Source organism: Thalassococcus lentus, from assembly GCF_028023555.1.
Taxonomy (GTDB): Bacteria; Pseudomonadota; Alphaproteobacteria; order Rhodobacterales; family Rhodobacteraceae; genus Thalassococcus_A; species Thalassococcus_A lentus.
In genome coordinates this window covers 55,962-169,205 of record NZ_JAQIOY010000007.1, presented here as the reverse complement: position 1 = coordinate 169,205, position 113,244 = coordinate 55,962, and the positions used below count along the sequence as shown (strand labels likewise).

At 58.5% G+C, this 113,244-nt stretch carries 110 protein-coding genes and 1 pseudogene (1 of these 111 cut by a window edge); 51 read left to right on the top strand and 60 right to left on the bottom strand.

Annotated features, from left to right (window positions below; all coding sequences use genetic code 11):
- Positions 1-282 precede the first annotated feature (282 nt).
- Positions 283-1,485, top strand: coding sequence for a hydantoinase/carbamoylase family amidase (locus tag PFY00_RS15845; RefSeq protein WP_271433561.1), 1,203 nt, complete (start codon positions 283-285; stop codon positions 1,483-1,485).
- Here the strand turns inward: PFY00_RS15845 and PFY00_RS15840 are convergent.
- Entirely contained in the window at positions 1,482-1,706 is a 225-nt protein-coding gene (locus PFY00_RS15840) for a sulfurtransferase TusA family protein (RefSeq protein WP_271433560.1), read from the bottom strand. The genes PFY00_RS15845 and PFY00_RS15840 overlap by 4 nt on opposite strands.
- A 92-nt stretch (positions 1,707-1,798) precedes the next feature.
- Between PFY00_RS15840 and PFY00_RS15835 the strand changes: the two genes are divergently transcribed.
- The gene (locus tag PFY00_RS15835) at positions 1,799-2,551 is read left to right on the top strand and encodes a cytochrome c biogenesis CcdA family protein (protein WP_271433559.1); all 753 of its coding nucleotides are present in this window, start codon (positions 1,799-1,801) and stop codon (positions 2,549-2,551) included.
- A 50-nt stretch (positions 2,552-2,601) separates the two neighbouring features.
- Here PFY00_RS15835 and PFY00_RS15830 read toward each other — a convergent pair whose 3' ends face one another.
- Complete coding sequence (locus PFY00_RS15830) at positions 2,602-3,621, bottom strand: NADP-dependent oxidoreductase (protein ID WP_271433558.1); 1,020 nt, start codon at positions 3,619-3,621, stop codon at positions 2,602-2,604.
- Between the two features lie 98 nt (positions 3,622-3,719).
- On the opposite strand from PFY00_RS15830, the gene PFY00_RS15825 reads away from it, so the two are divergent.
- From PFY00_RS15825 to PFY00_RS15805, 5 genes are read left to right on the top strand one after another with little or no spacing between them, the layout of a single operon-like run.
- Complete coding sequence (locus tag PFY00_RS15825) at positions 3,720-5,354, top strand: long-chain-fatty-acid--CoA ligase (RefSeq protein WP_271433557.1); 1,635 nt, start codon at positions 3,720-3,722, stop codon at positions 5,352-5,354.
- On the top strand, positions 5,344-5,781 hold the full coding sequence (locus PFY00_RS15820; RefSeq protein ID WP_271433556.1) for a MaoC family dehydratase: 438 nt from the start codon (positions 5,344-5,346) through the stop codon (positions 5,779-5,781). Before PFY00_RS15825 ends, PFY00_RS15820 begins: the two co-directional genes overlap by 11 nt.
- A gap of 49 nt (positions 5,782-5,830) precedes the next feature.
- Positions 5,831-7,063, top strand: a complete 1,233-nt coding sequence (locus tag PFY00_RS15815; RefSeq protein WP_271433555.1) for an acyl-CoA dehydrogenase family protein — start codon at positions 5,831-5,833, stop codon at positions 7,061-7,063.
- Between the two features lie 50 nt (positions 7,064-7,113).
- Positions 7,114-8,127 (top strand): phosphotransferase family protein, encoded by a 1,014-nt coding sequence (locus PFY00_RS15810; protein ID WP_271433554.1) that lies wholly within the window; start codon positions 7,114-7,116, stop codon positions 8,125-8,127.
- The gene (locus PFY00_RS15805; RefSeq protein ID WP_271433553.1) at positions 8,120-8,515 is read left to right on the top strand and encodes a PaaI family thioesterase; all 396 of its coding nucleotides are present in this window, start codon (positions 8,120-8,122) and stop codon (positions 8,513-8,515) included. The genes PFY00_RS15810 and PFY00_RS15805 overlap by 8 nt, the downstream gene beginning before the upstream one ends.
- 74 nt (positions 8,516-8,589) lie before the next feature.
- Here the strand turns inward: PFY00_RS15805 and rpe are convergent, their stop codons facing one another.
- The 7 genes from rpe to PFY00_RS15770 all read right to left on the bottom strand — a co-directional run bounded on the left by rpe (position 8,590) and on the right by PFY00_RS15770 (position 15,987).
- Positions 8,590-9,276 (bottom strand): ribulose-phosphate 3-epimerase, encoded by a 687-nt coding sequence (rpe, locus tag PFY00_RS15800; RefSeq protein ID WP_271433552.1) that lies wholly within the window; start codon positions 9,274-9,276, stop codon positions 8,590-8,592.
- A 30-nt stretch (positions 9,277-9,306) separates the two neighbouring features.
- Positions 9,307-10,242 (bottom strand): 2-hydroxyacid dehydrogenase, encoded by a 936-nt coding sequence (locus PFY00_RS15795; protein WP_271433551.1) that lies wholly within the window; start codon positions 10,240-10,242, stop codon positions 9,307-9,309.
- 82 nt (positions 10,243-10,324) lie between these two features.
- Positions 10,325-11,464, bottom strand: coding sequence for a rod shape-determining protein RodA (gene rodA, locus PFY00_RS15790; protein WP_271433550.1), 1,140 nt, complete (start codon positions 11,462-11,464; stop codon positions 10,325-10,327).
- On the bottom strand, positions 11,461-13,404 hold the full coding sequence (gene mrdA / locus PFY00_RS15785; protein ID WP_271433549.1) for a penicillin-binding protein 2: 1,944 nt from the start codon (positions 13,402-13,404) through the stop codon (positions 11,461-11,463). The genes rodA and mrdA overlap by 4 nt, the downstream gene beginning before the upstream one ends.
- The gene (locus tag PFY00_RS15780) at positions 13,401-13,940 is read right to left on the bottom strand and encodes a rod shape-determining protein MreD (protein ID WP_271433548.1); all 540 of its coding nucleotides are present in this window, start codon (positions 13,938-13,940) and stop codon (positions 13,401-13,403) included. The genes mrdA and PFY00_RS15780 overlap by 4 nt, the downstream gene beginning before the upstream one ends.
- A complete protein-coding gene (gene mreC, locus PFY00_RS15775; protein ID WP_271433547.1) occupies positions 13,933-14,859 on the bottom strand; it encodes a rod shape-determining protein MreC in 927 nt (308 codons plus the stop codon). The genes PFY00_RS15780 and mreC overlap by 8 nt, the downstream gene beginning before the upstream one ends.
- An 81-nt stretch (positions 14,860-14,940) precedes the next feature.
- On the bottom strand, positions 14,941-15,987 hold the full coding sequence (locus PFY00_RS15770) for a rod shape-determining protein (RefSeq protein ID WP_271433546.1): 1,047 nt from the start codon (positions 15,985-15,987) through the stop codon (positions 14,941-14,943).
- 254 nt (positions 15,988-16,241) lie between these two features.
- On the opposite strand from PFY00_RS15770, the gene PFY00_RS15765 reads away from it, so the two are divergent.
- Positions 16,242-17,174, top strand: a complete 933-nt coding sequence (locus tag PFY00_RS15765) for a hypothetical protein (protein ID WP_271433545.1) — start codon at positions 16,242-16,244, stop codon at positions 17,172-17,174.
- A gap of 40 nt (positions 17,175-17,214) precedes the next feature.
- Here PFY00_RS15765 and PFY00_RS15760 read toward each other — a convergent pair whose 3' ends face one another.
- The 3 genes from PFY00_RS15760 to PFY00_RS15750 form a co-directional block, all read right to left on the bottom strand.
- The gene (locus tag PFY00_RS15760; protein WP_271433544.1) at positions 17,215-17,709 is read right to left on the bottom strand and encodes a histidine phosphatase family protein; all 495 of its coding nucleotides are present in this window, start codon (positions 17,707-17,709) and stop codon (positions 17,215-17,217) included.
- Between the two features lie 113 nt (positions 17,710-17,822).
- A complete protein-coding gene (gene ileS / locus PFY00_RS15755; RefSeq protein ID WP_271433543.1) occupies positions 17,823-20,762 on the bottom strand; it encodes an isoleucine--tRNA ligase in 2,940 nt (979 codons plus the stop codon).
- 89 nt (positions 20,763-20,851) lie between these two features.
- Complete coding sequence (locus PFY00_RS15750) at positions 20,852-20,998, bottom strand: hypothetical protein (protein ID WP_271433542.1); 147 nt, start codon at positions 20,996-20,998, stop codon at positions 20,852-20,854.
- Positions 20,999-21,023: 25 nt separating this feature from the next.
- On the opposite strand from PFY00_RS15750, the gene PFY00_RS15745 reads away from it, so the two are divergent.
- Positions 21,024-22,205, top strand: a complete 1,182-nt coding sequence (locus PFY00_RS15745; RefSeq protein WP_271433541.1) for an FAD-dependent oxidoreductase — start codon at positions 21,024-21,026, stop codon at positions 22,203-22,205.
- 109 nt (positions 22,206-22,314) lie between these two features.
- Here PFY00_RS15745 and PFY00_RS18995 read toward each other — a convergent pair.
- The 4 genes and pseudogenes from PFY00_RS18995 to PFY00_RS15730 all read right to left on the bottom strand — a co-directional run.
- Positions 22,315-22,548: pseudogene (locus tag PFY00_RS18995) on the bottom strand (CBU_0592 family membrane protein); the annotation flags it as partial.
- Positions 22,549-22,735: 187 nt separating this feature from the next.
- Entirely contained in the window at positions 22,736-23,743 is a 1,008-nt protein-coding gene (locus PFY00_RS15740) for a YcjF family protein (protein WP_271433540.1), read from the bottom strand.
- The gene (locus PFY00_RS15735) at positions 23,740-24,219 is read right to left on the bottom strand and encodes a GNAT family N-acetyltransferase (protein ID WP_271433539.1); all 480 of its coding nucleotides are present in this window, start codon (positions 24,217-24,219) and stop codon (positions 23,740-23,742) included. The genes PFY00_RS15740 and PFY00_RS15735 overlap by 4 nt, the downstream gene beginning before the upstream one ends.
- Entirely contained in the window at positions 24,216-25,643 is a 1,428-nt protein-coding gene (locus tag PFY00_RS15730) for a YcjX family GTP-binding protein (protein ID WP_271433538.1), read from the bottom strand. The genes PFY00_RS15735 and PFY00_RS15730 overlap by 4 nt, the downstream gene beginning before the upstream one ends.
- A gap of 209 nt (positions 25,644-25,852) precedes the next feature.
- On the opposite strand from PFY00_RS15730, the gene truA reads away from it, so the two are divergent.
- Positions 25,853-26,626, top strand: a complete 774-nt coding sequence (truA, locus tag PFY00_RS15725) for a tRNA pseudouridine(38-40) synthase TruA (protein ID WP_271433568.1) — start codon at positions 25,853-25,855, stop codon at positions 26,624-26,626.
- A gap of 24 nt (positions 26,627-26,650) precedes the next feature.
- On the opposite strand, the gene PFY00_RS15720 is transcribed toward truA, so the two are convergent.
- From PFY00_RS15720 to PFY00_RS15705, 4 genes are all read right to left on the bottom strand, one after another.
- Positions 26,651-27,175 (bottom strand): hypothetical protein, encoded by a 525-nt coding sequence (locus PFY00_RS15720; protein WP_271433537.1) that lies wholly within the window; start codon positions 27,173-27,175, stop codon positions 26,651-26,653.
- On the bottom strand, positions 27,172-28,839 hold the full coding sequence (locus tag PFY00_RS15715; RefSeq protein ID WP_271433536.1) for a hypothetical protein: 1,668 nt from the start codon (positions 28,837-28,839) through the stop codon (positions 27,172-27,174). Before PFY00_RS15715 ends, PFY00_RS15720 begins: the two co-directional genes overlap by 4 nt.
- Positions 28,840-28,952: 113 nt before the next feature.
- Positions 28,953-30,956, bottom strand: a complete 2,004-nt coding sequence (tkt, locus tag PFY00_RS15710) for a transketolase (RefSeq protein WP_271433535.1) — start codon at positions 30,954-30,956, stop codon at positions 28,953-28,955.
- Entirely contained in the window at positions 30,956-32,125 is a 1,170-nt protein-coding gene (locus tag PFY00_RS15705) for a pyridoxal phosphate-dependent aminotransferase (RefSeq protein WP_271433534.1), read from the bottom strand. Before PFY00_RS15705 ends, tkt begins: the two co-directional genes overlap by 1 nt.
- 100 nt (positions 32,126-32,225) lie before the next feature.
- On the opposite strand from PFY00_RS15705, the gene PFY00_RS15700 reads away from it, so the two are divergent.
- The gene (locus PFY00_RS15700) at positions 32,226-33,164 is read left to right on the top strand and encodes a 2-hydroxyacid dehydrogenase (RefSeq protein ID WP_271433533.1); all 939 of its coding nucleotides are present in this window, start codon (positions 32,226-32,228) and stop codon (positions 33,162-33,164) included.
- A 14-nt stretch (positions 33,165-33,178) separates the two neighbouring features.
- Here the strand turns inward: PFY00_RS15700 and denD are convergent, their stop codons facing one another.
- Genes denD through PFY00_RS15680 form a run of 4 tightly spaced genes read right to left on the bottom strand, consistent with a single transcriptional unit; the run spans position 33,179 to position 36,836 of the window.
- Positions 33,179-34,144, bottom strand: coding sequence for a D-erythronate dehydrogenase (gene denD, locus PFY00_RS15695; protein ID WP_271433532.1), 966 nt, complete (start codon positions 34,142-34,144; stop codon positions 33,179-33,181).
- 25 nt (positions 34,145-34,169) lie between these two features.
- Positions 34,170-35,078, bottom strand: a complete 909-nt coding sequence (locus tag PFY00_RS15690) for a sugar kinase (RefSeq protein WP_271433531.1) — start codon at positions 35,076-35,078, stop codon at positions 34,170-34,172.
- Positions 35,078-36,229: a fumarylacetoacetate hydrolase family protein gene (locus PFY00_RS15685; RefSeq protein WP_271433530.1), complete on the bottom strand. Its 1,152-nt coding sequence runs from the start codon at positions 36,227-36,229 to the stop codon at positions 35,078-35,080. Before PFY00_RS15685 ends, PFY00_RS15690 begins: the two co-directional genes overlap by 1 nt.
- Positions 36,230-36,239: 10 nt before the next feature.
- The gene (locus PFY00_RS15680) at positions 36,240-36,836 is read right to left on the bottom strand and encodes a LysE family translocator (protein WP_271433529.1); all 597 of its coding nucleotides are present in this window, start codon (positions 36,834-36,836) and stop codon (positions 36,240-36,242) included.
- Positions 36,837-37,016: 180 nt separating this feature from the next.
- On the opposite strand from PFY00_RS15680, the gene PFY00_RS15675 reads away from it, so the two are divergent.
- The 3 genes from PFY00_RS15675 to PFY00_RS15665 are packed head-to-tail and all read left to right on the top strand — an operon-like array spanning position 37,017 to position 39,612.
- The gene (locus PFY00_RS15675) at positions 37,017-37,775 is read left to right on the top strand and encodes an SDR family oxidoreductase (RefSeq protein WP_271433528.1); all 759 of its coding nucleotides are present in this window, start codon (positions 37,017-37,019) and stop codon (positions 37,773-37,775) included.
- A 12-nt stretch (positions 37,776-37,787) separates the two neighbouring features.
- The gene (locus tag PFY00_RS15670) at positions 37,788-38,711 is read left to right on the top strand and encodes an NAD(P)-dependent oxidoreductase (RefSeq protein ID WP_271433527.1); all 924 of its coding nucleotides are present in this window, start codon (positions 37,788-37,790) and stop codon (positions 38,709-38,711) included.
- A gap of 4 nt (positions 38,712-38,715) precedes the next feature.
- Positions 38,716-39,612: a phytanoyl-CoA dioxygenase family protein gene (locus tag PFY00_RS15665; protein ID WP_271433526.1), complete on the top strand. Its 897-nt coding sequence runs from the start codon at positions 38,716-38,718 to the stop codon at positions 39,610-39,612.
- Between the two features lie 2 nt (positions 39,613-39,614).
- Here PFY00_RS15665 and PFY00_RS15660 read toward each other — a convergent pair whose 3' ends face one another.
- Complete coding sequence (locus PFY00_RS15660) at positions 39,615-40,115, bottom strand: hypothetical protein (RefSeq protein ID WP_271433525.1); 501 nt, start codon at positions 40,113-40,115, stop codon at positions 39,615-39,617.
- Between the two features lie 132 nt (positions 40,116-40,247).
- Between PFY00_RS15660 and PFY00_RS15655 the strand changes: the two genes are divergently transcribed.
- From PFY00_RS15655 to PFY00_RS15645, 3 genes are read left to right on the top strand one after another with little or no spacing between them, the layout of a single operon-like run.
- Complete coding sequence (locus tag PFY00_RS15655) at positions 40,248-42,029, top strand: IlvD/Edd family dehydratase (protein WP_271433524.1); 1,782 nt, start codon at positions 40,248-40,250, stop codon at positions 42,027-42,029.
- A gap of 49 nt (positions 42,030-42,078) precedes the next feature.
- Positions 42,079-42,327, top strand: coding sequence for a DUF6552 family protein (locus PFY00_RS15650; protein WP_271433523.1), 249 nt, complete (start codon positions 42,079-42,081; stop codon positions 42,325-42,327).
- A gap of 24 nt (positions 42,328-42,351) precedes the next feature.
- Complete coding sequence (locus PFY00_RS15645; RefSeq protein WP_271433522.1) at positions 42,352-43,089, top strand: SDR family oxidoreductase; 738 nt, start codon at positions 42,352-42,354, stop codon at positions 43,087-43,089.
- An 18-nt stretch (positions 43,090-43,107) separates the two neighbouring features.
- Here PFY00_RS15645 and PFY00_RS15640 read toward each other — a convergent pair whose 3' ends face one another.
- The 9 genes from PFY00_RS15640 to PFY00_RS15600 form a co-directional block, all read right to left on the bottom strand.
- Positions 43,108-44,013 carry a DMT family transporter gene (locus tag PFY00_RS15640; RefSeq protein WP_271433521.1) on the bottom strand — a complete coding sequence of 302 codons (906 nt, stop codon included), beginning with the start codon at positions 44,011-44,013 and terminating at the stop codon, positions 43,108-43,110.
- Between the two features lie 21 nt (positions 44,014-44,034).
- Positions 44,035-44,763, bottom strand: coding sequence for an SDR family oxidoreductase (locus PFY00_RS15635; RefSeq protein WP_271433520.1), 729 nt, complete (start codon positions 44,761-44,763; stop codon positions 44,035-44,037).
- A complete protein-coding gene (locus tag PFY00_RS15630) occupies positions 44,760-45,686 on the bottom strand; it encodes an NAD(P)-dependent oxidoreductase (RefSeq protein ID WP_271433567.1) in 927 nt (308 codons plus the stop codon). Before PFY00_RS15630 ends, PFY00_RS15635 begins: the two co-directional genes overlap by 4 nt.
- A complete protein-coding gene (locus PFY00_RS15625) occupies positions 45,670-46,734 on the bottom strand; it encodes a Gfo/Idh/MocA family protein (RefSeq protein WP_271433519.1) in 1,065 nt (354 codons plus the stop codon). Before PFY00_RS15625 ends, PFY00_RS15630 begins: the two co-directional genes overlap by 17 nt.
- A 46-nt stretch (positions 46,735-46,780) precedes the next feature.
- Positions 46,781-48,274 carry a UxaA family hydrolase gene (locus PFY00_RS15620; protein ID WP_271433518.1) on the bottom strand — a complete coding sequence of 498 codons (1,494 nt, stop codon included), beginning with the start codon at positions 48,272-48,274 and terminating at the stop codon, positions 46,781-46,783.
- A gap of 247 nt (positions 48,275-48,521) precedes the next feature.
- Positions 48,522-52,715, bottom strand: coding sequence for a beta strand repeat-containing protein (locus PFY00_RS15615; RefSeq protein ID WP_271433517.1), 4,194 nt, complete (start codon positions 52,713-52,715; stop codon positions 48,522-48,524).
- Between the two features lie 373 nt (positions 52,716-53,088).
- Complete coding sequence (locus PFY00_RS15610; protein WP_271433516.1) at positions 53,089-54,714, bottom strand: TRAP transporter large permease; 1,626 nt, start codon at positions 54,712-54,714, stop codon at positions 53,089-53,091.
- Position 54,715: 1 nt separating this feature from the next.
- Positions 54,716-55,522: a TRAP transporter small permease subunit gene (locus tag PFY00_RS15605; RefSeq protein WP_271433515.1), complete on the bottom strand. Its 807-nt coding sequence runs from the start codon at positions 55,520-55,522 to the stop codon at positions 54,716-54,718.
- Between the two features lie 134 nt (positions 55,523-55,656).
- Positions 55,657-56,670 carry a TRAP transporter substrate-binding protein gene (locus PFY00_RS15600; RefSeq protein WP_271433514.1) on the bottom strand — a complete coding sequence of 338 codons (1,014 nt, stop codon included), beginning with the start codon at positions 56,668-56,670 and terminating at the stop codon, positions 55,657-55,659.
- A 234-nt stretch (positions 56,671-56,904) separates the two neighbouring features.
- On the opposite strand from PFY00_RS15600, the gene PFY00_RS15595 reads away from it, so the two are divergent.
- Positions 56,905-57,591 (top strand): GntR family transcriptional regulator, encoded by a 687-nt coding sequence (locus PFY00_RS15595; RefSeq protein ID WP_271433513.1) that lies wholly within the window; start codon positions 56,905-56,907, stop codon positions 57,589-57,591.
- A 44-nt stretch (positions 57,592-57,635) separates the two neighbouring features.
- On the top strand, positions 57,636-58,481 hold the full coding sequence (locus PFY00_RS15590) for a fumarylacetoacetate hydrolase family protein (RefSeq protein ID WP_271433512.1): 846 nt from the start codon (positions 57,636-57,638) through the stop codon (positions 58,479-58,481).
- Positions 58,482-58,551: 70 nt separating this feature from the next.
- On the opposite strand, the gene PFY00_RS15585 is transcribed toward PFY00_RS15590, so the two are convergent.
- The 4 genes from PFY00_RS15585 to PFY00_RS15570 are packed head-to-tail and all read right to left on the bottom strand — an operon-like array spanning position 58,552 to position 62,111.
- Positions 58,552-59,307: an SDR family NAD(P)-dependent oxidoreductase gene (locus PFY00_RS15585; RefSeq protein WP_271433511.1), complete on the bottom strand. Its 756-nt coding sequence runs from the start codon at positions 59,305-59,307 to the stop codon at positions 58,552-58,554.
- A gap of 1 nt (position 59,308) precedes the next feature.
- A complete protein-coding gene (locus tag PFY00_RS15580) occupies positions 59,309-60,202 on the bottom strand; it encodes an NAD(P)-dependent oxidoreductase (RefSeq protein ID WP_271433510.1) in 894 nt (297 codons plus the stop codon).
- Positions 60,203-60,204: 2 nt separating this feature from the next.
- Entirely contained in the window at positions 60,205-61,254 is a 1,050-nt protein-coding gene (locus PFY00_RS15575) for a transketolase family protein (protein WP_271433509.1), read from the bottom strand.
- Between the two features lie 5 nt (positions 61,255-61,259).
- A complete protein-coding gene (locus tag PFY00_RS15570; RefSeq protein WP_271433508.1) occupies positions 61,260-62,111 on the bottom strand; it encodes a transketolase in 852 nt (283 codons plus the stop codon).
- A 157-nt stretch (positions 62,112-62,268) separates the two neighbouring features.
- Here PFY00_RS15570 and PFY00_RS15565 point away from each other — a divergent pair, with 157 nt between their 5' ends.
- Complete coding sequence (locus PFY00_RS15565) at positions 62,269-62,946, top strand: thermonuclease family protein (RefSeq protein WP_271433507.1); 678 nt, start codon at positions 62,269-62,271, stop codon at positions 62,944-62,946.
- A 105-nt stretch (positions 62,947-63,051) separates the two neighbouring features.
- Positions 63,052-63,288: a YdcH family protein gene (locus PFY00_RS15560; protein WP_271433506.1), complete on the top strand. Its 237-nt coding sequence runs from the start codon at positions 63,052-63,054 to the stop codon at positions 63,286-63,288.
- 48 nt (positions 63,289-63,336) lie between these two features.
- Here the strand turns inward: PFY00_RS15560 and PFY00_RS15555 are convergent, their stop codons facing one another.
- Entirely contained in the window at positions 63,337-63,864 is a 528-nt protein-coding gene (locus PFY00_RS15555; RefSeq protein ID WP_271433505.1) for a glutathione peroxidase, read from the bottom strand.
- Between the two features lie 125 nt (positions 63,865-63,989).
- On the opposite strand from PFY00_RS15555, the gene PFY00_RS15550 reads away from it, so the two are divergent.
- Both PFY00_RS15550 and PFY00_RS15545 read left to right on the top strand, forming a co-directional pair.
- Positions 63,990-64,292 carry a DUF4389 domain-containing protein gene (locus tag PFY00_RS15550; RefSeq protein ID WP_271433504.1) on the top strand — a complete coding sequence of 101 codons (303 nt, stop codon included), beginning with the start codon at positions 63,990-63,992 and terminating at the stop codon, positions 64,290-64,292.
- Positions 64,293-64,349: 57 nt separating this feature from the next.
- The gene (locus PFY00_RS15545; RefSeq protein WP_271433503.1) at positions 64,350-64,619 is read left to right on the top strand and encodes a DksA/TraR family C4-type zinc finger protein; all 270 of its coding nucleotides are present in this window, start codon (positions 64,350-64,352) and stop codon (positions 64,617-64,619) included.
- A 6-nt stretch (positions 64,620-64,625) separates the two neighbouring features.
- On the opposite strand, the gene PFY00_RS15540 is transcribed toward PFY00_RS15545, so the two are convergent.
- From PFY00_RS15540 to PFY00_RS15525, 4 genes are all read right to left on the bottom strand, one after another.
- On the bottom strand, positions 64,626-65,483 hold the full coding sequence (locus PFY00_RS15540; RefSeq protein WP_271433502.1) for a DMT family transporter: 858 nt from the start codon (positions 65,481-65,483) through the stop codon (positions 64,626-64,628).
- A 72-nt stretch (positions 65,484-65,555) separates the two neighbouring features.
- Positions 65,556-67,379, bottom strand: a complete 1,824-nt coding sequence (locus PFY00_RS15535) for a M3 family oligoendopeptidase (RefSeq protein WP_271433501.1) — start codon at positions 67,377-67,379, stop codon at positions 65,556-65,558.
- Between the two features lie 130 nt (positions 67,380-67,509).
- Positions 67,510-69,102, bottom strand: a complete 1,593-nt coding sequence (locus PFY00_RS15530; protein WP_271433500.1) for an ATP-dependent DNA ligase — start codon at positions 69,100-69,102, stop codon at positions 67,510-67,512.
- Positions 69,099-70,124, bottom strand: coding sequence for a ligase-associated DNA damage response exonuclease (locus tag PFY00_RS15525; protein WP_271433499.1), 1,026 nt, complete (start codon positions 70,122-70,124; stop codon positions 69,099-69,101). The genes PFY00_RS15530 and PFY00_RS15525 overlap by 4 nt, the downstream gene beginning before the upstream one ends.
- 73 nt (positions 70,125-70,197) lie before the next feature.
- Here PFY00_RS15525 and PFY00_RS15520 point away from each other — a divergent pair, with 73 nt between their 5' ends.
- Positions 70,198-70,965 (top strand): HpcH/HpaI aldolase family protein, encoded by a 768-nt coding sequence (locus PFY00_RS15520; protein WP_271433498.1) that lies wholly within the window; start codon positions 70,198-70,200, stop codon positions 70,963-70,965.
- A gap of 32 nt (positions 70,966-70,997) precedes the next feature.
- Here the strand turns inward: PFY00_RS15520 and PFY00_RS15515 are convergent, their stop codons facing one another.
- Entirely contained in the window at positions 70,998-71,786 is a 789-nt protein-coding gene (locus tag PFY00_RS15515; protein WP_271433497.1) for a hypothetical protein, read from the bottom strand.
- Between the two features lie 209 nt (positions 71,787-71,995).
- Between PFY00_RS15515 and PFY00_RS15510 the strand changes: the two genes are divergently transcribed.
- The 5 genes from PFY00_RS15510 to PFY00_RS15490 all read left to right on the top strand — a co-directional run bounded on the left by PFY00_RS15510 (position 71,996) and on the right by PFY00_RS15490 (position 76,699).
- The gene (locus PFY00_RS15510; RefSeq protein ID WP_271433496.1) at positions 71,996-74,503 is read left to right on the top strand and encodes a GcvT family protein; all 2,508 of its coding nucleotides are present in this window, start codon (positions 71,996-71,998) and stop codon (positions 74,501-74,503) included.
- 167 nt (positions 74,504-74,670) lie between these two features.
- On the top strand, positions 74,671-74,955 hold the full coding sequence (locus PFY00_RS15505) for a DUF6525 family protein (protein WP_271433495.1): 285 nt from the start codon (positions 74,671-74,673) through the stop codon (positions 74,953-74,955).
- A 180-nt stretch (positions 74,956-75,135) separates the two neighbouring features.
- Positions 75,136-75,576 (top strand): c-type cytochrome, encoded by a 441-nt coding sequence (locus PFY00_RS15500; protein ID WP_271433494.1) that lies wholly within the window; start codon positions 75,136-75,138, stop codon positions 75,574-75,576.
- A complete protein-coding gene (locus PFY00_RS15495) occupies positions 75,573-76,079 on the top strand; it encodes a c-type cytochrome (protein ID WP_408648470.1) in 507 nt (168 codons plus the stop codon). Before PFY00_RS15500 ends, PFY00_RS15495 begins: the two co-directional genes overlap by 4 nt.
- Positions 76,080-76,249: 170 nt before the next feature.
- A complete protein-coding gene (locus PFY00_RS15490; RefSeq protein WP_271433493.1) occupies positions 76,250-76,699 on the top strand; it encodes a YtoQ family protein in 450 nt (149 codons plus the stop codon).
- A 42-nt stretch (positions 76,700-76,741) separates the two neighbouring features.
- Here the strand turns inward: PFY00_RS15490 and PFY00_RS15485 are convergent, their stop codons facing one another.
- A complete protein-coding gene (locus tag PFY00_RS15485) occupies positions 76,742-77,440 on the bottom strand; it encodes a glutathione S-transferase family protein (protein WP_271433492.1) in 699 nt (232 codons plus the stop codon).
- A gap of 148 nt (positions 77,441-77,588) precedes the next feature.
- Between PFY00_RS15485 and mscL the strand changes: the two genes are divergently transcribed.
- The 3 genes from mscL (at position 77,589) to PFY00_RS15470 (ending at position 80,538) form a co-directional block, all read left to right on the top strand.
- Positions 77,589-78,017: a large conductance mechanosensitive channel protein MscL gene (gene mscL / locus PFY00_RS15480; protein WP_271433491.1), complete on the top strand. Its 429-nt coding sequence runs from the start codon at positions 77,589-77,591 to the stop codon at positions 78,015-78,017.
- 133 nt (positions 78,018-78,150) lie between these two features.
- Entirely contained in the window at positions 78,151-79,038 is an 888-nt protein-coding gene (locus PFY00_RS15475; protein WP_271433490.1) for a cation diffusion facilitator family transporter, read from the top strand.
- Between the two features lie 78 nt (positions 79,039-79,116).
- Positions 79,117-80,538 (top strand): MFS transporter, encoded by a 1,422-nt coding sequence (locus PFY00_RS15470; protein WP_271433489.1) that lies wholly within the window; start codon positions 79,117-79,119, stop codon positions 80,536-80,538.
- Positions 80,539-80,553: 15 nt separating this feature from the next.
- Here the strand turns inward: PFY00_RS15470 and PFY00_RS15465 are convergent, their stop codons facing one another.
- Positions 80,554-80,745 carry a hypothetical protein gene (locus tag PFY00_RS15465; RefSeq protein ID WP_271433488.1) on the bottom strand — a complete coding sequence of 64 codons (192 nt, stop codon included), beginning with the start codon at positions 80,743-80,745 and terminating at the stop codon, positions 80,554-80,556.
- Between the two features lie 154 nt (positions 80,746-80,899).
- Between PFY00_RS15465 and PFY00_RS15460 the strand changes: the two genes are divergently transcribed.
- The 5 genes from PFY00_RS15460 to ccoS all read left to right on the top strand — a co-directional run bounded on the left by PFY00_RS15460 (position 80,900) and on the right by ccoS (position 86,105).
- Positions 80,900-81,772 carry a LysR family transcriptional regulator gene (locus PFY00_RS15460; RefSeq protein ID WP_271433487.1) on the top strand — a complete coding sequence of 291 codons (873 nt, stop codon included), beginning with the start codon at positions 80,900-80,902 and terminating at the stop codon, positions 81,770-81,772.
- Positions 81,773-81,866: 94 nt separating this feature from the next.
- On the top strand, positions 81,867-83,291 hold the full coding sequence (ccoG, locus tag PFY00_RS15455; RefSeq protein ID WP_271433486.1) for a cytochrome c oxidase accessory protein CcoG: 1,425 nt from the start codon (positions 81,867-81,869) through the stop codon (positions 83,289-83,291).
- Positions 83,291-83,752 (top strand): FixH family protein, encoded by a 462-nt coding sequence (locus tag PFY00_RS15450; RefSeq protein ID WP_271433485.1) that lies wholly within the window; start codon positions 83,291-83,293, stop codon positions 83,750-83,752. The genes ccoG and PFY00_RS15450 overlap by 1 nt, the downstream gene beginning before the upstream one ends.
- Positions 83,753-83,758: 6 nt before the next feature.
- Complete coding sequence (locus tag PFY00_RS15445; protein ID WP_271433484.1) at positions 83,759-85,939, top strand: heavy metal translocating P-type ATPase; 2,181 nt, start codon at positions 83,759-83,761, stop codon at positions 85,937-85,939.
- Between the two features lie 4 nt (positions 85,940-85,943).
- A complete protein-coding gene (gene ccoS, locus PFY00_RS15440; protein ID WP_271433483.1) occupies positions 85,944-86,105 on the top strand; it encodes a cbb3-type cytochrome oxidase assembly protein CcoS in 162 nt (53 codons plus the stop codon).
- A gap of 24 nt (positions 86,106-86,129) precedes the next feature.
- Here the strand turns inward: ccoS and PFY00_RS15435 are convergent, their stop codons facing one another.
- From PFY00_RS15435 to PFY00_RS15425, 3 genes are all read right to left on the bottom strand, one after another.
- On the bottom strand, positions 86,130-86,483 hold the full coding sequence (locus tag PFY00_RS15435; RefSeq protein ID WP_271433482.1) for a hypothetical protein: 354 nt from the start codon (positions 86,481-86,483) through the stop codon (positions 86,130-86,132).
- Between the two features lie 9 nt (positions 86,484-86,492).
- Entirely contained in the window at positions 86,493-88,082 is a 1,590-nt protein-coding gene (locus PFY00_RS15430; RefSeq protein WP_271433481.1) for a GMC family oxidoreductase, read from the bottom strand.
- A gap of 207 nt (positions 88,083-88,289) precedes the next feature.
- Complete coding sequence (locus tag PFY00_RS15425) at positions 88,290-88,748, bottom strand: Lrp/AsnC family transcriptional regulator (RefSeq protein WP_271433480.1); 459 nt, start codon at positions 88,746-88,748, stop codon at positions 88,290-88,292.
- A 149-nt stretch (positions 88,749-88,897) separates the two neighbouring features.
- On the opposite strand from PFY00_RS15425, the gene ald reads away from it, so the two are divergent.
- From ald to PFY00_RS15365, 12 genes are all read left to right on the top strand, one after another.
- A complete protein-coding gene (gene ald / locus PFY00_RS15420) occupies positions 88,898-90,022 on the top strand; it encodes an alanine dehydrogenase (protein ID WP_271433479.1) in 1,125 nt (374 codons plus the stop codon).
- A gap of 140 nt (positions 90,023-90,162) precedes the next feature.
- Complete coding sequence (locus tag PFY00_RS15415; protein ID WP_271433478.1) at positions 90,163-91,197, top strand: zinc-binding dehydrogenase; 1,035 nt, start codon at positions 90,163-90,165, stop codon at positions 91,195-91,197.
- A 103-nt stretch (positions 91,198-91,300) separates the two neighbouring features.
- Positions 91,301-92,017 carry a succinate dehydrogenase/fumarate reductase iron-sulfur subunit gene (locus PFY00_RS15410; RefSeq protein WP_271433477.1) on the top strand — a complete coding sequence of 239 codons (717 nt, stop codon included), beginning with the start codon at positions 91,301-91,303 and terminating at the stop codon, positions 92,015-92,017.
- Complete coding sequence (locus PFY00_RS15405; RefSeq protein WP_271433476.1) at positions 92,017-92,349, top strand: succinate dehydrogenase; 333 nt, start codon at positions 92,017-92,019, stop codon at positions 92,347-92,349. Before PFY00_RS15410 ends, PFY00_RS15405 begins: the two co-directional genes overlap by 1 nt.
- Entirely contained in the window at positions 92,346-92,699 is a 354-nt protein-coding gene (sdhC, locus tag PFY00_RS15400; RefSeq protein WP_271433475.1) for a succinate dehydrogenase, cytochrome b556 subunit, read from the top strand. Before PFY00_RS15405 ends, sdhC begins: the two co-directional genes overlap by 4 nt.
- Before the next feature lies 1 nt (position 92,700).
- Entirely contained in the window at positions 92,701-94,458 is a 1,758-nt protein-coding gene (locus PFY00_RS15395) for an L-aspartate oxidase (RefSeq protein WP_271433474.1), read from the top strand.
- Entirely contained in the window at positions 94,455-95,090 is a 636-nt protein-coding gene (locus PFY00_RS15390; RefSeq protein WP_271433473.1) for a cysteine hydrolase family protein, read from the top strand. Before PFY00_RS15395 ends, PFY00_RS15390 begins: the two co-directional genes overlap by 4 nt.
- On the top strand, positions 95,087-96,043 hold the full coding sequence (locus tag PFY00_RS15385; RefSeq protein WP_271433472.1) for a fumarate hydratase: 957 nt from the start codon (positions 95,087-95,089) through the stop codon (positions 96,041-96,043). The genes PFY00_RS15390 and PFY00_RS15385 overlap by 4 nt, the downstream gene beginning before the upstream one ends.
- A gap of 34 nt (positions 96,044-96,077) precedes the next feature.
- Complete coding sequence (locus tag PFY00_RS15380; RefSeq protein ID WP_271433471.1) at positions 96,078-96,455, top strand: hypothetical protein; 378 nt, start codon at positions 96,078-96,080, stop codon at positions 96,453-96,455.
- Positions 96,452-97,117 carry a fumarate hydratase C-terminal domain-containing protein gene (locus PFY00_RS15375; protein ID WP_271433470.1) on the top strand — a complete coding sequence of 222 codons (666 nt, stop codon included), beginning with the start codon at positions 96,452-96,454 and terminating at the stop codon, positions 97,115-97,117. Before PFY00_RS15380 ends, PFY00_RS15375 begins: the two co-directional genes overlap by 4 nt.
- Complete coding sequence (locus PFY00_RS15370) at positions 97,118-98,224, top strand: molybdopterin-dependent oxidoreductase (RefSeq protein ID WP_271433469.1); 1,107 nt, start codon at positions 97,118-97,120, stop codon at positions 98,222-98,224.
- Entirely contained in the window at positions 98,221-99,795 is a 1,575-nt protein-coding gene (locus tag PFY00_RS15365; protein WP_271433468.1) for a thiamine pyrophosphate-binding protein, read from the top strand. Before PFY00_RS15370 ends, PFY00_RS15365 begins: the two co-directional genes overlap by 4 nt.
- A gap of 20 nt (positions 99,796-99,815) precedes the next feature.
- Here PFY00_RS15365 and PFY00_RS15360 read toward each other — a convergent pair whose 3' ends face one another.
- The 5 genes from PFY00_RS15360 to ccoN form a co-directional block, all read right to left on the bottom strand.
- Entirely contained in the window at positions 99,816-100,691 is an 876-nt protein-coding gene (locus PFY00_RS15360; RefSeq protein ID WP_271433467.1) for a LysR family transcriptional regulator, read from the bottom strand.
- Between the two features lie 155 nt (positions 100,692-100,846).
- Positions 100,847-101,722, bottom strand: a complete 876-nt coding sequence (gene ccoP / locus PFY00_RS15355) for a cytochrome-c oxidase, cbb3-type subunit III (RefSeq protein ID WP_271433466.1) — start codon at positions 101,720-101,722, stop codon at positions 100,847-100,849.
- The gene (locus PFY00_RS15350) at positions 101,719-101,904 is read right to left on the bottom strand and encodes a cbb3-type cytochrome oxidase subunit 3 (RefSeq protein ID WP_271433465.1); all 186 of its coding nucleotides are present in this window, start codon (positions 101,902-101,904) and stop codon (positions 101,719-101,721) included. The genes ccoP and PFY00_RS15350 overlap by 4 nt, the downstream gene beginning before the upstream one ends.
- Positions 101,905-101,917: 13 nt before the next feature.
- Positions 101,918-102,646 (bottom strand): cytochrome-c oxidase, cbb3-type subunit II, encoded by a 729-nt coding sequence (gene ccoO, locus PFY00_RS15345; RefSeq protein WP_271433464.1) that lies wholly within the window; start codon positions 102,644-102,646, stop codon positions 101,918-101,920.
- Between the two features lie 13 nt (positions 102,647-102,659).
- The gene (ccoN, locus tag PFY00_RS15340) at positions 102,660-104,270 is read right to left on the bottom strand and encodes a cytochrome-c oxidase, cbb3-type subunit I (RefSeq protein WP_271433463.1); all 1,611 of its coding nucleotides are present in this window, start codon (positions 104,268-104,270) and stop codon (positions 102,660-102,662) included.
- Between the two features lie 195 nt (positions 104,271-104,465).
- Here ccoN and PFY00_RS15335 point away from each other — a divergent pair, with 195 nt between their 5' ends.
- The gene (locus PFY00_RS15335) at positions 104,466-105,305 is read left to right on the top strand and encodes a universal stress protein (RefSeq protein ID WP_271433462.1); all 840 of its coding nucleotides are present in this window, start codon (positions 104,466-104,468) and stop codon (positions 105,303-105,305) included.
- A gap of 78 nt (positions 105,306-105,383) precedes the next feature.
- Here PFY00_RS15335 and PFY00_RS15330 read toward each other — a convergent pair whose 3' ends face one another.
- Both PFY00_RS15330 and fnrL read right to left on the bottom strand, forming a co-directional pair.
- Complete coding sequence (locus PFY00_RS15330) at positions 105,384-106,316, bottom strand: PhzF family phenazine biosynthesis protein (RefSeq protein ID WP_271433461.1); 933 nt, start codon at positions 106,314-106,316, stop codon at positions 105,384-105,386.
- A 25-nt stretch (positions 106,317-106,341) separates the two neighbouring features.
- Positions 106,342-107,088 carry a transcriptional regulator FnrL gene (gene fnrL, locus PFY00_RS15325; RefSeq protein ID WP_271433460.1) on the bottom strand — a complete coding sequence of 249 codons (747 nt, stop codon included), beginning with the start codon at positions 107,086-107,088 and terminating at the stop codon, positions 106,342-106,344.
- Between the two features lie 63 nt (positions 107,089-107,151).
- Here fnrL and hemN point away from each other — a divergent pair, with 63 nt between their 5' ends.
- Entirely contained in the window at positions 107,152-108,507 is a 1,356-nt protein-coding gene (gene hemN / locus PFY00_RS15320; protein WP_271433459.1) for an oxygen-independent coproporphyrinogen III oxidase, read from the top strand.
- A gap of 77 nt (positions 108,508-108,584) precedes the next feature.
- Here the strand turns inward: hemN and PFY00_RS15315 are convergent, their stop codons facing one another.
- The 4 genes in view from PFY00_RS15315 to PFY00_RS15300 are tightly spaced (at most 24 nt apart) and all read right to left on the bottom strand, a layout consistent with a single transcriptional unit that may run on beyond the window.
- Positions 108,585-110,180, bottom strand: coding sequence for an ABC transporter ATP-binding protein (locus PFY00_RS15315; RefSeq protein ID WP_271433458.1), 1,596 nt, complete (start codon positions 110,178-110,180; stop codon positions 108,585-108,587).
- On the bottom strand, positions 110,177-111,337 hold the full coding sequence (locus PFY00_RS15310; protein ID WP_271433565.1) for an ABC transporter permease: 1,161 nt from the start codon (positions 111,335-111,337) through the stop codon (positions 110,177-110,179). The genes PFY00_RS15315 and PFY00_RS15310 overlap by 4 nt, the downstream gene beginning before the upstream one ends.
- 24 nt (positions 111,338-111,361) lie before the next feature.
- Complete coding sequence (locus PFY00_RS15305; protein WP_271433457.1) at positions 111,362-112,435, bottom strand: microcin C ABC transporter permease YejB; 1,074 nt, start codon at positions 112,433-112,435, stop codon at positions 111,362-111,364.
- Positions 112,436-112,441: 6 nt separating this feature from the next.
- Positions 112,442-113,244: the 3' end of an extracellular solute-binding protein gene (locus PFY00_RS15300; RefSeq protein WP_408648471.1), read on the bottom strand. It continues 1,072 nt past the right edge of the window; the window shows 803 of its 1,875 coding nt (coding positions 1,073-1,875); its start codon lies off the right edge, out of view; it ends in the stop codon at positions 112,442-112,444.

Genomic DNA, 113,244 nt, shown 5'->3' with positions numbered 1-113,244 from the left:
AGGACATGGTCTTCCTGCCCTTCGCATACGTCGAAGCCGCCGCAAACATCCTCACAAACCCAGCACTCGACCCTTACGGAAAAATACCAGAGTTCAAATACTCAGCCGTCAGAGTCGAAAAAGCCGGGCTGTCCAAGGGGCAGGTCGCGGCGGAGTAATTCCACCGGGTGTTTTCGTGGTGACATCTGATATGCGTGAAAAGACGGGGGTTTGTCCCCCGTCTTGCCTTTTGGTCGCGACTCCTCGCAGGATATTTGCAGCACACAAAATCCGGGAGCCAGCATGCAGTTGAACGAAGAGCGGTTTTTGCAGGACCTGCACGCGTTGCGGGCGATTGGGGCCGCGGGCGTTGGAAAAGGCGTGGTACGCCCGGCCTATTCGCCGGATGATATTGCAGCGCGTGATTGGTTGGCCGAGCGCATGCGAGAGGCCGGGCTTGAGGTTCAGTTTGATCCGGTTGGATCGCTTTTCGGGCTTGCCGATCAGCCCTCGATCCTGGTTGGATCGCATTCCGACAGCCAGCCGGAAGGGGGCTGGCTGGACGGCGCACTGGGTGTCATTGCCGGGCTGGAGATTGCTCGGGCCGCGCGTGAAAGTGGCGGGCCCGCTGTTTCGGTTGTGTCCTTTCAGGATGAGGAAGGCCGCTTTGGCGTGACAACCGGCAGCGCGGTTTGGGCCGGTGTTCTGGAAGAGAGTCAGGCGCTGGCGCTGACGGATAGCGCAGGGGTCTCGCTTGAGGATGCTCGCGCAGCTATGGGAAGTCGGTTGGGACCATGGGTTCGGCATGACCAGTTCTCCGGCTTTCTGGAAATGCACATCGAGCAAGGGCCGGTCATGGACGGGACCGGCGAAAAGATTGGTGTGGTTGAGTCGATTGTTGGCATTCGTGACCGGGTTATCACCTTCACCGGTGAACAGAACCATGCCGGAACAACACCGATGGCGCTGCGTAAGGACGCGTTTCAGGCGCTGGCCGGGTTCAACACCGAGCTGAATGCCCGGTTTGCCAATGTTGTCACGCCGCAGACCGTCTGGACCATCGGTCATGTTGATCTGCATCCGGGTGCGCATTCAATTGTTCCGGGCTGCGTCCGCTTTTCGATGCAGTGGCGGGATGCAGATGTGGACCGGTTGGCGCGGATGGAGCGGATCATCGACGAGACCGCGCAAGAGATCGCCTCGGCTATGGGGATGTTGGTTGATCTCGGGCCGGTGCTGGGGGTCGAGCCGGTGGCAATGGCACCGGCCATGCGTTCAGCGCTGGAACAATCCGCACAGCAGTATGCGCGTGGGCTGTGGCGGAGCATGCCGTCTGGCGCGCTGCACGACGCATCGAATGTAGCGGCGCTCATGCCGACGGGCATGTTGTTCGTGCCCTCGATAGGCGGGATAAGCCATGCCTTTGCCGAAGATACGGAGGAAGCCGATCTGGTGCTGGGCCTGAGGGTTCTTGCGCAAGCAGTTGAGGCGTTCAGCGCCGGTTAAGACCCCTTGCGGATGGTCCAGGTGGTTACGGCGCCATTTTCAGCTGAGGATATCAGCGTGTGACCGGCTTCGTTGCAGAAGTGAGGCACATCAATCACGGCCGCCGGATCGTCTGTGCGCATTTCCAGAATATCACCGGGGTTCAACGCAGAAAGCCGCTTGCGGGCTTTGAGAACGGGCAGGGGGCACAGAAGGCCGATGGCATCAAGATCATTGCTCATAACCGGGATTTAGGGCGCTTGTTACAAAAGGTCCACAGGGATGTGACAGCGCGCGCAGTGACGGCGGGCAAGATAGCGACTATCTGTGGAGCATGTTTGGAATCGAGATCATCGACGCGTCCTTTCTGCCAGCGATGCTGGTTGCCCTTGTGGCCGGGACCCTGTCTTTCCTGAGCCCCTGTGTGCTGCCCATTGTCCCGCCATATCTGGCGTTCATGTCGGGCATGAGCATGGGGGAAATGCAAGGCACCGCGCAGGCCCGGGCCCGGGTCATTCTGGCGGCTCTCTTCTTTGTGCTCGGGTTGTCCACGGTGTTTGTGTTTCTCGGGTTCACGGCCAGTTGGCTTGGTATGTTCTTTTTGCAAAACCAGATTCTGCTGGCGCGCATTTCCGGCGTTGTGGTGATTGTGTTCGGGTTGCATTTCCTTGGCGTGTTTCGCATCCCGTTTCTGGACCGTGAGGCGCGGATTGAAACGGGCGAAGCGGGCGGGTCAGCATTTGGGGCCTATATACTGGGGCTTGCCTTTGCCTTTGGATGGACGCCCTGCATCGGCCCGCAACTGGGGGCGATCCTGTCGCTGGCGGCGCAAGAATCCTCGGTCGCACGCGGAACAGCGCTGCTTGCGGTCTACGCCGCGGGGCTGGGCATTCCGTTCTTGCTGGCCGCGGTTTTCATCACCCGTGCCATGGGGCTGATGAACCGGATCAAAAAGCACATGAACCTGATCGAGAAGATCATGGGCTTGCTGTTGATCGCTGTCGGACTGGCCTTGGTCACAGGTGCGTTTTCAGCGCTGGCATTCTGGTTGCTTGAAACCTTTCCGGTACTGGGCGCTCTGGGCTAGCCGCGACCTGCGGCGACCCGATTTCAGTCCGGTTGGGCACAGCCGGAAGCTCAGATGGCGACGACCTGTTTGCCCCGGTTTTTGCCCTGCAACATGCCGATAAAGGCTTCGGGTGCGGCCTCAAGGCCCTGTGCGACATCTTCGAGATAGGCGATTTTCCCGGCCATGACCTTGGGCCCTATGTCAGCAAGGAATTCGTCGAACAGGTCCCAGTGATCAAAAACGATCAAGCCGGAAATCCGCAGGCGTTTGACCAGAACAGAGCGCCAAAGCATTGGCAGGCGATCGGTGCCATCACCGTCGAGCCCGCTATACCACGATATCGTACCACACAGGGGAATACGTCCGTGAACGTTCATCAGCGGCAGAACAGCTTCGAGTACCTTGCCACCAACGTTTTCCCAATAGACATCGACCCCATCGGGGGCCTGTTCGACCAAGGCCGCACGTAGCGCACGGGCGTCTGCATGGGCACGGTGGTCGATTGCTGCGTCAAATCCAAAGTGATTGGTGGCCAGCTTGGTTTTTTCGTCTCCGCCTGCAATCGCAATGGTCCGCAGTCCTGCGGCTTTGGCGATTTGCCCGACCATTGAGCCGACAGGGCCGGTCGCGGCCGCTACGGCCAGCGTTTCACCGGCTTTGAGGTCGGCATATTTGCGCAGCCCGACCCATGCGGTGAAGCCGGGCATGCCCAGAACGCCCAAAGCCAAGGATGGCTGCAACCCGTCGGGCAGTTTGCGCAGTTCGGACCCCGGCAAAACGGCGTGGCTGGCCCAGCCGGTGATGCCGGTGACCAGATCACCCTCGGCAAAGCCGTCTGCCTTGCTGGCGATAACCCGACCAACGCCCTGACCGGTCATGGTTTCGCCGATGCCCACAGAGGGGGCATAGCTTTTTACGTCGTCCATGCGCCCGCGCATGTAAGGATCCAGTGACAGATGACTGACCGCAATCAGAACCTCACCTTCGCCGGGCGAAGGGATTGGCGCGCTTTGGAGCGCAAAGTCCTCGGGAACGGGCTGTCCAGACGGGCGGCGGGCCAGGGTAATTCGTTGCATCGTGCTGGACATAGGCTCTCCTGACGTCAGATTGTGTGAAAGCGGTTGCGCTTTGGGTGCGGCCCCGGCCACTCTAGTGGCACAGACGCGAACAGCAAGGGGAGGCTGGGATGCAGGGAATGATGATGAATATGCCGCTCTCGATCATCGAGATATTGCGGTACGGCGCCGAAGCGCATCCGGCAGGTGAAATAGTTTCCGTTCGGACTGAGGGAGATTTGCACCGTCAGAGCTATCGGCAAACCTTTGCACGGGTCGGCCAGCTGGCGCATGGTCTTGCCAGCATCGGGATCGAACAAGGCGATCGGGTCGCCACGCTGGCGTGGAACGGATACCGGCACTTTGAGCTTTACTACGGCATCAGTGGCATGGGTGCGGTTTGCCACACCATCAATCCACGGCTGTCGGCTGAACAGATGCTGTACATCATCGGGCATGCCGGGGACAAAGCGCTCTTTATTGACATGACATTTGTTCCGTTGATCGAAGCCCTGGCCAACCATCTGCCGGAAGGTCTGAAACTGGTGGTGATGACAGACCGGGCCCATATGCCCGAAAGTGCGGTGGATTTGCTCTGCTACGAAGAATTGCTGGCAGGTCAGTCCGAAACTTTCGATTGGCCTGAACTGCCCGAAGATACGGCAGCTGCGTTGTGCTACACCTCGGGAACCACGGGCAATCCCAAGGGTGCGCTCTATTCGCATCGTTCGACTGTTTTGCACGCCATGTATCTGGCGATCACCATTTCGCGTTCGCTCTATGAAGGTGCGCGCGTTTTGCCGGTGGTGCCCATGTTCCACGTCAATTCCTGGGGTTTGCCCTATGCGACGCCCTTGGTGGGGGCATCGCTGATCATGCCGGGCGCGAAACTGGACGGGTCGTCCTTGTTCGACCTTATGGAAGCTGAACATGTCACGGCCAGTTGGGGGGTTCCGACCGTTTGGCTGGGCCTGCGTGCCGAGATGGAGGCGCGTTCCGCGAAACCCTCGGCGCTTGATCAAGTGGTGATCGGCGGATCGGCTGCGCCGCGTGCGATGATCGAATTCTTTGAAAACCAAGGCGTTGATGTCTGTCACGCATGGGGCATGACGGAAATGTCGCCGGTTGGCACTCATGGCCAGCTTTCGGCTCCGATGAAGGAGCTGCCGTTCGAAGAGCAAATGGCGCTGAAATCCAAGCAAGGTCGTCGCGTCTTCGGGGTCGAGCTGAAGATCGTGGGCGAAGATGGCAGCAGGCAGCCGCATGATGGCACCTCGATTGGCGAGCTGTACGTGCGCGGCAACACAATCATTTCGGGTTATTTCAACAACGAAGACGCCAGCAAGGCTGCCATGGATGCCGAAGGCTGGTTTGGAACCGGCGATGTGGCCAGCATCGATCCGGATGGCTTCCTCTATATTCAGGACCGGTCCAAGGATCTGATCAAATCGGGCGGTGAATGGATCAGTTCCATTGATCTGGAAAACATCGCGATGGCCCACCCCAAGGTGGCCAACTGTGCTGTTATCGCGATTCCGCATCCCAAATGGGACGAGCGCCCGTTGATCGTTGTCGTGCCAAAGGACGAAGATGACAAACCGGGACTCGAGGACATCCATGCGCTGATGGAACCGCATTTGGCCAAATGGCAATTCCCTGACGACATTGCCTACTCAAGCGAGTTGCCCCTGACCGCGACCGGAAAAGTTTCCAAACTGACATTGCGCGATCAATTCAGTGATTTCCGGTGGCCGGATGCTGGCTGACGAATTGCGGGGCATGGCCCCTTGTCAGACCGAGTGGATCACGCTCGATGCGGCTCAGGTCAAGGCATTTGCGGACACGACCGAAGACTGGCAGGGGGTTCATCTGGACGCCGATGCCGGGCGCCAAGCAGGGTTCGACGGAGCAATTGCGCATGGGTTTCTGACGCTTTCGATGCTGTCCTCCATGGCCTATCAGGTTTTTGACGGGCTTTCCGGCTACAAGACCTCGGTCAACTATGGATTTGACCGGGTTCGCTTTGTTGCACCTGTGACGGTGGGCAGTCGTATCCGGGGACATTTTTCCGTCGCGGGTGTCGATGAAGGCGATGGTTGGTTGAATGTTCAGTGGGATGTCTCGGTGGAAATCGAAGGCAAAGACCGTCCGGCACTTGCTGCTGCGTGGATCACACGCTTGTATTTGAACTGACAGAAAACAGGCCAGTCCCGGATTGGCAAAACATAGAACGGAGACAGGGATGGACCTTGGAGTGACCGAGCGGGTGGCACCGCTGATCGAAAAAGTGCGGCGCATGATCGAAGATGATATTGCCCCGCTCGATTCCGAGTTTCACGCCGAAGTTGGCAAACATCCAAAGGGACGTTTTCACCATACGGAGCGGCAGCTCGAAATCCTCAATGGTCTTAAGGCCAAGGCACGCGAACGGGGCTTGTGGAATTTCTGGCTGACCGGTTCGGATCGTGGATACGGGCTGAGCACCGTCGAGTATGCCTATTTGGCCGAAGAGATGGGCAAGGTGCCGATCGCTGCCGAAGTCTTCAACTGCAATGCGCCCGACACCGGCAATATGGAAGTGCTGGAACGCTATGGCGAGGACTGGATGAAAGAGCGGTGGCTGGAGCCACTTCTGAATGGGGATATTCGGTCGGCCTATGTGATGACCGAGCCGAACATTGCCTCCTCTGATGCTGCGCAGTTGGCCTTTGAGGCGCGGCGCGATGGGGATGATTTCGTTCTGAATGGTGAAAAGTGGTGGATTTCGGGCGCAGGTGATCCGCGCTGCGGTCTTTATATCCTGATGGCTTGTACCGACCCTGACGCATCCAAGCATGCCCGACACACGATGTTCGTGATGGATCCGGATACGCCGGGTATCGACGTGCTCAGACCGATGCAGGTCTTTGGACAGGATGATGCGCCGCACGGGCACATGCACATTCGGTTCACGGACGTGCGGGTTCCGGCCAAAAATGTCGTGCTGGGCGAAGGGCGCGGCTTTGAGGTGGCACAGGGGCGCCTTGGGCCCGGGCGCATTCATCACTGCATGCGCGCAATCGGGCAGGCGGAAAAAGCGCTCGAAATGATGTGCCGGCGCGGATTGGATCGCGAAGCCTTTGGGAAGAAAATCGCAGATCTTGGCGCGAATTACGACATTATTGCCAATGCCCGGATGGAGATTGAGATGGCCCGTCTGCTATGCCTCAAGGCGGCCTGGATGATGGATACCGCCGGGGTGCGCGCGGCCCAGCCATGGATTTCGAAGATCAAGGTTGTTGCGCCGCTGATGGCGGGCAAAGTGGTGGACGAAGCCATGCAGTTGCATGGGGCTGGCGGCATCAGTCAGGATTTCGATCTGGCGCATATGTGGACACATATTCGCACGTTGCGCTTTGCAGACGGACCGGACGCAGTTCATCGCCGGCAAGTGGCGCGCGCAGAGTTGCGCAAATATACCGGCAACGGCGCTTAGCGGCGGATGCCGGATTTGAGTATTTGAACAGAGAAGAAACAGGGTGCAGTATGGACCTCGATCGGGTTTCGCAGTGGATGGCGGCACATGTGCCGGATTTCGAAGGCCCGCTGCGTGCAACGAAATTTGATGTGGGCCAGTCCAATCCGACGTTTCGTCTGGACAGTCCGTCAGGGGCCTATGTGCTGCGCCGCAAACCGCCCGGTGTTTTGCTGAAATCAGCCCATGCGGTGGATCGCGAATTTCGCGTGCAACAGGCTTTGGCCGGGACCGCTGTGCCGGTGCCACAGATGCTGGCGCTGTGCGATGATGACACTGTCATTGGTTCCATGTTCTATATCATGAGCCTGGTCGAGGGCGCGAGTATCGTGGATCCGTCAATGCCGGGTGCGGCGCCGGAACGTCGCGGTGCCATTGTGTCCGATATGATCCGTGTTCTGGCAGCGATTCACGACGTTGATCTTGAGGCCTTGGGCCTTTCTGACTATGGCCCGCCCGGCAATTACTACGAACGGCAGCTGGCCCGCTGGTCCAAGCAGTACCGTGCTTCGCAGACCGAAGATTTGCCGGTCATGGAGGCTCTGATGGACTGGTTGGAGTCCAACATGCCGCCCGATGACGGCCAACGCACGCTGGTTCATGGGGACTACCGGATCGACAATCTGTTACTGGAGCCGGATGGCCATCGGGTGCTGGCTGTGCTGGATTGGGAATTGTCGACATTGGGCCATCCCTTTGCGGATCTGGCGGGTGTCATCATGCAGTGGCAATTGCCGCCCGGAGACGAAGGCCGCGGCTTGGCGGGGGTCAACCGGTCGGCGCTTGGTCTGCCTTCCGACGATGCGTTTATTGATCTTTACTGCCAAGCCCGAGGCATTGGGCGTCCATCCGGCTTTGGGTTTTTCGTGGCCTTCGCCTTCTTCCGTATGGCGGCCATTTTGCAGGGCGTGAAGAAACGCGCGCTTGATGGCAATGCGTCCAATCCGCAAAAGGCCTTGCGGCTGGGGACTTTTGTCCCCCGGTTCGCTGAACTGGGTCTGGAAGCGAGAACAGCACATGGATGAACAATTCTTCGAGGCACCCTACGCCTATGCCGAACACCTTGGCATGCAGATGCAGGACTGGCGTCAGGACTATGCCTGTTTTCATCTGCCGCTTGCGGATCACATCATGAACCGTCACGGAAATCCACATGGCGGGGCCCATGCTTCGTTGCTCGATACCGTGATGGGCTATGCGGGCTGCTGGACCGGTGATCCGGACGTCCGGCAAATGTGCCTGACCCTGACGTTGAACGTGCAATACCTGTCACGGCCGCGCGGCAAGATTTTCATTGCTGAAGGGGTTAGGACCGGTGGCGGCCGGAGCACCTTTTTTGCCGAAGGCAGCATCAAGGACGAAACCGGCGAATTGATCGCCAAAGGAACCGGAACATTTCGCTATCGGCGTTGATCCGGTTCTGCTTGCGTTTCTTTGTGCTTTAAATATCCCGGGGTCCGGGGCAGAGCCCCGGTTCGCGGGCAAATTCAGGATGCACCGCTTATGCTTTGGCGGATCGCCTGCATGTTTGCGCCATAGACCTCCGGGTTGTCGACTGATCCGCCCTTGAAGACTGCCGAGCCGGCGACCAGAACATCAGCGCCTGCCTGCACCACCAATGGCGCAGTATTTGGATCCACACCTCCATCGATTTCAATGTGCACCGGGCGATCGCCGATCATGCCCCGCAGTGCGCGCACCTTGGCTGTCATGTCGATGAATTTCTGCCCGCCGAAGCCGGGGTTGACGGTCATCACACAGATCAGATCGGTCAGATCCAGCAAGTGCGCCACAGCTTCGGCCGGGGTGCCCGGATTGAGCGCAACACCGGCTTTCATGCCTGCGCCACGAATGGCCTGCAAGGTGCGGTGGATGTGGGGGCCTGCTTCGACGTGGGCGGTCAGAACATCGGCACCGGCATCTGCATAGGCATCGATATAAGGATCCACGGGTGCGATCATCAGATGCACGTCCATCACCGTTTTGACATGGGGCCGAAAGGCCTTCACCGCCATTGGGCCAAAAGTCAGGTTCGGCACAAAGTGTCCGTCCATCACATCAACGTGGACCCAGTCAGCACCCTGATCTTCGATCGCGCGGATCTCGGCACCAAAATTGGCAAAATCGGCAGAAAGGATAGACGGGGCGATCTTGATGGAACGGTCAAAGGACATGGCAGCTCTCCTGTGGTTTCGCGCCTTGGGTTAATAGCCTGCGGCCCGGTCCACAAGATGCAAGAATGGCGCGCCGTTTTCTCCGCGGGCAATATTGTCAGCAACAACCTGTGCTGCGGTTGCGGGGCGGGTTTCTGACGCGATGTGCGGTGTTACCGTAATGCCGGGATGCGCCCAGAACGGATGGTCTTCGGGCAGTGGTTCAATCCGAAAGACATCCAGTGTCGCATGGCTGATCTGACCACTGTCCAGGGCCGCCAGAAGCGCTTCATCGTCGATCAGGGGGCCGCGGCCCGGGTTGATAACCGCGGCGCCGGTTTCAAGTTTTGCCATGGCAGCGGCATCCAGAATGTTCTGCGTATGTGGCGTGTCAGGCAGCAGCAGAACGACAATCTGTGCGCCGGTCAAAGCATCTGAAAGCCCTTCAGGTCCATTCAGGCAGCGCAGCCCCTCGACCGATTTTGCTGTACGGCTCCAGCCTGTCACGTCGAAACCGAGCTGGGCAAGCGCCTGGCCGCAGGCGATGCCCAAGGCGCCGAGGCCAAGAATCGTGACTGGCCTTTCCGGAGCAAGCGGTGGCGCATTGGGGCTCCATGCGTGGTCGGGATTCAATATGTGGCTGTCCATGCCCAGATGGTGCCGCAGCACATGACCTGTCACCCATTCGACCATGCCTTGTGTCAGGCCTTGGTCATCGACCATGCGCGCCAGCGGCGCACGCAGCGTCTGGTTGCCGGTTATGCCTTCGACGCCGGCCCAAAGGTTCAACACGGCCTTCAGCTTTGTATAGGGCGTAAAATCCTGCAGATGAGAATCGGGAGCGTAGACGATGTAGTCTACCTCTTGCGGCTCAAAGTCTGTCCCAAGGCGATAATCGAGACCACGCTCATCCAGCGCAGCACGCAAGAGCGGCTCGTAAATGTCCCAGCGGGTGTCTCGCGCGGCGAAAAGCACGGTGGTCGACATGATCGGCCTCTTGTTTTGTTCGCCTTAGCGTTAGCGCAGGCACGGTGCCGGGAAAAGCGATTTTGCCGCGACAGAGCCGCAATCAGCGGTGCCGGTGAATGTGCGCACTCTGAACCAATCCAAAGGCAACCATCAAGACCAACATGGCCGATCCGCCATAGCTGACCAGAGGCAAGGGAACCCCGACCACCGGCGCCAGCCCCATGACCATCGACATGTTCACGGCAAAAAACAAAAAGAAGGTCAGGCCGATGCCGAGGATCAGCAGAGAGGAGAACCGGTCTTTGTTCTGAATGGCCGCAAAGATGCAGAACACCAGAACCAATACGTAGAGCACGAGCAGAGAGATGCCGCCGACAAAGCCGAATTCTTCGGCCAAGGTGTTGAAGATGAAATCGGTATGCTTTTCCGGCAAAAAGTTGAGACGTGACTGCGTGCCCTGCATGAAGCCCCGTCCGGTCCAGCCGCCTGATCCCATGGCGATCTTGGCCTGAGTGATGTGATATCCGGCCCCTAGCGGATCAGAGCTGGGATCCAGAAAGGTGTCGATCCGGCGGAACTGGTAGTCTTTCAGCAATTGCCAATCCGTGCCGCGGGATTGAAACACGGCCCAGATGCCCGCCGCACCGCCTGCAATGACGGTTGCGAAATAGGCCCAGTGCACGCCAGCCAAGAACATCATCAGGCCCCCTGCGGTCAGCAACAGAATGGCCGTTCCCAGGTCAGGCTGCGATATGACAAGACCCGTTGGCAGCAGGATCAACACGATCGGCAAAAGCACCCAAAGTGGTCTGGAGGTTTTTTTCAGTGGCAACCAATCGTAGTAGGCTGCGAGCATCATCACCATGCTGATTTTCATAAGCTCTGAGGGCTGTAGCCGCATAAAGCCTAAATCGATCCAGCGCTGTGCGCCCATTCCAACCGAGCCAAAGAATTCAACGGCCAACAGCAATGCAAGTCCGACGAGATAGGCCACAAAGGCCATGTTTCGCCAAAACCAGATGGGGACCATGGCCACCAGAAACATGATGGCGAGCCCAAGCGCATAGCGTTTCATCTGCGGCTCGGCCCAAGGTGAAAAGGAGCCCCCGGCCACCGAATAGAGCATCAGAAAACCGACGCTCGCGACCGCTGTCAGCAAGACGACCAGCGGCCAGTTCAGGTGCAGGACCTTGCGCCAGCCAGTTGGGGCCGTCTTGGTATTATACTCAAGATAGCTCATGCGCGGTCATTGCCTTCGGCCTCGCGGGCGCGCTTTTCTCGGGCGAGCCGGTCGTGCAGGGCCCGGATCCGAGAGCGGTCTTTGTTGGGATAGGCATCCAGAGGTGGCAGGCCGCCATAGAGCGCCTGCAACGTCACATCGCGCGCAATCGGCGCGGCCGCTGTTGACCCACCGCCGCCGTGCTCAACCACGACTGCGACGGCAATTGTGGGGTTGTCGAAAGGCGCAAAGTTCACGAACAAAGCATGGTCCCGGCGTTCCCATGGCAGATCGTCATTCCGGGTCACGCCTCGCGCACGTTCCGCGGCTGTAATGTTTCTGACCTGACTTGTTCCGGTTTTCCCAGCCATGCGCATGGTATCTGCGATGATGCGTGACCCATAGGCAGTACCGCGACGACTGTTGCTGACGGCATACATGGCGCGCGCGATCTGCTTGAGATGGCTGTCGTTCAGACCCATGTCGCTGCCGCCACGCCACGGTGTTTCGATGCCATCGACGCTTTTGATCAGTCTGGGGGTGATGGACCGACCGGTTGCCAATCGCGCTGTCATAACCGCCAGATGCAATGGCGAGGTCAGAACAAAGCCCTGACCAATCGATGCGTTGACGGTATCACCGATCACCCAATCGCTGCCGCGTTCACGCTTCTTCCATGCCTTGTCCGGGATCAGGCCGGATGACACGGCGGACATGGGAATGTCGTAGTCCGTCCCAAGCCCAAGACGCCGGGACATCTTGGCAATGTTTTCAATCCCGACCTTCAATGCGAGGTCGTAGTAATAGACGTCGCAGCTCTCGCGCAGGCTCTGTTCCAGATTCATATGGCCGTGGCCGGCGCGTTTCCAGCAGTGGAATTTACGCCCACCGACCTCCATGTGACCGGGGCAGTAGACCGTTTCATCCGGCGCAACGAGCCCGGCATCCATCGCTGCCAGGGCCGTGACCATCTTGAAGGTTGATCCGGGTGGATAGGCGTCCTGAACCGTTTTCGATGCCAGAGGCCTGCGGTCGTTGTCCCTGAGACTTGCGTAGTCCGGCACGGAAATCCCGCGCACAAATTCATTGGGATCGTAAGAAGGTGCAGAGGCAATCGCCAGCAGGTCGCCTTTTTCTAGATCCATCACCACAACAGATGCGCTCTCTTCGCCCAGACGCGCTTTGACGAAATCCTGCAACTCCGCATCGACTGTAAGCTGAACATCGCCACCCGCTTCGCCTTCGCGGCGATCCAGCTCACGCATGACGCGGCCGACGGCATTCACCTCGACCCTTTTTGCGCCTGCCTGCCCGCGCAGCATCTCTTCAGCTTTGGCTTCGACGCCGACTTTGCCGACCTGAAACCGCGGAATGCGCAACAGAGGCGGTGGATCCTCATAGCGCGACAGATCGCGTTCGGACACCGGACCAACATAGCCCGCCACATGGGCGAACAGGTCATTCATCGGGTAAATACGGCTTAGCCCGACCTCAGGTGTGACGCCGGGCAGGGCCGGGGCATTCACCGCGACACGGCTGATGTCTTCCCAACTGACTCGATCAGCGACGGTGACCGGGAAAAACGGTGCGGTGCGCTGCATTTCAGCCAAAGCACGGTTCAGATCGTCTTCGTCCAGTTCCACAAGCATCGACAACCGGCCGATCACCTTTTGGACGTCTCCTGCGTCTTCCCGCACCATGGTAATGCGATATGTGGGTTCGTTCTCTGCGATGATGCGGCCATTGCGATCAACGATGCGCCCACGCGCAGGGGGGATCAGCCGGATGTTGATGCGGTTTTCTTCGGCCAGCAGACGGAACGTATCGGCCTGCTCGACCTGCATATAGTTCATGCGGCCCGCCAAAAGTCCGACAAAGCCCAGCTGCGCCCCACCGAGGATCAATCCGCGGCGGGAGATGCGGCGCGCACTTTCAGCGGTTTCACGCGGCGAGCGTCTCATAGTGACCGTCCCACAGGATCATATTCACCCGGAGCACTTTTGCGCACACCAAAGAGCAGCGCGCTCAGCGCTGTTACAATCGGATAGACCATGACTGTCAGTGCAAATTGCATGGTCATAAGGAAAAGCGTTCCACGCTCGACAATCAAGACCCCGAGCACCAAACGATACAGGATCGTGATCGCCATTAAGGCAACCGCGACGGTCAGCCATTCGGCAAAGAACGTGTTTTCCCGCAAGCGCCGGTCTTGGGATTTCAGCCATTCGGCGGCCAACAAAACCAAAACAGCCCAAAGACCCGGCGGACGCCCCAGCAGCAAATCCGCGAGCAGGACAGCCGCGGCAATTGAGAGTGCCGGTACAAAATCCGGCCTGCGCAGCGCCCATGCAAAGGTCAGCGCAACCAACACATCCGGCGGTGCGATCCGGTTCGGAACAAGACTGAGCGGCAAGAGCAATGAAAACAGGATCAACAAGGTCAGGCCAAGATAGGCTGCCCGCATGCCCCAAAGCCGCGTTGCCGTGCGCTCAGCCATCGCCGCTGCTTTCGTCCTCGGGACTGTCCTCAGCGTCCGTGATACCCGCGTCCGGCAGTTCTTGGGGCAGGATCAGAGCGCTGGGGGCCGATACGCGGCGAGCACCGTGATCGCGCAGGACGCGCAGAAATTCCAGACGCTCGTAGTCTGCCGCAAGTCGAACGCGCAAACGCCCGCCGGGGTCTTCGGCAACCGATCCAACCAAGAGCCCGGGTGGAAAGACTTCGCCATCGCCAGAGGTCAGGATGCGGTCTCCGGCGCGGACCTGATCCGGGTTTTCGAGAAAATCGACAGGTGGCGCTGCGGTGTTGTCACCTACGACAAGCGCCCTTTGGCCTGAAGGCTGAATTTCAACCGGGATACGGCTGGCCGGATCGGTCAGCAAAACCACCCGTGAGGTATTGGCCCCGACACCGGAAACGCGCCCGACCAGCCCGATCCCATCCATTGTTGCCCATCCGTCAACAATGCCGTCCCTGCCGCCCACATTGATCAAGACCGTTTGCCGGAAAGGTGAGCCGCTGTCGGCGAGAACAACGCCGGTGATGTAAGTCAGGCGCGGATCAATCTGGACGTTGTTCAGATCACGCAGCCGGGCGTTTTCCTGCTCCAACTGCAAGGCCGCTTCTTTCCAGGCTGTCATTTGGCGCAGCTCGCGGCGCAGTTCTTGGTTTTGTTCGTAGATTTTCTGGTAGCTTTGGAAATCGCGCAGGATGTTCACGGCGCCGGTCACAGGGGCCATGGCCCAATCCATGTTGGGGACCACAGCGTCCACGACCTGTGCTCGAAAGCGTTCCACGCGGGGGCTGTCGATACGCCACAAAAGGAAAATACCGGTCAGGGCAAGCACGAGTATCGCCAGAAGCAAACGCTTCAGCGGGCCGGTGAATTCATCGGCTGTGCTGCGATCCTGAGCCACGGCTCCTCCGTATCATTTCGCACTCTCTGCCATAAAATGGCAGATTTGTACAAAACTCCGGCAGTGCGGGGCTGCCGGGTCTTAGCTGTCGTAGTCGATGGCGTGGCGAAGTTGTTTTTCGTACTCAAGCGCCTTGCCGGTACCAAGCGCCACGCAGTTCAGCGACTCGTCGGCGATGGACACGGCCAGACCGGTTTGTTCGCGCAGGGCCAGATCCAAATCGCCCAGCAGAGCGCCACCGCCGGTCAGCATTACGCCGCGGTCAACAATGTCTGCGGCCAGATCCGGCGGCGTGGATTCCAACGCGGTCATCACCGCCTCGCAGATGGCCTGCACCGGCTCTGACAAAGCTTCGGCCACCTGGGCCTGACTGATCTCGGTTTCCTTGGGCACACCATTCAGCAAGTCGCGACCGCGGATTTGCATCGACGAGCCGCGGCCGTCGTCGGGCATCCGGGCTGTGCCAATCGAGGTCTTGATCCGTTCGGCCGTGCTTTCACCAACCAACAGGTTTTGCTGGCGGCGCAGATAGTTGATGATGGCTTCGTCCATCCGGTCGCCACCGACACGAACCGAGCGGGCGTAAACGATATCACCCAGCGATAGAACGGCCACTTCGGTTGTACCGCCGCCGATATCGACGACCATGTTGCCGGTTGGATCGGTGATCGGCATTCCCGCACCGATCGCGGCGGCGATGGGTTCGGAAATCAGCCCGGCCTTGCGCGCTCCGGCAGACAGAACAGATTGACGGATGGCGCGCTTTTCAACCGGCGTAGCACCATGCGGCACGCAGACGATGACCTTTGGTTTGGAAAAGGTGGACCGCTTGTGCACCTTGCGAATGAATTCCTTGATCATCGCTTCGGCGGTGTCGAAATCGGCGATAACGCCTTCGCGCATGGGGCGGATCGCCTCAATGCTGCCGGGTGTCCGGCCAAGCATCAGCTTGGCGTCTTCGCCGACAGCCAGAACTTTCTTTTGGCCGTCTTTAACGTGATAGGCGACCACTGAGGGTTCAGAAAGGATAACCCCGCGACCTTTCACATAGACCAGCGTGTTCGCTGTCCCAAGGTCGATGGCCATGTCCGAAGAGAACATGCCCAGCAGTTTATCCAATCCCAACATATGTGCCCTGCCTCATAACTCGATGGGTCCGCGACTCCCCGATGTCCGAACCGACGCCCTTATAGGCCCGCGCCGTTTGAGGGGGAAGACCTCAGAGCAAGCAAATCAGCGTGAAACCGCCGCAAATCGCAACGCAATCCCCAAAGATTTGGGTGGATTGTTAACGGATTTTCGCCAAATCGCCGAATGGAGGCCCAGTTTCTGCCCGGTTTGCCTGTTTGGTTGTGCGCAAGACACGCAAAAGGAGAGTTGCGGTGAAAAACGTCATTATGAGTGTTCTGGGCTTTATCGTGCTGAGTTTTTTGGCGCTGGGAGCAACCGACTATATCACCCAATCGACAATGGCGGGCAAATCCCCGGGTCAATTCACGGTTGGCGATTGGGCCGAAAGCTTTGCCCAGCGTGGACGGGAAGCGGCGATGCGTGCAGAGCGTGAATTGCGCCGTGACAAACCCATGCGGGACTATCTGCCGCCCGCGCCCGCCGGGTGGACAGAAGTAGAATGGACGCCGGAGTATCAGGCCGTGATGAAAGGTCAGCCCACGCCGGTTCCTGCTGAGTTTCAGGAAATGCAACAAGAGATAGAAAAGCACCCGGTCTTCCTGCTCGACAAAGCCGTGGGCATGGCCAAGGGCAAAGTTCGGAACGCCAAGAAAGCCAAGGCACGGCGCGTTTTCGTTCGTGGTGACAAGGTCTTGATTGTTCATGCGCAGTTCAAAGATACGCGCACGAATTCAGGCATTTTTGGCATGCTCACCATGGACAGCCACGAGGGTCGCACACGTGGCCAGATCGAAATGGTCCATCGCGGGGTTTCGTTCCGAAACATCACATCTCGCAAGGCACCAGAAGGTGTGATCCGCCTGAAAGGTGAAATCGCAGATGAAATCGAGATTTACATCGATGCGGCCGCCACCAAATCTGACATCGCGCAAGTGGTGGCACGCCTGAATGTCGAAGACCTGCGCGCCTTGACCGACAGCCCAAATGTGTCCCCGTCCAAATCCCACACAGAGGCCGTTGCGGAAATGCGCCGTCAAAAGCATCTTGAACGCCAGAAAGAACTGGAAATGCAGGCGCGCGCGGACAGAAAGCTTACCCGTATGATGACATGGGCCAAGCAAAAGGGCCAAAACGAAGTCTGCACCACGATCAACGGTAAGCGTTACTGCCGCTGGGTGGAATGAACGCAGCAAGAGCGTGAAGGTTTATCCCTCAAGCGCTGGATCAACTCGCGCCAAAACGCCTTCGTTCGATCGTGACCGCTCCGGTTGCGTCTGACCGCACAATGAACAGATCGCCATACTCCAGCGGGGCAGGGTCTGTCAGGCGCAGATCCTCCCAGATCTGGGCGATGTTGCCTTTGTTGCCCACCCAAATCACCGTTTTGCCCGCGCCTTCTGTGACCAAGGGTGCGGTTGGTGCTTCTTGTGGGCGGCGGGTGATTGGTAGGCTCCGGGCCTTGGACAGGGGCATGGCAGTGTCGAGGTTTCGTTTGATCCCCGGCGAATAGATCGCGTCCAGTTTCATGCCGTCCAATGCCTTGACGAGCGCGCGTGCCCTTGCGCGGCCAGCGGCTGTCAAATCTTCGTCTTTTCGGTCTGCATGGCGGACCACGATCAGGGTAGAGTTGGGGGCCATGGAAAAACTGTCTGGCCCTGCAGCGCAACCGGCCAATCCGGCTGCTGCAATTGATGAAAAAAGAAAAATACGCCGACGCATAACACACTCCTCTTTTGCAAATACCCAATCAGCGTAATTGCAAAAGACGCGTTGCGCCAAGCGTTGTAGAAAAGCGGGAAACCAAGCTTTTGGTTTCCCGCAATTTTTTGGGTTTAGCCCAGTGCGTCGTTACAGCGTCCGCAGGTGCCCGCGTGGCTGTGCGTGCCGACATCTGGCAGAATCTTCCAGCAGCGCTGGCATTTTTCACCGTCGGCCTGCTCAAAGATCACGCCGATTTCCTGCGTTTCCGGCATGCGGAATGCGTCCTCTGGAGCCGGATCAGCGGTCAACGTGATGTCCGATGTGATGCAGATGTCTTCGAACGGCACCGATTGCAGCGCGGCCAACAATTCGGCGTTGTCGATATGGACGACGGGGGCAGCCTCAAGTGATGCACCGATCACCTTGTTTGTTCGCTGGACTTCCAGCGCTGCGGTTACCGCCCGACGGGCCCGGCGCACATCGCGCCATTTGGCGGCCAGTGTTTCATCCAGCCACGCCTGCGGCGTTTCGGGGATGTCCACCAGATGCACCGAACTGTTGTCGCCCGGGAACCGTTCCAGCCAGACTTCTTCCATCGTGAAGACCAGGACCGGTGCCAACCATGTTGTAAGGCGATGGAACAGCAGGTCCATGACCGTGCGCGCCGCGCGGCGACGGTCGGTATTCCCGTCGCAGTAGAGCGCGTCTTTGCGGATGTCGAAGTAGAAGGCCGACAGTTCCAATGTGCAGAAGTTGAACACCTGCTGGTAGACACCCTGGAAGTCATAGGCCGCATAGCCAGTGCGCACGACTTTATCGAGCTCGGCGAGGCGGTGCAGAATATAGCGTTCCAGCTCCGGCATGTCCGCCGGCTCCACACGATCCTCTTCGGTAAAGTGCGACAGGGCGCCGAGCATATAGCGCATGGTGTTGCGCAAACGACGATATCCGTCGGCCACACCTTTCAGGATCTCAGGGCCGATGCGCAGGTCAGCGGTATAATCGGACTGCGCTACCCAGAGCCGCAGAATATCTGCGCCATATTGCTTGATCACCTCTTCTGGTGCCACGGTATTGCCGAGCGATTTGGACATCTTGTTGCCCTTCTCGTCCAGCGTAAAGCCGTGGGTCAGAACGCCGCGATAAGGCGCGCGCCCCTTGGTGCCGCAGGCCTGCAACATCGAGCTGTGGAACCAGCCGCGGTGCTGATCGGTGCCTTCCAGATACAGATCCGCGATACCATCCTCTGAGCCGTCTTCGCGGTCGCGCAGAACAAAGGCATGGGTCGAGCCGCTGTCGAACCACACGTCGAGGATGTCAAAGACCTGCTCATAGTCGTCCGGGTTCACCACGTTGCCAAGGAAACGTTCCTTTGCGCCTTCCTTGTACCATGCGTCTGCACCCTCGGCCTCAAAGGCTTCGGCGACGCGGGCGTTTACTTCGTCATTGCGCAGCAGGAAATCATCATCCGTTGGCAATGCGCCTTTCTTGGTAAAGCAGGTCAGCGGAACGCCCCAAGCGCGCTGGCGTGACAGAACCCAGTCGGGGCGTGCTTCGATCATCGAATACAGACGATTGCGTCCGGTCTGCGGGGTCCATTCAACCAGTTTGTCGATGGATGTCAGCGCGCGTTCGCGGATCGTTTGGCCGTATTCGTCCTGACCGTCGCCCACGGGGCGGTCGATGGCTGCGAACCACTGCGGTGTGTTGCGGTAGATTACCGGAGCTTTGGAACGCCAGCTGTGTGGATAGCTGTGCTTGATTTTCCCGCGGGCCAGAAGGCCGCCGACTTCGGTCAGTTTGGCGATGACGGCCGCGTTTGCGTCGCCTTCCCAGTCACCCTTTTTGGGCTTGGAGCGCAGAATGTGTTTGCCACCAAAGAACGGCAGATCTTCTCGGAAGCTGCCATCATCCATCACGTTGTAGGTGATGACCTGTTCCAGCATGCCCAGATCGCGATAGAGCTCAAATTCCTCCATCCCGTGCGATGGCGCGCAGTGCACAAAGCCGGTGCCTTCTTCGTCGGTGACGAAATCGGCAGCGCGAAAATCGCGGATATCGTCCCATTCTCCGTTTGCGCCATCGGCACCCGCCAAAGGATGCTGCAGCGTGATTTTCGACAGATCGTCCTGCGTGACATCGCAAAGGCGGCGATACATGCCTTCTTCCAAGCGCGCACGGCCGAGAACATCTGCTGCCAGCTTGTCTGCGATGATATAGCGATCGCCAATGTTGGCCCAGCACTCTTCTGGGCGGCCGGTGATTTCATACAGGCCGTAGGAAAAATCTGCGCCATACACGACAGCCTTGTTGGACGGGATTGTCCAAGGCGTGGTGGTCCAGATCACAACCTGCGCACTATCCAGTGTCGCGTCGCCAGTTCCGACGACCTTGAATTTCACCCAGATCGTGAAGCTGTCCTTGTCGTGATATTCCACCTCGGCTTCGGCCAGTGCGGTTTCTTCAACAGGTGACCACATCACAGGCTTGGAGCCCTGATAGAGTGTGCCGTTCATCAGGAATTTCATGAACTCTTCGGCGATCACGCGCTCGGCGTGGAAATTCATGGTCAGATAAGGATCAGGCCAATTGCCAGTCACGCCCAGTCGCTTGAATTCCTCACGCTGAACGTCGATCCAGCCTTCGGCAAACTTGCGGCACTCCTGACGGAAATCGATAACCGGGACAGAGTCCTTGTCCAGGCCCTTGGTGCGGTACTGCTCTTCGATTTTCCATTCGATCGGCAGACCGTGACAATCCCAACCGGGAATGTAGCGGGCGTCATGGCCCATCATCTGCTGTGAGCGCACCACCATGTCCTTGAGCACCTTGTTCAGCGCGTGGCCGATGTGCAGGTGTCCGTTGGCGTAGGGCGGGCCGTCATGCAGCACAAAAGGTTTGCGGCCTTCCTTGGCGCGCAGGGTGTCGTAGATCCCAATGTTTTCCCAGCGTTCCAACCAGCCGGGCTCGCGCTTGGGTAGGCCGGCGCGCATCGGGAAGTCCGTCTTGGGCAGGCTGAGCGTCTCTTTGTAATCGGGGGTCGTAGTCGTGTCGGGCGTATCGGCGCACATAAGCTGTGTCCTTGAAAGTCAGCGGATTTCGGTCTGTTGGGAAGGTGCGGCGCGGTGGTCCATACGCCTTGTCCCGGCGGCTCGTGTGATCAGAGCGCCGGGCATGTAATTCGAATGATGATCGCCTGTGCATACATCATGGGCCGCTTATAGGCGCGGGGCGCGGCGGCGTCCAGAGCCGGGATGCATTCTGCCTGCGTCAGCACGTCTCTTGCGCGAAATGTTTGCGCTGCCATCTTTGTTCAAGAGAGGACGAGTGACATGGTGAGTTCGCTGGACATCGCGATTGCCGGAGCTGGCATAGGTGGTTTGGCCGTTGGCGCGGCCTTGGCTAAGGCCGGTCATTCGGTTCAGATCTTCGATCAGTTTGATGCCCCGGCCCCCGTGGGTTCGGGGTTGGTGATCCAACCTGTGGGCCAGCGGGTGCTGGAACGGATCGGCGCGCTGGACGGGGCCATGGCGCAGGGCAACCGGGTTCACAGGATGCTGGGCCACGAGACGCAATCGGGCCGGCCGGTTCTGGATGTCAGCTATGACGCGCCGGGCGACCCGCGGTTTGGACTGGCCATCCACCGGGCGGCGCTGTTCAACACATTGTTTGCGACTGCCGAGCGCGCGGGTGTTCAGATTGTGACGAGCAGCACCGTCACAGCGGTTGAACCGGGGCATCTGATCTGTGGTGATCAGCGCTACGGGCCATTTGACATGATTGTCGATTCCACCGGGGCCGGGTCCCCGCTGTCCGCGATGAAGGCGCGGCGGCTGTCTTACGGGGCGCTTTGGGGAACCGTTGATTGGCCGGACGAAGTCGATTTGCCCCGCAATGAACTGCGCCAGATGTACCGCCGTGCTGATCGTATGCTGGGAGTTCTGCCGATTGGCACTGTGCCGGGGCAATCCGGCCCAAAGGCTGCGATATTCTGGTCATTGCCGCAGCACAGTTATCAGATGTGGCTGGACAACGGTTTGGAGCAGTGGCGCGATGAGGCCGCGCAACTCTGGCCGGGTTTCGCGCCATTTGTGAACCAAATCACCGACCCCGCTCAGATGACCATGGCCCGTTACAGCCATGGCACTTTGCGCAGGCCCTATGACGAGAATACCGTCTTTATTGGTGACGCCGCGCACCGGGCCAGCCCGCAATTGGGGCAGGGCGCAAACATGGCGCTTCTGGATGCTTTGGCGCTTGCGCGGTCACTTGAGGTTGCCGGCGGAGACGTTCAGATCGCGCGGCGCTGGTATGCACAGGCGAGACGCTGGCATGTGCGCGGTTATCAGGCCATGAGCTGGATGTTCACCCCGCAATACCAGTCCGATAGCCGTGTTTTGCCGTGGTTGCGGGACCGGTTGCTGTTTCCGCTATCCACGGTGCGGCCGGTTCCGGCGATACTGACCCGGTTGGTTTGCGGCGATTTGCTGCCGCCTTTGGGTTCTCTGGAATAGCTTTGACACCGTCTCTGGCGGCGAGTCCTGCGCGCCGCTTGCGGCCTGCGGTTTCGTCGGCGACTTTGTCAGACCGGCGCTTTGCAAGGCGCAGAACGATTGCCGGGATACCGATGGCGATCCAGAAAATCTGGATCAGCGCGGAAGCAAGGTTAAAGTCCTGTGTCAGGGAAATCAGCACTAGAGAAGCCGCAACGATATTTCCAGCAAAATACAGAATGCTTTCACTGTTCAGAATGCGCAGGGACAGGCAGGTGTACATGGCAACATAGCTGAAAAAGCCGAGTACACCCAGCAAACGCAAGACATCCGCGCCAAGCGCGTTTGAAATAGTCTCATGCATAATTAGCTCCGGAAAAATTGGAGTTTGGGATCAGTTCTGAAAAAACAGGTCTAAAAATCGATACGAAGACATTTGCCGGTCACGAATGGACCAAACGGTCTGAGATTCCCTACGCCGCGACGTGTGAAATGGCTGTTAACCAGTCGTAATTTTCCGTGAAACGCGCGGCCCCTTCGTGGCTGTGTGATCAGTCTTTATCGGACGAAAACAACCCACTGAGCGCACGCCGAACCATGCTGCGTACGGCTGGCTTTTCTGCTGCGTGAAAGGGCAACGGACGACATACTTCCATGGCGGCCACGCCGACGCGAGCAGTCAGTGCGCCGTTGACCAACCCTTCGCCGAACCGGCGCGAGAGCTTTCCAAGCAGCCCGCCACCCAGAATGGGCTCCAGCATGTCATCGCCGACCGCGACTGCCCCTGTCGCGACCAAATGGGACATCACGGCCTTGGTCAGACGCCAACTTCCCAACGTTCCGGAACGGCCACCATAAATTTCCGCGATCCGACGGATCATGCGCAGGTTCGCGGTCAGGGCTGCCACGACATCGGCAAGCGCCAAGGGAACAAGCGCAGTTACAGTCGCAACCTGACGGGCTGCGGCCTCCACTTCTGTGGCGGCTGCTTCGTCCAGTGGGGACAGCAACTCTCGCTCGGCCAGATCCAGTAGACCCGCTGCATCGAATACCTCGGCTTCGCGGTCAACGAGCCGTTCCATGCCCCAGCGGGTTTCTTCGCGCCGCTGAAACAGCTTCTTGAGGTCGGTCGTAACCCGCCGGGCTGCGCCAAGATCTTCGTTGGCGCGCGCACTGGCCGCTGCGTGATGCAAGGTGTCGATCCGCGACAGTCGCGAAAAGGCCGCAAGCTCCTTGATCGCGATCAGCAGAAGAACCAGCACGAACGCGGCAATGAGCGCCGTAACGGCCCAACCGAGCAAAGGATTGGCGGTGATCAGACCGGTCGCAAAGTTCCACGCCGCGATCGATACAACGGTGCCAATCAAGGCCAGCAACAGCCGCCAGAACCAGCGTGCCAATGCCGAAGGTTTGCGGGCGGCCAAAGCAACGGCGCTGGCCATCGCTTGCCCGCTTGGGGCCGCAGGCTGGCCAATATCGGGCACCGGGGGCGCTTCGGAAGGAGAGTGTGGTGTTTCGTCGTCCAGCTCGATCAGAACGGGGCCTTTGGGATCGGTCATGCTGTGCGCTCCGTTTGTTTGGCCGCTTCGGCGGAGGTTGCAGACCAGACATATCGGCGGTCTGGCAGGCCTTCGTCGTTGCCCTTGCCGTCTGTTTGTTCGGCCAGTTCAAAGCCTTCGCGTTCGTAGAAACGTTGTGCGCCGCGGTTGGCTTCGAAAGTCCAGAGCTCCAAAGCCGGGCTGGCCAATTTGGCATCGTTCAGCAGCATCGCACCGACCCCGGTCGATCGCGCGGTCGGATGCACATAAAGCGCGTGAACCACGCCGCCGTTTCGCGCAAGAAATCCGCAGACCTTTCGATTGCGGGTCGCGACAGTGACCCAGCCGCGCTGGATCAGCATATCGGCATGGGCCAGATCCTCGGCGCGGGTATGAATGCGCGGCATCCATTCGGTGGTGTCGATGAAACCCGACAGGATCGCGCCGACTGCGCCTGCGTCCATAGGACCGGCAGGGCGGATTTCGAACCCGGTCACAGCTTGTCACCGATCAGGAATTGCGCGGCACGATCCAACCGGATGTGCGGCGGACCTTCGCCGGGCTTCAGCGTCAGGCGGGCCGGGGCAAACCGCATCACCCGGTAGTCGGCGTCCAGCCAGGTTTCGGCCCCGTCGCGCGCGGGCCCCAATAGATGCGCGGGATCTTCGGGAAGATCACCGGGATAGAACGCAGCCTGTTTGCCTGCTGTTCCATCGTCCGACAGAAGCGATCCGCGCACACATTCAAGTTCGCGTCCGCCATGGGTGATGGTCTGCTCGGTGGTGGCGCGCAGTGACGCGAGAGACAGAGCCTGTGTATCGGCCCCGGCAAAGCGGGCTTTGTCGCGTGCCTCGCGAACCAGCGCATCCATGATCGCAGTCAGCTGGGGGTGCTGACTGTGATGCAGATGGTCGGCCTTTGTGGCCGCAAAGAGAATTTTTTCGACCCGTTTGCCCATCAAAAGATTGGTCAGAAAGGCATTTGTGCCGGGCCGGAAGGTGCGCAGGATGTCCGTCATGGTGCGGCGTAGATCCTCGACTGCCTGCGGGCCCGCATTGATCGCGCCAAGCGCATCAACCAAAACCACCTGCCGGTCTATGCGGGCAAAGTGATCCCGGAAGAAGGGTTTGACCACCTGTGCCTTGTATGCGTCAAAGCGTCTTTCCATTTCGCGCCAAAGCGATCTGCGCGGCGCGCCTGTGCGCGATGGCAAGGGGGCGAAGGTCAGCACCGGCGACCCGGCCAATTCGCCCGGCAACAGGAAACGACCCGGCGAGCAGTCGGAAAAACCCGCCTCACGCGCGGCCTGCAACGTGGCGGTATAGGCGTCTGCCAGTGCTTTTGCGCGGCTTTCATCCAGCGGCTTGGCGCTGTCTTCGGTGTTGGATAACTGCAGGAAATCTTCTGTGTCCGGACGCCCGGGCAAACGGGCCAGCATATCCGCCGACCACTGCGTATAGGTCTTGTCCATCAGCCCGAGGTCAAGCAGCCATTCTCCGGGGTAATCCACGATATCCAGGTGCAATGTGCGTGGGCCCTGAAAGCCGGAAAGCAGGCCGCTGGGCGCAATCTTCAGCGACAGGCGCAGCTCCGACACTGCGCGCGTGCTGTCGGGCCAGCGTGGGTTCTGTGCGGTCAGCGCGCCCAGGTGGCTTTCATAGTCAAACCGCGGGATCGTGTCATCGGGCTGCGGCTGCAGGTAGGCGGACAAGATCCGGCCCTCGGCTTGAGCCACCAGTTGAGGCATGCGGCCGCGATCCATGAGGTTCGCGATCAGTGACGTGATAAAGACGGTCTTGCCCGCGCGGCTGAGTCCGGTGACCCCCAAACGCAGGGTTGGCTCAAAGAAGGTTTCCGACAATGTGCCGGTCACGTTTTCGACACCGCGTGTCAGCGTGTCCGCGATCGTTCCAATAACCAAAGCAATCGTCCCCTTGTTTGCAAATGCAAGATAAGCACGGGCGCGGGGAAGGGCCAGAGGGGAGAGACCGCGCTCTTTTCCCGTTGGAGGTTACGGTCGGCGGCGCTGTTCCGGCTGCGCCGGAAGGCGCCCCGCCCACCGTCCCATTGCGCGGCCCCATCGCGCAGGGAACTCTTGCTGTAAAGCGCTGGCACCGCTATGGGCAAACCATGCCCAGATATGCGCTTTTGGTTGAATATGACGGCCGCCCGTTTGCGGGATGGCAAAGACAGGCGGACCAGCCTTCGGTGCAGGGTGCCATCGAGGCAGCGCTGGCCAAGCTGGAGCCACGCGATCACACGATTGCAGCCGCAGGACGGACAGACGCCGGGGTGCATGCCCGCGGACAGGTTGCCCATTGTGACATGCAAAAGGACTGGGACCCATTCCGTTTGTCCGAGGCGCTGAACTATCATCTTAAGCCTGCACCTGTCGCGATCCTTCGTGCCGAGCCTGTGTCCGACGACTGGCACGCCCGGTTTTCAGCGACTGAACGGCGGTATCTGTTTCGTCTGCTGACACGCCGCGCCCCGGCAACGCTGGAGACCGGACAGGTCTGGCGCGTGAACCACGCGCTGGATGTTGAGGCCATGCGCGAAGGCGCGGCGCATCTGTTAGGGCAACATGATTTCACGACGTTCCGGTCTGTGATGTGTCAGGCCTTGTCGCCGGTCAAAACGATGGATGACATTCAGATCGAGACCCATGATGGGTTGGCCGGGCGGGAAATCCGCTTTGCCCTGCGCGCGCGGTCATTCCTTCATAATCAGGTGCGTTCCATCGTGGGCACGTTGGAGCGGGTGGGCGCGGGAAGCTGGTCGCCAGATCGGGTGCGCGAAGCATTGGACGCGAGGGATCGCGCGGCCTGCGGGCCGGTTTGCCCGCCGCATGGGCTATACCTGATGGGGGTTGAATACCCGGAAAACCCGTTTGCGGATAACTGAGGCCGTGCCGTCAGAACCGGGCGCTCAATCGTTGTCGATATCGCCCGCGCCGGCCCCGGCACTGCGGGATGCTTCGGTGGCCGGCACATAGGTTTTGGCCGCCAGGGCGCCCATGGTTTCCATCAAGTCCGGGCTTGCTGATATCCGCGCCGGAAGCGCCGGGCGCGCCGGAACCGCAGGATCTGCGGATAGTTCGAGGCGCGCCTGATGGCTGTCGGTCTCGGGGCGCACGGCGCAGGCCGTCAACCGCATCGGCAACCAGCGCGCATAGGACAAAACAAGATGTTCGTCGCCTGGATGCAGACTGAGCGAGACATCTTTGCCCGCGAGCGCGACAGCGCGCAGTACATCATCCATCAGCAGCGGAAGGCGCAGAATTGCGCTGTCGGAGGGGTCTTGCAAGGCGTCGAGCAAGGCCGCTTCGTCCCGGCCTGCGCCCAGATGCAACGCGGCCACGCGCCCGAAGTGTTCGGCCTGGGCCGCAGGAAAACCAGCGCCGCGCGCCGCCTTTTGAGCAAGGGCCGCGATTTCCGTCGCTGAATGGGTCATGACGCCAAGCCTTCGAGGACGGGTAGCCACCAATCATCAGCACGGCTGGTTTGCAATTCGTGTGGTAGCGGCGCGCCTTGGGCCAAGGCAATCCGGGTCCAGCGGTCCGACTTGGGGTCAAACTTGGTGGCGCCGAAAAATGACAGTTTGCAGCGCAGCATATCGATCGGAAGGCAACCCGCTCCGATCAGGTTGTCTCGGATCTCTGAATAGGGATGCAGAGCGGTGCACAGCACACGGTTCAAGGCCATTTCGTGCTGGGGATGGTTCTGGCGAAATGCTCTGAGATCAGGGTCGGCACCGTCAAGGTCAGACCAAAGGGCCTGAACGCGGCGGGCGATATCCAGCGGACTTTCCAGCTCAGCACCGGGTTCGGCATGGCGATCCCCGAGCCGCGGCTCCAGCTTTTCTTCGGACACATACCAGAACAGCCGCGTGTTTTCCTGCCCGTCGAAATCAATCTCCAAGGCCCAGTCAAAGCCACTTTCGATCGCGTCTTTCAATTCATGCGTCGATTGGAATGGTACAGCGCGCAGGCCTAATGGGTCGCTCATGCATTCGGACAGGCCGTCGACGAGTTCACCGAATGGTTCGATCACCAGCGATGCCACCAACTCTTGCGTATCGACGCTCATTGCTGCGGTCTTGTCCATCAACGCAGCAATAGGCTTGGGTCCCGACAAAACCTGTCCGTTGATCATCTCGCTCACTGCGGACCACTCGTGCCGGATCGTTTCGATCCGCGCCTGATGTTCATCGGCGGGTACGTTCCACTGTTCGAGATGGCGCGCCGCGCGGGACGATAGCTTTTGCAGTGTGGCAGTTTGCTGGTTTGTCAAACGCTCGACGGCGCAGGCCCGGGCGATCGCCGTTTCCCGGGCGATCATCCAGTTGTGCAGTAGAACCGGGTGAGACACCAGAAAGGGCGCCATCCCCAACCCTGTTGAATTGCCGATGCCAAGATGGCGTTTGACTGCGTCGTCCAGTGGCGCACCGCCCAGAAACTCTGCCAGATCGTGGGTGAAGTTCCGGATCATCCAGACGGTCAACATTTCGGCGGCAAAAGGCCCGCCCAGTCCGGGCCGATCCTCAATCAGACCACGGTCAGCAATGCCGAATTTGCCATTTCCATAGACGGCGGTTGTTCGCATCAGATATCCGACGCTGTTCACAAGCGTCAGGTCGGGCTGATTGCCTGCGCGCAGTTGTTCGACAACATGGTTGAACAGGCGGACGGATTTGTTTGCGCGGCTGAGCACCAGCTCTTTTTCGGTAAAGCGGCCGGCTTCTTGGCGGGGCGCGTTGGCTATGATCCGGCTGATGTCATCAGCATCTGGCGTGCCGTCAAACAAGACATAGGCGGTGTCCCACGCTGTGGCGATCACTCGGTCGGTGCGCAAATGGTCCGGCAAGTCGGTCGATATCGCCACAAGGCTATAGGTGTGGCCGCCCAGATCGATCGAATAGACAGCATGGCCAAAGCCGCCTTGGTCGATTTCCCAAACAGGACGCGTCAGTGTCGCGCCTTCCTGACTCAGCCGCCGCATCAGGACACGCAGAAACGAAAGCCGCGTCGGGAACATCGATCCCATACGGGAAAGACGCATCACCTGGGAGGGCGGACGCAGCGGCGCCTGTTCTGGTATATCGGGCAGGTCCTTCATGACGGTGACAGTGCCACCGGTTCCACAAATTGGAAAGCCTGTTTGCGTCGCAATGCCGGGCGAAAACGCAGCATTGGCATTTGGCGTTTGACGGCCATGCCGCCGAAATGGGTTCAGTGCTTTTGCAGCAGGTCTCTTGCTGCGTTGCAAATCGCGGTGTCCGTTATCCCGAAATGGTCAAAAAGCACCTCTGCTTTGGCCGATGCGCCAAAACCCGGCATGCCGACAAAGGCATCCTCAGGCCTCAGGTAGCGATCCCAGCCAAATCGCAGCGCGGCTTCTATGCCGATCCGGGGAACCTGGCCCAGAACTGCGTTGCGGTAGTCTGCGGATTGATCCTCGAACAGCTCCCAACAGGGCAGGGAAACAACTGCGGCGTTGATGCCCTCAGCCTTCAGCGTTTCGCTGGCCTGCAGGGCCAGCGCGACCTCGGTGCCAGTTGCGATCAGCGTAATATCCCTTTGCTCATCAGGCTCTCTGAGAAGATAACCACCCAGCCGGGATAGGTTCTCGGACCGGGCAGGACAAACTGGCGGCGCATCTTGTCGGGACAACGCGAGCATCGTTGGGCCCTTTAGATGCTCGAGCGCAATTTGCCAGGCTTCTGCGGTTTCCGTGACATCCGCCGGCCGAAAAACCCGCATGTTGGGCATGGCGCGATAGGCCGCCAGCGTCTCAACCGGTTGATGGGTCGGGCCGTTGCTGCCAACACCAATGCTGTCGTGGCTAAAGACGAACAAGGCAGGCAGCTTCATCAGGGCAGCCATCCGCATGGCGGCGCGTTCATAGTCGGCAAATGCAAGATAAGTCACGTTGATCGGGCGAAGCCCGCCATGCGCTGCGATACCGCAGGCCATCGCGCCCATAAGATGCTCTCGCACGCCGCAGTGCACATAGCTGCCCGCCCGGTTTTGCACGCCAAAGCCCGCGCGGGATCGTTTGTGGCCGGTGGGCGCTTCTAGATCTGCACACAGGACCAACAGCTCAGGCAGCACCTGGTCGAGCGCGTCGCAAACTGCACCGGAAGCATTGATCGTCCCCTTGGGACCGGGGGCATTAGCGAAATGATGCGGCAGGTCGGCCAGCACGTTCGACCAGTCAGACGGCAGACCGAATGAATGCCAACGGTCAAATTCGGCGCGTCCGGGATCGCTCGCCAGTCGGGCTTTCCAAAGCGCATGTTCCGTGCGGCCTCGGGTCATGACGGTGTCATAGTCGTCGTAGACGCTGCGCGGGATGTCAAACGCAGGGTGGTTCCATCCCAGATCGCGGCGCATGTCCGCGACATCCGCATCGGTCAAAGGTGCGCTGTGCCCACCGCGCTGGCCTTGTAGCCGGGCGATGCCCTTTGCGATAACGGTCCGGCAGGCAATCAAGGATGGTCTGGGGTCTTGCCGCGCCTGATCCATGGCGGCGTCCAGGGCGGCAATGTCATGGCCGTCGACCTCGATCACCTGCCAGTTTGCTGCGCGAAAACGGGCGGGAATGTCTTCGGAAATGGCCAGTAAGGTATCACCATCATCGGTTATGCGGTTGTCGTCCCAAAGAAACGCCAGCTTGCCCAGTCGCAGATGTCCGGCGAGCGATATGGCTTCTTGCCCCATACCTTCTTGCAGACAGCCATCTCCGACAAATGCCCAAGTGCGATGATCCACGCATTCACTGCCGAATTCGGCTGCCAAACGGGCCTCGGCCACAGCCATTCCGACTGCGCATGCGATGCCCTGTCCCAAAAGCCCGGTGGTGATTTCAATTCCTGCGTGCTGCTCGATTTCCGGATGCCCTGCACAGAGTGAGCCGAGTTTCCGGAATGCTTTGATCTGATCCAGCGAGATTTCGTCGTAGCCCGCCAGATGTAGCAACGCATAAAGCAGCATGGAGCCGTGCCCGTTGGACAGCACGAGCCGATCCCGGTCAGGCCACAGGGGGTTTTGAGGGTCTGCCTTCAGGTGCCGTGCGAACAGCGTGGCGGCGATCTCGGCCATGCCAAGCGGCACGCCCTGATGACCTTCGCCAGCCTCGCGGATCGCGTCGACTGCCAAAAAACGGATCGCATGCGCCATGGATTGAATATCCGGGTCGCTCCGCTCTATCGAAGGTGTCGCAGGGCCAGACATCAAAAGAGTTTGCGAATTCTATTGCAGGCCTCGACGATGTTTTCAGCCGAGTTGGCATAGGAAAAACGCAGGTATCCTTCGCCCATGGCGCCAAAGGATGTTCCTGCGACGGTGGCAACGCCTGCCTCGTCCAGAAAGCGGTCTTGCGCTTCTTTTGCGGTCAGGCCCGTGCCTTCGATATTGGGAAAGGCGTAGAATGCCCCGGCTGCATCGGCGCATCGAAAACCGGGAACCGTATTGAGTTCCCGAACGATGATTTTCCGGCGCTCGTCAAACTGGGCCACCATATCCGTGACTGCATCCTTGGGTCCGGTCAGCGCGGCCAGTCCGGCAAATTGCGCAGCTGCGTTGACGCAGGAATGATCGTTGATGCAAAGCCGTGTGACATGCTCTACGCAGCTGTCAGGCCAGACCGCATAACCCATCCGCCAGCCCGTCATGGCATAGGTTTTTGACCAACCGTCCAGCATGATCAGCCGGTCGCGGATTTCGGGGTACTGCAAAAGACTGACGTGTTCCCGTCCGTCGTACAGCATTTGGCTGTAGATTTCGTCGGACAGGATGGCCACCTGCGGGTGATCGGCCAAGCCGGCCACCAGTTTGTCGATTTCGGCGCGCGGTGTGACACCGCCCGTCGGATTGGCGGGTGAATTTATGATCATCAACCGTGTCTTGGGCGTGATCTGGCTCAGCACTTCGTCGGCAGAAAAGGCAAACCCGTTTTCCTCACGCAGACGGATCGGCACGGGCGTGGCACCGGAATAGCGGATGACAGATTCGTAGATGGGAAAGCCGGGGTTCGGGTACATGATCTCGGCGCCCGGTTCTCCGAACATCAGAACGGCAAAAAACATCGTCGGTTTGCCACCGGGTACGACAACAACGTTGTCGGGGTTTACTTCGGTGCCGTGCCGGGCGTGCAGATCAGCGGCAACCGCCTCGCGCAGTGCGGGCAGGCCGTTTGCCGGCGTATAGCCGTGATGGCCATCGCGCAGTGCCTTGATCCCGGCTTCGACGATGTGATCGGGCGTCCGGAAATCGGGCTGTCCGATGCCCAGATTGATAATGTCGCGCCCTTCTGCGGCCAGAGCCTGGGCGCGGGCCAGTACGACAAAGGCGGATTCGGTGCCCAGTCGTGACAGGCTTTTTGCAAAATGTAGATCGCTCATCTGATTTGCGGCTCCCGGCGTTGTTGACAGCCACAACCTGCCAGAGCATCCTCGAAAATGGTATACCAAAAAATGCGCCAGGCGCGGGGGATTCAAAATCATGAGCAAGACATTGGCCATCGGCCCATTCAACGATGCAGAACGTGCTGCGCTTTCGGACGAATTTTCGCCTGTCTTTCTCGCCAAGCCTGATGAACTGGCAGGACTGACCGACGATCAGCGCGCGGCGGCTACTGCGGTTGCCTACAAGGGGCACCATGCCTTTGGGGCTGCGCAGATGGATCTTTTGCCGAACGTTGGGATCGTGGCCAATTTTGGTGTCGGGTATGACGCCATTGACGTGCATGCAGCCGCAGCCCGATCGATCAAGGTGACCAATACACCGGATGTCTTGAATGACGATGTGGCAGATCTGGCGGTTGCAATGCTGCTGATGCAGTGCCGGGAAATGGAGCAGGCCAGCGCCTGGGCGCGGTCCGGCAACTGGAAATCCAAGGGAGAATACAGGCTTAACCGCAAAGCCAGCGGCGGCACTGTCGGTATCGTCGGATTGGGCCGTATCGGGCGCGAAATCGCAGATCGGCTCGCGGCATTCAAAATGGATATTCACTATTTCGCCCGAAGCGAAAAAACCACGCCGGGCTGGCAGTATCATGGCGATCCTGTTTCGCTGGCGCGCGCGGTCGATTTTCTGGTCATCGCTCTGGTGGGTGGCAAGGACACCGAAAATTTTGTCTCTGCCGAGGTGATCGAAGCATTGGGCCCGCGCGGCGTCGTTGTGAATATCTCACGCGGGAGCACCGTTGACGAAGCTGCGTTGCTGGATGCCTTGGAAAACGGAAAGATTGCTGGCGCAGGTCTGGATGTGTTCCTGAATGAGCCCGCGATTGATGACCGTTTTTACAAACTCGATAACGTTGTCATCCAGCCGCATCAGGGATCGGGCACGGTCGAAACCCGCGCCGCGATGGCCAAACTGCAACGCGACAACATCGCGGCACATCATGCCGGAAAGGCTTTGCTGACGCCGGTTAACTGAGCCGGCGCCAAAGGTCAGGCACCGGGTTTGTCGTCTTCGATGTAGTAGCGAATGTTGTCCTCAAAGCTGTCGTCGGCTTCGAGCCCAAGCTTGATAGCCTTTTCCGGCCGCAGATCAAAACGCCAGCCATTGACGATCTTTTGAATGTCGGGCTGCGCCTCCCAACGGATCAGGCGCGCCGGTTCCGGACCGGCAACCGCCGTCATGGCGTCCACCAGTTCACGAATTGACCACATCCGACCTGGCATCATCATGCAGCGGTTCATGCCAAGATCCTGTTCGGGAATTTCGGCTCCCTTGATCAGGTTCTCGACGCACTTTCGTGGGCTGAGATAGTAGTGGAGGAAGTCATCATCTACCGGACAAATGGCTTCCTCGCCATTCAGCGGTTCGCGTAAAATCGAGGACATGAAGCTTGAGGCCGCGCGGTTGGGTTTGCCGGGGCGTACGGAAATCGTGGGCAGTCGAAAACCGCGCCCGTCAACAAAGCCCTTGCGCGAATAGTCATTGATCAAAAGCTCACCCACAGCCTTTTGCGCGCCATAGGAGGTTTGCGGGTTCAGCAAGGTGTGATCCACGATCGGATCCGGAACTTCACCGCCAAACACCGCAATGGATGAGGTGAAGACTACAACCGGTTTTGTTTCGAGCGCACGGGCGCGTTCCAGCACATTCATCGTGCCCATCATGTTGATCTGCCACCCGGCGTCGAAGTCTTCTTCGGCGTGGGCCGACACAATCGCGGCAAGCAAATAGATCACGTCGACATCGGCGGTAACGATCTGCGCTACAGATGCCGCGTTTGCGATGTCGCAGGTCACGGTCTCAACATCAAAGGGGGCATCAACCGGGGCCGGATCAACCACATCCGCCAGCACAAGGCCGGAAATATTGTCCCCGCGCAGTGTTCCGCGCCTGGCCAGTTGCTGGGCAAGCTTTTGTCCGACGACGCCGCCGCCGCCAATGATGAGTACCTTCATGTTTGTTCCTCCCGCTTGCGGTTTATTATTTTTGAAAAATTTCAGGGATCAAGGCGCCGGGCGCTTGAATGACCTGCGCCGCAAGGGCGCTGGCGCGCGCTGTCGCCTCAGCCAACGGGGCGTTTTGAACAAGGGCCGCAAGCAATCCGGCTGCAAAGCTGTCTCCGGCGGCGGTCGTGTCCACCATTTCGGAGGCGCGCTTTACTTCGACCGTTTCCGTTTGGCCATCTGCTTCGGCAATGGTCACTGGATCACCGCCGTTTTTCACGACTATCCGTTTGGGCCCGAGCCTTTGGTAGCGAGTGATCGTATCGCGCGGGTCCTTGTCGCCGAACAGTTCCGCGTCTTCATCGAAACTTGGCAATACCAGCGAGGCCGCTTTGGCACCCATGGTGATGCCCGACTTCATTTCGGCTTGGTCTTTCCACAGCTTGGGGCGCAGATTGGTGTCAAAGGATACCAACGCCCCGGCGTCGCGCGCGCGGCTGACCGCTTGGCAAAGTATTTCGCGGTGTTCGGGAGACAGGATGGCCAGTGTTATGCCTGAAAAATGGATTGCACCGGCGGACATGACCTGCGTTTCAAGCCAGTTTTGATCTTCGGCCAAAAGACGCGCGGCAGACTGCCCGCGCCAGTAGGAAAAGCTGCGTTCGCCTGCTTTTGTAGAGATCATGTAGAGGCCGACAGTGCGATCGGCTACGGTCCGAAGCGCGGAGGTCTCTACGCCTTCGCCAGACATGAAGGCACGCATCTCCTGTGATGCTGCATCGTCGCCGATAGCGCTCAGATAGCCGACGTTCCAGTCTTTGGGCAAAAGCTGCCGGGCATACCAAGCCGTATTGAAGGTATCTCCGGCAAATCCGCGCTTGTAGGTCCCGGCGCCGATCTGGGCCATTTCGATCATGCACTCACCGATACAAAGTAACCGACCCATTACAACAATCCCCGTTTAGCTAGATTTCGCATCAGCGCAGCTGTTCCAAAGGTCCATTCCGCACAGTCGGTGGACAGGCGAACAGTGTTGCGCAGACTGCCGAGCGCCGCTTCGGAAATTTCGACCACGTCCCCGGTGTGGTGCGTAAATCCAAGACCGGGTCCGTCGCGATCTTTGGTCGGTGCAAACATCGTTCCGCAAAACAGAACGAACCCATCCGGGTATTGGTGATGGCGTCCAATCGTCTGGGCGGCCAGATCTTCGGGATCGCGGCTGATTTGTGTCATCGAGCTATGGCCCTGAAGCTCGAACCCGTCTTCACCTGTGACCGACATGCTCAGTTCCGCGCGGCGCAGATCGTCTATCCCATAGCCATCGTCAAAGAAGCGGATCAGAGGGCCGAGCGCGCAGGATGCGTTGTTGTCTTTGGCCTTGCCCAGCAAAAGCGCAGAGCGGCCTTCTATGTCGCGCAGGTTTACGTCATTGCCGAGGGTCGCGCCTTTGATTGTCCCATCCGAGCCAACAACCAGCACGATCTCGGGTTCCGGGTTGTTCCATTCGGATACCGGGTGCAACCCGACATCGGCACCCCACCCGACAGCAGACATGGGTTGGGATTTGGTGAACACTTCGGCGTAGGGGCCAATCCCGACTTCCAGATATTGTGACCAGAGTCCTTCGGACTGCAGCAGTTCCTTGACCTTTTCCGCCTCCTTGGAGCCGGGCGTCAAACCGGAAAGGCTGTCTCCGATGATTGTGCCGACACGGGCACGGATCGCTTCGGCGCGGGCCGGGTCGCCTGCGGCCTGCTCTTCGATCACGCGCTCGACCATGGAGCCTGCAAAGGTGACGCCGCAGGCCTTGATCGCCTGCAAATCGCAAGGCGCCAGCCAGCGCAGATCATCCTGAGCTTTGGCGTTCAGACTGGCGTTGGACAGATCCTGAAGGGTTACGATTGTCTCGCCTTCGGCTTGCCTGACGATCTGCGCAGGATTGGGCGCTTCGCATAAATCCCGCATGGTGGGATGCACGCTGCTGGTGATGTCCACCACATCGTTCCCGCGCAGGGTCACTAGCGAAGGACCAACACCCGGACGCCAGACCCGTCCGGCGAGAGCCGCGTCCATCAAAGAATTCGAAATCGGCAACATCCGGGGCTCCTCAGGATTGGGTGGCGGTCAAAGTTGCCAGCGCGACAACGGACAACATTGCCAAGGCCATAGCCATGTTGATGCGACGCTGGGCTGTGTCGCTCAGATTCAGTTCGTGCAGAACAGTGCCCGCGTAAAGCCATGCAAGATGCACCGGAATCCAGATCGCATTCATGATCAGCGCCTTTGACAGAATTTCAAAAGGCAGATTGTCAGGGGCAAAGCTGAACCCGGTAATCAGCGATGTGTTGACCACGTAGGCCTTGGGGTTGATCGCCTGCAGGGCCAATCCGCCCAGAATGCCGGGCGGTGCCTTGGCCGCAATAAACCCGACACGCGCGCCGGCAAAGGCGATGCGAGCGGCAAGATAGAGCAGGTAGGCAATGGACGCGGCCATCAGAACCCAGCGCAGCCACGGGATCGACAGGATCACGGCGGCGAATCCGGTTATCACCGCCAGCATGACCATATTGGTACCCAGAAACAGACCGAACACATATTGGAGCGAGGGCCTGAAACCATAGGCGGCCCCAAATCCGGCCGTCGTCAACACACCCGGTCCGGGCGTTATGAAAAGCAGCAAGACGGCCAGAGTAAAGGTCAGCATCGATCGCGACGTCCTGTGTGCGCGATGCTTTTGTTCGCTCGCATGATTGGTTTTGTCTCCCAACATCTGGCAGCTTGATTCGAGCCGCAAATGGTATACCATTTTTGAACAACGTGCCGCGTGGGTGCAATGCGAAACACGCGATTGCCTGAATTGAGCGCGGCCACAACGGGGAACATCATGCCAAATTTCGATCTAACCGGGCGAACGGCCCTTATCACGGGCTCGTCCAAGGGGATCGGCAACGCCCTTGCGCGCGGTCTTGCCGAATCCGGTGCACGCATCGTGATGAATGCACGTGACGCCGAAACGCTCAAAGCGGCCGCTGCCGATCTGCGTTCGAGCGGAGCGGGCGTCGACACTTTGGTATTTGATGTCACGGATCCTGACGCGGTTCGCAGCGCCGTTGATGCCTACGAGGCTGAGCGCCCGATCGACATCTTGATCAACAATGCCGGCATGCAGCATCGCGGACCATTGGAAGATTTCGAAACCGATGCTTTTGACCGACTGATGCGGACGAATGTGAATTCGGTGTTCTATGTTGCACAAGCCGTGGCCAAACACATGATCCAGCGCGGGCGCGGAAAGATCGTCAACATAGCCTCTGTTCAGACAGCTCTGGCGCGCCCCGGCATTGCGCCCTACACGGCTTCCAAAGGAGCAGTCAGCAACCTGACAAAGGGCATGGCCACCGATTGGGCGCGTCTGGGGCTGAACTGCAATGCCATCGCGCCGGGCTATTTCGACACCCCGCTGAATGCGGCCTTGGTTGCGGATTCGGCGTTCAGCGAATGGCTTGAAAAGCGTACCCCGCAGGGACGCTGGGGCAATGTCGAGGAATTGCAGGGCGCCGCGGTATTTCTGGCCTCGGATGCTGCGAGTTTCGTGAACGGTCATACACTGTTCGTGGACGGCGGGATCACGGCAAGCCTGTAGGAGAGGAATGACATGACAGACAAACCAGTGGTGGGCTTTATCGGCGTCGGGCTGATGGGGCATGGCATGGCCAAGAATATCCGCAAGGGCGGATATGAGCTTGTGATAATGGGGAACCGCAACCGAACACCGGTCGAGAGCCTGCTGGGAATGGGTGCCACCGAGGTGCACAGCGCTCGCGAGATGGCGGAACGTTGTGACATCATCCATCTGTGTTTGCCGAATTCGCCCTTGGTTGAGGCAACGGTGCGCGGTGAGCAGGGGATTCTCGCAGGCGCGCGCCCGGGATTGGTGGTGGTCGATACAACGACAGCTGATCCAACCTCTACCATGGCGCTGGCCGCTGAATTTGAGGCGCGGGATCTTCATTTTGTTGATGCGCCATTGGGCCGGACACCAAAAGAGGCAGAGGCTGGCACGCTGGATGCCTTGGTCGGCGCAAGCCCCGAGGCGTTCGAAATCGTTCGGCCGGTTCTGGAATGCTGGAGCGGATCGATCAACCACCTTGGCCCGGTAGGCGCAGGTCACAAGATGAAATTGATCATGAACTTCATGGCCATGTCTTATGCCTCTGTATACTCCGAAGCGCTAAGCATGGCGGTCGGATCAGGCCTGTCGCCGCAATCGGTTTATGAGGTGATGGGGCCATCCCGCATGGGCTGCGGCTTTTTCGAAACCTATTTTGCGGCGGCGCTGGGCCGCGATCCTGAGGCGCATAAGTTCTCGATCGAAAACGCGTCTAAGGATGTGCGTTATGTCGCCAGTATGGCGACTGCCGCTGGGGTCATGAACCCTGTGGGGGCAGCGGTGCGAAACTATTTTGCCCAGGCTGAAGCCGCCGGAAAAGGCGGCGACTTTGTTCCGACCATCGGCGCGCATATCGCTGGCTTGAATGGCATTGATTTGACCAAGGCGGTCGAGGAAGGGGAGGACTAGCGGCATGCTTTCTCAGGATCAGAAGCAGTTTTACGATGAGAACGGCTATCTTCTGGTTGAAGATGCCGTAACCGCGGACCAGTTGAACAGGCTCAGAGAGCTGACCTACGGTTTTATCGAGGCGTCTCGCACCGTGACCGAAAGCAATGAGGTCTACGATCTTGATGCCGGGCACAGCGCCGATGCTCCGCGACTGACCCGGGTAAAGCTGCCGCACAAACAACATCCCTATTTCTGGGAGGTGCTTCGCAATTCGCCAATGACCGAAGTTCTGAACGATCTTCTGGGCCCCAACACCAATCTTCTGACCTCAAAGCTCAATACCAAAGCACCGGGCGGGGGGCGTGCGGTTGAATGGCATCAGGACTGGGCCTTTTATCCGGCGACAAATGACAGCCTTTTGGCGTTTGGGCTGATGCTGGAAGACGTGGACGAAGCCAATGGTCCGTTGATGGTCATTCCCGGAACGCACAAAGGGCCTGTGCTCAGCCATCAGGCAAACGGGTATTTCGCGGGGGCCATCGACCCAGAGGATCCGTTGTTCGAAATGGACAAGGCTGTGACACTGACGGGCAAGGCAGGCAGCATGACCGTGCATCATGCGCGCATTCTGCATGGCTCTGCGCCCAACATGTCCGACCGCAATCGGCTGATCCTGTTCTATGAATGCACGGCATCGGACGCATGGCCAATTCTCGGGGCGTCGTCCTATATTCATTCGCTTGGACAGCGCGCCTTTTGGGAGGACATGCAGGATCGGCAGATCACCGGAGAGCCTGTGCTTGAGCCACGGATCGACACTGTCCCGATCCGCATGCCTTTGCCCCCGGCGCCGAATACCGGGTCCATCTTCAAAACGCAGGAAAGCGCCGGCGCCAAAAGCGCCTTTGCCAAGCGCTGAAACTACTGGTTGGCGATGCCGGCTGAGCGAATTTGGAGCCGCACATAGGCAAGGCCCGAAGCTGTAGCAAAGCATTGCGCTGACTGGCGCTGCATCACCTCGGGGTTTTCGTCACCAGACACCATGCGAAGTTCCTTGAGCCGGTCACATTGCGCCCGCGCGATCAACAGATCGTATTTCAGCTCAATCGCCGCCAGCGCGACGGTCTCTTCGTCCGTTTCGTCGCGAAGCGCGGCCATCTGTGCGGCAATGCCCTGATCCCATGCGTTTTGTGCCTCGACGAAACACAGGCTCGCCACGTTGTGACGCTCGGGTGTTTCCTGAGAGCAGGCGAAATGCGCATCGTTCACGCATTGCGCGGGGTTTTGGCCCAGTTCCAGTTTCTGCGCGAGGCAGGTATCTGCCACGGCCAGATCGACTTCGGCTTTTGATGGCGTCGCTGGCGTACTCAGCGCCATCGCAACCAAGCCTATCCCTGCCATCTTGGTGATCGTCGTGGTCATGCGGCGCCCTTTCCTGAAGCATCCATTGGGCTGGTCTTGCCCCTTGCATTTGGTATACCAACTTGAAATTGTATGCCATGACCCGTGCACCGAAAAGTCGGTTCTGGGCCTGCCAATTCAAAAGGAGCTTCCATGTCGGACACCCGCGCCAACAAGCGGTTCCGCTCTCAGGAGTGGTTTGACAACCCCAATAACCCGGGCATGACCGCACTGTATCTGGAGCGTTACCAGAATCAGGAATTCACCCGCGAGGAACTGCAAAGCGAAAAACCGGTGATCGGGATTGCACAGACCGGTTCCGATCTGGCGCCCTGCAACAAGATCCATGTCTTTCTTATGGACCGGATCAAGGCAGGTATCCGCGAGGCTGGCGGCATTCCGATGGAATTTCCGGTTCACCCGATTCAGGAAACCGGCAAACGGCCAACCGCCGCGCTGGACCGCAATCTTCAGTATCTTTCACTGGTCGAAGTGTTGCACGGCTATCCCATCGACGGGGTCGTGTTGACCACAGGCTGTGACAAGACCACGCCCGCCATGCTGATGGGTGCGGCGACTGTCGATTTGCCAGCAATTGCGCTGAACGGCGGCCCGATGCTGGACGGTTGGTGGAAAGGCAAACGCGCGGGATCCGGTGCGATCGTCTGGGAAAGCCGCCGTCTGCTGGCTGCGGGCGAAATTGACTACGATGAATTTATGAGCCGGGTTTGTTCTTCGGCGCCTTCATTGGGCCATTGCAACACCATGGGTACAGCCAGCACCATGAATGCCATGGCCGAAGCCCTTGGGATGTCGCTGACGGGCAATTCGGCCATTCCGGCGCCGTTCAGGGAACGTATGGCGATGGCCTATGAGACGGGCAAACGCATCGTTGGCATGGTCTATGACGATCTCAAACCTTCTGACATCATGACACGCGCCGCGTTCGAAAATGCGATTGTGGTGAATGCCGCCATTGGCGGGTCAACGAATGCGCCGCCGCATTTGCAGGCTGTCGCGCGCCATATTGGCGTCGATCTGCACGTAACCGATTGGGAAAAGCACGGCTTTGACGTGCCTTTGATGGTGAACATGCAGCCCGCAGGCGAATACCTTGGTGAATCCTTCTTCCGCGCGGGCGGCGTGCCTGCTGTGATGGGCGAGTTGCGCAAGGCAGGCCGTATCCACGATGACGCGATGACCGCGACCGGCAAAACCATGGGCGACAATCTATCCGGTTGGGAAAGCCAGGACACAGATGTCATCACGACCTATGATGCGCCCATGCGCCAGAATGCTGGCTTCAAGGTGCTGTCCGGGAACCTGTTCGACTCGGCTCTGATGAAAACATCGGTGATTTCAGACGACTTCCGGCAGCGTTTCCTGTCCAAGGCCGGAAACGAAGGTGTCCACGAAGCGCGCGCCATCGTCTTTGAAGGCCCCGAGGATTATCATGATCGGCTGAACGATCCTGCTTTGGAAATCGATGAAAACTGCATTCTGTTCATTCGGAACGTGGGCTGTGTCGGCTATCCGGGTTCGGCTGAGGTGGTGAACATGCAGCCGCCAGATGCGTTGATCAAACAGGGGATCAACCACTTGCCCACGGTCGGCGATGGCCGTCAATCCGGCACCTCGGAAAGCCCTTCGATTCTGAATGCGTCACCCGAAGCGCTGGTTGGTGGTGGGCTGGCCTATCTGCAAACCGGAGATACGGTTCGCCTGAACCTCAATGACAGCACAATGAACGCACTGGTGCCTGAAGAGGAATGGCAAGCCAGGGTCGATGCATGGGAAGCGCCGGATATCGTCAGCCAGACACCCTGGCAGGAGATTTATCGTACCCATGTCGGGCAACTGGCAGAAGGGGGCTGTCTGGAACTGGCGACAGCCTATCAGAAAATCCGTCACACTTTGCCGCGCGACAACCATTGATGAAGCTTGGTCGCTGACACAGGCGCAGAGGGCAGAGTAGGGACCAAAGATGCAAGACGTTACCGAGCCGCAGTCTGGCGGCATGGCCACCGTGGATATTGTCAAATGGATAGCAACGGCAATTCAGTTGGTTGGCTACGGAATGACCGGGCTGAACATGGTTCCTTGGAACGTCTACGCGTTCTTCGTGGGAATATTCCTGTGGTTTGCCGTGGGCGTGATGTGGAAAGATCGGGCGATCATGGTGGTGCATGTCGGCGCGTTCATTTCGCTGCTGGTCGGATACCTGAATGCGTGAACACTCAATAGTGGGAGGGTCGAGATGAGCCAAACTATCATTATCACCGGTGGTGGGCGTGGGATCGGCAAAGCCTGTGCCGAAGTCTTTTTGGATGCAGGCTGGCGCGTCGGCGTGATGGGCCGCAGCCCCGAGCCTTTGCAGGCCATGGCTGAGGCAAACGATGCTGTCCTTGCGATGCCATGCGATGTTTCGGATGAGGCATCGGTGGATGCAGCTTTTGACATGGCTCTTTCGGAGTGGGGGCGGATCGATTGTCTGTTCAACAATGCGGGTGTTTCCGCGCTGGGCGCAACAATTGACGAAGTCAGCGTCGATGACTGGCGCCGGTGTATCGACATAAACCTGACCGGATCATTCATCTGCGCGCGGGCGGCGTTTGCCCGGATGAAGCAGCAGGATCCGCAAGGCGGGCGGATCATCAACAACGGATCCGTTTCTGCCTATGTTCCGCGTTGGGGATCTGCGCCCTACACGGCCTCCAAACATGCGATCACAGGTCTGACGCGCTCGATCTCGCTGGACGGGCGGCCTTACAACATCGCCTGCGGTCAGATTGATATCGGCAATGCCCTGACAGAAATGGCCGCGAAGATGACCAAAGGTGTTCCACAGGCGGATGGATCCATTGCGGTCGAGCCGGTGATGGATGTGGCCAATGTGGCCAGCTCGGTTCTGCATATGGCGAGCCTGCCGTTGGAGGCCAACGTTCAGTTCATGACGGTGATGGCAAGCGCAATGCCCTACATCGGCCGGGGCTGATCCGGGATTAGGCGGGTGTCAGCTGGCGTCGGTTCCGGCGCGTAGCAGAGCCTTTTCGCGCTGCCAAATGTAGAGACCCGCGGCGATGATGATCAGACCACCGCCCAATGTGTAGATCGTTGGCCAGGTCGAAAAGACGACGATCCCAGCGACGGCAGCCCATAGAATCTGCGTGTAGATCATGGGCGACAGAATGGACGCATCGGCCAGCCGGTGCGCCGTAGTTGCGCATTCGTGCCCTGAAAATCCGAAAAAGCCGACGGCGGCAAAGACAAACCAACCCAGCGGAGACTGCGGCCAGACCCATTCTGTCAGAGCGATAGGAACAAGTGCCAAGGTCGCCAGTCCGGCGGACCAGACCTGCTGTGTTGCGTTGCTTTCCTGTCCGGCAAGCATGCGTGTGAACAGGAAATACATCGAGGCCAGCATCAGGGCGCTGAGAGAATAGATCATCGCCGGATGCCAGACTGTGCTCCATGGCTGAACAACGACCAACACACCGATAAAGCCGGTGCAAACCGCCGCGATGCGCCGTATTCCGACCCGTTCACCCAGCATCGGGATCGCCAGCAGCGTTACAACAATGGGCATCGCAAAAAAGATTGTGGTGGTTACGGTAATTGGCAGCGCACTGAGCGCAAGAAAGTTCAGCGTGGTGCTGCCCAGCAAACAGCAGGACCTCAGAACCTGCATGAAAGGGCGCCGTGATTTGAACACTTCGCGGCCTTCGCGTGGGATGTAGAATGCCAGAGCGAAGATCAGGTGCCCGGCGTATCTGACAAAGACCACCTGAAGCGCGGGCAACCCGGCAAGGATCAACCACTTGGCGGCTGTATCAATGCAAGTGAACAGAATGACGGCGACAGCCATCAGAGCGACGCCGTAGCCGGTCCGCTCTTCGCGCGGTTGCACGCCGGTCAGCATGTCATGCCCTGCCTGAGCAGGTCAAAGAGACATGCCCCCATCAATCACAACGCATTGGCCGGTCATGTATTGGCTTTTGGCGCTGGCGAGATAGACCACAAGATCCGCGATTTCATCGGCGCGACCGATCCGCCCCATGGGCTGGCGTGCTACGAAATCGCGCATTGCCTGTTCATAGTCGCCTGTAGCCTGCAGGCGTTCGTGCAGGGATGGGCTGTCCACGGTTCCCGGCGCAATGCAATTGCAGGTGATGCCCTCGGTGACGTAGTCGCGGGCGACCGATTTGGTCAAACCAATGACTGCGGCTTTGGATGTGGAATACAAAAATCGGTTTGGAACGCCCATGACGGTCGAGGCTACGGATGCGATGTTCACGATCGCTCCACCGCCTCGGGCGCGCATGCCGGGCAACGCGGCCTGAATAGCGTTGAACTGCGCCCTCACATTCAGGTTTATGGCGAAATCAAACTCTTCGTCGCTTGCCTGTTCAATTGTTCCGGCGTGAACAACACCTGCGCAATTGACGAGGATGTCAGGGCCGGCTTGCTGGATAGCGTCCTGCAGAGCCTTTTTGTCCAGCACATCGAGCGCAAAGGCTTCGGATACCTTGATCCCATCCAGCAAATCGGCCCGCAGGTCCGTTGCAATTACGTGCGCGCCCGCTTGTTCGAGCGCTTCGGCTGAGGATCGTCCGATCCCCTGACCGGCGGCCGTCACAAAGGCTCGTTTTCCGGACAATGGCAGGTTCATGTTTTTTCCTTTCCGATATTCCGGGTCATCCAGTCGATCATTTCGGGGATCATCAACCCGCCTTCGCCGCCGTCGCGGGCTTCGCATAGCGTGTTTTCGGCGCAGCCTGACATTCGACTGTGCAGACCCAGATCTGACGCCATCTTGCTATAATAGCCAAGGTCTTTGGCCGCGTTTTCAACTGAAAAGGCCAGATCAATCTGGCCGGATTGCGTGTAGTTGTGCATGAAACCCATCATGGGTGAATAATTTGGTCCAGCGGCCATGATGTTGAAAACGTCTGTCCGGTTGACACCAGCGGCGTCGGCGACAGCAAAGACTTCGGCCATCGCCATAGCGGCCGTCATGCCAAAATAGTTGTTCAGCAGCTTCACGGTATGACCGCTTCCCAGCTTGCCGAGGTGAAAGACGTTTTCCGACAGCACATCGAGAACCGGTTTGGCCTCGGCAAAGGCGGTTTCGTCCCCGGCACACATGATGTTCAACAGGCCGTCCTTGGCGTGCGCGGGCGTCCGGCCCAGCGGAGCGTCAAGATAGTGGGCGGATTTCGCGGCAAGATCCGCACCGATTTTCAGCGTGGATGCGGGCAGGGAGGTACCAAAGTCGATGACCACCTGTCCCGGTTTGGCGCCTGCCAAAATGCCATCCTCGGCGTAGACGCGGCTTTCAACCTGATCGGAGTTGCCCACGCAAATCAAAACGATATCGCTCGCTTCGGTAAGTTCACGGGCGGTGGCGGCCTCAGTGGCGCCTCGGGTCAACGCCTCTTCGACACCAGTGCGGTCGCGGTTCCCGAGCACGACCAAAGTGTATTCGGCATCCTGCAAGCAACTGACCATCGCACGGCCCATAAGACCAAGACCGATAAATCCAATTTTAGGTTTGCTCACTCTGTTTCTCCTTCTTTTAGACGCCGCGGAAATCGCCGGGCACAGCGCCTGCCCGGACCGGCATTCCCGTTCTGCCGGACAAGGCCGTTGCGAGTGTCATTTCCAATGCCTTGAGACCATCAAGACCGCTGCACAAAACATCATCCTGCGCCCCGTCCACAACGCCTGCAAAGCGTTCGAGCTGCGCAAGCAGGGGGTCGATTGGCTCAAAGCGCGGCCCCGGATTTCGGCGCAGGGGTTTGGACCATTCGATTTCGCCCTCATCCGACCGCCCCCAGAACGTCAACGAGGGAAAAGCGATAGCGCCTTCCGTGCCGGTGATCCGCAGGTAGTCTTCGGATGATCCGGCAATGGCGGGGTTCTCGTGACTGGCTGCTTCGAACGACCAAGGAGAGGCGCCGGCATCGGAAATCAGGAAAGAACCAAGCGCCCCGTTTTCGAAACGGAAGGCAAGCGCAGCGGTGTCTTCGATTTCAAATCCGCGACGGGCCGACGACAAAAGCGCAGAGACTTCGGTCAATTCGCCCAGCAAAAACCGCATCAGATCAATCTCATGGCTGAGGTTGGTCATGAGTGGGCCCGCACCCGGTTTTCGACGCCATTCCGCTTCGTAATAGCTGTTGTGTTTGCGCAAAGACCAAAGGCCCTGAACGCCAACAATGTCACCAATCTGGGTCAATGCATCACGTGCGGCAATTGAAAAGGGGTGGCACCGGCGATGATGGCCGACCAGCAATGGCAGGCCGGAACGCGCGGATTCTGCCAGCAGAATATAGCTTTCGTCGAGCGTGGCGCTGATCGGTTTTTCCAGCAAAACCACGATCCCTTTGGTCATACAGGCGAGCGCGCTGTTGCAGTGGTCCGGCGTGGGCGTGGCGATCACGGCGGCGCGGGTTTCGGCAGGCAGCTCATCTATTGAAGCGACCATCGGCAGGCCCTGCGCCATCAGGTGCGCGCGCGTCGGTTCGTGCTGTTCTACCACAGCCACCAGATCGGCGCAGTCGCTGGCCTGCGCGACCTCAATGTGGCGCATGCCGATCGACCCGGCGCCGATCACGGCAAAAGGCATGGGTGACGTCATGAAATCGACCCAACGCGCTGGTTTTGGGTTGCTTTGCAGCGAGGCATTACATCACGGCCCCGATTTGCCACGGAACAAATTCGTAGTCGCCCAAACCCTGAGCCTCAGACTTGCTTGCGTCGCCCGAGGCCATGCGTAACCACATCTGATAGATTTCCTTGCCCACGTCTTCGACACTGGCATCACCGGTCAGAATTCTGCCTGCGTCGATGTCCATGTCTTCGGTCATACGCGCATACATTTCCGAGTTTGTTGCAACCTTCATGGATGGGCTTGGTTTGGCTCCGAACGCCGAACCGCGACCTGTGGTAAAGCAGACAAGGTTACAACCGGAAGCGATTTGCCCGGTGACAGATGCCGGATCATAGCCGGGGCTATCCATAAAGACGAAACCGGGTTTCGTGACGATCTCGGCGTATTTGTAGACCCCTGTCAAAGGGGTCGTGCCGCCTTTGGCCGCAGCGCCCAGCGACTTTTCAAGAATGGTTGTCAGACCGCCCTTCTTGTTGCCCGGCGACGGGTTGTTGTCCATCGAGCCGTTGTTGCGTTTGGTGTAGTCCTCCCACCAGCGGATAAGGTTCACCAGCTTTTCGCCGGTTTCCTGATCTTTCGCGCGCGCGGTCAACAGGTGTTCTGCGCCGTATATTTCCGGGGTTTCTGCCAGAACGCCTGTGCCACCCTGGGCAACCAGCAAATCGCAGGCATGACCAACCGCTGGATTGGCTGTGACACCAGACCACGCGTCCGAGCCGCCGCATTGCAGAGCCACCATCAATTCAGAGGCCGGGCAGGGTTCTCGTTTGGCTTGATTGACCAGCGGCAGCATCGCCTCGACTTTGGCAATGCCCAGTTCGATGGTTTTGCGCAGTCCGCCAACATCCTGAATGTTCATGCTTTGAAACAAGGGGCCGGGTGTCAGCCCGTAGGCTTCGACCAGCCAATCGATCTGGTTCATTTCACAGCCCAGACCGGCCATCAGAACACCACCCACATTCGGATTGCGGGCATAGCCCCACATCACCCGTTGGAGCGCTTCGAACCCTTCAGAGCCTTGTCCAGCCATCCCGCAACCCGTGCCATGCACAAAGGCAGTCACGCCATCTACGTTTGGATATTCGGCCAGACGCTCGGGCGTGAAATGCTGCGCGATCATCCGCGCCGCGGTGGCTGAACAGTTGACCGAGGTCAGAATGGCGATGTGATTGCGTGTGCCGACGCGCCCGCTTGGACGGCGGTATCCGGCAAAGCTGTCTGCCTGCTGCGCTGGCGTCACGGGGCGCAAGTTGGTGGCAAACTCATAAGACGCATCAACGGCACGAAATTCCAGATTGTGGGAATGCACATGTGCGCCTGACGGGATGTCTTCGGAGGCATAGCCGATCACCTGCGCATATTTGCGAACAGGCATCCCTTTGGCAATCGGCTCCAGCGCCATCTTGTGTCCGCGTGGGATCAACTGCGATGCACCATCTATCCCGATTTCCAGCGGGGAAATGGCCGTGACGACATTGTCTTCCGGGCTCAATTTGACGGTACGCATTGAAGCGGGTCCTGTGCAGATATTTGGTATCAAAACCTGACCACTTAGCCCGAGAAAGGTCCAGTATTTCTTTTGAAGAAATGCTCAGTTTTGTGGCGCCGTAACAGTGGCGACACTTGGTCTCTTCTTCCTGCTGCGAACGGCTCCTGCAATTGGTGCCGTTGCACGCTTGAGTGGGATCATTTGGACAAAGAAAAACCCGAGGCGCGGTCGCGCCTCGGGCCGTGTTTTTCAAAGAGGATCGAATTTAAACGATGCTGATGTCGTCTTCGATGGTTGCGACGCTCATACCTTCGATAAAGACGACATCACCGCCACCGAAATCGAGCTCGACGCCGCCGATGACATTGGAACCGTAGGTGGACACAACCTGGGCTGCGGTCAGGCCGCCTCCCCAAAGTCCGCTGTCCAGTTCCAACGTATCGACGTTGTTCTGGAAGGCTTCGACGGTGTCATTGTCGTAGCCGATACCAAAGACAAACGTATCAGCATCCGGGCCACCCCTGAGGGTGTCGTTGCCGTCAGCACCATCGAGCGTGTCGCTGCCGCTGCCGCCAACCAGAAGGTCGTCGTCGGCGCCACCGAACAATTGGTCGTTGCCGTCGTCGCCCAGCAGGTTGTCGTTGCCAGCGCCACCTTCGATTGTGTCGGCCGCTACACCACCACGGATGGTATCCAGGCCAGCACCCCCGGTCATCGAGTCAGGCCCTTCCTCACCACGAATGTTGTCGTTGCCGTCGCCGCCGCTGATCGAGTCACCGCCGCCTCCGCCAAAGATCACGTCGTTGCCAGCGTTACCGAAAATGGTGTCCAGCTGGCCTTCGCCGCGCAGGTTGTCGTCACCAATGCCACCTTCGATCGAGTCGTTCTGACTGCCACCGAAGATCGTATCGTTGCCGTCGCCGCCGAGCAGCGTGTCGTTGTCAAAGAAGCCACGGATGGTATCGTCGCCGGTTCCTCCGATCACGCTGTCATTGCCAAATCCGGCGTTGATACTGTCGGCATCTGCACCCGCATCAACGGTGTCATTCCCGTCACCGGTTTTGATGATGTCCAAACCAGCGTCTCCGGTGACAGAGTCATCGCCGTCATCGCCACGCACAGTGTCGTTACCCGAGCCTGCAACAATCGTGTCAGCGTCGTCACCACCCAAGATGGAGTCGTCGCCACCACCCGCGAGGATGCTATCCGCGCCGGCTTCGCCCCGAAGGGTATCATTGCCGGCACCCGATACGAGTGTGTCGTTACCCGCGCGACCAAAGCCCGAGTTGTCACCCTCACCAAGTTGCAGATTGTTGTCATCGGCGGTGCCGCTGATGGTGTCGCTGAGGTTGCCAGCAACCACGTTTTCAAAATTCACATGGGTTTCGAGGTAGTTCGTTGCACCCGTGTTCATGTTGAAATCATAGCTGAACCCGGTGATGAAGAGCGTGTCGTTTCCGTCCCCGCCATCAGTGTTTTCCGGTGTTCCAGTAGCCGTAATGATCACGTCGTCGCCGCCGTTGCCATTGTATTCACCGCCACCGCTGGACTGGATGGTGTCGTTGCCTTCGCCGCCGTTGATCGTGTCCGCGCCGGTTCCGACCAAACCGCCGGTGAGAAAGTCGTTGCCTTCCCCGCCGTTGATCGAGTCACTACCAGATTCGCCGTTGATCGTGTCGTTGCCGCCGCCACCAGTGATCGAGTCATTGCCAGTGCCGCCGTCAACCGTGTCGTTTCCGTTTCCTGCCTCAATCGAGTCATTGCCGGAACCGCCATCGACGGAATCGTCACCACCATTGGATTCGATGGTATCGTTGTCTGCGCCGCCGTCGATGGTGTCGCCAAGACCAGCCTGGTTGGCACCCGTGATGGAGTCATTGCCAGTGCCGCCGATGATGCTGTCTGCAACGCTAGAACCAGCATTCAGACCACCGTCCAGCGAGTCATCGCCAGCGCCGCCGTCGATGGTATCCTGGCTTGTGCCACCTTCAATGGTGTCATTGCCGTCGCCACCAGACAGGGAGTCGTTGTTGCTGCCGCCATCAATGGAGTCAGCACCGCCGTTCCCTTCGATGGTGTCACTGCCGGCGCCACCAATCAGCGTGTCGACGCCGGACGTTTGGTCGTTGCCAATGATCGAGTCATTGCCGGTTCCACCGTCAATCGAGTCTGGGTTTCCGGAAATCGTTGAAGGCCCGTTGCCCCAGATCGTATCGTTTCCGGAACCACCCAGCAGGGTGTCTGTGCTGGAATTGCCTTCGATCGAGTCGTTGCCGGCGCCGCCGTCAATGGAGTCCGCCAAAAAGCCGCCAAACAAGTGGTCAAGCCCGTCGCCGCCTTCGATGGTGTCAGCACCATTGTTGCCGCGCAGGGTATCGTTTCCAATTCCGCCGATCAGGCTTTCGTCACCGCTTCCGCCATCTGCAGAGTCGTTGCCGCCGCCACCATCGAACAGGATTCCGTCCGTTGCGTCACCGGTGAACAAATCGTCACCGCCACCGGCAAAGATTTCTTCGATACTGATCAAAGTCTGATTTGGGAAACCACGCGTGCCGTAGAGCTGTGCACCGATGTCGAATTCCATGTTATTGATGCGCAGTGGATCAATGATCAGCGTGTCGGTTCCGGCTCCGCCGTCAACGCTGTCATAGCCTTCGCCATTTGCGTTGTAGAGCGTGTCATTGCCGGTACCTAAATCAACCGTGTCATTGCCCTGCCCGCCATCGACAGAGTCGTCACCAGCACCTGCAATAATGGAGTCAACGCCAGCCCCGCCGAGGATCGTATCGACGCCAGAGGTCTGGTCCGCACCGGTGATGGTGTCGTTGCCGGATCCGCCATCGATAAAGTCATGGAAAATGGAGCCGATCCCACCAAAGATGGAGTCATTGCCCGCTCCACCGAGGATGGAGTCTGTGTTGCCACCGCCATTGATCGAGTCGTTGCCATCGCCCGCGATAATCGTATCGTCGCCATTTCCGCCGTTAATGGAGTCAGCGCCATTGTTCGTGGTGATCGAGTCGTTGCCGCCGCCGCCGTTGACAGTGTCGTCGCCGTTGGCGCCAATCACGGTGTCATTGCCGGAACCCGCATTGATGCTGTCACCCACGCTGGAGAAAGCGAAAAAACCGCCGTCGATCGAATCGTCACCCGCGCCGCCGATGATTGTCTGCGCGTTTGCGCCGCCCAGAATGGTGTCGTTGAACCCGAAACCTTCCATGGTCACGCCGTTGGCGCTGCTTGTGTTTTCGATCAGCGTGCCTTCTGTCGTGCTGCCGAATGCCAGCAGGCTGCGTACGAAGTTTTCAGTTGAATTGTCAAAGTCATTTACGTCGACAGTTGCTTCGCGCGGATCCCAGATCGACGCAAAAACTTCGGAGTCCATCCATGTGAAAATGACACGTCCGTCGCCGGTAACGCCAATGTTCGGTGTGGTGGCACTATCGGGCGTGACAACTTGTGTCGCGCCGCGTGAAGAGCCATCGGCATTGTATGCGCGCGCTTCCAGAGTCTGGTCGGAATCGTTGTCCCAGATGATTACAAAACCGCCATCGGGCAAGCCTACGATCTCGGGCTCGTTTTCGTCGTCACCGGTTGCGGCGACGTTTGTAACACCGCCTTGCTGAACACCATTGTTGTCAAAGCGCTCGAACCGGATGTCCAAACCACCGGCACCATTGTCGAATTCATAAACGACCACAAAGCCGCCACCAGCCAGTGATGCGACCTGAGGATTTCGAGCCTCGCTGGTCGAGTAGGCGGTTACATTTACATTCGTGACTGACGTGCCAGATGAGTCGTAAATCCGGAATTCGATATCATCATCGCCATCAGGTTCGGTGTAGACGCTGACGTAGTTGCCGTTTGTCAAAACGGCCATGTCACCTTGGTTGGTGATTGATCCGTTTTGCGATGCGTCGAATGGCGCGCTGACGACACCGGCAGCAGTAACCGTTGTGCCGAAAATCTGCGTGTCACCGCCTGTTGTGTCCTCGTAGGTCACGCTCGAGGTGTTGTTGGTCAGGTTTACCGCCACCTGCGGGTTGCGCACGACGCCACCAACGTTTTCGTTGATAATGACAGCACTGTCGATTGCCGTTCCGGTAGAGTCGAAACGCTCCCACATCACGGTGTGCTGGGTTGTCGTGGTCAGATCATCATCGATGTAGACCATGATGAATCCGCCATCATTGGTTGGCGCGATATCAAAATCGTCTTCGTCATCGGCGTTTCGGTTCGTGTTCAGGCGCACTGGGCCGGTGACAATATTGCCTTCGCCATCGTAAATGATGCCGATGATGTCATTGCCGGCAGTAGTGCCGATGCCTGATGTGCCGGTCTCGACCCAAGCAACCAGGATGTTGCCATTCGAAAGGCCAATTGTTTGGGGATCGGATTGGCTGCCGTTTGCAGCCGTGCCAGTGTTAACCTGAAATTCCGCAAGCCATTGCGTCGTCATGGGGATACTCCACAAATAAATTTGTTCTCAAAACACCCGTCCGCGCCGAAAAAGGACGCGGTTCAAAAATGCTTTGCTTCAAAAAAACTCAGAAAACTCGTCAAAAAACATAATGGTCGTATTAATATGCGCGGACTTTGCCCCAATTGAAAAAGCAATGCAACACTGCGGAACAGGATCTGTTGATCGAGAATAATGACTTGACAGGTTGGTTTTTGGCGATTCGTCAGGCGCGACCAGTTTCTCGAGATTGCCATACCCAATGTCTCGATCATTTTCGCGACTGCCGCGATCGCTGAAGGATATTGACAGCCACAAATGAAAAAGGGGCGGATCAAACCGCCCCCTTGGTTCTTTTGGTTCCAGGTCTCTTCTAGAGGAACACCGTCACGATTGGCGGATAGATCAGCAGAACTGACAGGGCCAACAGTTGCAGGCAGATGAAGGGCAGGAACCCGCGGAAAATCTGCGTCAGCGTGATGTGGGGTGGCGCAACCGATTTCAGGTAGAATGCGGCCGGACCAAACGGTGGCGACAGGAAACTGACCTGCATGTTCATACAGAAGACCACACCAAACCAAATCGCCACATGGCGGGGGTTCAGTTCTCCAAAGACGCCGATTTCCTGAACTGGCAGTTTCAGAACGATCGGCAGGAACACCGGCATGATCAGCAGAACGATCCCAACCCAGTCCATGAACATGCCCATGATCAGGAAGATCAGCATCATCACGAGGATGATGGACATGGTCGGCAGTTCGGCGGCAAGGATCATGTTGGCCACGTAGGTCGGACCGCCCGCCAGCGTGTAGGCTGCAGCCAGCGCCGCCGCACCGATCGTGACCCAGATGATCGTACCGGTCGATTTCAGGGTGCGCACCAAGGCGTCCCAAACGATTTCGAAGGTCATTTCCCGGCGGATCAGGCCAATAGTGAACACGGCCACAACGCCCATACCCGCGGCTTCGGTGATCCCGGTGATCCCCATGTAGATGGATCCCAGAACAACGCCGATCACAACAACCGGAGCAATCAGGCCTTTGCCCATCTCCCAGCCTTTGGCGGTACGTTCTTTACCAATCATGAGCATGCAAACGCCGGCTAGGACGAACGCCCCGGCAATCCACGGCAGGTCTGCGACCATTCCGAGCGCAATCGGGTCTTCGCCCTCTTGCAACTGGTTTTGACCTGTCAGCGTAAAGAACAGCGCCCGCAGAAACAGAACGCCGATGATCCAAAGGGCGAACCGCGACAGGAACCCAAAGAACATCATCCATTTTTCACCGCCTTCAGGCTCGCCCGGTTCCGGCTCGGGCAACGGCGCAAGCGATGGATTCATCTGTGTCCGGACGATGATGTAGACGATAAAGAAAGACGCCAACATGAAGCCGGGCAAGAACGACGCTGTGAACAACGCCTTAATGGATGTCTCTGTGACCAGACCGTAGAAGATCAGAACAATCGACGGCGGGATCATTGTACCGAGCGAGCCAGAGGCGCAGATGGTGCCGATCGCAAGGTTCTGGTTGTATCCCAATCGCAGCATCTGGGGCAGGGCGATCAGACCCAGCAAGACAACCTCACCGCCGATGATGCCGGACATGGCAGCCATGATCACCGCCATGATGGAGGTGACAATAGCGATGCCGCCGCGTGCGCGGCTTAGCCAGACGTTCAACGAGTTGTACATGTCCTTGGCGATGCCCGAGCGTTCGAGCAGGGCGGCCATGAAGATAAACAACGGGATCGAAATCAGCACGTAGTTCGTCATTTGTCGGTAGACGGCTTGGCTAAGTACCGAAAGCGGCCCTTTGCCGAAGTCGCGGAACAGCAACTCTGGCCCGAATTTCATCAGTAGAACCAGCACCGCCAAAAAGGCCGATGCAAATCCAAGCGGCATACCAATGGCCAACAGGGCGAACATGCTCAGCAGCAGGACGAGGCTGAGCGTGCCGATGTCGCCGACCTTGATCCATGAGAAAAGCTCAAGAAATTCCATGCTATTTCTCCAAGGTCTTGCGGATGTTCTCGATTTCGACTTCGTCAACGTCGTCGAGACCGTGATGTTCTGGTGCCTTGTTCCAATCCGAGATCAGGTTTGACAGGGCCTGAAGCGCGACAAGGCAAATGATGATCAGGATGGCAGGCTTTACGATGCCGGGAATAGGTGGATCCCAGGCCGTGCCAAAGGTTTCCATCCGCAAGAAACGGCGCTCGGCGTCGTCGAACCCGCCCCAGACCATGGCAAAGGTAAAGAACCAGATCAGCAGCAGCGAGATGATGTCAGATGTCTTTTGCATCCAGCGGGGCATCAGGTCGTAGATCACGTAGATCCGGATGTGACTGCGCTGTTGCATGGCGTACTGCCCGGCAAACAAAAATACAAAACTTGCGATCCACAGCGATAGCTCGTTCGCCCAAAGCGTGGGCCGTGCAAAGACGTACCGCGACACCACTTCGTAGAACATCACAACGACGATCAACGCGGTCATGATCATCGCGATCCGCGAGCAGATCAGAGACATGATGTCAAAGAATCCGGCGGGTTCGGTTTCGATGCTTTCTCTGGTGTCCGAAAGGTAAATTGAAATGGCGAGGATCGCTCCGGCCAGTGTGAAGAGCATAATGGAAACGATCGGGCGCCCTTCGGGGCGGATCATTTCATGCATTCCGAGAGAGTCTTCGAAAAGCACCCGGTTAAACACCAACCAGGCGTAAAGCAGCAAGACAATGCCAGTCAGGCCGATTGCGATTTGCTTGACCGGTTTTCTTAGCGGTCCCAGCCAGACGCTTTCGCGCTCATCCATGCCTATCCTCCCCCGATAAGGCCTCGGCTTTTTCAGCCATTGTTCTTTGAGTTTTGGGCAATACGGGCCCGGAAAGCCGGGCCCGTATCTAAAGTTGGTTCAGGCGCAGTTGGCTAACAGCTGCGCCTGTTGACTTATTTGATCAGGCCGAGCTGACGCAGGTATGTCTTGTGGCTTTCCACAAGAGCGCCTGCTTCGGGGCTGCGGGTTGCCCAGTCATCCCAAGCCGCCTGAGCCGCAACGCGGAACTCTTTGCGGTCTTCATCCGACCATGCATAGAGCGTTACGCCCTGTTCCTGCAGAGCTGCTGCGGCTTCTGTGTTGGCCTTTTCGTTCGCCATGGCGATCTGGAAGGACAGTTTCTGCCACGCAGTTTCGACGATGCGACGCTGCTGTTCGGTCAGGCCGTCCCAGACGTCCTTGTTGCAGGCCAGGTGGTCAGACGGCATCGAGTGGAAGCCAGGGTAGTTGGCGTGCTTAACGATGTCATACAGACCCAGACCGACGTTGTTGGCCAGACCGGATGCGTCCGCACCGTCGATGATGCCGGTTTCAAGCGCGGTAAAGATTTCGGTGAAATCCATCACGATGGGCGATGCGCCCAGCTTTTCGAAGATCTCTGTTTCCATGCCCGGAGGCGAACGGAATTTCCAGCCTTTCAGGTCGTCGGGTCCCGCGATTGGGCGCGAGGAAGCAAAGCTTTCCTGACCGTAGATGGCCCAGCCGATCAGCTGCATGTTCTGTGCGTTGTACAGTTCCTGTGCAGCGTCATAGCCGCCACCGTAGTACAGCCACGAGTACTGCTGCCAAGGTGTGTCGTAACCACCCATGATGTCGCCGACGAACTGGAACGCAGGGTTCTTACCGGTCTGGTAAGCGCCGCCGGTCGCGTCGCAGTCGATGATGCCGTTGATCGCCGCGTCGAAGGTTTCAACCGTCGCAACAACCGAAGACGAGTAGAACATCTCGATCGTGATGTCGCCGCCGGACATTGTCTGGATGTCGTCAATCCATGTAGCCAGCATCTTGCCGGTTGGGTGCTCGGTCGCATAGTGCGTCTGAATGCGCAGAGTGACCGGATCGGCTGCCACAGCACCGGCCATCATTGCCGTTGCCGCACCTGCCATGAGAATGGACTTGAAGTTCATATTTTCCTCCCATTAAGGCCGAAGCCGACCTTACCTTTTTTGTTTTGCGCACCCTGTGAGCGCGCTACGGATGGTATACCATCACCAAGACGCTAGCGAATGGCGTATCGACAATCAACGATTTTTGGTATACCAAATTCAATCGTTGCTCAGGGGATGGCATCTGCTTGCTTCTTATGGCGTGCCGGTTTGTGAGCGTGGCCATAGAAAAGAATATAGAATAAAGGCTGCCAGATGGCGGATGAGACGCTACCACAACAAATCGCTACGCGTTTGCGCAGGGATATTCTGCGCGGCAAACTCGAACCAGGACACAGTATCAAGGAACGGGATAACGCCAATGAATTAGGCGTTAGCCGAACTCCAATGCGCGAGGCGATTCGCATTCTCGCGACCGAGGGTTTGGTGATTCTGCGGCCTGCGCGTAGTCCGATCGTAGCCAAGCCGAGTTTCAAACAGATCGCCGACAACATCGAAGTGCTTTCCGCGCTCGAACTTCTGTCTGCCGATCTGGCTTGTCAGAATGCGACCTCGGATCAGATCGACAGCATTGCCGAAGCGGACGCACGTATGACGCGCCAGTACGAAACGCTTGATCCGGTGGACCTGTTTGAACTGGATATGGATTTTCACATTGCGATTGCGCAAGCCTCCAACAATGCCGTTCTCGTGGAAACCCACCGTGCCATTCTCGCCCGGATGTGGCGCGCACGGTACCTTGCCGCACGGCGTAAACGCAGCCGCGACCGGGTGATCCGCCAACATGGATTGATCGTGGAGGGCCTCAAGGCGCGGGACCCTGATGCCGTTCGGATCACGCTGCAGGATCACCTCGAACATTTGCTGGTCAACGTGCGCGAGTACTTCGAAAATGAAGAAAAGCAAGACAACGACAAGACCGCTCGCGAACTGGTCAAGTAACCCCCATATTTCCGTAAAACCCGATCGAAAAGGAAACGAACCGAATGAAATTATTGCGTTTTGGACCGCAAGGACAAGAAAAGCCAGGTATCTTGGACACATCTGGCGCGGTCCGGGATCTGTCGGGCAAGACCCCAGATTTCTCAGGCGATGCCGTATCCCTAGACGCGCTGGATGCAATCCGCGCGATTGATGTAGACAGCCTGCCTGTTGTGGAAAACCCGGGGCGCATCGGTTCTTGTCTGGCGTCAGTCCCCAACTTCTTTTGTGTTGGCCTGAACTACGCGAAACATGCCGAAGAGACCGGGGCGGATAAACCGGCAGAACCCATTTTGTTTTCCAAGGCCTCGTCGTCTTTGTCAGGCCCGTTTGACGAGGTGCATATCCCGCGCACATCCAAAAAGACGGACTGGGAAGTCGAGCTGGGCGTCGTTATCGGCCGTGAAACGCTCTATGTTTCCGAAGCGGATGCGCTGTCACATGTGGCAGGCTATTGCACCATCAATGATGTATCCGAGCGGGCGTTTCAGGCCGAACGCGGCGGGCAGTGGATCAAAGGCAAGTCTGCTCCGACATTCGGCCCGACCGGTCCTTGGCTCGTTACCGCCGACGAGGTGCCGGACCCGCAAGCGCTTCGGCTCTGGTTGTCTTTGAACGGCGAGGTTGTGCAGGACAGCGATACGTCGGACATGATCTTTTCGGTGGCTGAAATTGTATCCTACATGAGCCAGTTCATGAAGCTGATGCCGGGCGACATCATTGCAACCGGAACGCCCTCGGGCGTTGGGTTGGGAATGAACCCGCAGCGTTTCTTGAACCCCGGTGATGTCATGGAACTGGAGGTCGAAGGTTTGGGCAAACAGCGTCAAGAGGCCGTCGCGGCCCTTTGAACGGTATAAGAGCAATCGCACCACAGGCCCATCGGCTGCGTGGTGCGGTTCCCTTTGACCAAAGCGCCATTCAGTGAATCAGCGACCCGCCGTTCACATCGACCTCGGATCCCGTGACATAGGCCGCAAGATCCGATGCAAGGAACAGGGCGCATCCGGCCACGTCCGAGGCCTTGCCGGCGCGACCCATTGGAATCCCTTCCAGAATTTGTGCCTTCATCTCTGGTGTCAGCTTGCCGGCGGTGATGTCGGTTGCGATGAAACCCGGGCATATGGCGTTGGCGCGAATACCGTCGGGCGCCAGTTCGCGGGCCATAGCCTTGGTCAGCCCAAGAATGCCAGCCTTGGCTGCGGAATAATGCGGGCCGCCGAATATCCCGCCGCCGCGCTGCGCGGACACTGAAGACATGTTGACGATTGATCCGCTGCCGCGTTCGCGCATATGCGGGATGAGCGCCTGGCTCATGTTCAGTGTGCCGCGCAAGTTCACATCCAGCACTGCATCATAGTTTTCCGGTTCGATCTGCATGATCTTGAGCGGCTGGGTGATCCCGGCGTTGTTGACCAGAATGTCTACGGTCTGCATGTCTTCCAGTATATTGCGCACGACCGTGTCGCATTGGGATTTGCTGGTCACATCGCAGGCGATTCCGCGATGGCCGGATCCCGGAAGAGTGTCTGCTTCGGACTGGGCCGCGGCTTGATCCAGATCGAGAATACAGATCCGCGCGCCGTGCTCTGCAAAGAGCATTGCGCAGGCTTTGCCCAACCCGCGTGGCGACGCAGCACCGGTGATGATTGCTGTTTTGCCTTCCAGCAGAGCCATGTCAGTTCTCCTTGTCTTCATGGGAGGCCATCAGAGCTTCGTAGGCGCGCAACACCTGGCTGTCGTCAGCTTTGCCCAGACCCATGCCGGATGCGGCAATGAACATCTGATGCGCCAGTGCCGCCAGTGGCAGGGACGCGCCTGCATCGCGGCCGGTTTGTAGAACCAGCCCGATGTCCTTCACAAAAATATCGACAGACGATTTGCAGGGTGGGTCCTGCATCATCATGCGTGGACCCCGATCGCCCAGCATCCAGCTGTTCCCAGCCGAGCCGGTTACAATGTCGAACAGGGTTTGCGGATCGCATCCGGCCTTTGTTCCAAGTGCCATCAATTCGGCGGCCGCAGCGATATGCACGCCCGCCGCCAATTGGTGCACGACTTTGTATGTGGCGCCCATGCCGGGCGCGTCCCCGAGCTGGTGCACCGTGCCTGCCATTGCCTCAAGCACCTGACCCGCGCGCTCAAAGGCCGAAGCGCTGCCCGAAGCCATGAACGTCAGGGTTCCGGCATCGGCCCCGACCTGTCCGCCCGAAACCGGCGCGTCGAGCAACTGGTGCCCCATGGTCTCCAGCGTCTGGCCGATGTCCCGCGCTTCTGATGGGGCAACGGTCGAGCACAGCATGACGGTTGCGCCCGGTGCCAAGGCGGCGGCGGCACCCTGATCGAACAACACGTCTTTGGCCTGCGCGGCATTCACGACCATGACGATCAAAAGTGTGCAGTCTTGCGCCGCTTCTGCTGGGCCGGTTGCGGCGATGCCTCCGGCCTCGGCAAACCGCTGGCGTGCCGCGTCGAAGATATCGTATCCGCGCAATTCCATGCCTGCGTCCATGATGTTCCGGGCCATGCCCATACCCATCGATCCAAGACCGATGATCGCTTGCTGCGTCATGTCTATTCCTTCAGCCATGTTTTGACCGATGCAGCGATTGCATCAACCGTGATCCCGTATTGTGCGTGCAGTGTCGGCAACGCGCCCGCATCCAGAAATTCGTCAGGTAGTCCGATCTGCCGGAATGTCGCCGTGACGCCGCCCTGCATCAGACAGGCTGCCACCGCCTCTCCCAAGCCGCCGGTGACAGAGTGGTTTTCCGCTGCAACCACCAGACGCCCACCTTTGGCAGCCTGTTTCAGAATGGTGGCTTTGTCCAAAGGCTTGATCGTCGGCGAATGTAAAACGGCGCAGGATACTCCGTCGCGGGCCAGCGCCTTGGCTGCGTCAAGCGTCCGCATGGTCATGATCCCGGAGGAAATGAAAAGAACGTCCGTGCCGTCCTGCAGTAACTTGGCCTTGCCAATTTCAAACGCATAGTCGTAATCGCCCAGAACGTTTGGCACCTGACCGCGCAACAACCGCATATATACCGGACCGGGATGGTCGGCGATGGCGCGGGTGGCTTGCTGGGTGTCGATGGCATCGCAAGGGTCCAACACGGTTAGTCCGGGCATCGCCCGCATAATAGCGAGATCTTCGGTGGCCTGATGCGATGGGCCATAGCCGGTGGTCAGGCCGGGCAGCGCGCAGCAGATCTTGACCGGCAGGGCTTCTTCCGCGATCGCCATGCAGATAAAGTCATAGGCGCGCCGGGCAGCGAAAACCGCATAGGTGGTTGCGAAGGGCGTAAAGCCTTCGCGCGCCAAGCCGGCGGCGGCTGACATCAGAACCTGTTCGGCCATGCCCATTTGATAGAACCGGTCCGGATGTGCCTGCGCAAAGACATGTAGGTCGGTGTATTTGGACAGATCAGCTGACAGACCGACAATATCGGCGCGATGCTCTGCCAGTTCCGCCAGCGTATTGCCAAAGGGCGCGGCAATTGTATCGCGGCCTTCTGAATCCAAGGATGCAATCATGGCCGAAGTGGCCTGTTTCTGGTTCGGGGCCTTGCGTGCCTTGAACTTTGACAGACGCCGCGAATTTGGCGGAATGGGTGGCTCTGACACGGGGATCACTCCGGCTTGTTGGCATCATGAATGGCGAGCGCCTTTGTCCACTCGTCCGCCTCAACGCGGACGAAATGGGTGATCTCGCGCTCTTCCAGAAACGGGATGCCCTTGCACATGGTTGTGTTGCAGATGATGACACGGGGGCAGGGGGCGCGATGGTTTCGCGCTACGTCGAATGCAGAGACGAGCGCATCCAGATCGTTGCCGTCAATTTCCTGTGCGAACCAGCCAAAGGCCTGCCATTGCGCAGACTGCGAGCCGCGGGCCAAGGCCTGGGTAGTTTTGCCGTCGGCCTGCTGATCGTTGAAATCGACAATGGCGATGAGGTTGTCCAGCCCGTGCTGAGCGGCGGACATGACCGCCTCCCATGTGGATCCTTCGCCCAGTTCCCCATCCGACAGCAGATTGTAGACAAAAGCCGGGTTGGCTTTGCGCTTCAGGCCCATGGCTGCACCGACAGCGATGCCCAAGCCATGACCAAGCGATCCGCCGGTGATTTCCATGCCGGGCGTATAGGCTGCCATGCCCGACATGGGCATACGGCTTTCGTCCATTCCGTAGGTTTCGATCTCGTCTTCGGGCAGAATGCCTGCCTCGATCAGAGCAGCGTAGAGCGCGATCGCATAGTGTCCGATGGACAGATAGAACCGGTCTCGTCCCTCCCACTCGGGATCGTCTGCCCGATAGGTCATTGCGTGGAAATAAGATGTGGCCAGCAAGTCCGCGGCCCCCAGCGCCTGACCGATGTATCCTTGCCCCTGCACCTGCGCCATCAGCAGCGCGTGACGACGAATAGCCCAGGCGCGCCGGGCAAGGCTGGTGTTTGAAAGGCGGGTGTTTGTGGCTTGGGTCACGGGCACATCCAAAATGGTATACCAAATTATTCAAGCACAGAGCACCACTCCTTTGACAGGCTTGCAAGTGGTTTCTTCATAGCACCTGTTAACCATTCGTTAAGAAAAGTTAACAATTCGCATTGCATGCGGTGGTCGGAGTTCTGACATTGGACAGATGTTGAGACTCTCTTGCATTGCTGCACTTGTGTCCTCGATCTGGCTTGGCGCTGCTGCGGCGCAAGACCTGACCGGGACGATCCGCGTTGTTGATGGTGATACGTTTGCCGTCGCCGGCCAAACCATCCGCATTTTTGGCATCGATGCCCCAGAAACCGACCAGATGTGCGGGGGTTTCGGAACGCCGATGTGGGGCTGCGGCGCTTGGGTGTCTGGCGAGGTGCGGGCGCGTTTCGGCGGTCGGCGGGCGCGGTGTGAGACCGTTGATGTCGACCGGTATCAACGCATCGTGGCGCGTTGTTATGTAGACGGTGCCGACGTTGGCAAATCGCTTGTCGCCGAGGGTCTGGCTTTTGCTTTTCGCAAATATTCATGGGACTACGATCTTGATGAAAAGGGCGCCGCTGTGACCGGGCGTGGTTTGCATGGTCAGGGTGTCGAAAATCCGGCGGCCTTTCGTGCAAATGCCCGCGCGGGTCACGCTGCGCAATCTATGCAGCAGGCTCCTGATGGCTGTGTAATCAAGGGCAATATCAGCGCCGACGGCAAACGCATTTACCATATCCCGGGCCAAAGCTGGTACGCACGTACAGTTGTGAAAACCTCTGATGGTGAACGATGGTTTTGTTCCGAGGCCGAAGCCCGTCAGGCCGGGTGGCGCCGCGCCCGTCGGTAAGGCTGATTTTACGAAATTTTCGGGCAATTTGATCCGGGTCAAAGTGCCGGCGCTGAGGGCGTGCCAGACTGCATTTGTAAACAGGAATGCGAGAGGAGACGCGACATGTCCAACACCCCTCATGAACTTGCAGAAGAGTTCCCGGAATTCGTCGAGAAAATGAGCGCGCTAAAGCAAGACGATGCTCATTTTGCCAAGCTCGCGGATGAGTATCACACTTTGAACCGGCAAGTGCACCGGGCTGAAACCAACGTAGAGCCGATGGAGCAGCTGGCCGAAGAAGCGTTGCGCAAGCAGCGTGCCCTGTTGAAAGACAAGATCTGGGGCATGCTCAACGCGTAAGCCTCGGGGAGGCGACGCCGCGCTCCGACTGATATGGTCGGAGCGCTTCTAGTATGCCCCGTCCAGAACGGCCCGGATGGCATTGAGCATGGTCCGTGACTGCGGTCTGGTTTTGGACCCGAATGTGCCTGCAACGCTGCCATCCGGCGCAATCAGAACTTTGTTGAAATTCCATGTTGGCGCAAAGCCCGTCTCTTGCCTTACCCATTGATAGAACGCGTGCGCATCTGGACCGGTCACTGTTGTGATGTCGGTCATCGGAAGGGTCAGGTCAAAATTCACCTCGCAGAACGCTTGCACGTCTTTTGCACTGGCCAGTTCCTGTCTGAAATCGTTTGAGGGAACCGCCAGCACGACCAAGCCCTGTTTGCTGAACCGTTCATGCAATGCCTGCAGACCGTTGTACTGATGCGTGTAGCCGCAGCGAGAGGCGGTGTTCACCACCAAAACAGGTTGGCCTTTCCAGTCGGAAAACCGCAACATTCCACCGTCAACACTGGCAAAGGAAAAGGTTTGCGCAGCCGTCGCCGCCGCGGCGGTCAGGGCCCAAATGATCATTGCCAGCATCTTGTGCATCGTCGTCTCCTTTGCCCTTCAAATTAGCGGTGCGCTGCGCGCGTCAAGTCTGCCGCCGAATTGGGCGCTTGGATGGCACGGGAAAATGACTATCTTGATGGCATAGCCAACACGGGAACAGGGTCATGATGGGTGACGAGGAAAAGGTTGATGGGCGGCTGAACGGCGAACAGCCCACGGTCGAACGTGATGGGCTGCCAGTACGGCTGCTTTACGTTGTGATCATCTGGGTGATGCTGAGCCTTGCGCAAACGGTGCTGGGGGTCGCGACGATTGTTCAGTTTGTCCTGATGGCGTTGAACCAAGGCAAACCAAACGAACGTCTGGCCGATTTCGGTACCGATCTGGGTATTTGGATGGCCAAGGCTGCCCGGTATCAAACCGGTGCTTCAGACGTAAAGCCTTGGCCTTGGACGGAACTGGATTGATGCAGGGCCTGCGCGGGTGCTTGGTCTGAGTTCTGCACGGTCACGAAAGGATACGACATGGCTGGCGGTTGGAGCCGCGACGGTGCGGTGAACGAGCAAATCGAGGCGTCAATTGCCGATGAACTTGCACGCCTAAAGGCGCGGCCTCAGCCAAAGGGCGAAAGCCTGACCCATTGTGCAGAATGCGAAGAAGAAATTCCGCAGCCCCGCCGAGAGGCCTTGCCCGGTGTCAAACTATGTCTGGATTGCGCATCGGAACGCGACAGCGCGGTGCAGCTACGGGGTGGGATCAACCGGCGTGGATCCAAGGACAGTCAGTTGAAGTAACCCGAACTATCCCTGCCTTTGCTGAACGACCAGCGACCCCAGACCGGAAAAGGCGATCAGCACTAGACCAACCAGCGCCAGCGCATCGGGCCAGTCGCCAAAGACCAGTACGCCCAGAATGGTTGCGGATACCAATTGCGTATAAACCAATGGTGCAACGAGGCTTGCCTCAGCCGAGCGATTGGCCAGAACCAGCAGATAGTTTCCGGCAGCAGACCCAAGCGCACTGATGGCGATCAAGACTATCAGAAACGATGACATTTCGGGCAGCTTGATCTGAAGCCCGAGTGGCGCCAGCAAAACAGCCCCGATCAACAGTTGCGAAATGAGCAGAAAACCAGCGCGAAATGCCCCGGCTGTCGCGCGCGTCATAGCCAGATAGGCCCCATAGAAAATCCCTGCCAGCAGCGCAAACCCCATGCCGGGCGTTGCGCCGAAGCCGGGTTTGACCACAAGCATGACACCGGCAAATCCCAGTGCCAAAAGCAAGCTGCGCTGCGTCGACGGTCGTTCGCCCAAAAACAGGATCGCCAGCACATACGACACGATGGGGCCGATGAAAAACGCCCCGAAAACATCCGCGATCGGCTCAGTCTTTAGCGCGGTCAGGATCGAACAGATCCCACAGACAATGAAAATCGCCCGCAGGACCACCCGCCAATCGGCCAACTGGCCGAGTTCGCGGCGTTTTAACCCGCTGAAAGGCAGCAAGATCACCGCCGCAATGCCGAACCGGGACCAAGCAACAAAGATCGGTGCGACCCCTTGGGCAGTCAGAAGCTTGCCCGCCGTGTCGCCAATCACCACACAGGTCACAGCTGTGAACACCATGACGGCCAGACGAACCAATTCCCGTGCCTGCATGAATAGCCCTCTGCCAGATGGGCTTCTGGCTATCACGCCTGCACGGATATCAGAAGTCGCGGTTAAGCCGGATCAGCCTTCCATAGCCTCCAGCTCGTCAATAAAGCCTTCGATCATCGACAGCCCCTTGTCCCAGAACTTTGGATCCGATGCATCGAGGCCAAAGGGTGCCAGCAGTGCCTTGTGATGCTTGGACCCGCCCGCCTTTAGCATGTCGAAGTATTTGTCCTGGAACCCTTCTGGCTGCTCTTGGTAGGCGGCATACAGCGCGTTCACGAGGCCATCACCAAATGCGTAGGCATAGACATAGAAAGGCGAATGGACGAAGTGCGGGATGTAGGCCCAGAACGTCTCATAGCCCGGCATGAATTCAAATACCGGGCCGAGACTTTCGGCCTGCACACTCATCCAAAGCGCGTTGATGTCATCCGGAGTCAGTTCGCCGCCACGCCGTGCCTCGTGCAGTTTGCATTCAAAGTCGTAAAAGGCGATCTGGCGTACAACGGTGTTGATCATGTCTTCGACCTTGCCCGCCAGCATGACCTTGCGTTCCGCCTGATCTTTTGCCCCGTCGAGCATTTTCTGGAAGGTCAGCATTTCGCCAAAGACCGACGCGGTTTCGGCCAGCGTCAGTGGCGTGGACGCCAGCATTTCACCCTGACCGGCAGCAAGTACCTGATGCACGCCATGGCCCAGCTCATGCGCGAGGGTCATCACGTCGCGCGGTTTGCCGAGATAGTTCAGCATGATGTACGGGTGAACATCCGTTACGGTCGGATGGGCGAACGCGCCCGGTGCCTTGCCCGGCTTCACAGCCGCATCAATCCAGCCTTTGCTAAAGAACGGCTCGGCGATTTCCGCCATGCGCGGATCGAACCCGGCGTAGGCTGACATCACGGTGTCGCGCGCTTCGTCCCAGTTCACGGTGCGGGTGGTTTCCATCGGCAATGGCGCGTTGCGGTCCCAGACCTGCATTGTTTCCAGCCCCAGCCACTTGGCCTTGAGGGCATAGTAGCGATGGGACAAACGCGGATAGGCGGCGACAACCGCATTGCGCAGCGCTTCGACGACCTCGGGCTCCACGTCGTTTGACAGGTGGCGCCCGGTTTGCGGGGTTGGCATGCCACGCCATCTGTCCATGATTTCCTTTTCCTTGGCCTGTGTGTTGTGAACACGGGCAAAGGTGCGGATGTTGTCGGCAAAGACACGGGCCAATTCTTCGGTCGCGGCCTGACGTGTTGGGCGATCCTGTTCGGTCAGCAGGTTCAGTGTGCCCTCGATGTTCAGCGGCTCGCCGTTCACTTCGAATTCCAGACCGGCAATCGTTTCGTCAAACAGACGTTCCCATGCATCCCCGACCACTCCAAGATCGTGCAGGAATTTCTCCATCTCATCCGATAGCTGGTAAGGCTTCATCGCGCGGATGCGGTCAAAGGCGGGCTTGTATCTGGCCAGAGCATCATTTGCTGCAAAATGGTCATCCAGAACGGTGTCATCGAGACGGTTCAGCTCAAGCGTGAAAAAGACCAGCGGTGTGGTGTAAACGGTGACCTTTTCCTGACAATCAGACATGAACTTGGTGCGGTCGCTGTCGGTGGTCAGTTGGTAGTAACGCAGACCGGCAAAGGACATGATGCGTCCGGCGATGGCCTCAATCTTTTCGTGCCGTTCAACCGCGTTCAGCCAACCTGTAGCATCCAGATCGGTCAGCTTGCCTTCGTAGTCAGCCGCAAAGTTGGCACAGGCCTGTTCCAGCCAAGCCATATCGTCAGCCAGTTCCTTTGAATCCTGCGATGGATAGAGGTCCGTCAGGTCCCACTCGGGAAGTTTGCCAAGATCGCGCCCACCGGCGGAGGCGTTGGCGTCAAACAGCGGTTTGCATGTGTTGCGGATCATTGGTGCAGCTCCTGTTTCGTTGCCCAACAGGTAAGCCGCGGGCCTGCATGGCTCAAGGGCAAAACGCCGGAAATGGTGCCGTTGAAAGGAATAGGCATTCCGTTCTCCAGTCGCGCCAAGACAGCGCGCCCTAGCCGTACTGGTCCAGCATCGCTTTGAGATCATCCAGTGTGTTGGCTTCTTGTGCGGATTTGTCGTGGCGCCATCGTGCCATACGCGGAAACCGCAGTGCGATCCCCGACTTGTGACGCGGCGAAGCTTGAATGCCTTCAAAGGCGATTTCGAAGACATGCTCGGGGCGCACTTGCCTGACGGGTCCAAAGCGTTGCAGCGTGTTCTTGCGGACCCAAGCCGTGATCTGGCCGAACTCGGCGTCGGTCAGACCGGAATAGGCCTTGGTAAAGGGGACAAGATCATTCCCGTTCCAGACGGCAAAGGTGTAGTCCGTAAACAAAGTGGCGCGGCGCCCGTGTCCTTGCTGCGCGTAGATCATCACCGCATCGATTGTCAGCGGATCGAGCTTCCATTTCCACCAGTCGCCTTTCTTGCGGCCGGATTTGTACGGGGCATCCAGCCGTTTGAGCATGATCCCTTCGGCCTTTTCTTCGCGTGCTTGGCTGCGCACATCAGCCAGCATCTTCCAATCGTCGAAACGGATTGCGGGAGAGGGGCGCACCGGGGCGTCGTCGGGCAGGGTGGTCAACAGTGTTTCCAACACCTTGCGCCGATCGCCCAAAGGAACCGGGCGCATGTCCTGCCCCCTGTGTTCCAGCAGGTCGTAGGCCAGCATGATCACCGGAGCATCGCGCAGCAGTTTCTTGGGTACGATCTTGCGCCCGATACGGGGCTGAAGCGTCGAAAAACCCATGGGTTGCTGACCGTCCCAAGTGACGATCTCACCATCCAGAACGGTGCCGTCTGGCAAAAAATCGACTGCACGCGCAAATTCGGGAAACCGGTCCGTTATCAGCTCTTCGCCACGCGACCACAGGTGATGGGACCCGCCTCGCAGGATCAATTGTCCTCGAATGCCGTCCCATTTCCATTCGGCCTGCCAATCCTTGTGTGAACCCAGTTCCGCGACATCCCCCTCAAGCTGGTAGGCAAGATAAAACGGGTAGGGCCGGCTTTCGTCGGCGCTGGCGTCGTCTGCTTCGATCAGATCGTGGTAGGTCGTGGTCTCAGGCGTCCAGCCGCCCATCAGCTTATGCGCCAGAACCGCTTCGTCCTGTTGCGTGGCCTGTGCCAAGGCGCGGGTCATCAGTTTCTGGCTGACCCCGATGCGAAACCCGCCTGTGATCAGCTTGTTGAACAAAAACCGCTCGGTTGGATCAAGTTGATCCCAAGCATCGAAAATCCGCTCTTTGCGGGTCTCTTCATCCACGTCATGCAGTCCGCGCAGAACCTCGATCCAGTGGGTCAGCGAAAGATCGGATTGGCGGCTGGCGGGCGGCAGGATGAGGGCGATGGTCTCCGCCAAATCGCCGACAATCGGATAGCTGTCTTCCAGCAACCACAGCGGCACTCCAGCTTGTTCCGCGGCCCAGGCGCGCAGTTGTGTCGTGGTCACCGCACGTTTCGGGCGGCGCCCGGAAAAAAGCGCGATGCACCATAATTTGTCCGGATCGCTGGCGGTTTCAAAGAATGCTGCCAGCGCCTTGGTTTTCAGCGTCGTTTTGGTCGTCTGGTCGATGGCGGTGAAAAGCGCGGCAAACTCTTTCATCCGTTTTGCGCCCCCGGCTCTTCGCCGGTTTCCTCTTCCATGCTGCCGAACTCGGTCGGCACGACGGTCGCGTCATATCCCTTTTCGGACAGATAGCGCGCAAAGATTTCGGTATAGCCGTGTGTCGTGAATATGCGGTCTGCCCCGGTTTCCTTGATTGCCGTCAGCAAGCCGCGCCAGTCGGCGTGATCGGAAACGACAAACCCTCGGTCCATCGCTCGCCTGCGTCGCACACCCCGAAGCCGCATCCACCCAGAGGCAAAGGCAGAAGACGACGGGCCAAACCGGCTTGCCCATTTTGACCCAAGCGCTGAAGGCGGCGCGACAATCAAGGCGCCGGGGTAATCCTTTGGATCGAGCTCTGCAGTCACCTGAACGGTTTCAGGCAAATTATAGCCCTGGGCGCGCAACACCAAATTGGTTGCCTCAACCGCGCCATGGGTGAGGATCGGCCCGATGCCGGGGTCTATCATGTGCAGCAGGCGCTGGGCCTTGCCCAGTGAATAGGCGCCAAGAATGCTTGCACGCCCGCCGGCGGCATTCTGTGCCCACCATGCGTTGATTTCATTTGCCACGGTTTGCTGCGCAGCCCAGTTGAATACAGGCAGTCCGAAGGTGCACTCCGTTATGAAGGCATGACAGGGAACCGGCTCGAAAGGTTCGCAAAATCCGTCCGGTTCAGTTTTGTAGTCCCCGGACGCAACCCAGACTTCGCCGCCCACCTCGACGCGAATTTGCGCCGATCCCGGCAGATGGCCCGCCGGGTGGAACGAAACCGACGCGTCGCCAATCTGGCGGGTTTCTCCAAATTCAACAGCTTCTGACCGAATGTCACCCAAACGGTGCTTCATCACAGGCAAAGCGGCGCTGGTTGCGAGATAGCGGGCATGTCCCGGGCGGGCATGGTCCGCGTGACCATGCGTGATCAACGCGCGGTCCACGGGCCGCCACGGATCAATGTAAAAATCGCCGGCCGCGCAATAAATGCCGCGATCGGTAAAGGATAAAACCGGTTCAGTCATTTGTACGACAATATAGAGGGCTTGCGTGTTCCGGGAAGGGCGGTCAATTTGGCGCGAACTCAAGGAGGATGCCATGCGCACAAGAACTTTCCGCGACAAAATGCTGAGCGGCGTGCCGCTGGCGGGGACCTTTCTGAAGACCCCGGCCATCCCTTTGATCGAGGTTCTGGCGCAGTCAGATCTGGATTTCATCTGTCTTGATCTGGAACATGCGCCTTTCGACCGGGCCGGCATGGACGGATGTCTGGCCGTCGCACGGGCCCTTGATTTTCCCGTTCTTGTCCGCGTGGGCGATTCCAGCCCGCGGGAAATCCTGCAGGCACTGGACAGCGGTGCTGTTGGTTTGGTGATCCCGCATGTGGATACCGTGGAAAAAGCCGAGGCGGCCGCCAAGGCTGGCCGTTTTGGGCTGGGCGGTCGCGGTTTTGCCGGGTCCAGCCGCTGGGCTGGCTATGCGACACGCCCCATGGACGAAGTGCTTGCACAAAGCCGTGACGAAACCATCGTGATTGCCCAAATCGAAGAGCCCGCCGGCGTCGATGCGGTTGACGGGATCGCCGCGACAGACGGGATAGACGGGTTGTTTTTGGGGCCCGCGGATCTGTCTGTCAGTTATGGGCACGACCATCAGGGCAGCGATGATCTGAAAAACGCATTGAAGCGTGTTGGGGACGCAGCGAAGAAAGCCAATGTGGCCTACATGAGCTTTGTACCCAACGGCGCAGTGGCCAAGGACTGGGCTGCGGCCTATGGCGTGACGATGTTCTTTATTGCCTCTGAACATGCATGGATGCGGGCGGGGGCCAATGCTGATGCCGCGCAAGTGCACGAAATCGACTGATCAATCTTGGGCGTGACCCGGACGGGTTGCGCCTAGCGGATTGTTCCGAGGAATTTTCCGATAAAGGCCCGGTTCTGTTCTGCTGTACGCAGTCCGAAAATCGCCTTGCCTGTTGTTCGGGCCGGGCCCACTGTCTTGATCGTCAACGGGGCGCCGTTCAGACCCTGCACCTGCACCACCCGTCCTGCCGCGATATCCTTGCCCTTGGCCTGTCCGGGCCACCGTTCGGCCCGTATCGTGACACTGACCAGATGGTCTTTGTAGAATGTGTAGGCGCTCAATGAATCCAGCCAGACACCTTTGTGCTTGCGTGCGCCCTGAACGGTTTCCCACCGCCCGGCCTTGGTGGTGATCGATCCGCGGTGCAGGCCGCCGTGCCACTTTTTGCCCTTGCGAAAGCTGTCGGCAATCCTGTCCGTGAAGCTGGATAAATTGGTGAACTTGGCCTTGTTTCGATCGCAACTGATGGTGACAAAGATCATCGGCACGGGGTTGTCCACAATCGGAGCAATCGGCTGCAACGCGTCGATGACATCGGAGTTCAGTTTGCTTTTGAACTGAACGCTGCTTTTCGTCTTGGACGCGGAAGAGGGCCAGCGTTTGTCCACCCCGGCCCGGAGGCCGTGACAGCCGGATATCCTGGTAACCGCTGGTTTGTAGGGGATTGTCGTCAGATCGAGTTTTGCAGGTTTTCCGGGTTGGCCAAACCCGCTTTCGTAGTGCCCAATGGCCTTGGCGATCTGCTGCGGGTTCGCCGAGGCGGAAATGGCGGGCCCGAGCAAAGCAAGCGCCGCTGCCGCTGCGTAGATCGTTTTCAACATTGATTTGCTTTCAATTTTGGCCGGACTGAATGCGACACGGTATTTGTAGCGCATGGAATCCCAGCTTACGCCTTGTGGTAGAGCAGGTCACATGCAAACTTTATTGCTGTTTTGGGCGCATGTCGCATTCCCTCCAACATGGGTCGGGCAGGATAAGCGCGCAGGGGTCTTGCGCGCTATTGAACGGACAAAGTTCAGGAGCATGGTTTATGAAAACCCAAGTCAAAGCATTGATCGTTGGCGGCGGCGCCGTCGGAACTTCTATCGCGTATCATCTGGCCAAGGCTGGCTGGGATGACGTTATGCTGCTCGAACGGGATGAGCTGACCTCGGGTTCCACGTGGCATGCTGCCGGTCTGCTGCCCTACTTCAACATGAGCTATGCGACCACGCACATCCATGACTATTCGATCAAGTTCTACAAAACGCTTGAGGAAGAAACCGGTCTGAACGCGGGCTTCGCGGTTGTCGGCAATCTGCGCATGGCACAGACCGATGAACGTATGGATGAATATCGCCTCTATGCCTCAACAGCGGAAACAGTTGGGGTTCCTTACGTTTTCCTGACACCGGATGAGATCAAGGAGCGTTGGCCCTTGATCCGGACAGAGGATCTCAAGGGCGCGCTCTATCACCACACGGATGGTTATATTAACCCGGCCGACGTGACGATGGCGATGGCCAAAGGTGCGCGGCAGCGCGGTGTTGCCATCGAACGCAAGTGGCAGGCCGATGCCTTCCATTGGAATGGCGACGCATGGGAAGTGACCTGCACCAAGATGGTCGAAAAGGGCGGCAACCTGATCCCGTCTGACGAACAGATTGTCATCACCGCTGAACATGTTGTCACGGCCTCGGGCAACCATGCGCAGCGCACGGCCAAGATGCTGGGCATTAAGATGCCCGCGATCCCGGTCGAGCATCAGTTCATCGTGATGGATCAGGATCCAACGCTGGTGGACTGGCGCAAGGAAGGCAATCCAGAACATCCGGTGATCCGGGACGCGGACGCCCAATCCTATGTGCGCGAAGAACGCGGTGGCTGGATTTTGGGGGTCTACGAGCATGGTGCGCCTGCGCGCTTTGAACATGGTGTGCCGGACAGCTTCCGTGCAGATCTGTTCGAGTTGGATCTCGAACGGATTGAAGACCAGTACATGGCGATGATCCACCGCGTGCCGTCCTGCGAGGAAAGTGGGCTCAAGAACGATTTCAACGGACCGATCTGTTACACACCTGATGGCAACCCGCTGGTTGGCCCGGCACCCGGTTTGCGCAACATGTGGCTGGCCGAAGGCTTCTCGTTTGGGATCACCGCTGCGGGCGGAACCGGTTACTATCTGGCCCAGATGATGGTCGACGGTGAGGCCGAGATCGACATGGCCAGCCTTGACCCCAAACGCTATTCGCAAAGCTGGATGACCACAGAGTTCGCCGCACGCAAGAACGAAGAATGCTACGAGCATGTCTATATCCTTCACCATCCGGATGAAGAGCGTGAAGCCTGCCGTCCGCTGCGCACCGCACCGGCCTATGACCGTCAAAAAGCGTTGGGCGCTCAATTTGGCTGGGTGAATGGCTGGGAACGGCCGAACTACTACGGCCCTCTGGATGCGCCCGAGAATTTTGACCACGACGCGCGCAGCTTCCGCCGCGGCGGTTGGTGGCAATACGCAGTTGAAGAGGCCAGGGCGATCCGTGAAGGGGTTGGCCTGATCGATGCAACGGCCTTTACCAAGCACCGTATCAGCGGGCCGGGCGCGACAGCGTTCCTCGATTGGTTCACCTGCAACAAGCTGCCCAAGGTCGGCCGCATCAACCTGACCTATGCGCTGACAGCCCATGGCACCACCCGCACCGAATACACCATCGTGCGAGAAGCCGAAGATGACTACTATCTCGTCTCTGCCGGAGCCTGGACCGAATACGATCAGGACTTCCTCTACAAAGCCATTGAGGACAAAGAAGCTGACTTTGGACGCATCAATAAAGAGGATGTGACGACCAAGTGGGGCGTCTTTGCCATCGCCGGACCGAAAACACGCGACGTTCTGCGTGAGGTTATCGGCGATGCTGATCCGGACACTGCGTTGTCCAACAAGCGGTTCCCATGGCTTTCTGCGCGCAACATTGAACTGGGTATGTGCCCGGTCAAGGCGATCCGCGTAGCCTATACAGGTGAGCTGGGCTGGGAGCTGCATCATCCGATCGAGATGCAGAACTACCTTTGGGATCTGCTGATGAAGGCGGGCGAAAATCACGGGCTGAAGCCGGTTGGTGCCCGGGCTCAGAACTGGCTGCGGCAGGAAAAATCCTATCGGGCCTTTGGGAACGAGTTGGGCCGCGATGCAACGCCGATCGAGGCTGACCTGCCGCGGTTTGTGGATCTGTCCAAGGAATTCAACGGCAAGGCACCGATGGAAGCACTGGGCGTGCGCTCCAAGTGCTGCACAGTGTTGATTGACGGGCCCGAGGACGCGGATCCTTGGGGTCGCGAGGCGCTCTACACCGAAGACGGGACGCGCGTTGGGCGCCTGACGTCGGGTGGCTATTCTGTCGCTTTCGGCAAGAGCATCGGTATGGGCTACGTCAAGCCGGAGCTTGCGGTCGAAGGCACCAAGCTGAAGGTGCTGATCATGGGTGAAAAGTGGGATGCGGTCGTGACCTGTGACAGCCCCTACGATCCCAAAAACGAAACCATCCGCAAAGACGGATAGGCCAGCTTTAATCGGCTGCGCGCTGGGGCGGCATACAGGATATCCTGTATGCCGCCTTTTCTTTTGCGGCCTTCAAAAGAACGGTGGAAACAATTTGTCACGTGTTGCGGTGTTTGAAAGTTATGTTATAACATAACGATACTTGTGAAGCCGAAGTGACCCGCGACATGCCAAACAATTGTGGCACGACAACATTGAAGCGCGCCCGCCGCGCCGGAAACCCGATGCAGGACTACGACGCCTTGCCGCGTGAATTGCGCCATTGGGTGTCGAGCGCGGCGCTGCCGTGGCGCGCAAAGTCAGTTCGAGCCGCCTATGACAGGGCTTTGGCCCGCACCGGCAATCCCCAAAAAGCGTTGGAAGAGTTGGACGGAATCCAACGCTGGCTTGTGACCAAAGACGTGGCTCGCATCTGGGGCAAAGATCACCCTTCGGCCCGGGCGGTTTCCTAGGCCAATTCCCACTCACCCAATGTTGCTCCGGTCCTTTTCACTTTCGTGTTTATGCTGCCACGCGCGGCTTGACCTTCCCCTTGCTGGAACCGCTAGTTTGGTTGCAAAGGCGCTGAACACGCAGCCGAAAGTGTACAACATTGGCTGAGCAGAAACCGCCACCGGATATAGGAAACAACCATGCGAAAACCCTTCTTGGCCATGACACTGTCGTTGACCCTGTGTGCCACTTGGATCGCCGCGCATACCGGTGTTTCGAACCCGGCTGTGCTAAAGCGCATGGAATCGATGAAACAACAGCAGGACGCCACCAAGGTTCTCGGGCAGATGGCCAAGGGTGAAACGCCGTTTGACCCCAAGCAAGCGAACCTTGCGGTGGCTAAGATTGCAAAACACGCTGGCGAAACGATCGCGTTGTTTCGGGCGCAAGAAAACGACCCGAAATCAGAGGCGCTCCCATCAATCTGGGAAAATTTTGCGGACTTCGAGCTTAGGGCCGAGGCGCTTGAAACTTTGACGCGTGAATTGGCGGGCACTCTGGAAACCCGGCAAGATTTGAACGCTGGATTGGCCCGTCTGGGTGCGGCTTGTAAATCCTGCCATCAGGAGTACCGCAAATGATGGCGCTTGGGATGGATCACGGACCATGGGCAGCCTGTGTGGCACGGCTTCGTGGGCGATCCCATTGGGCGAGTGTTCTTTTCGGATTTGTCATGGCCTTGGCAGGGACGAATGCCGCGCACGCTGGGCATGAATTGGACGGTCGCGATCTGGTCGCCGGCAAAACACTCTATGCCGATAACTGCGCAGCGTGTCATGGAGCTGATCTTGAGGGTGCCCCTGACTGGCAGGTTCCGGATGAAAATGGTGTCTTGCCTGCGCCGCCGCATGACGAAACTGGCCACACTTGGCATCATTCGAATGTGCAGAATTTCGACTACACCAAACTTGGCGGTGCAAAGATCGTAGAGCGTATGGGCCTGTCTTCGTTTACCAGCGGGATGCCCGGTTTCGAAGGCCAGCTGACGGACGATGAGATATGGAACATTCTTGCCTTCATTCATTCCAACTGGCCCGAGGACATTCAAGCGCTGCATCAAACGCGCAATCCCCCACATGAGTGAAACTGGGTTCAGACTCAGGGTGTCCGGCGATCAATGATTGATCACGCCGTTTGTTTCCGGCACTGAAGGATCAGGCGGCTCAACGTGGCACGGCGATCGCATTGTGAATTGCCGCCGCGCATCCGGCCTCTAGGTCATTCAGAAGTTGGCAATCAGGAAGAGAGCAAAACATGGGTTTGAACGTTTATCTGTCCGGCGAAATTCACACCGATTGGCGTGAACAGATCATGTCCGGTGCCCAAGGACTGGATGTGACCTTTAATGCGCCGGTGACAGATCATGATGCCAGTGATGATTGTGGGGTCTCGATCCTTGGCGAAGAGCCGAACAAATATTGGCATGACCATAAGGGCGCGATGGTGAATGCGATCCGGACGCGCAAGGGAATTGCCGATGCGGATGTCGTGGTTGTGCGTTTTGGCGAAAAGTACAAGCAGTGGAATGCGGCCTTTGACGCGGGCTATGCCAGCGCATTGGGTAAATCATTGATCATTCTGCAGCAGCCGGAACACGATCACGCGCTCAAAGAAGTTGATGCCGCGGCTTTGGCTGTTGCCCGTACACCTGAACAGGTCGTTCAGATCCTGCGCTATGTGTTGACCGGGGCGCTGCCCGCCTAATGGATGCAAGGCCGGGCGCGATGCCCGGCCTTGCAGTGTTCGTCAATCGCGTGATGGGATCAAGCGGCCACGCTGCACCGCGGGGCGGGCAAGGAAGCGTTCAAGATAGGCGACAGTGCGCGGATGATTGTCCCATCCCGTCACCTCCCGCGCTCCGTAGAATTCCAAGGCACCCAGCCATGGACCCAGCGCGATATCCGCGATCGAGTAGTCCCCGGCAATCCAGTCCTGACCTTCAAGGGCTGTCTCGACGACATTCAGCAACCGCTTTGCTTCATTGATATAGCGTTCTTGCGGTCGCGGGTCTTCGATTTGACTGCCAGCAAATTTGTAGAAAAAACCCAGCTGACCAAACATGGGGCCGACGCCACCCATCTGGAACATGAGCCATTGGATGACCTTGGCCTTTTCGGTTGCGGTTTTCCCGATGAACCGGCCCGTTTTTTCGGCCAGATAGATCAGGATGGCACCGGACTCAAACATGGCAACCGGTTCGCCGTCGGGCCCGTTGGGGTCGATGATGGCTGGGATCTTGTTGTTCGGGTTCAGCGCAAGAAAGGCATCGCTTTTCACATCCGCATCCGCGAGGGTGACTTTGTGGGCCTCGTAAGGCAAACCCATTTCCTCAAGCGCGATCGACGCTTTCACACCATTTGGCGTCGGGAATGAGTAGAGCTGAATGCGGTCCGGATGGCTCGCGGGCCAGCGTGTGGCAATTGGATGTGCGTTGGGGAATGTCATCGTGATGAACCTTTTGGACTACAGGATGGGTGAAACTTAGGCAGTTTTTCCCGCTTTCCCACATTTGTTGTTGTGCGATAGCGCTGATGCAATGTTTAGATGCGCACGCGCCGGGAATACCCGGCCGAGCCAACAAGTGGGGAACACAATGATTCAAGAGTTCAAAGATTTTATCGCCAAAGGCAATGTCATGGACATGGCCGTGGGTATCATCATCGGTGCGGCCTTCACCGCTATCGTGACGTCTTTGGTGGGTGATCTGATCAACCCGATCATCGGCCTGTTCATGGGCGGTGTCGACTTTACCAATAACTACGCTGTTCTGTCTGGCGATGTGGCTGAAGGCGCAAGCCTCGAAGCAGCCCGCGAAACCGGCGCGGCAGTCTTTGCCTACGGTGCCTTCATCATGGCCATCATCAACTTCTTGATCATCGCGTTTGTGGTGTTTCTGCTGGTGAAGTGGGTGAACCGCATGAAAGAAGAAGCGGCGAAAGAGGAAGAAGCGGCAGCCGAAGAGCCCGCAGGCCCAAGCGAGCTGGATATCCTGATGGAAATCCGCGACTCGCTCGCCAAGTAATCCAAAGCCTTTCGCTTTGATCCGGGGCTCGCCTGAAAAGGCGAGCCTTTTTGCTTTGTTCTGAACGGTTGCAGGGCCGTCGACCAAAGGCTAGACCCGAGAAACACGCAGTGCCCAAGGAGCCCGAGTACCGATGACCAAGGCCGTCAAGATCGCCTGGGGCAGTGTGGCTATTGGCCTTCTGGTTCTTGGGATCAAGGTTTTGGCTTGGCTGATGACCGGGTCGATTGCGCTGCTGTCCGACGCGCTCGAAAGCATTGTGAATGTTGCGACGGCCTTGGCTGCATTAATCGCGTTGCGGGTTGCCGCGCGACCTGCCGATGAAGGGCATCCTTTCGGACACCATAAGGCAGAGTATTTCAGCGCAGTTCTCGAAGGCGTGCTGATCGTCATCGCTGCACTGCTGATCCTGCGCGAAGCGTGGGCCGGGTTGATAGACCCGCGCGCATTGGATGCGCCATGGGACGGTCTGGCGCTGAACCTGTTTGCCGGTCTCATCAATGGCGCGTGGTGCTGGGTTCTGCTGCGGGCTGGTCGGGCATTGTCGTCGCCGGCTTTGGCGGCAGATGGCAGGCATCTGCTGAGTGACGTTCTGTCCTCAGTGGGGGTGACTCTGGGTGTGGCGCTTGCCTTTCTGACGGGTTGGGCGTGGCTCGATCCGGCCTTGGCCATCTTGGTGGCGGTGAACATCCTTTGGTCCGGTTGGGTTGTAATCCGGGGATCTGTTGGCGGGCTGATGGACGAAAGCGTGCCCGAGGCAGATCTGATCATGATGCGGCGGATCATTGCGGCCAATGGTGGCGGCGCTGTGCAGGCCCATGATTTGCGTGCGCGCCATGCAGGCCCGGCCACCTTCGTTGAATTCCATCTGGTGGTTCCGGGCGGCATGAGCGTTCACGACGCCCACGAGATCTGCGACCGGATCGAGGCGGCGCTGCAATCCGAGATCGACCAGTGTACGGTGTCGATCCACGTTGAGCCGGACCATATGGCCGAAGCCAAGGCGATTGACGTTCCCTAGGCGCAGCGCGCGGGTAATCGGCGTAACAAAAGTCACTCTATTTGAGCCATGTCAAAGAAACGGGCGGCCAATGCCTAGATGAAGGGCATATCTTGGGCGTCACTTGCTTCCTTCCCGTGGCGTCCGGTTATGCCCGGTGCCCGCAAGAGTGCCGTGGTCTGCACCGGCATCCCGTCCTGTTCGCGCGTTTCCTGGGATGCCGGTGCCCTTTTGCGGCGCTCCTTGGTTGACTTCCTGCTGTTGGGATCGCCCTATCAGGGCATGTCCTTGTTCCAGTCCAGCCGAAATTTCCGCCTTTTGTTTTCCGCGACAGCGATTTCAAATCTGGGGGATGGTGTTTCAGCGCTGGCTTTCCCTTGGCTTGCGACCCTGATCACCCGTGACCCTGCTTTGATTGCCTTGGTCGCTTTTGCGTCCAAACTGCCTTGGATGCTGTTTTCAATCCCGGCGGGGATCCTTGCCGACAGGCATGACAGGCGTCGTCTTATGGTTCAGGCCGACGCATTGCGGCTGTTGCTGACTGCCGGCGTTGTTGCCGTGATCCTGTCCTTGCCGGGCCTTCCGGCCACCGGTGCAGAGACGGTCTATATCCTGCTTTTGTCCACGTTTGCCTTTGCCTTGGGCGCGGCCGAGGTTGTTCGCGACAATGCAGCCCAAACATTTTTGCCTGCAATTGTGGACAAGGAAGACCTTGAAACAGCAAACGGCCAGCTCTGGAGCGTCGAGCACGTGGCCGGGTCATTCGTCGGGCCGCCGTTGGCGGGTTTCCTGATTGCCTGGTCTGTGCCGGCGCCCTTTGTGCTGGATGCTGTAACTTTTGGTTTGGCCGCTTGGCTGGTGTGGTGCATCCGTGTGCCACCCCGACCCAAGCCGCCAGCGGCCAAGGTATGGCCGCAGATCAGGGAAAGCTGGACGTGGCTGCGCAGCAACGTGGTTCTGCTGCGTTTGGCGCTGATGTTGGGGCTCATCAATGCATTCAACATGATGTTGATCACTTTGCTGGTGCTGGTGTCACAGGAACGGTTGGGTCTGGATGCGACAGGCCACGGCATCTTGTTGACCGCGGGTGCCTTTGGCGGCGTGCTTGGCGGTTTGATCGGGCCGCGTGTGATTGCAAGACTGGGCGGCCAAGTCAGCCTATGGCTGGCTTTGGCGCTGATGGCTGTGCCTTTTGCCGTGCTTGGCTGGACATCGAACCCTTGGATTGCTGGCGCGGCTTTGTTTTTGGAAATGGTCGTAGCGCTGCTTTGGAACATTGTGACGGTGTCATATCGTCAAAGAATGATCCCTGATGACATGCTGGGCCGGGTCAACGCGCTCTACCGTTTTTTTGGCTGGGGCATGATGCCTTTTGGCGCTTTGATCGGAGGGTGGATCGTCGCCGCTCTGGAACCTCAGATTGGCCGCGATCTTGCGTTGCGTATTCCGTTTTTCATTGGGGCCTTTGGCTCGGTCGTCTTGTTCGTATACGGGCTGCGGCGGCTGAGGATCGATGCCTAGCCGCCGCATGGTGGTCTAGCGTTTCCGAGCGGAACCGGGCGCTGTTTTGCGCGGCTTTACCAGCCCGCGAAACGCCAGTTCGGGTTGCAGAACAATCGGATCAATCATGACGGCCTGTCCTGCGTCCGGCAAACCGGCGAAAAGGAAGATCATCCTCGATCCAATGGGTTGGCTGCGGTGCATCCCGATGGTTGCGCTGATCAGCACCACCCTGTGTGCGTGTTGCAGTCATGAAAGAATTTGCGAATATTCCAAGCATCTTTTCGACCTCTCTAAATCTGACTTTGTACATACGATATTGACCAAACCTTCCATTTCATGCGAGTCATCAATAAATTAGTTATGTAAGAAAAATTGACATATGGACTGGTCGGCACTTCCCCCTCTATCCGCCTTGCGAGCCTTCGGGGCCTATGTCGACACCGGTTCGGTGAGCGCGGCGGGGGCCGCCTTGAATGTCAGCCATGCTGCGGTCTCGCAGCAATTGCGCGCGCTTGAGGCGCATATGGGTGTTTCCTTGCTGGATCGGGCGGGGCGGCAAATGCGGCTGACCGCAGAAGGAGACGCATTGGCCAAGGCATTGATCGATGGTTTTGGTGCGATTCAACAAAGCGTCGAAGCGCTCACCGGGGCCAACGCCCGCCGTGCTTTGCAGATTTCTGTCACGCCCAGTTTTGCCTCGGGTTGGTTGATGCCGCGACTGGCGCGATTTCGCGAGCGTCACCCCGAGGTGAACCTCATGATTGATCCAAGCGCGGCGATCCGGCCGCTGGAACCGGGCGGCATTGATTTGGCTCTGCGCTACGGAACGGGGACATGGCCGGGGTTGGAGGCGGAACTGTTTCTGCCCTCGTCAATTGCCGTTGTGGCGGCGCCGGCCTTGTTGAATAACGCCGATATCACCACGCCCAAAGATTTGGCTCGGTTTCACTGGCTGCAAGAGCTGGGAACAACCGAGGCTTCGAAATGGCTCGAACAGCAGGGTGCAAAACCTGGAGAGGCCGGATATACCGAGTTGCCCGGAAATCTGATGCTTGAGGCGGCACGACAAGGGCAGGGCATTGCCATCACGGCTGCAGTCTTTGTCCAGCAGGACATCGAGGCGGGCCGCCTGAAGCTGCTATACGAAGATGCCCGCAAAGGCGGTTACTATTTGGTGACGCGACCGGGTGTTCACAGGCCACCATTGCGCGATTTTTTGCGCTGGCTGCGCTCGGAAGTGCGAAAAAGCTAAATCACAGACTCAGTATTTGACTCAGGTCAAGGTTGGCGGCGGCGCGCTCTGGGAAAACGGGCCAACGCCAAACTTCGCCAGGAGCGATTCTGCTGTGTCTGATTCCCAACCCGAAAGCCTTTACGCATCGCGCGAGCCGATTTTCCCGCGCCGTGTGTCTGGAAAATTCCGCAATCTCAAATGGGTGATCATGATCGTGACCCTTGGGATCTACTATGTGACCCCTTGGCTGCGTTGGGATCGTGGGCCGCAGCTTCCGGATCAGGCAGTGCTGGTTGATCTGGCCAATCGGCGTTTCTTTTTCTTCTGGATCGAGATTTGGCCGCATGAATTCTATTTCGTAGCGGGCCTGTTGATCATGGCCGGGCTGGGGCTGTTTCTGTTTACCTCGGCGCTTGGCCGTGTGTGGTGTGGCTACGCTTGTCCGCAGACGGTCTGGACGGATCTGTACATTCTGGTCGAGCGCTGGATTGAAGGTGATCGGAACGCGCGTCTGCGGCTGCACAGACAAAAGAAACTGGACTTCCGCAAGCTGCGCCTGCGCATGACCAAATGGGTTGCATGGTTTCTGATCGGTTTGGCGACGGGCGGCGCATGGGTCTTCTATTTCGCGGATGCGCCCACGCTCTTGCGTGATTTGGTCACCGGGCAGGCGCATCCGGTGGCCTATACCACCATGTTGGTGCTGACACTGACGACCTTCTTCTTTGGTGGTTTTGCCCGCGAACAGATTTGTATTTATGCCTGCCCATGGCCGCGCATTCAGGCCGCCATGATGGACGAAGACACATTGGTAGTCGGCTATCGCGAATGGCGCGGTGAGCCGCGCGGAAAAGGCAAACAACGCGAAGAACAGGGGCTTGGCGACTGTATCGATTGCATGGCTTGCGTAAATGTCTGTCCGGTGGGCATCGACATCCGCGACGGCCAACAGCTCGAATGCATCACATGCGCGCTGTGCATTGATGCCTGTGATGACATGATGGCCAAGATCGGCAAGCCGCGCGGTCTGATCGACTACATGGCGCTTTCGGATGAGGCCAATGAACGGGCAGGCCAGGCGCCCAAATCGCTCTGGAAGCATGTCTTCCGTCCGCGTGTCATCATGTACACCTCGCTTTGGTCGCTGGTGGGGCTCGGACTGGTCTTTGCCCTGTTCATCAGGCCCGAAATCGAAATGACCGTTGCGCCCGTCCGCAATCCGACTTTCGTGACGCTCTCGGATGGATCGATCCGCAACACCTACGATGTGCGCCTTTTGAACAAGCACGGCGAAGATCGTCCGTTCCGGATTACGTTGAATGGCGATCCAGCCCTACGGGTCCAGCTTGAAGGATCGCCTTATGAAACCGTCACGGTGCCGGCGAACCAGACCTATCTGCAAAAGGTCTATGTGATTGCGCCGAAAGGGTCCGAAGCGGCGGCATCCGAACGCACGGAATTCCGGTTATGGGTCGAAGATCTGACCACAGGCGACCGGGCCTACAACGACACCGTTTACAATGGGAGCGCCAACTGATGGCAAAGGCAAAGCAATTTACAGGGTGGCATGCAGCCGGAGTGTTCGTCGGTGCATTCACCATCATCATCGGCGCGAATGTTGCGCTGGCGGTCTCGGCGGTCAAAACCTTTCCGGGGGTTGAAACCAAGAATTCCTACGTCGCCAGCCAGACCTTTGAAGATAGACGTATCGCGCAGGAATCCCTGGGTTGGAGCGTCGCGGCGCGCCACACGGGCGGTTTGCTGATATTGTCCATCACTGACAGTGACGGGCGTCCCGTTCAGGTTGGATCGCTCAAGACCACCTTGGGCCGCCCCACCCACGTCAAGGATGACCGAACCCCTGCGTTTGCCTTTGACGGCAAGGCCTATGTCGCGCGCGAGGCGCTTGCACCGGGCAATTGGAATATTCGCATGAATGCTGTCGCGCTGGATGGCACCGAATTCGAACAGCGCGTCGTTTTCCACATCAAGGGATAATCCGCCATGACCGCCACGATGCGTCCCCCGGTTTCCGCCTGTCCCGCCTGTGCGGCTGCCCCCGCTGCAGAGGCTCTGGCTGAGCAGCTCAGCGAGACGCATATTTCGTTGTCTCTTCCGACCATCCATTGCGCGGCTTGCATGTCCAAGATCGAACGCGCTTTGAATGCTGCGCCGGGCGTCCACAAGGCCCGGGTAAACTTGACAATGAAACGTGTGGCGATCGACGCAGAACCGGACCTGACTGCCGAAGACCTGATCCCGGTTGTCGAAGCCGCCGGATACGAAGCGCATGAACTGGATGCCACCGCGCTGGGCGTGACCGCGAACGACAAGGCGGGGCGCGACTTGTTGATGCGTCTGGCGGTTGCCGGATTTGCCGCCATGAACGTGATGCTGTTGTCCATCGCGGTCTGGTCCGGCGCCGAGGGCGCAACCCGTGACCTGTTTCACTGGATCAGTGCTGCGATTGTCTTGCCTGCGGTGGCCTTTTCTGCACAGCCGTTTTTTCGCAACGCCTGGACCGCGTTGAAGGCTGGCAGCCTGAACATGGATGTGCCCATTTCACTGGCGATCCTGCTGGCGCTTGTCACCTCGCTTTGGGAAACGTCATTGTCGGGTGAACATGCTTATTTCGACGCGGCCATTGCGCTGACGTTCTTCTTGCTGACAGGCCGGTATCTCGACCATCGCACCCGGTCTATCGCGCGATCTGCCGCACAGGAACTGGCAGCGTTGGAAGTGCCACGGGCCCTTCGGGTTGTGAACGGGCAAGAGCACAAGGTTGCCGTATCCGAACTGTGTGTTGGTGATCTTATTCGGCTACGCCCCGGCGCTCGTATGCCCGTCGACGGAGAAATTGTCGAAGGGGCGTCAGAATTGGACCGGTCACTGCTGACCGGGGAAACCCTGCCGGTTCAGGCTTTGCCGGGCACGCGTATTTCGGCCGGTGAAGTGAACCTGACCGGGCCGCTTCTGATCCGCGCGACGGCTGTTGGAAAAGATACATCGTTGCAGCAAATGGCCGATCTGGTCGCCGTGGCCGAGTCTGGCCGTTCCCGCTACACGTCTTTGGCGGACCGCGCAGCCAAGCTCTATGCGCCCGGCGTTCACATCCTTTCGGCCTTGGCCTTTGTGGGCTGGTTTCTCTATTCGGGCGATTTGCGCGTAGCGCTGAACATTGCAGCGGCGGTTTTGATTATCACATGCCCTTGTGCTTTGGGTCTGGCCGTTCCCGCCGTTACGACGGCGGCCTCTGGACGGTTGTTCAAAAAGGGTCTGTTGATCAAAAGTGCCACCGCGCTGGAACGCTTGGCCAATGTGGACACCGTGGTTTTTGACAAGACGGGCACACTGACTGCCGGGACACCAGAGGTGCAAAATCTGGGTGACTTTACGCGTAAGGATCTGGAAATAACGCTGGCACTGGCCATGGGGTCATCGCACCCGCTGTCGCAGGCGCTGGTCGCAGCCGCGCAGAGCGCTGGGATCAAACCGGCGAAGGTTGAGGCCATCCGCGAAGTGCCGGGCCACGGAACCGAGGGCATCTGGCGTGGGCGACAGGTTCGGCTGGGCCGGGCCAATTGGGTTGGTGGCGGCACCTCGCGCCAGACGGCTGCGTGGCTGCGCATCGATGACAATGACGCGCAGGCGTTTTTCTTTGCAGACAGGCTGCGTGCGGGGGCCGAGGAAGCGGTCCGCGCACTGATCCAAGCAGAAAAACGCGTGATCCTGATGTCCGGTGACACAGCGCCTGCGGTTGAAGATCTGGCTGGACGGCTGGGTATCCAGCACTGGTTGGCCGAAGCTTTGCCGGGCGACAAGGCTGCCCGCATCGAAACGCTGCGCAAAGAGGGCGCAAAGGTCCTGATGGTTGGCGATGGGTTGAACGATACCGCTGCATTGACCGCAGCTGATGTCAGCATTTCGCCGGCCTCTGCATTGGATGCGGCCCGCGTGGCGTCGGACATTGTATTGCTGGGCAATTCGCTGGCTCCGATTCCGGACGCTTTGATCACGTCCGGCAAGGCGCTGCGCCGTATTCGCGAGAATTTTACCATCGCCACATGGTACAACGTGTTCGCCGTGCCGCTGGCTATTGCGGGGCTTTGTAGTCCGCTGATCGCGGCGCTGGCTATGTCTGCCAGTTCGATTACTGTGTCTTTGAACGCACTACGCCTGAGGTGATCTTGTGACTGTTCTGACTTATCTGATCCCGATTTCGCTTGTTCTGGGCGGTATGGGCCTGCTCTTTTTTGTCTTCACCATCCGGTCGAACCAATACGACGATCCGGAAGGTGACGCACAGCGCATCTTGTCAGGCGAATACGACGACCATCCGAAACCGGATTGAAGCCCAGCCGCGTTTCAAAGGCCGTCAGGGATATTCCCAAAGCACACCGTCCGGACCGCCCTTGCCATCATCATAGGCGCGAAACTCAAGCAGGCTGACCCGCCCGTCAGCATTGGCGTCAAAGCTGAGGATGACATCCCGCGCGGCAGGGCCGAAACTGTATGCGATTTCGTGACTGTCCCAGATGTGATTATGATTGCGGTCAACCTGCCCAAACCGGATCACGACGGCGCCATCAGGGGCGGGCTGGTGAAGCCCGTGTTCATAGGCGCGAAAGGTAAATTGTTCGAAATATTCTTCGCCGTACGGTTTGTGCGCCTCACCGGCCGATGCTGGCGCGGTCAAGGTGCACAAAATCAGGGGGAGCCATCGTGTCATGGGGAATTCCTATAATGATTGGCTTGAAAGGATCATATCAGCCGCTTTTTCGGCAATCATGATGGTCGGGGAATTGGTGTTGCCGCTGGTGATGGTTGGCATGACGCTCGCGTCCACGACTCTCAGACCGCCGATGCCCTTGAACCGCAGCTGATGGTCCAGTGGTGCGTTGCTGTCGGGGCCCATGCGCACGGTGCTGACTGGATGAAAGATCGTTGTGCCGATGTCGCCCGCTGCCTGCGCCAAATCGCCTTCAGCCGTGATGTCAGCGCCGGGCTTCACCTCTTGTGGGTCATAGCGGGACATGGCGGGTTGCCGCATGATGTCACGCGCCTGCCGGATCGCGGCGACGGCGACCTGCCGGTCCCCTTCTGTGCTTAGATAATTGGGGGCAATCCGCGGTGCATCGCGGTGGCTGCGTGAGATGATTTCCACCGTTCCCCGGCTTTCCGGGCGCAGATTGCAGACGCTGGCTGTTATGGCCGGGTAGTCGTGCAGGGGCTGCCCGAATGCCTCAAGCGAGAGCGGCTGCACATGGTATTCAAGATCAGCTGTCGCCAGATCCGGGCGCGACTTGGAAAACGCGCCAAGTTGGGAAGGTGCCATGCTCATCGGGCCGGATCGTTTCAGGGCGTATTCAGCCGCGATGCGCGCCTTGCCCAGCAATGAATTGGCCAGAGTGTTCAGGGATCGAGCGTCTTTCAATTTCCATGAACACCGCAATTGCAGGTGATCCTGCAGATTGGCCCCGACCCCCGGCGCGTCGTGTAGAACATCAATTCCATGTTCTTGCAGCAAAGCGCCCGGACCGATGCCGGACAATTGAAGGATCTGCGGTGAGCCGATGGCCCCGGCGCTCAGGATGACATCGCCATCGCAGCGGGCCTCAATGGGCGCGTTGTCACGCAGATATGCGACCCCGACTACACGGCCTTGTTCGACAATCAATCGAGTGACCTGCGCACCGGTTTCAACCTTAATGTTCGGCCCATCGGCTGTGCGCAAAAAGGCCTTGGCGGTGTTCATGCGCCAACCGTTGCGTTGGTTGACCTTGAAATAGCCGACGCCTTCATTGTCGCCGGTGTTGAAGTCATCGGTTTTGGGCAGGCCAGCCTCTTGGGCCGCTTCCATCCAATGATCCAGCAGGTCCCAGTGCAGACGTTGGTTTTCGACGCGCCATTCGCCGCCTTCGCCATGCATGTCGCTGGGGCCGTCAACATAGTCTTCTGATCGCTTGAAATAGGGCAGAACGTCGTCCCAGCCCCAACCGGGCAGGCCAAGCTGGCGCCAACCGTCGTAGTCCGCCGCCTGACCGCGCAGATAAAGCATTCCGTTGATGGATGAACACCCGCCCAGAACTTTGCCACGCGGATACAATAGACTGCGGCCGTTCAGGCCCGGCTCGGGCGCCGTACGATACATCCAGTCCGTGCGGGGGTTCCCGATGCAATAGAGGTAACCCATCGGAATGTGGACCCAGTGGTAATTATCCCGCCCGCCGGCCTCCAGAACCAGCACACGGCGTCCGCCTTCGGCCAGACGTTTGGCCATCACGCAGCCTGCGCTGCCGGCACCGATGATGATGTGATCAAACTGCATTGTACTCTGCCTTGTCGTGGGCAGCATGACGCAGTCACCGGATGAGAGCAATGCTTCAGAACGGAGGCCGAACCGTGCTGGCCCACACAATATTAAGACAACGCAAAATGCGTCACCCGTGGGAGGGGCAAGTGCTGTTCCCATAAGTGGGATTTGCCGTGCCCTGAGTGTTTATTCCGGGTTGGCAAAGCGCTTTTGGCGTCCTGTTCAAACCGGAAGGGCGGTGGTCTTGAAAACCGTTCTTAGGGCGAAACTCGATTGCATCTGGGCGACGCCCGGCAGCCGCGTCAGATATTGCCGGTGGATGCGGGCAAAATCCTCGGTGTCTTCTGCGACAACCTTGAGGATATAGTCGGCAGTGCCTGCCATCAGGTGGCATTCCAGCACATCGGGAACACGGGCAACGGCTTTTTCAAAGGCCTCCAGAACTTCGTCGGCCTGTGCCTGTAGTTTGATTTCCACAAAAACCGTTGTCGGAAAGCCGAGTTTGCGTGCATTCAGCAAGGCCACGTAGTCCCGGATGAAACCCTCGGCCTCAAGGCGTTGCACGCGCCGGTGACAGGCCGAAGCGGACAAATGAACCGCTTCGGAAAGATCCGCATTGGACATACGCCCTTTTTGCTGGAGCACCCTAAGGATTCGGCGGTCTGTCTCATCGAGGCTCATTTACGCAAAATCCTTTCATTGACTGTCAGTTGTTCCGAAGTTTCTTCGAATAATGTGGTTCACCACGCCATGCCTTTGCAAGCACTTTGCGACCCGTAGGGCGCATTGTTTGTGCATGTTACCGGATCGTGCCCATGGAGGAGATGGCAATGAAAATCGGATGCCCCACCGAGATTAAACCACAGGAATTTCGCGCTGGACTGACGCCCAATGCGGCGCGCGAAGCAGTTGCACATGGCCATGAAGTCACCGTCCAGAAGGGTGCAGGCGTTGGCGCTGGATTTGCGGACGAAGACTATACCACTGCAGGTGCTCGTATTGCCGACACAGCAGAGGAAATCTTTGCGCAATCCGACATGATCGTGAAAGTCAAAGAGCCTCAGGCCGTGGAACGCAAAATGCTGAGAGAAGGCCAGCTTCTGTTCACCTACCTGCATTTGGCACCCGATCCGGATCAGACCAATGATTTGCTCGCATCCGGCTGCACCGCCATCGCTTATGAGACTGTAACCGATGAACGCGGCGGTCTGCCCCTGCTGGCCCCCATGTCCGAAGTTGCTGGCCGTTTGGCCCCTCAAGTTGGCGCTTGGACCTTGCAAAAGGCAAACGGCGGCCGGGGCGTTCTGATGGGTGGCGTTCCCGGTGTTGGCGCCGCCAAGGTGCTCGTGATTGGCGGCGGTGTTGTCGGCACACACGCGGCCCGTATTGCGGCCGGTATGGGCGCGGATGTAACCGTGCTGGACCGGTCCCTGCCGCGTCTTCGTTACCTCGATGACGTCTTTGGCGGGACCTTTGGCACAGGTTATTCCAGCGCCGGTTTGCTGGCAGAGCATCTGCAGCAGGCGGACATGGTCATCGGTGCTGTTCTGGTGCCGGGAGCCGAGGCGCCAAAGCTGGTGAAGCGCGCTGACTTCGCGATGATGAAACCGGGCGCGGCCTTGGTGGATGTTGCCATCGATCAGGGCGGATGTTTCGAGACCTCCCGGGCCACGACTCATGCCGACCCGGTTTATGAGGTGGACGGCATCATGCACTACTGCGTGGCCAACATGCCGGGTGCTGTTGCACGGACATCCACGATCGCATTGGGCAACGCGACTATGCCGTTCATGCTGGCTCTGGCCGACAAGGGTTGGCAACGCGCCTGCGCAGAAGACCCCCATCTGCTCAATGGTCTGAACGTGCACGCAGGACGTCTGACATATGGGGCCGTGGGCGAAGCGCTGGGCCTTGACTTCATTGCCGCAGGCGAGGTTTTGCGGACTGCAGCCTAGGTTGCCGATGGCCTTTTGGTGTCGTGCAAGATATTGAAGTAAAATAGAAAAGAAGGTCAGGGCGTGATTGCCTTGACCTTTTTCATTTCTGTCCCAATGCTTTGGCCTGCTTGTATCTCAGAGCAGAGAAAGGGTCCAAAATGCGCGCCGCTGTTGTTGAAGAATTCAACCAAGATCTTTCGATTGAAACTGTCGCAGATCCGCAATGCCCTGAGACGGGTGTGGTGCTTGAGGTTGCAGCCTGCGGGGTTTGCCGGTCGGACTATCATGGCTGGGTCGGCGGACATCCAAAGGTCGTTCCAGGGTCGATCATGGGCCACGAATACTGCGGTACGGTTGTCGAGGCAGGGGCCAAGGCCAAGCATAAAGTCGGTGATCGGCTGATTGCGCCGTTCATTCTGGGATGCGGGTCATGCCCTGAATGCAGCCGGGGCGTTTCGAACGCCTGTGAATCGGCGGTTGTTCCCGGCTTTGGTGCGCCGGGGGCTTATGCGGAACTGGTGGCGGTTCCCTATGATCACAACCTCGTTTTCCTGCCCGAAACCATGTCGCCGGGTTTGGCGGCCGGGTTGGGATGTCGGGTGACGACAGCGTGGCACGCGCTGACGGACCGGGCCAGCGTTCAGGCCGGGGAATGGGTGGCAATTCACGGAACGGGTGGCATTGGGTTGGCCGCGCTTTTGTTGGCCAAAATGCTGGGCGCTCGGGTCCTTGTGGTCGACGTGGTCGAGGAAAAGCTGCAGCACGCTTTGTCGCTCGGTGCCGACGTTGCAGTGAATGCTGCGCAGGTGAACGCAGCCGAAGCCATTCGCGATGCGACAGGCGGGGGCGCACAGGTATCGATCGAAGCGTTGGGCGTCGCGCAGACGACCAACGCCTCCGTTGAATGTCTCGCGACTTTGGGCCGGCATGTACACGTGGGCATGCCCGCCGGGGATGGGATGATGACCGTCAACATGCGCGCGATTTACGCCAAACAGCTGTCGTTCTTTGGCACGCGTGGAATGCCATCTTGGAAATACCCACGCTTGCTCGAACTGATCGAACAGGGTGCTGTTGATCTCGGCCCGATGGTCGCGCGGGAAATCCCTCTATCCATGGCAAGTGCAGAACTGAGAGCCATGCAAGGGCCGACACCGCCCGGAACGGCTGTGATCACTGATTTTTCCGCCTGATCTGTTAGCAACCCTAACGCAATTCGTAAGAATTTTTCGCGTTTGTTAAGCTGCGCTGTCTGCTATGCCTTTGTGAGAAAGCACTTGGGCACAGCAGGTTCATATGACGGCGTCGCCAACACTGAAGGTCACAATCGAACGCGGCCCGTCGGGGGCCGAGGTTTTCGACGTGCCACAATACGACAACCAGACCGTACTGGATGTCGTGTCATGGGTTCAGCAAAACGTTGATCCGACGCTCAGTTATCGCTTTGCTTGCCGTGTCGGCATGTGCGGATCCTGCGCGATGATGGTGAACGGCGTGCCGCGCTGGACCTGCCGTACGCACATCTCGAAGGTTTTGGACGGAAATGCGGTGACCATCGGCCCGCTGCGCAACCTGCCCGTGATCAAGGATTTGGCGGTTGATATGGATCCGTTCTTTGACAAATGGGTTGCGGCCGAGGGCATACACCACGGTGGATTGACCCGTGATGATCCGATAGCACCTGTCGACGAAGGAAGCGCCGAACGAGAGGCGGCAAACGCCGGGATTGAATGCATCAATTGTTCGGTCTGCTATGCGGCCTGTGATACGGTCGCGGGCAATCCCGACTATCTTGGCCCAGCGGCTTTGCAACGCGCGTGGACCTTGCTCAACGATGCCAAGGATGAGGGTCGGCAGACCATTCTTGACGCGGTGTCTGGAAAAGGCGGGTGCCACAACTGCCATTCGATCGGATCCTGTACCGCCTACTGCCCCAACGAGCTTGATCCACTGGCGGCCATTGCCGGGTTGAAGCGCGAAACCGCCAAATCGTTTTTCAAACGGGGGCGCTGATGTTGAACCTGCGCCTTTACATGCTGCAACGCCTGACCGCGCTCTTGATGGCGCCGCTGGGAATTGGCCATCTCGCGGTCATGATCTATGCCATTCAGGGCGGATTGAGCGCAGCCGAAATCCTGAGCCGGACACAGGGTTCGGTCGCTTGGTTTATGTTCTACGGCGTTTTTGTCCTAGCGGTTTCGATCCATGGTGCCATCGGCGTTCGGGTGGTCCTTCATGAATGGGGCGGGATGAAAGGCGCATTGCTGGATGGCGCGACTTGGCTTTTGGGGGCTGGGCTGCTCTGGCTTGGTGCCCGCGCTGTCTGGGCGGTGACCTTCTCATGAAGGCGGCGCGCGGCATAAACTCACGGGCGCATCCATTGTGGCTCGCCTATATCCTGCACCGAGTGTCGGGGCTTGGGCTGGCCCTGTTTCTTCCGCTGCATTTCTGGGTTCTGGCCATGGCCATGACAGACCCCGCACGGTTGGACGGGTTTTTGAATTTGACGGACACCGGGATTGTGAAGCTGGCTGAGTTTGGTCTGGTGTTCCTGCTGGCAGTTCACATGTTCGGCGGACTGCGTCTGATGGCACTGGAATGGCTGCCATGGACGCCATCTCAAAAAACACTCGCAGCCTGTGCAACGGCCGCGTCCTTTGGTGTGGCTGTTCTGTTTTTTCTAAAGGCAATCTGACATGCGGATTTCAGACATTGAACGGCACGATACAGATATCCTGATCCTTGGGACGGGCGGTGCTGGCTTGTTTGCTGCGCTTCATGCGCAGCAAACGGCCCCCGAAGGCACCAAGATCACGATCGCGGTCAAAGGTTTGATTGGCAAATGCGGGTGCACGCGCATGGTGCAGGGCGGCTACAACGTGGCGCTGGGCGGCGGTGATACAGTTGAGCGGCATTTCATGGACACGATTCAGGGTGGCAAGTGGCTGCCCAATCAGGACATGGCTTGGCGTCTGTGCGAACAGGCGGTTGTCCGCATTCGCGAGCTTGAGAACGAAGTCGGCTGTTTCTTTGATCGCAATCCCGATGGCACGCTGCACCAAAAGGCATTTGCTGGTCAGACTGCGGATCGCACGGTGCACAAAGGGGATCTGACAGGGATCGAGATCATCAACCGCCTGATGGAGAAGGTTTTGGCCAGCGGAGTCGAAAAGCTTCAGGAACATCGCGCTGTCGGCCTGATCCCCACACGCGACCGAAGTGCCTTGGCCGGTGTGTTGATGATCGACATGCGCACGGGTCGGTTCCGGCTGGTTCGGGCCAAAACGGTGCTGATGGCCACCGGCGGCGGGCCAACCATGTACAAGTACCACACGCCCAGCGGTGACAAGACCATGGATGGTCTTGCCATGGCGCTGAGGGCCGGGCTCTCCTTGCGCGACATGGAGATGGTGCAGTTCCATCCCACCGGTCTTTTGGCCGGGGATCATACGCGAATGACGGGCACTGTGTTGGAGGAAGGCCTGCGCGGGGCAGGGGGCCAGTTGATCAACCACGCGGGCCAGCGGTTCATGTTTGACTATGACGGCAAAGGGGAGCGTGCCACACGCGACGTGGTCAGCCGTGGCATCTATGCCGAGATGCGAAAGAACAACAATCCCGACCAAGAGGGTGTGTTCATTTCAATGTCACATCTTGGCCCCGACTGGGTCGCCGAGAAGTTCAAAGGTATGGTCAAACGCTGCGCGGACAGTGGCTTTGATCTGGCCGGCGGCAAAGTCGAGGTCGTGCCCACCGCGCATTACTTCATGGGCGGCGTTGTGGTTGATGTCGACACGCGCACCGCGATGGAAGGGTTGTATGTGGCAGGCGAAGACGCTGGCGGCGCGCATGGGAGCAACCGTTTGGGCGGCAATGGTGTTGCGAATTCGACCGTCTATGGGGGGATCGCAGGCGACACGATGGGCCGTGATGTGGCCAGCATGACCCTGCGCGACCCGGACGAAGACGTTTTGGCCGCCGAGTTCGAACGCGCCACCTATCCTTTGACCCGCCAGCCCGATCTGATCCTACCCTTGCGCAAACAATTACAGGATGTGATGTGGGAAGAGGTTGGCGTGATGCGGACAGAGGCGGGGATGAAACGTGGCCTGACCGGTATCGCGGAGGTGTCCGAGGCTTTGATGGACGTCGGTGTGGACGACAGCAATCTGGCCTTCAACCTCACCTGGCACGACTGGCTGAACCTGCGGTCGCTTTGTGACATCTCCGAGGTCATCACCAAGGCGGGACTGGCTCGTGAAAACTCGCGCGGGGCGCATTACCGTGAGGATTTCCCAGACCCTGGTGCCATGGAAGACAGCACTTTCACACTGTCCAGTCTCGACGGTGCCAATGTTCACGTTACAACTGAGCCTGTTCAATTCACAGTCGTCCGGCCGGGAGAGACGATCCTGCCCGAAGGCGAGCCGGAAACGCTGGTGGCTGCACAATGACCCCGAAAAAACCAAACCAAGCCGCATTGATTGAGGGAAAACCAGCTTTGCTGGTCATCGACATTCAGGCTTCGACCTTTATTGACGACAGTACAGAGCGGGCCATCGCCAATATGCCCGGCTACAAGGATCGAATGATCGCCTGCCGCGAATTGATCGAAGCGGCACATGCGGCAGACACTCCAGTCATTTTCGTTCAGGAAATTCATCGCTCTGACGGCGTGGACTTTGGCCGAGAGTTGGATGGCGACGAAGATGTTCATTGCCTCGATACCGACCCTCGCACCGAAATAGCCTATGATCAGATGGGCTTTCGGAAAGGCGACTACATAATTCCAAAGCGGCGGTATTCGGCATTCTTTGGAACTGATCTGGAAATCCTGCTGCGTGGGCTGGGCGTGCAAACGTTGATCTTGTGCGGTGGGTTAACCGATGTGTGCGTTCACTACACTTTTGTTGACGGGCACCAGTGGGATTACCATTGCCGTGTCGTCGAGGACTGTGTGGGCGGCTCGTCTCTGGACGCGCATGACGCTGCCTTGCGCGCAATGGCCTATCTTCAGCGCGGGGCGGTTCAATCGCGTTCCGCTGTTGTGGATGCTTTGCAGAAGACTGGAGTGGACAAACCATGATCCCCATCTCGCTCATCCAATCCACCGCTGAAACGCTGATGGACAAGGCCGCCATCGAGATACCGCAGGACTATCTTGATGGGCTGCAAGAGGCCGCGCGGACCGAAGACGGGGACCTTTCGTCCTTTGTGCTCAAGGCCATGCTGGAGAACTACGAGGCCGCCAAAGAAGATCGCCGGGCCATGTGCGGGGACACCGGGGTGCCGCGCTGGTTTGTGAAGCTTGGCAATGAGGCGCAGGTCGAGGGCGGCATGTGCGCTTTGGAGACCGCGTTGCGCCGCGCGACCGCCAATGCCACCAACGGCGTGCCACTGCGACCCAACCGGGTGCATCCGCTCTGGCGGACGGATCATGACAACAATGTCGGCATCGGCGCGCCAGAGATCGAATACGGGTTCGAGCCGGAGGGCGCGTGGATCGACCTGATCACGGTACACAAGGGCGGACTGTTCGGCACCGATTATCGCATGCTGTTCCCCAGCGACGGCATTCAGGGGATCAAGCGGTTTTATCTCGACAGCCTGATGGCCTTTGGCAAACGCGGTCTGGCTTGCCAGCCCGCAATCATTGGCATCGGGCTGGGCGGGTCCAAGGACATTTGCATGACGCTGGGAAAACGCGCCTCTACCTTGCGGATCGTCGGCAGCCGCAATTCCGACCCGCGCATCGCCGAGATGGAAGATGAGTTCAAGGAACTGGGCAATTCCATCGGCATGGGGGCCATGGGCTTTGTCGGCAAGAACATGGTGATCGATTGCAATATCGAGGTTGGCTATTGCCACACCGGCGGCATGCCCATGTCGGTACATGCCTTTTGCCTGTCGTCGCGCCGCGCGGTGGCCCGCATTCACGCGGATGGGCGGGTCGAGTACCGGACAGATCCTGACTGGTTCACCGCATATCAGCGGCGCGAGACGGTGGATTGGGAGACGGTCAGGGAGGCCGCGGAATGAACTGTCGGCATTGTTTTGTGGAATCGATAGATTGATGCCGTTCCACACTTACGCATACCGAATTGGCCGCGATGCTGCGCTCTTGAATGAAGACGAGTGGGACCAGATCGCCCCGTTGCTGGATGCGCGCATCGTCAAGATCCAAAAGTATCGTGAACAGACAGGCGTGTCGATCGCCGAAGCCAGGCAATATGAACCATACGGTCAGGAAGCGATGAAGCGATATTTTGAATTGACTGGCATCGAACTTGAGCATCCAGAAGAACTCTATGGATTGAAAAAATCTGAGTATGGATCACTCTGTCCAGGCTGTTCCAAGCCCTTCAGAACGCCACGTGCGAAAATATGCGCCTGCTGCGGATACAGGCTTCGTTCTGGTCAGGTCGCAGGAACTTTGGGAGATGAAGCATGAGCCCGCGTGAAGTCCGACTCTCGACGACGCCCAGCCCCGAAGCCATCGCTGATCTGCGTTTGGGCGATGTCGTCTATCTGGACGGGCTGATGTATACGGCGCGCGAAGGCGTCTATATGCGCGCGTTGGAGGACAAGGCCAACATCCCAATGGAATTGCCCAGCCAATCAGCGGCGAATTTTCATTGCTCACCGGCTGCGCGGATCAACCCGGATGGCTCTTTCGACATGGGTGCCGTGACGGCGACTGCCTCTTTCCGCTTTGCCAAGTGGCTGCCGGAATGGATGGCCAAGACAGGGGCCAAGCTGATCGTGGGCAAGGGTGGCATGTCGTCAAAGGACTACCGCGAATATTTTGTGCCCAATGGCGCGGTATACCTGTCCACCGTTGGCTATGGCACCGGGGCGCTTCTGGGACGTGGAGTGGAAAGCGTCGAGGCCGTGCATTGGAACGAGGAACTGGGCCTTGCTCAGGCCATGTGGGTGCTCAAATGCAATAGAATGGGGCCATTCATTGTTGCATCAGATCTGAATGGCGATTGCCTGTTTGAACGCGAAAACGCAAAGATCGCTGAGAATGTCGCTCGGGTTTATGAAGGCACCAAACCCGCTGTGCTGAAACGCTATGGAGAAAGCGACGACCGCACGGACGAGGTGATTTGAATGGGCCGCACGCGCGAGATTTTCACAGCATATCCCGGCAAGCCTGAAACGCAGGATGGGCTCTATTCAGAAGACGAAACCCGTCTGGCAAATCGCAACAGCGGCCTTTTGCTTGAGACGTTGCGCCATGACATTACTCCGACAGGCGCGCATTACCTTTTGATACACTTCGATATCCCACACCTTGATGCGCAGCGTCATCAGCTGGAGTTCGGGGCAGGTTTCGACGCGCCATATAGCCTGTCGATGGATGACATCCGCGCGCTGCCTGCGGTCACCATGCCTGTTACATTGGAATGTGCGGGCAACGGGCGCGCGCGTGTGTCGCCGCGCAGTCACTCAATGCCCTGGGGCGTTGAGGCGGTGGGAACCTCGGAATGGACGGGCACGCCCCTTGCGCCGTTGATCGAGCGGGCCAGACCCGCAGAAGGCACCGTAGACTTTTCCTTTACCGGCGCAGACGTTGGTTTTGACAAAGGCGAAAAGCACCCCTTCGGACGAAGCCTGACACCGCAGGAACTGGCCGAATTGGATGTGCTGTTGGTCTACGAAATGAACGGTCAGCCGCTTTTGCCGCAACATGGCGCGCCGCTCCGGATCGTCGTGCCCGGCTGGTACGGGATGGCCTCTGTCAAATGGTTGACGCGGATCGAGGCGCTGACCGAGCGCTACACGGGGTTCCAGCAGGTTCAAACCTACCGCTACCGCGATCATGCGGATGATCCGGGACGTCCGGTGACTGCGATCCGGGTCAAATCGTTGATGGTTCCGCCGGGTGTGCCAGATTGGGGATCACGGCTGCGGTTCATCGAGCCGGGTGCCACCCGCGTGCAGGGGCGCGCTTGGTCCGGCGGCGGCGTTCCGATTGTGCGTGTCGAATTCGGCGTGGACGGTCAATGGCAGGATGCCGAATTGATCGCCCCGGTGGGACAATACGCGTGGACGGGATGGCACGTGGATTGGCAGGCCTCGCCGGGCGAGCACGTTTTGCAGTGCCGGGCCACGGACGCAGCGGGGCATGTACAACCGCTGCAGCCGCCATGGGACGCGTCGGGTTTTGGCAACAACATGGTACATGAGGTCGGCGTTTTCGTCGGATCGGCATGAGGGGTGCCGATGCGCTGGTGCGCGCGCTGCGTGATGGTGGGTGTGATGTCATCTTTGCGCTGAGCGGCAATCAGATCATGCCAATTTTTGACGCCTGCATCGATGCGGGCATTCGGCTGGTCCACACCCGGCACGAAGCAGCGGCTGTCTATATGGCGGAAAGCTATGCGCAATTGACGGGTCGGACTGGCGTTGCGCTTGTGACCGCAGGCGGCGGGCTTGGGAACGCTGTGGGGGCCTTGATCGCCGCGCGCGCGTCGGACACGCCGGTCTTGCTGCTGAGCGGAGACAGTCCGGTTGATCGCGACGGATGTGGCGCGTTTCAGGAGATGGACCAGACCGGCATGAGTGCCGGGCAAACCAAACAATCGCGTCGGGTATTGCGATCCGATGATCTGTCTCGGGCTGTTGCCGACGCGATGCAATTGGCACATTCAGGACGCCCCGGACCTGTGCATCTGGCGCTACCCGCTGATGTGTTGGTGAACGAAACCGCGGCTGTTGTTTCGGTGGGCAATGGTGCGGCACAGGACGTTCCGATGCCCGATCTTTCGCGGTTGTCCGCTGCCGCGCGGCCATTGGTTTTGTTGGGGCCCAGCCTGACAGAAACACGGGCGCCGGGATTGCGCCACGCACTACAGGACCGGCTTCAAGCACCCGTCATAGCGATGGAGAGTCCGCGCGGTTTGAATGATCCGGCGCTTGGCCGGTTGAAGCAGGTCGCACAGCAAGCGGATCACGTTGTCTGCATCGGGAAATGCGTGGATTTCACGCTGTCGTTTGGCGCGGTCGAGGCATGGCCAGCCGCTGCGTTCTGGGATCTGGTGTTGGGGGATCAGGCGGATCTGGAAAGCGCGCAGACCAACCTAAAGTCCCGACTGGGCGGCGCAGTGTTGGGGGATGCTCACAGCGTCGCACAGCGGCTGGTGCAGGCTGCCACGCCTCAACCCAATCGAGAGGGTTGGATCAAGACCGTCAGCGATCTGACCGCAGAGCGCGCGCCGCGCGGATCGGCGCCGGGGATTTTGCCGATCGATATTTGCAACGCGGTGCAAGCGGTTCTCAGGACCGCATCGCAGCCTGTCCTGATTTGCGATGGGGGTGAATTTGGCCAATGGGCGCAATCGGGCACACAGGCAGCGCGGCGGGTCATCAATGGTGTGTCCGGGATGATTGGCGGGGGCGTCGGCTATGCCATGGGCGCCAAGGCCGCAGATCCAGAAGCAACGGTCATAGCCATGATGGGTGACGGAACTGTCGGCTTCCATCTGGCCGAATTTGAAACGGCCGTTCGCGAAAACCTGCCTTTCATTGCGGTCGTGGGAAATGATCAGCGCTGGAACGCCGAGCATTTGATCCAGATGCGATCATTTGGGCCAGACCGGTTGATCGGCTGCGATCTGGGGGCGGCCCGGTATGATCTTGCCGTAGTCGGGTTAGGTGGATTTGGCGTTCATGTGACCGAACGGAACCAGTTGGCAGCGGCCTTGCACGCAGCCGTGAATAGCGGCCTGCCGGCCTGCGTGAATGTTCAGATGCAGGGCATGGCCGCGCCCGTTTTCGAGACCTAGGCAATCACGATGCACCGGTTTCAGACGGGATCGAGAACGCCCATGATGGCCGCGTAAAGTTCGTCCAGAGCGCGGGTCTTTACCTGATCTTCGCGGTGTACCAATCCCAAAGTCCGGACCGGTGCATCGGGGCCCAGCCCGATGGCCCTGACTTCGGCACCGGCTTGGGGCGGTACAGCCAGTCTAGGCACAATTGATACGCCAAGGTTGGCCTGCACCATGCTCGAGATGGCTTCGAGGCTGTCCAGTTCCATGGTCTCGTCAACGCGCAGCCGCTTGGACAAGATCCATTCGTCAATCAATCCACCGACAACTTCGCTGCGGTTGAACCGAATGAACGGACGTGTGCTCAGCAATTCAACGGGATCGTTATCCGGCTCTTCCAGCGCTGTGATCAGTTGCATCGGCTCATGGGTGATTTCGCGAAAAACCAGCCCGACAGGCATCAGGTGCGGCTTGCTGACAATGGCTGCATCCAGATTGCCGCGCTCAATATCGGCGAGCAATGAAACGGTCAGCCCGGGCCGCAGGTGCAGTCCGATTTGTGGGTACTTGGTCTTGAGCGCTGCAACCGCCTTGGGCGTCAGGCCTGTCAGGGTGGTGCGCAGAACGCCCAGGGTAACAACGCCTGTCAAACCCCCGTCGCCCAACACCGATGGTACGAGGTTGTCATAGTCCGCAATTAGCGTGCGGGCCTTGTCGACGATCAGGCGTCCTATCGGTGTCAGTTCCGGTGTGCGGCTGCTGCGATCGAACAACGCGACTCCCAAATCCGCCTCGAGCGTTTGCATCTGTTGGCTGACTGCCGCGTGGGTCACATGCACAATCTGCGCGGCGGCGCTGAATGTTTTGGCGTCTGCGACTGCGACGAGAGTCCGCAACAATCGGATTGTCATGCCTTGCTTCCATTTGTGTAAGTTCGCCTGACAGTAAGGTGCTCATTACCTTGAAATTGTCAATGCGGGCTTTCGCTATTGCAATCAGTCAAACGACATCTCTACAGCAAAAAGGGCCGGATAAACCGGCCCTTCTTCAACACGTCGGGGGTATTTTATTGGCTTGCTTCGCCGCCGCCCAGCCCGTGCACATATGTGGCTACAGCGCGAACTTCGGCTTCGGACAATCGATCCTGCCAGGATGGCATCACGCCGTAGCGGGAATAGCTGACCGTTTCTAGCAGCGCATCATAGCTGCCACCATAGAGCCAGATCGCGTCTGCCAGGTTCGGCGCGCCTTGGTAGATGTCACCGGTGCCGTCTTCTCCGTGGCAAGAGGCACAGTTGTATTCAAAAACCTCGGCCCCGGCGGCTGCCAAGCTGGCATCCTGCGGTTCCCCGGACAAGGACATGACGTGATTGACGACCTGTGTGATTTCTTCATCGGTCAGCAACTCGTCAGCGCCAAAGGCCGGCATTTCCGAATAGCGCGCATCGGGATCATTTTCGTTGCGGATACCGTGGGCGATCGTGGCATGAATGTCCTCGATTGTTCCGCCCCAAAGCCAGTCGTCATCCAACAGGTTGGGATACCCCTTGGCACCGGCAGCGCCTGACCCGTGGCATTGCGCACACCATGTGCGGAATACGGCGGCGCCTGCATTCTTGGCATAGCCCAAGAGCTCGGGGTTGGCGGCGATCGCGGTCAGTTCGGCTGAAGCAAGTTCGGTGTTGATGGCCGCGTTGGCCTGATCGACTGCAGCGATGTCCTGAGCAACTTCGCTACGGGTCGAGTATCCGAGCACACCAGGCGATGCACCTGAAATACCGGGCCATGCCGGATAGGCAATCGTGTAGCCAATGCCCCAAACGATGCAGAGGTAGAAGGTATACAGCCACCATCGGGGAAGGGGCTTGTTGTACTCCTTGATCCCGTCCCACTGATGACCTGTGGTTTCGAAATCGAGATCGTCGTCTTTTTTGGCACTCATCTCCCGGCCTCCTCATTTGCGGCGGGTTTGTCTTCGTAGCGAAACGGAATATCGGCGGTTTCGCGGTGGATCTCGTTTGATCCGGGGCGCAGCGCCCAGATCACGATCCCCATGAAGAAAGCGAACATTGCCAGCAGGGCCCAACTGTCCGCGAGCTGTCGAAGGAATGTGTATTCTTCCATTGCTTGTCCTCCTTTAGCGGCTTGCGTCAGGCGTGAAGGTGGAGAAATCCACCAAGGTGCCCAGCATTTGCAGATAGGCGATCAGCGCGTCGGCTTCGGACACACCCGGTGCGCCATCGAAGTTGCGGATGTTCACCTTGTCGCCATACCGTTCGAGCAACCCGTCATAGTCGGCATCCGGATCGGCCTGCGCGGCAAAGTCTGCCTTGGCCTGCTCGATCATATCGGACGTGTAGGGCACACCGACCAGCGCGTTGGTCGCCATGAGATCCCCGATGTATTTGCCATCGATCAGCTTTGCTTCGAGATAGCCGTACTTGGGCATCACCGATTCCGGGACAACGGCTTGTGGGTCACGTAGGTGATCCACATGCCATTCGTCGGAATAGCGGCCGCCAACACGGGCCAGATCTGGCCCTGTCCGCTTGGAGCCCCACTGGAACGGGTGATCGTATTTGGATTCCGCAGCCAGCGAGTAGTGCCCATAGCGTTCCACTTCGTCACGCATGGGGCGGATCATCTGGCTGTGGCAGACGTAGCAGCCTTCACGCAGATAGATTTCCCGCCCTGCCATCTCCAGTGGGGTGTAGGGGCGCATGCCCTCTACATCCTCAATGGTGTTGTCGAGATAGAACAGAGGGACGATCTGGACGATCCCGCCGACGGTTACTGCGAGGAACGCAAATACGGCCAGCAGCGTTACGTTTTTTTCCAGAAGCTTGTGCTTGTCGAGAATTGCCATTGTCCGGTCCTCCTTATTCGGCCGGTGTGGCATGGGCTGCGGCAGTGTCTGCCTGAACGGCAGGGGCACGACGCGCAGTCATCCACAGATTGTAGCACATGATGATGGCACCAGCGAGGAACATGACCCCACCCAGACCGCGCACCACATACATCGGGAACTTGGCAGCGACGGTGTCGGCAAAACTGTTCACCAGGAAGCCGTTGGCATCCACTTCACGCCACATCAGGCCTTCCATGATACCAGTCACCCACATGGAGGCGGCGTAGAAGACGATACCGATGGTGGCGAGCCAGAAGTGCCAGCTGACAAGGCTGAGCGAGTACAGCCGTTCACGGTTCCACAGTTTGGGCACCAGATAGTAGAGCGCGCCAAATGTGATCATGCCGTTCCAGCCAAGCGCGCCGGAATGAACGTGACCGATGGTCCAGTCAGTATAGTGGCTCAGCGAGTTGACCGCGCGGATCGACATCATCGGACCTTCGAAGGTGGACATGCCGTAGAAGCCGACCGAGATCACCATCATTCGGATCACGGGATCGGTGCGCAGTTTGTCCCAAGCGCCCGAAAGCGTCATCAGACCGTTGATCATGCCGCCCCAGCTTGGCATCCAGAGCACCACCGAGAACACCATGCCAAGGGTCGAAGCCCAGTCAGGCAAGGCGGTGTAGTGCAGATGGTGCGGGCCGGCCCAGATGTAGATGAAGATCAGCGCCCAGAAGTGAATGATCGACAGTTTGTAGCTGAAAACCGGACGTTCGGCCTGTTTTGGAATGAAGTAGTACATCATCCCGAGGAACCCGGCGGTCAGGAAAAAGCCCACCGCGTTGTGGCCATACCACCACTGGACCATGGCGTCCTGAACTCCGCTGAAGACCTGAACAGACTTGGAGCCCCAGATAGAAACCGGAATGGCAAGGTTGTTGAACACATGCAGCATCGCCACGGTGATGATGAAGCTGAGAAAGAACCAGTTTGCCACGTAAATGTGGGGTTCCTTGCGCTTGACGATGGTGCCGACGAAAACCGCCAGATAGACCAGCCAGACGATGGTCAGCCAGAGGTCAACGTACCATTCGGGTTCAGCGTATTCCTTGGCGTGTGTTGACCCGAGCAGATAGCCAGTGGCCGCCAGAACGATCACCAACTGATAGCCCCAGAACACAAACCACGCGGCGTTGCCGCCCCATAGCCGTGCTGCAGAGGTGCGCTGCACCACATAGAAGGACGTGGCAATCAACGCGTTGCCGCCAAAGGCAAAGATGACCGCAGAGGTGTGCAGCGGACGCAGGCGTCCAAAGTTCATATAGCCTTGGGCCCAGTCAAAATTCAGAGCCGGGAAAGCCAGCTGAAAGGCAATGAAAGTGCCAACCAGAAAGCCGACAACGCCCCAGAAGGCTGTGGCGATGACACCGTAGCGCACGACGTCGTCCATATATTCGTTTTGCGGGACCGGTCTGACCGGTTCGTCTGTTTGGCGCAGGACCCACAGGAACATGCCAGCCGATACGGCCAGCACGATGATCGCATGGATCATGTAAGCCAGATCGCGCGCGAAATTGATTGCAAGCATCGAAAAGATCACAATCAAGCCGAGCACGATGAGCTTGATATAATTCAACATTTTTCGTCCCTTCGTCGTTCCCACACGAATCTTTTGGCGCGCGGGCGGTTTTAGACTGGCCCCTTATTGCCCGGCCCGAACAAAGCTGACCTTGATCTGCATCAATGGATTTGGGGACTTGGCTTGACGGGCATCAAGGAAGGTGCCGGACGCCGCGCTTAGCCTGAGACCAGAGAGACAAAGGGAGCCTCTGACATGAGCTATAAAACCGTGTTGAGTGTTGTTACCGATCAAGCGTTGGCCGAGTCTGCTGTTCAGCAGGCGGCAGATCTGGCCCGGGGATACGATGCCCATCTGGATGTTATGTGTCTGGGCGTGGATCGTACCCAAACCGGCTATTACTATGCGGGTGCGAACGCGATGGTGCTTCAGGAAACGTTGAATCGCGCGCAGGCAGAAGGGCAGGCGCTGGAAGCGCAGGTTCGAGCACTGCTGGGAAAGTCAGAGTGTCGGTGGTCCGCTGAAAGTGGCGTTGCACAACTGGCTGATATTGGTCGCCATGTGGCATTGCATGCGCGGTTTTCCGATCTGGTCGTTCTGCCGAAACCTTATGGGGCGGAGCGCGGTTTGGAACTGGAGCCGATTGTCGAGGGCGCCTTGTTCGAAGGGCGTGCACCGGTGATGATCCTGGCAGACAACCGTCCAGCGACCGCCAAACCAAAACGGATTGTAATCGGATGGAACGAAAGCGCCGAGGCCCTCAGTGCCGTACGCGCAGCCATGCCGTTGCTGGTCGAAGCTGAGATGGTTCATCTGGCCGTTATTGACCCGCCCACACATGGCCCCAACCGGTCTGATCCCGGGGGGTTGCTGGCGCAATATCTGGCGCGGCACGGCGTGCGGGCCGAGATCGACGTGTTGTCCAAGACCCTGCCGCGGGTGTCAGATGTGCTGATGCGTCATGCTGGGGATGTAAACGCGGATCTGGTTGTCATGGGCGCCTATGGCCATTCGCGGTTTCGCGAAGCGATCTTGGGTGGGGCAACCCGGAACATGCTCGAAAGGGCCGAAATCCCGGTCTTGATGTCCCATTAGACATTACGGGACGGTGGTCGCCGCTCGCGGGCAAGCCCGCATCGCCCCGCCCGCCGTCCCGCAATCCTATACCGGCGGTCAGTCGCGGCTTTGCTGAGGAACAGTGATCTGGCCCCGCGCAATTGCGACGGCGCTGCCCGCTATACGAATGTCGGTCAAAGCGCCTTGTGCGCAACTGGCGGTCAATGTGATGTGTGAGGCCCGGCCCATTTGCAGACCCTGGCGCAGCCGCAGTTTCTGCGTCCCATCCTTAAGAACCCCGCTGTCCAGCAGCTGCGCGGCCAACAGCGCAGAGGCCGAACCTGTGGCCGGATCCTCTGGAATACCTGCGGTGGGCGAGAACATGCGTGCCTCGTAGTCCGCAACGCTTGTGTGCTGGCAATCTGTGTAAAGGTATGCGCTGTCCACGGCGGCTGTGCCCATGATTTCCGACCAGGCTGGTTCATGGGGCTTTGCCTGTTCGAGGGCGTCGCTGTCGCGCAGTGGCACAAAAAGGAACGCTGGGCCACCTTGCCAGACAGCGGGTCGGTGCCCGGGCATGCCAATCGCTTCGGCTGAAAGACCCAGCGCCGCTGCGATGCGATCGTTGTCGGGTGTCTGGCCAAGGTCAGGTGCATGCGGCAGCACGGGCGCTTTGAATTCTGCGCGTATGGCGCGACCCGTCCGCACCACGTTCACGGGGACGAGCCCGGCCTCTTCCTCGAGCGTGATCAGCGCCTCGAAATCGCCCTCGGGATTTGCCGCGCTGGCAAGGTGGATCGCGCATCCGATGGTGGGGTGGCCAGCAAAAGGGATTTCAGCGGTTGGGAAGAAAATCCTGACCCGTGCGGTATGGCCGGCATCTTGCGGGGCCATGACGAAAATCGTTTCAGACAAGTTGAATTCGCGCGCGATGGTTTGCATTTGCGCGGTGCTCAGAGTGTCTGCACCCAGCACCACGGCCAGTGGATTGCCCAGAAACGGCTGATCCGTGAACACATCAAGTGTGACAAATTCCAAAGGCTCGGTCATGCAATTGCGTCCATCCCGGATCGGTTCAGACAAGCATTCCGCCGTCGCTGTCGTCTCCGGCTTCTTCGAGAAGCAGGTCCATGTCAGGCACGGTCACGTGGCGCTTGCCCTCAAGTTCAATGACGCCATCGCGTTTGAGCGCGGAAATCTGGCGGCTGACCGTTTCCAGCGTCAGGCCCAGATAATCGGCCATCGCCTCGCGGGTGAGTGGCAGATCAAAGACGATCCGCCCTGTTGCCATGCTCATGTTGATCGAGGCATCGCGGCGGGCAAAAATCGACAGAAGCGATGCAATTTTCTCGCGCGCGGTCTTGCGACCCAGAACCAGCATCCATTCGCGTGCCGCATCCAATTCGTCCAGCGTCATCTGCAACAATCGCTGGGCAATGTTTGGTGTGCTCACCATCAGGGATTCAAACGGCTTCTTGCGAAAACAGCACATCACCAGATCAGTGGTCGCCACAACATCATAAGGCGCAGTGTCCCGGCCCGGCCGCCCCACAAAGTCTGAAGGCAGCAGAAGACCCACCATCTGGGTGCGCCCATCTTCCATCGTTTGCGTCAGCGTGGCAATTCCGGAGACAACAGAGCCGACGAAATCCATGCGATCGCCGGACCAGATCACGTTCTGGCCTGCTTCGAATTTGCGGTAATACTTGATGTCCTCCAGTTGCTGGAGCTCATCATTTTCGCATCTGGCACAGACGGCGCGGTGTCTGATCGGGCAATCTGCACATTCCTGAGAAACGGCAAGCCCTCTATCGGCTGGCATTCGGATATTCCTTGTTGATCTGGGTCAAGGTTGGCTTTCTCCTCGCAGACTAAGTGTATTGGCATGAGTGAAAGAACACAACTCGCGCGCCTCGGTCTTTTCGATGCCAAAGTGCCGCGCTACACCTCTTATCCCACGGCCCCGCAATTTGACGGGAGCGTTGGACCGAGTGAATTCACGGACTGGATTGAGGCGCTTCCACACAATGGAGAAGTGTCGCTCTATCTGCATATTCCCTTTTGTCGCAGGCTGTGCTGGTTCTGTGCATGCCGGACGCAGGGGACGGCCACCGCTGCGCCGGTTGAAGCCTATGTCGCGGTGCTCAAAACCGAACTGGCCATGTTGAAGGCGCGCCTGCCGCAAGGCACGCGGCTGTCGCGGCTGCATTGGGGCGGCGGAACACCGACGCTGTTGACGCCCGACATGATGCGCGGGCTGATCGATGCGGTTCACGACACGGCCCCCTTTAAGGATGGCGCGGAGTTTTCGGTCGAGATCGATCCGAATGAAATAGATGCCGAGCGTCTGGATGTGCTGGCGGCGGGTGGCATGAATCGCGCGTCCATTGGCGTTCAGGACTTTGATCCCGAAATTCAGGAGACCATCGGACGCCCTCAAGGGTTTGATGTCACGCGGCAGGCTGTTGAGATGATCCGTGACCGCGGCGTCCAAAGTCTGAACGCCGACATCCTGTTTGGACTGCCGTTTCAGACCCGGGCCCGCATCACCGATACGGTTCAGAAATTGCTGAGCTTTGGGCCCGATCGGGTGGCGCTTTATGGCTATGCCCATGTGCCTTGGATGGCGAAACGACAGCAGCTGATCCCGTCGGATGTTTTGCCGACACCGGAAGAACGGCTGGCGTTGTTCGATACCGCCCGGCGGCTGTTTTTGTGGGATGGCTATGAGGAAATCGGCATCGACCATTTTGCCCGTCCTGATGATGGATTGGCGATCGCGCGAAAAACAGGGGGATTGCGCCGCAATTTCCAAGGCTACACCGATGATACGGCAACGGCGTTGATTGGGCTCGGGGCCTCGTCCATTTCGAAGTTTCCGCAAGGCTATGCACAGAATGCTCCGGCCACCTCGGCGTATGCGGGGGCCATTCGGGATGGTCGGTTCTCGACCAGTCGCGGACACCGATTCAAGGGCGAAGATCAGATGCGTGCGCGCATGATCGAGGCAATCATGTGTGACTTCCGCATTGATGCGCAGGAGATCACCGAGGGTTTTGCGATTTCCCGCAAAGCCCTGTTCAAATTGTTCGAAACGGTCAACGCGCAGTTCGAAGGCATGCTGACAATCACGGAAGACGGGTTGTTCATACCGACACAAGCGCGGGCTTTGACGCGTATGATTGCCCGCAGTTTCGATGCTTATGATCTGAGCAAGGCGGGCCATTCGAGCGCGATTTGAGGAACGGGCCGACGGCGTCGGCGGATGATGCTCGCCCTTTGGGCATCGCCCCACCCGCCGTCCCGCGGCGTAGCGTGTCAGACCAGATCGAAAGCCGCCGACAGAAGCGTTCGGGTATAATCGGTTTGCGGCGCGTCAAAGATTTGTTGCGCTTCGCCGTATTCCACGACATCGCCTTGCTTCATGACGATCACCTTGTGGGACATAGCGCGGACGACCTTGAGATCGTGGCTGATGAACAGGTAGGCCAGATCGTATTTGCGCTGAAGCTCGCGCAGCAGGTTCACGATTTGAACCTGCACGGTCATGTCGAGGGCCGAGGTTGGCTCATCCAATACGACCAGTCTTGGGCGCAGCACCATTGCGCGGGCAATCGCGATACGCTGTCTTTGGCCACCCGAAAATTCATGGGGGTATCGGTGCATCGTCGCCGGATCCAGACCAACCTCCTGCATCACCTCGATCACGGCATCGCGGGGCGAGCGACCGTCGGGTGAGCCGTGCACAGACAGTCCTTCGGCGATGATCTGTTCGCAGGTCATCCGAGGACTGAGCGAGCCATAGGGGTCTTGAAAGACAATCTGCATTTCGCTGCGCAGGCGTCGCAGTTCGCGCGTGGACCACGCCCGCACGTCCTGCCCGCGATAGGTAATGCCGCCTTCGGAGCTGATCAGACGCATGATGGCCAGCGCCAGTGTTGTTTTGCCGGACCCGCTTTCGCCAACGATGCCCACGGTCTCGCCCGCGCGCACGGCGATGGATGCATCATTCACCGCTTTGACATACCCGACCGTCCGTTTGAGCAGGCCACGCTGGATCGGAAACCAGATCTTCAGGTTCTCGGTGCTGGCAATCTGCTCGGCGTTCGGTGCGACGGGATCGGGCAATCCCGTGCTTTCCGCAGAGAGCAGCATTTGCGTGTAGGGATGTTGCGGGTTCTCGAAAATCTCGGCGGTGGGGCCGGTTTCGACAATCTCTCCTGATTTCATGACGCAGACCCGGTCGGCGATCTTGCGCACGATGCCTAGGTCGTGGGTGATGAACAGCAGGCTCATTTCTTCGGACCGTTTCAATTCGGCCAGCAGTTCCAGAATTTGCGCCTGAATTGTCACGTCCAGCGCCGTGGTCGGCTCGTCTGCGATTAGCAGTTCGGGGCCATTGGCAAGCGCCATGGCGATCATCACACGCTGTCTCTGACCGCCAGAAAGCTGGTGCGGATATGAGGTGAGGCGTTGCTCGGGATCGCGGATGCCGACCTTGTTCAGCAATTCGATGATCTTGGTGCGGGCCGCGTCACCAGTCAGCCCCTGGTGCAATAGAATGCTTTCGGCGAGCTGCTTTTCCAAGGTGTGCAGAGGGTTGAGCGAGGTCATCGGCTCTTGGAAAATAAAGCTGATGTCGTTGCCACGAACTTTGCGCAACAAGGCGTCATCGGCGCCGATCATCTGCTGACCTTCGTATGTCACCGACCCTTCGACCGTCGCGGCATCGCCCAGAAGCGAAACTGTGGATAGCGCAGTCACAGATTTACCCGAGCCGGACTCGCCCACCAGCGCGACGGTTTCACCGCGCTGAATGTCGAAAGACACGCCCTTGACTGCCATCGTGCTGATGCCGTCCTGAGAGAATGACACCTTGAGATCTCGGACTGAGAGAATGGATGGGCTGGTCACGAGAACGTCTTTCTTGGGTCAAAGGCGTCGCGGACGCCTTCGAAGATGAACACCAGCAGCGACAGCATGATCGCAAAGACAAAGAAAGCGGTGAAGCCAAGCCAGGGGGCCTGAAGGTTTTGTTTGGCCTGAAGCGTCAGCTCACCCAGCGACGGGGCGGAAGACGGCAAACCAAAGCCGAGGAAGTCCAGCCCGGCCAGCGTGCTGATCGTACCCGTAACGATAAACGGCAGCATGGTCAGCGTCGCCACCATGGCATTGGGCAGCATATGGCGGAACATGATCGTCCAGTTGCTGACCCCCAGCGCCTTGGCGGCGCGCACGTATTCCAGATTGCGTGCACGCAGGAATTCCGCCCGCACAACGCCCACCAGCGCAACCCAGCCAAACAGAACGGTCAGCGCCACGAGCAGCCAGAAACTTCGCCCTAGGATCGCAAAGAGGATGATGATCACATAGAGCGAAGGCGTGGACACCCAAATCTCGATGATCCTTTGAAAGATCAGGTCGACCCATCCGCCGAAATACCCCTGAACAGCGCCGGCGATAATGCCGATGATGCTTGAGGCTATAGTGACAATCAGGGTGAACAGGATTGATAGCCTGAAACCGTAGATCACCCGCGCCACAACATCGCGTTTGGTGTCATCGGTCCCCAGCCAGTTTTGATTGTTGGGGGGCAGGGGGGCCGCACCGGGGCGGTCTACCGGAGTTTTGTAGCTGTAGGGGACCAGTGGCCAGAGCATCCAGCCTTTTTGGAAATCGCCCTCCAGCACCATGCCTTGATCAACCTGTTCGATCAGTTCTTCGGGCTCGTCAAAACACTCTTCCAGACCGCCGGTGCGGATCAGGCATTTCACCTCGATGTCGCGGTAGGGGGCTTCGGTTCTGAAATCCCCGCCAAAGTCAGTCTCGGGGTAGAACTTGAAGATGGGGGTGTAGTATTCGCCGCGGTACTGCACCAGGATGGGTTTGTCGTTCGCGATGAATTCGGCAAACAGTGACAGAACGAAAAGCCCGAGAAAAATCCAAAGCGACCAGAAGGCCCGGCGGTTTTTCTTGAAGTTGTTCCAGCGCCGCGCATTTAGCGGTGACAGAGTGAACATTCCACGTTTCGGTTCGGGAATGACCGGGGTGTCTTGCGGCTCGGGTGCCATCTGCGGATCGGTTTGCGCCACGCCTCAGCCCTCCCGCTTTTCAAAGTCGATACGCGGATCAACCAGCACGTACATCAGGTCAGAGATGATCCCGACGATCAGACCCATGAGGCCAAAGATGAACAGCGTGCCAAAGATCACCGGATAGTCCCGGGCGACGGCCGCTTCGAAGCCAAGGCGCCCCAGCCCGTCGAGTGAGAAAATCGTTTCGATGATGATCGAGCCTGAGAAAAAGATGCCGATGAAGACCGATGGAAAGCCCGCGATCACAATCAGCATGGCATTTCGGAAGACATGACCATAGAGCACGCGGCTTTCGGCGAGGCCCTTGGCGCGTGCAGTGATGACGTATTGTTTTTTGATCTCGTCGAGAAAGCTGTTCTTGGTCAGCAGCGTCAGCGTAGCAAAGGCGCTGATCGTGCTGGCGATGACGGGCAAAGCGATGTGCCAGAAGTAGTCACCGATTTTGCCGATCAGGCTAAGCTCTTCCCAATTGTCCGATGTCAGGCCACGCAGCGGGAATATCTGCCAGTAGCTGCCACCGGCAAACAGAACCAGCAACAGGATCGCAAAGAGAAATCCGGGGATCGCGTATGCCACGATGATTGCGCCCGAGGTCCATGTATCAAAGCTGCTGCCGTCCTTTACGGCTTTGCGAATGCCCAGTGGGATCGAAACCAGATAGGCAATCAGCGTCGACCAAAGACCCAGACTGATCGACACCGGCATCTTCTCCAGAACCAGATCGATCACCGAGATCGAGCGGAAATAGCTTTCGCCGAAATCGAGGCGCATATAGTTCCACAGCATGTTGAGGAACCGCTCAAGCGGCGGTTTGTCAAAGCCAAACTCTTTTTCGAGTTCGGCAATGAATTCTGGGGGCAGGCCGCGTCGACCGGCGTTGTCTTCGCTGGCGGCCTCAACTTCGCCACCTCCGCCGGCAATGCCGGCAAAGACGTCACCTTCGCCTTCGATCTGGGCCAGGATTTGTTCAATCGGTCCGCCGGGTACAAACTGCACAAGCGTAAAGTTGATGATCATGATCCCCAGCAATGTGGGAATTATGAGCAGCAGGCGGCGAAGGATATAGGCGCCCATAGTGGCTTACAGTGCTCCCGCGTCACGCAAAGCCTGCGCCTTGTCTTCGTCCCACCACCAGATTGAAGATGTTCCAAGGCTCAGCGGTGGCGGATTGTCGGTGTAGGGGCGTCCAAAGACATCACGATAGGCAACGTTGTGTTCGCCCTTGTACCACTGAGGCACCCAGATGTGCATCGAGCGCAGCACCCGGTCCAGCGCCTTGACGGCGGTGTCCAGATCTTCGCGGCTTTCTGCGTCGGCGATGATGCGGATCAGTTTGTCTACGCCTTCGTTGCGAAGCCCTGCGACGTTGACGGACCCAGCCACATCGGCGCTGTCAGAGCCAAAGATCTGGCGCAACTCGTCGCCGGGCGTCTGCGACATGGAGAACCGCTGTGTGACCATGTCATAGTCAAAGTTCTTTTCGCGTTCCTGGGCCTCGGCCGGATCGACCCGGTTGGCCGTTGCATCAATGCCCAGACGTTTCAGGTTTTCGATGTAGGGATTGATGATGCGGTCAAAGCTGGGGCTGTCGTTCAGGACTTCGATTTCCAGCTTCACGCCGTCTTTGTAGCGCAGCCCGTCATCGCCCACGATCCAGCCTGCTTCTTCCAGCAGTTTGCCCGCGCGGCGCAACTGGCGCCGGTCGGCAAGGTCTTCGGCCTTGGAAACAGCTGGCGAAAACGCAGGTTCAGTGAACACGGTTTCAGGGAAAAATTCGCGCAGCGGTTCAAGGATTGCCAGTTCCGCTTCCGAAGGCATGCCTTCGGCCTGCAGGGTGGGGGAGTTTTCCCAAAAGCTGTCTGTCCGTTCGTAGATTCCGTAAA

Bases quoted from the DNA above. Each gene is read 5' to 3' on its own strand.
- PFY00_RS15820 (WP_271433556.1), top strand. From the start codon at position 5,344: ATGCTGGCTGACGAATTGCGGGGCATGGCCCCTTGTCAGACCGAGTGG.
- PFY00_RS15750 (WP_271433542.1), bottom strand. From the start codon at position 20,998: ATGGCAGCGCAAACATTTCGCGCAAGAGACGTGCTGACGCAGGCAGAA.
- PFY00_RS15470 (WP_271433489.1), top strand. From the start codon at position 79,117: ATGAAGGGCATATCTTGGGCGTCACTTGCTTCCTTCCCGTGGCGTCCG.
- PFY00_RS15425 (WP_271433480.1), bottom strand. From the start codon at position 88,748: ATGAGCCTCGATGAGACAGACCGCCGAATCCTTAGGGTGCTCCAGCAA.
- denD (WP_271433532.1), bottom strand. From the start codon at position 34,144: ATGAAGGTACTCATCATTGGCGGCGGCGGCGTCGTCGGACAAAAGCTT.
- PFY00_RS15770 (WP_271433546.1), bottom strand. From the start codon at position 15,987: ATGTTGGGATTGGATAAACTGCTGGGCATGTTCTCTTCGGACATGGCC.
- PFY00_RS15685 (WP_271433530.1), bottom strand. From the start codon at position 36,229: ATGTTGCCGATTTCGAATTCTTTGATGGACGCGGCTCTCGCCGGACGG.
- PFY00_RS15555 (WP_271433505.1), bottom strand. From the start codon at position 63,864: ATGCACAAGATGCTGGCAATGATCATTTGGGCCCTGACCGCCGCGGCG.
- PFY00_RS15645 (WP_271433522.1), top strand. From the start codon at position 42,352: ATGAGCCAAACTATCATTATCACCGGTGGTGGGCGTGGGATCGGCAAA.
- PFY00_RS15490 (WP_271433493.1), top strand. From the start codon at position 76,250: ATGGGTTTGAACGTTTATCTGTCCGGCGAAATTCACACCGATTGGCGT.
- PFY00_RS15560 (WP_271433506.1), top strand. From the start codon at position 63,052: ATGTCCAACACCCCTCATGAACTTGCAGAAGAGTTCCCGGAATTCGTC.
- PFY00_RS15335 (WP_271433462.1), top strand. From the start codon at position 104,466: ATGAGCTATAAAACCGTGTTGAGTGTTGTTACCGATCAAGCGTTGGCC.
- PFY00_RS15515 (WP_271433497.1), bottom strand. From the start codon at position 71,786: ATGTTGAAAACGATCTACGCAGCGGCAGCGGCGCTTGCTTTGCTCGGG.
- PFY00_RS15435 (WP_271433482.1), bottom strand. From the start codon at position 86,483: ATGACACGATGGCTCCCCCTGATTTTGTGCACCTTGACCGCGCCAGCA.
- PFY00_RS15350 (WP_271433465.1), bottom strand. From the start codon at position 101,904: ATGGAAGAATACACATTCCTTCGACAGCTCGCGGACAGTTGGGCCCTG.
- PFY00_RS15830 (WP_271433558.1), bottom strand. From the start codon at position 3,621: ATGTCCAGCACGATGCAACGAATTACCCTGGCCCGCCGCCCGTCTGGA.
- PFY00_RS15795 (WP_271433551.1), bottom strand. From the start codon at position 10,242: ATGTCGACCACCGTGCTTTTCGCCGCGCGAGACACCCGCTGGGACATT.
- PFY00_RS15520 (WP_271433498.1), top strand. From the start codon at position 70,198: ATGCGCACAAGAACTTTCCGCGACAAAATGCTGAGCGGCGTGCCGCTG.
- PFY00_RS15625 (WP_271433519.1), bottom strand. From the start codon at position 46,734: ATGACGTCACCCATGCCTTTTGCCGTGATCGGCGCCGGGTCGATCGGC.
- PFY00_RS15635 (WP_271433520.1), bottom strand. From the start codon at position 44,763: ATGAACCTGCCATTGTCCGGAAAACGAGCCTTTGTGACGGCCGCCGGT.
- ccoN (WP_271433463.1), bottom strand. From the start codon at position 104,270: ATGTTGAATTATATCAAGCTCATCGTGCTCGGCTTGATTGTGATCTTT.
- PFY00_RS15460 (WP_271433487.1), top strand. From the start codon at position 80,900: ATGGACTGGTCGGCACTTCCCCCTCTATCCGCCTTGCGAGCCTTCGGG.
- PFY00_RS15405 (WP_271433476.1), top strand. From the start codon at position 92,017: ATGTTGAACCTGCGCCTTTACATGCTGCAACGCCTGACCGCGCTCTTG.
- ccoO (WP_271433464.1), bottom strand. From the start codon at position 102,646: ATGGCAATTCTCGACAAGCACAAGCTTCTGGAAAAAAACGTAACGCTG.
- PFY00_RS15585 (WP_271433511.1), bottom strand. From the start codon at position 59,307: ATGGCTCTGCTGGAAGGCAAAACAGCAATCATCACCGGTGCTGCGTCG.
- ileS (WP_271433543.1), bottom strand. From the start codon at position 20,762: ATGTGCGCCGATACGCCCGACACGACTACGACCCCCGATTACAAAGAG.
- PFY00_RS15330 (WP_271433461.1), bottom strand. From the start codon at position 106,316: ATGACCGAGCCTTTGGAATTTGTCACACTTGATGTGTTCACGGATCAG.
- PFY00_RS15410 (WP_271433477.1), top strand. From the start codon at position 91,301: ATGACGGCGTCGCCAACACTGAAGGTCACAATCGAACGCGGCCCGTCG.
- PFY00_RS15380 (WP_271433471.1), top strand. From the start codon at position 96,078: ATGCCGTTCCACACTTACGCATACCGAATTGGCCGCGATGCTGCGCTC.
- PFY00_RS15505 (WP_271433495.1), top strand. From the start codon at position 74,671: ATGCCAAACAATTGTGGCACGACAACATTGAAGCGCGCCCGCCGCGCC.
- PFY00_RS15310 (WP_271433565.1), bottom strand. From the start codon at position 111,337: ATGGCACCCGAGCCGCAAGACACCCCGGTCATTCCCGAACCGAAACGT.
- PFY00_RS15805 (WP_271433553.1), top strand. From the start codon at position 8,120: ATGGATGAACAATTCTTCGAGGCACCCTACGCCTATGCCGAACACCTT.
- PFY00_RS15590 (WP_271433512.1), top strand. From the start codon at position 57,636: ATGAAATTATTGCGTTTTGGACCGCAAGGACAAGAAAAGCCAGGTATC.
- PFY00_RS15535 (WP_271433501.1), bottom strand. From the start codon at position 67,379: ATGATCCGCAACACATGCAAACCGCTGTTTGACGCCAACGCCTCCGCC.
- PFY00_RS15715 (WP_271433536.1), bottom strand. From the start codon at position 28,839: ATGAAGGACCTGCCCGATATACCAGAACAGGCGCCGCTGCGTCCGCCC.
- PFY00_RS15385 (WP_271433472.1), top strand. From the start codon at position 95,087: ATGATCCCCATCTCGCTCATCCAATCCACCGCTGAAACGCTGATGGAC.
- PFY00_RS15670 (WP_271433527.1), top strand. From the start codon at position 37,788: ATGACAGACAAACCAGTGGTGGGCTTTATCGGCGTCGGGCTGATGGGG.
- PFY00_RS15595 (WP_271433513.1), top strand. From the start codon at position 56,905: ATGGCGGATGAGACGCTACCACAACAAATCGCTACGCGTTTGCGCAGG.
- PFY00_RS15615 (WP_271433517.1), bottom strand. From the start codon at position 52,715: ATGACGACGCAATGGCTTGCGGAATTTCAGGTTAACACTGGCACGGCT.
- sdhC (WP_271433475.1), top strand. From the start codon at position 92,346: ATGAAGGCGGCGCGCGGCATAAACTCACGGGCGCATCCATTGTGGCTC.
- PFY00_RS15390 (WP_271433473.1), top strand. From the start codon at position 94,455: ATGACCCCGAAAAAACCAAACCAAGCCGCATTGATTGAGGGAAAACCA.
- PFY00_RS15675 (WP_271433528.1), top strand. From the start codon at position 37,017: ATGCCAAATTTCGATCTAACCGGGCGAACGGCCCTTATCACGGGCTCG.
- PFY00_RS15640 (WP_271433521.1), bottom strand. From the start codon at position 44,013: ATGCTGACCGGCGTGCAACCGCGCGAAGAGCGGACCGGCTACGGCGTC.
- PFY00_RS15370 (WP_271433469.1), top strand. From the start codon at position 97,118: ATGGGCCGCACGCGCGAGATTTTCACAGCATATCCCGGCAAGCCTGAA.
- PFY00_RS15610 (WP_271433516.1), bottom strand. From the start codon at position 54,714: ATGGAATTTCTTGAGCTTTTCTCATGGATCAAGGTCGGCGACATCGGC.
- PFY00_RS15510 (WP_271433496.1), top strand. From the start codon at position 71,996: ATGAAAACCCAAGTCAAAGCATTGATCGTTGGCGGCGGCGCCGTCGGA.
- PFY00_RS15760 (WP_271433544.1), bottom strand. From the start codon at position 17,709: ATGCGTCGGCGTATTTTTCTTTTTTCATCAATTGCAGCAGCCGGATTG.
- PFY00_RS15690 (WP_271433531.1), bottom strand. From the start codon at position 35,078: ATGGGTCGGTTACTTTGTATCGGTGAGTGCATGATCGAAATGGCCCAG.
- PFY00_RS15525 (WP_271433499.1), bottom strand. From the start codon at position 70,124: ATGACTGAACCGGTTTTATCCTTTACCGATCGCGGCATTTATTGCGCG.
- PFY00_RS15680 (WP_271433529.1), bottom strand. From the start codon at position 36,836: ATGCTGACCTTTACTCTGGCCGTCTTGCTGCTTTTCATAACGCCCGGA.
- PFY00_RS15305 (WP_271433457.1), bottom strand. From the start codon at position 112,435: ATGGGCGCCTATATCCTTCGCCGCCTGCTGCTCATAATTCCCACATTG.
- PFY00_RS15700 (WP_271433533.1), top strand. From the start codon at position 32,226: ATGAGCAAGACATTGGCCATCGGCCCATTCAACGATGCAGAACGTGCT.
- mscL (WP_271433491.1), top strand. From the start codon at position 77,589: ATGATTCAAGAGTTCAAAGATTTTATCGCCAAAGGCAATGTCATGGAC.
- rodA (WP_271433550.1), bottom strand. From the start codon at position 11,464: ATGAGCTATCTTGAGTATAATACCAAGACGGCCCCAACTGGCTGGCGC.
- hemN (WP_271433459.1), top strand. From the start codon at position 107,152: ATGAGTGAAAGAACACAACTCGCGCGCCTCGGTCTTTTCGATGCCAAA.
- PFY00_RS15530 (WP_271433500.1), bottom strand. From the start codon at position 69,102: ATGAAAGAGTTTGCCGCGCTTTTCACCGCCATCGACCAGACGACCAAA.
- PFY00_RS15815 (WP_271433555.1), top strand. From the start codon at position 5,831: ATGGACCTTGGAGTGACCGAGCGGGTGGCACCGCTGATCGAAAAAGTG.
- PFY00_RS15780 (WP_271433548.1), bottom strand. From the start codon at position 13,940: ATGGCTGAGCGCACGGCAACGCGGCTTTGGGGCATGCGGGCAGCCTAT.
- PFY00_RS15650 (WP_271433523.1), top strand. From the start codon at position 42,079: ATGCAAGACGTTACCGAGCCGCAGTCTGGCGGCATGGCCACCGTGGAT.
- PFY00_RS15825 (WP_271433557.1), top strand. From the start codon at position 3,720: ATGCAGGGAATGATGATGAATATGCCGCTCTCGATCATCGAGATATTG.
- PFY00_RS15620 (WP_271433518.1), bottom strand. From the start codon at position 48,274: ATGCGTACCGTCAAATTGAGCCCGGAAGACAATGTCGTCACGGCCATT.
- rpe (WP_271433552.1), bottom strand. From the start codon at position 9,276: ATGTCCTTTGACCGTTCCATCAAGATCGCCCCGTCTATCCTTTCTGCC.
- PFY00_RS15550 (WP_271433504.1), top strand. From the start codon at position 63,990: ATGATGGGTGACGAGGAAAAGGTTGATGGGCGGCTGAACGGCGAACAG.
- PFY00_RS15740 (WP_271433540.1), bottom strand. From the start codon at position 23,743: ATGACCGATCCCAAAGGCCCCGTTCTGATCGAGCTGGACGACGAAACA.
- PFY00_RS15395 (WP_271433474.1), top strand. From the start codon at position 92,701: ATGCGGATTTCAGACATTGAACGGCACGATACAGATATCCTGATCCTT.
- PFY00_RS15450 (WP_271433485.1), top strand. From the start codon at position 83,291: ATGGCAAAGGCAAAGCAATTTACAGGGTGGCATGCAGCCGGAGTGTTC.
- PFY00_RS15605 (WP_271433515.1), bottom strand. From the start codon at position 55,522: ATGGATGAGCGCGAAAGCGTCTGGCTGGGACCGCTAAGAAAACCGGTC.
- PFY00_RS15580 (WP_271433510.1), bottom strand. From the start codon at position 60,202: ATGACGCAGCAAGCGATCATCGGTCTTGGATCGATGGGTATGGGCATG.
- PFY00_RS15485 (WP_271433492.1), bottom strand. From the start codon at position 77,440: ATGACATTCCCCAACGCACATCCAATTGCCACACGCTGGCCCGCGAGC.
- PFY00_RS15375 (WP_271433470.1), top strand. From the start codon at position 96,452: ATGAGCCCGCGTGAAGTCCGACTCTCGACGACGCCCAGCCCCGAAGCC.
- PFY00_RS15365 (WP_271433468.1), top strand. From the start codon at position 98,221: ATGAGGGGTGCCGATGCGCTGGTGCGCGCGCTGCGTGATGGTGGGTGT.
- PFY00_RS15745 (WP_271433541.1), top strand. From the start codon at position 21,024: ATGGTGAGTTCGCTGGACATCGCGATTGCCGGAGCTGGCATAGGTGGT.
- PFY00_RS15430 (WP_271433481.1), bottom strand. From the start codon at position 88,082: ATGCAGTTTGATCACATCATCATCGGTGCCGGCAGCGCAGGCTGCGTG.
- PFY00_RS15540 (WP_271433502.1), bottom strand. From the start codon at position 65,483: ATGCAGGCACGGGAATTGGTTCGTCTGGCCGTCATGGTGTTCACAGCT.
- PFY00_RS15655 (WP_271433524.1), top strand. From the start codon at position 40,248: ATGTCGGACACCCGCGCCAACAAGCGGTTCCGCTCTCAGGAGTGGTTT.
- mrdA (WP_271433549.1), bottom strand. From the start codon at position 13,404: ATGAGACGCTCGCCGCGTGAAACCGCTGAAAGTGCGCGCCGCATCTCC.
- PFY00_RS15445 (WP_271433484.1), top strand. From the start codon at position 83,759: ATGACCGCCACGATGCGTCCCCCGGTTTCCGCCTGTCCCGCCTGTGCG.
- PFY00_RS15600 (WP_271433514.1), bottom strand. From the start codon at position 56,670: ATGAACTTCAAGTCCATTCTCATGGCAGGTGCGGCAACGGCAATGATG.
- PFY00_RS15835 (WP_271433559.1), top strand. From the start codon at position 1,799: ATGTTTGGAATCGAGATCATCGACGCGTCCTTTCTGCCAGCGATGCTG.
- PFY00_RS15360 (WP_271433467.1), bottom strand. From the start codon at position 100,691: ATGACAATCCGATTGTTGCGGACTCTCGTCGCAGTCGCAGACGCCAAA.
- fnrL (WP_271433460.1), bottom strand. From the start codon at position 107,088: ATGCCAGCCGATAGAGGGCTTGCCGTTTCTCAGGAATGTGCAGATTGC.
- truA (WP_271433568.1), top strand. From the start codon at position 25,853: ATGCCCAGATATGCGCTTTTGGTTGAATATGACGGCCGCCCGTTTGCG.
- PFY00_RS15840 (WP_271433560.1), bottom strand. From the start codon at position 1,706: ATGAGCAATGATCTTGATGCCATCGGCCTTCTGTGCCCCCTGCCCGTT.
- PFY00_RS15720 (WP_271433537.1), bottom strand. From the start codon at position 27,175: ATGACCCATTCAGCGACGGAAATCGCGGCCCTTGCTCAAAAGGCGGCG.
- PFY00_RS15475 (WP_271433490.1), top strand. From the start codon at position 78,151: ATGACCAAGGCCGTCAAGATCGCCTGGGGCAGTGTGGCTATTGGCCTT.
- PFY00_RS15845 (WP_271433561.1), top strand. From the start codon at position 283: ATGCAGTTGAACGAAGAGCGGTTTTTGCAGGACCTGCACGCGTTGCGG.
- ccoP (WP_271433466.1), bottom strand. From the start codon at position 101,722: ATGAGTGCCAAAAAAGACGACGATCTCGATTTCGAAACCACAGGTCAT.
- PFY00_RS15810 (WP_271433554.1), top strand. From the start codon at position 7,114: ATGGACCTCGATCGGGTTTCGCAGTGGATGGCGGCACATGTGCCGGAT.
- PFY00_RS15665 (WP_271433526.1), top strand. From the start codon at position 38,716: ATGCTTTCTCAGGATCAGAAGCAGTTTTACGATGAGAACGGCTATCTT.
- PFY00_RS15495 (WP_408648470.1), top strand. From the start codon at position 75,573: ATGATGGCGCTTGGGATGGATCACGGACCATGGGCAGCCTGTGTGGCA.
- PFY00_RS15545 (WP_271433503.1), top strand. From the start codon at position 64,350: ATGGCTGGCGGTTGGAGCCGCGACGGTGCGGTGAACGAGCAAATCGAG.
- PFY00_RS15565 (WP_271433507.1), top strand. From the start codon at position 62,269: ATGTTGAGACTCTCTTGCATTGCTGCACTTGTGTCCTCGATCTGGCTT.
- PFY00_RS15415 (WP_271433478.1), top strand. From the start codon at position 90,163: ATGCGCGCCGCTGTTGTTGAAGAATTCAACCAAGATCTTTCGATTGAA.
- PFY00_RS15500 (WP_271433494.1), top strand. From the start codon at position 75,136: ATGCGAAAACCCTTCTTGGCCATGACACTGTCGTTGACCCTGTGTGCC.
- PFY00_RS15705 (WP_271433534.1), bottom strand. From the start codon at position 32,125: ATGAGCGATCTACATTTTGCAAAAAGCCTGTCACGACTGGGCACCGAA.
- ald (WP_271433479.1), top strand. From the start codon at position 88,898: ATGAAAATCGGATGCCCCACCGAGATTAAACCACAGGAATTTCGCGCT.
- tkt (WP_271433535.1), bottom strand. From the start codon at position 30,956: ATGTCTGGCCCTGCGACACCTTCGATAGAGCGGAGCGACCCGGATATT.
- PFY00_RS15660 (WP_271433525.1), bottom strand. From the start codon at position 40,115: ATGACCACGACGATCACCAAGATGGCAGGGATAGGCTTGGTTGCGATG.